Annotated in this window: 118 protein-coding genes and 2 pseudogenes; 90 read left to right on the plus strand and 30 right to left on the minus strand. The window is 45.3% G+C overall.

Annotated features, from left to right (window positions below; translation table 11 throughout):
- Positions 1-68: 68 nt before the first annotated feature.
- Both thrS and CJU60_RS01925 read left to right on the plus strand, forming a co-directional pair.
- Complete coding sequence (gene thrS / locus CJU60_RS01920; protein ID WP_095712783.1) at positions 69-1,985, plus strand: threonine--tRNA ligase; 1,917 nt, start codon at positions 69-71, stop codon at positions 1,983-1,985.
- A gap of 118 nt (positions 1,986-2,103) precedes the next feature.
- Positions 2,104-2,523 (plus strand): MarR family transcriptional regulator, encoded by a 420-nt coding sequence (locus CJU60_RS01925; RefSeq protein WP_024123229.1) that lies wholly within the window; start codon positions 2,104-2,106, stop codon positions 2,521-2,523.
- Positions 2,524-2,565: 42 nt separating this feature from the next.
- Here CJU60_RS01925 and CJU60_RS01930 read toward each other — a convergent pair whose 3' ends face one another.
- Entirely contained in the window at positions 2,566-2,754 is a 189-nt protein-coding gene (locus CJU60_RS01930) for a 2-hydroxymuconate tautomerase (RefSeq protein WP_003222038.1), read from the minus strand.
- A gap of 108 nt (positions 2,755-2,862) precedes the next feature.
- On the opposite strand from CJU60_RS01930, the gene CJU60_RS01935 reads away from it, so the two are divergent.
- From CJU60_RS01935 to CJU60_RS01945, 3 genes are all read left to right on the plus strand, one after another.
- Positions 2,863-3,522, plus strand: coding sequence for a site-2 protease family protein (locus CJU60_RS01935; RefSeq protein WP_024123228.1), 660 nt, complete (start codon positions 2,863-2,865; stop codon positions 3,520-3,522).
- A gap of 12 nt (positions 3,523-3,534) precedes the next feature.
- On the plus strand, positions 3,535-4,053 hold the full coding sequence (locus tag CJU60_RS01940; protein WP_095712784.1) for a YwhD family protein: 519 nt from the start codon (positions 3,535-3,537) through the stop codon (positions 4,051-4,053).
- Between the two features lie 152 nt (positions 4,054-4,205).
- The gene (locus CJU60_RS01945; RefSeq protein WP_095712785.1) at positions 4,206-4,628 is read left to right on the plus strand and encodes a hypothetical protein; all 423 of its coding nucleotides are present in this window, start codon (positions 4,206-4,208) and stop codon (positions 4,626-4,628) included.
- A gap of 32 nt (positions 4,629-4,660) precedes the next feature.
- Here the strand turns inward: CJU60_RS01945 and CJU60_RS01950 are convergent, their stop codons facing one another.
- Positions 4,661-6,736, minus strand: coding sequence for a transglycosylase domain-containing protein (locus CJU60_RS01950; protein WP_095712786.1), 2,076 nt, complete (start codon positions 6,734-6,736; stop codon positions 4,661-4,663).
- A gap of 200 nt (positions 6,737-6,936) precedes the next feature.
- On the opposite strand from CJU60_RS01950, the gene speE reads away from it, so the two are divergent.
- On the plus strand, positions 6,937-7,767 hold the full coding sequence (gene speE / locus CJU60_RS01955; RefSeq protein WP_095712787.1) for a spermidine synthase: 831 nt from the start codon (positions 6,937-6,939) through the stop codon (positions 7,765-7,767).
- A 60-nt stretch (positions 7,768-7,827) separates the two neighbouring features.
- Positions 7,828-8,700 (plus strand): agmatinase, encoded by an 873-nt coding sequence (gene speB, locus CJU60_RS01960; RefSeq protein ID WP_095712788.1) that lies wholly within the window; start codon positions 7,828-7,830, stop codon positions 8,698-8,700.
- 106 nt (positions 8,701-8,806) lie between these two features.
- On the opposite strand, the gene CJU60_RS01965 is transcribed toward speB, so the two are convergent.
- Both CJU60_RS01965 and CJU60_RS01970 read right to left on the minus strand, forming a co-directional pair.
- Positions 8,807-8,926, minus strand: a complete 120-nt coding sequence (locus CJU60_RS01965; RefSeq protein ID WP_024123223.1) for a PhrC/PhrF family phosphatase-inhibitory pheromone — start codon at positions 8,924-8,926, stop codon at positions 8,807-8,809.
- Positions 8,910-10,055, minus strand: a complete 1,146-nt coding sequence (locus CJU60_RS01970; RefSeq protein WP_095712789.1) for a response regulator aspartate phosphatase — start codon at positions 10,053-10,055, stop codon at positions 8,910-8,912. The genes CJU60_RS01965 and CJU60_RS01970 overlap by 17 nt, the downstream gene beginning before the upstream one ends.
- A 228-nt stretch (positions 10,056-10,283) precedes the next feature.
- Here CJU60_RS01970 and CJU60_RS01980 point away from each other — a divergent pair, with 228 nt between their 5' ends.
- From CJU60_RS01980 to CJU60_RS01985, 3 genes and pseudogenes are all read left to right on the plus strand, one after another.
- Entirely contained in the window at positions 10,284-11,636 is a 1,353-nt protein-coding gene (locus CJU60_RS01980) for a YncE family protein (RefSeq protein WP_095712790.1), read from the plus strand.
- 33 nt (positions 11,637-11,669) lie between these two features.
- The gene (locus CJU60_RS22130) at positions 11,670-11,849 is read left to right on the plus strand and encodes a hypothetical protein (protein WP_483294923.1); all 180 of its coding nucleotides are present in this window, start codon (positions 11,670-11,672) and stop codon (positions 11,847-11,849) included.
- Positions 11,846-12,193 (plus strand): annotated as a pseudogene (locus CJU60_RS01985) (YncE family protein); the annotation flags it as partial. The gene CJU60_RS22130 and the pseudogene CJU60_RS01985, both read left to right, overlap by 4 nt.
- A gap of 6 nt (positions 12,194-12,199) precedes the next feature.
- Here the strand turns inward: CJU60_RS01985 and CJU60_RS01990 are convergent.
- The 8 genes and pseudogenes from CJU60_RS01990 to sboA form a co-directional block, all read right to left on the minus strand.
- Entirely contained in the window at positions 12,200-12,901 is a 702-nt protein-coding gene (locus tag CJU60_RS01990; protein WP_095712791.1) for a bacteriocin biosynthesis protein AlbG, read from the minus strand.
- Positions 12,898-14,175, minus strand: coding sequence for a M16 family metallopeptidase (locus tag CJU60_RS01995; protein ID WP_095712792.1), 1,278 nt, complete (start codon positions 14,173-14,175; stop codon positions 12,898-12,900). Before CJU60_RS01995 ends, CJU60_RS01990 begins: the two co-directional genes overlap by 4 nt.
- A gap of 5 nt (positions 14,176-14,180) precedes the next feature.
- On the minus strand, positions 14,181-15,344 hold the full coding sequence (locus CJU60_RS02000) for an insulinase family protein (protein ID WP_095712832.1): 1,164 nt from the start codon (positions 15,342-15,344) through the stop codon (positions 14,181-14,183).
- Complete coding sequence (locus CJU60_RS02005; RefSeq protein WP_095712793.1) at positions 15,334-16,647, minus strand: bacteriocin biosynthesis protein AlbD; 1,314 nt, start codon at positions 16,645-16,647, stop codon at positions 15,334-15,336. Before CJU60_RS02005 ends, CJU60_RS02000 begins: the two co-directional genes overlap by 11 nt.
- Positions 16,640-17,359, minus strand: coding sequence for an ATP-binding cassette domain-containing protein (locus CJU60_RS02010; protein ID WP_024123214.1), 720 nt, complete (start codon positions 17,357-17,359; stop codon positions 16,640-16,642). Before CJU60_RS02010 ends, CJU60_RS02005 begins: the two co-directional genes overlap by 8 nt.
- Positions 17,356-17,517, minus strand: a complete 162-nt coding sequence (gene albB, locus CJU60_RS02015; RefSeq protein ID WP_010332279.1) for an antilisterial bacteriocin subtilosin biosynthesis protein AlbB — start codon at positions 17,515-17,517, stop codon at positions 17,356-17,358. Before albB ends, CJU60_RS02010 begins: the two co-directional genes overlap by 4 nt.
- Positions 17,518-17,529: 12 nt before the next feature.
- A pseudogene (albA, locus tag CJU60_RS02020) lies at positions 17,530-18,862 on the minus strand (subtilosin maturase AlbA).
- A gap of 134 nt (positions 18,863-18,996) precedes the next feature.
- Entirely contained in the window at positions 18,997-19,128 is a 132-nt protein-coding gene (gene sboA, locus CJU60_RS02025) for a subtilosin A (protein WP_003222002.1), read from the minus strand.
- A 311-nt stretch (positions 19,129-19,439) separates the two neighbouring features.
- On the opposite strand from sboA, the gene CJU60_RS02030 reads away from it, so the two are divergent.
- From CJU60_RS02030 to CJU60_RS02045, 4 genes are all read left to right on the plus strand, one after another.
- The gene (locus CJU60_RS02030) at positions 19,440-19,868 is read left to right on the plus strand and encodes a YwiB family protein (RefSeq protein WP_024123211.1); all 429 of its coding nucleotides are present in this window, start codon (positions 19,440-19,442) and stop codon (positions 19,866-19,868) included.
- Positions 19,865-21,535 carry an arginine--tRNA ligase gene (gene argS, locus CJU60_RS02035; RefSeq protein WP_024123210.1) on the plus strand — a complete coding sequence of 557 codons (1,671 nt, stop codon included), beginning with the start codon at positions 19,865-19,867 and terminating at the stop codon, positions 21,533-21,535. The genes CJU60_RS02030 and argS overlap by 4 nt, the downstream gene beginning before the upstream one ends.
- 133 nt (positions 21,536-21,668) lie before the next feature.
- A complete protein-coding gene (locus CJU60_RS02040) occupies positions 21,669-22,856 on the plus strand; it encodes a nitrate/nitrite transporter (RefSeq protein ID WP_095712794.1) in 1,188 nt (395 codons plus the stop codon).
- A 110-nt stretch (positions 22,857-22,966) separates the two neighbouring features.
- Positions 22,967-23,683: a fumarate/nitrate reduction transcriptional regulator Fnr gene (locus tag CJU60_RS02045; protein WP_095712795.1), complete on the plus strand. Its 717-nt coding sequence runs from the start codon at positions 22,967-22,969 to the stop codon at positions 23,681-23,683.
- Positions 23,684-23,715: 32 nt separating this feature from the next.
- On the opposite strand, the gene CJU60_RS02050 is transcribed toward CJU60_RS02045, so the two are convergent.
- Positions 23,716-24,435, minus strand: a complete 720-nt coding sequence (locus tag CJU60_RS02050; protein ID WP_095712796.1) for a YwiC-like family protein — start codon at positions 24,433-24,435, stop codon at positions 23,716-23,718.
- Between the two features lie 142 nt (positions 24,436-24,577).
- On the opposite strand from CJU60_RS02050, the gene CJU60_RS02055 reads away from it, so the two are divergent.
- The 9 genes from CJU60_RS02055 to CJU60_RS02095 all read left to right on the plus strand — a co-directional run bounded on the left by CJU60_RS02055 (position 24,578) and on the right by CJU60_RS02095 (position 36,370).
- Positions 24,578-25,054, plus strand: a complete 477-nt coding sequence (locus tag CJU60_RS02055) for a cyclic nucleotide-binding domain-containing protein (RefSeq protein WP_024123206.1) — start codon at positions 24,578-24,580, stop codon at positions 25,052-25,054.
- Between the two features lie 155 nt (positions 25,055-25,209).
- Complete coding sequence (locus CJU60_RS02060; protein ID WP_095712797.1) at positions 25,210-28,896, plus strand: nitrate reductase subunit alpha; 3,687 nt, start codon at positions 25,210-25,212, stop codon at positions 28,894-28,896.
- Positions 28,886-30,349, plus strand: coding sequence for a nitrate reductase subunit beta (gene narH / locus CJU60_RS02065; RefSeq protein WP_024123204.1), 1,464 nt, complete (start codon positions 28,886-28,888; stop codon positions 30,347-30,349). The genes CJU60_RS02060 and narH overlap by 11 nt, the downstream gene beginning before the upstream one ends.
- Positions 30,350-30,374: 25 nt before the next feature.
- Entirely contained in the window at positions 30,375-30,929 is a 555-nt protein-coding gene (narJ, locus tag CJU60_RS02070) for a nitrate reductase molybdenum cofactor assembly chaperone (protein WP_095712798.1), read from the plus strand.
- Positions 30,926-31,618: a respiratory nitrate reductase subunit gamma gene (gene narI, locus CJU60_RS02075; RefSeq protein ID WP_059292339.1), complete on the plus strand. Its 693-nt coding sequence runs from the start codon at positions 30,926-30,928 to the stop codon at positions 31,616-31,618. The genes narJ and narI overlap by 4 nt, the downstream gene beginning before the upstream one ends.
- Positions 31,619-31,783: 165 nt before the next feature.
- Complete coding sequence (locus CJU60_RS02080) at positions 31,784-32,413, plus strand: YitT family protein (protein WP_095712799.1); 630 nt, start codon at positions 31,784-31,786, stop codon at positions 32,411-32,413.
- Between the two features lie 104 nt (positions 32,414-32,517).
- Positions 32,518-34,020: a cardiolipin synthase gene (gene cls, locus CJU60_RS02085; RefSeq protein WP_095712800.1), complete on the plus strand. Its 1,503-nt coding sequence runs from the start codon at positions 32,518-32,520 to the stop codon at positions 34,018-34,020.
- An 88-nt stretch (positions 34,021-34,108) separates the two neighbouring features.
- Positions 34,109-35,836 carry an ABC transporter ATP-binding protein gene (locus CJU60_RS02090; protein ID WP_095712801.1) on the plus strand — a complete coding sequence of 576 codons (1,728 nt, stop codon included), beginning with the start codon at positions 34,109-34,111 and terminating at the stop codon, positions 35,834-35,836.
- Between the two features lie 9 nt (positions 35,837-35,845).
- The gene (locus tag CJU60_RS02095; protein ID WP_095712802.1) at positions 35,846-36,370 is read left to right on the plus strand and encodes a dihydrofolate reductase family protein; all 525 of its coding nucleotides are present in this window, start codon (positions 35,846-35,848) and stop codon (positions 36,368-36,370) included.
- Positions 36,371-36,411: 41 nt separating this feature from the next.
- Here the strand turns inward: CJU60_RS02095 and CJU60_RS02100 are convergent, their stop codons facing one another.
- The 3 genes from CJU60_RS02100 to cls (CJU60_RS02110) form a co-directional block, all read right to left on the minus strand.
- Complete coding sequence (locus CJU60_RS02100) at positions 36,412-36,684, minus strand: hypothetical protein (protein ID WP_010332264.1); 273 nt, start codon at positions 36,682-36,684, stop codon at positions 36,412-36,414.
- Between the two features lie 80 nt (positions 36,685-36,764).
- On the minus strand, positions 36,765-37,727 hold the full coding sequence (uvsE, locus tag CJU60_RS02105; RefSeq protein WP_095712803.1) for a UV DNA damage repair endonuclease UvsE: 963 nt from the start codon (positions 37,725-37,727) through the stop codon (positions 36,765-36,767).
- A gap of 12 nt (positions 37,728-37,739) precedes the next feature.
- Positions 37,740-38,939: a cardiolipin synthase gene (cls, locus tag CJU60_RS02110; protein WP_095712804.1), complete on the minus strand. Its 1,200-nt coding sequence runs from the start codon at positions 38,937-38,939 to the stop codon at positions 37,740-37,742.
- 155 nt (positions 38,940-39,094) lie between these two features.
- Here cls (CJU60_RS02110) and CJU60_RS02115 point away from each other — a divergent pair, with 155 nt between their 5' ends.
- The 4 genes from CJU60_RS02115 (at position 39,095) to pyrG (ending at position 44,921) form a co-directional block, all read left to right on the plus strand.
- Positions 39,095-41,212: a heterodisulfide reductase-related iron-sulfur binding cluster gene (locus tag CJU60_RS02115; protein ID WP_095712805.1), complete on the plus strand. Its 2,118-nt coding sequence runs from the start codon at positions 39,095-39,097 to the stop codon at positions 41,210-41,212.
- Positions 41,209-42,348 (plus strand): acyl-CoA dehydrogenase AcdA, encoded by a 1,140-nt coding sequence (gene acdA / locus CJU60_RS02120; RefSeq protein WP_059292344.1) that lies wholly within the window; start codon positions 41,209-41,211, stop codon positions 42,346-42,348. The genes CJU60_RS02115 and acdA overlap by 4 nt, the downstream gene beginning before the upstream one ends.
- 182 nt (positions 42,349-42,530) lie before the next feature.
- Entirely contained in the window at positions 42,531-43,070 is a 540-nt protein-coding gene (gene rpoE, locus CJU60_RS02125; RefSeq protein WP_095712806.1) for a DNA-directed RNA polymerase subunit delta, read from the plus strand.
- 243 nt (positions 43,071-43,313) lie between these two features.
- Positions 43,314-44,921: a glutamine hydrolyzing CTP synthase gene (gene pyrG, locus CJU60_RS02130; protein ID WP_095712807.1), complete on the plus strand. Its 1,608-nt coding sequence runs from the start codon at positions 43,314-43,316 to the stop codon at positions 44,919-44,921.
- A gap of 82 nt (positions 44,922-45,003) precedes the next feature.
- Here pyrG and CJU60_RS02135 read toward each other — a convergent pair whose 3' ends face one another.
- On the minus strand, positions 45,004-45,525 hold the full coding sequence (locus CJU60_RS02135) for a DUF2529 domain-containing protein (RefSeq protein ID WP_095712808.1): 522 nt from the start codon (positions 45,523-45,525) through the stop codon (positions 45,004-45,006).
- A gap of 165 nt (positions 45,526-45,690) precedes the next feature.
- On the opposite strand from CJU60_RS02135, the gene spo0F reads away from it, so the two are divergent.
- From spo0F to CJU60_RS02185, 11 genes are all read left to right on the plus strand, one after another.
- Entirely contained in the window at positions 45,691-46,065 is a 375-nt protein-coding gene (gene spo0F / locus CJU60_RS02140) for a sporulation initiation phosphotransferase Spo0F (RefSeq protein ID WP_003227621.1), read from the plus strand.
- A gap of 180 nt (positions 46,066-46,245) precedes the next feature.
- Entirely contained in the window at positions 46,246-47,103 is an 858-nt protein-coding gene (locus CJU60_RS02145; protein ID WP_024123189.1) for a class II fructose-bisphosphate aldolase, read from the plus strand.
- Positions 47,104-47,221: 118 nt separating this feature from the next.
- Positions 47,222-47,860, plus strand: a complete 639-nt coding sequence (gene fsa / locus CJU60_RS02150) for a fructose-6-phosphate aldolase (protein ID WP_024123188.1) — start codon at positions 47,222-47,224, stop codon at positions 47,858-47,860.
- Positions 47,861-48,236: 376 nt separating this feature from the next.
- Entirely contained in the window at positions 48,237-49,526 is a 1,290-nt protein-coding gene (locus CJU60_RS02155; RefSeq protein WP_024123187.1) for a UDP-N-acetylglucosamine 1-carboxyvinyltransferase, read from the plus strand.
- A gap of 31 nt (positions 49,527-49,557) precedes the next feature.
- Complete coding sequence (gene glpX, locus CJU60_RS02160) at positions 49,558-50,523, plus strand: class II fructose-bisphosphatase (RefSeq protein WP_044159762.1); 966 nt, start codon at positions 49,558-49,560, stop codon at positions 50,521-50,523.
- 214 nt (positions 50,524-50,737) lie between these two features.
- On the plus strand, positions 50,738-50,899 hold the full coding sequence (locus tag CJU60_RS21300) for a hypothetical protein (RefSeq protein ID WP_032731180.1): 162 nt from the start codon (positions 50,738-50,740) through the stop codon (positions 50,897-50,899).
- 31 nt (positions 50,900-50,930) lie between these two features.
- Complete coding sequence (gene rho, locus CJU60_RS02165; protein WP_010332253.1) at positions 50,931-52,214, plus strand: transcription termination factor Rho; 1,284 nt, start codon at positions 50,931-50,933, stop codon at positions 52,212-52,214.
- A gap of 118 nt (positions 52,215-52,332) precedes the next feature.
- Complete coding sequence (rpmE, locus tag CJU60_RS02170; RefSeq protein ID WP_003151132.1) at positions 52,333-52,533, plus strand: 50S ribosomal protein L31; 201 nt, start codon at positions 52,333-52,335, stop codon at positions 52,531-52,533.
- 89 nt (positions 52,534-52,622) lie between these two features.
- Positions 52,623-53,210, plus strand: coding sequence for a thymidine kinase (locus CJU60_RS02175; protein ID WP_024123184.1), 588 nt, complete (start codon positions 52,623-52,625; stop codon positions 53,208-53,210).
- A 288-nt stretch (positions 53,211-53,498) separates the two neighbouring features.
- A complete protein-coding gene (gene malS / locus CJU60_RS02180; RefSeq protein ID WP_024123183.1) occupies positions 53,499-55,196 on the plus strand; it encodes an oxaloacetate-decarboxylating malate dehydrogenase in 1,698 nt (565 codons plus the stop codon).
- 81 nt (positions 55,197-55,277) lie between these two features.
- Positions 55,278-56,237, plus strand: coding sequence for an AEC family transporter (locus CJU60_RS02185; RefSeq protein WP_024123182.1), 960 nt, complete (start codon positions 55,278-55,280; stop codon positions 56,235-56,237).
- Between the two features lie 35 nt (positions 56,238-56,272).
- On the opposite strand, the gene racA is transcribed toward CJU60_RS02185, so the two are convergent.
- Both racA and gloA2 read right to left on the minus strand, forming a co-directional pair.
- A complete protein-coding gene (gene racA, locus CJU60_RS02190) occupies positions 56,273-56,827 on the minus strand; it encodes a chromosome-anchoring protein RacA (RefSeq protein WP_095712809.1) in 555 nt (184 codons plus the stop codon).
- A gap of 121 nt (positions 56,828-56,948) precedes the next feature.
- Positions 56,949-57,338, minus strand: a complete 390-nt coding sequence (gene gloA2, locus CJU60_RS02195) for an SMU1112c/YaeR family gloxylase I-like metalloprotein (RefSeq protein WP_176471064.1) — start codon at positions 57,336-57,338, stop codon at positions 56,949-56,951.
- Positions 57,339-57,459: 121 nt separating this feature from the next.
- Between gloA2 and prfA the strand changes: the two genes are divergently transcribed.
- The 3 genes from prfA (at position 57,460) to CJU60_RS02210 (ending at position 59,759) form a co-directional block, all read left to right on the plus strand.
- Positions 57,460-58,530, plus strand: coding sequence for a peptide chain release factor 1 (gene prfA / locus CJU60_RS02200; protein ID WP_024123179.1), 1,071 nt, complete (start codon positions 57,460-57,462; stop codon positions 58,528-58,530).
- A 1-nt stretch (position 58,531) separates the two neighbouring features.
- Positions 58,532-59,398 (plus strand): peptide chain release factor N(5)-glutamine methyltransferase, encoded by an 867-nt coding sequence (gene prmC, locus CJU60_RS02205; RefSeq protein ID WP_095712810.1) that lies wholly within the window; start codon positions 58,532-58,534, stop codon positions 59,396-59,398.
- Between the two features lie 73 nt (positions 59,399-59,471).
- On the plus strand, positions 59,472-59,759 hold the full coding sequence (locus CJU60_RS02210; protein WP_024123177.1) for a DUF5316 family protein: 288 nt from the start codon (positions 59,472-59,474) through the stop codon (positions 59,757-59,759).
- Between the two features lie 15 nt (positions 59,760-59,774).
- Here the strand turns inward: CJU60_RS02210 and CJU60_RS02215 are convergent, their stop codons facing one another.
- Complete coding sequence (locus CJU60_RS02215; protein ID WP_024123176.1) at positions 59,775-60,140, minus strand: UPF0715 family protein; 366 nt, start codon at positions 60,138-60,140, stop codon at positions 59,775-59,777.
- A 140-nt stretch (positions 60,141-60,280) separates the two neighbouring features.
- Here CJU60_RS02215 and spoIIR point away from each other — a divergent pair, with 140 nt between their 5' ends.
- From spoIIR to CJU60_RS02305, 18 genes are all read left to right on the plus strand, one after another.
- Positions 60,281-60,955: a stage II sporulation protein R gene (gene spoIIR, locus CJU60_RS02220; protein ID WP_095712811.1), complete on the plus strand. Its 675-nt coding sequence runs from the start codon at positions 60,281-60,283 to the stop codon at positions 60,953-60,955.
- Between the two features lie 67 nt (positions 60,956-61,022).
- Positions 61,023-61,466: a GNAT family N-acetyltransferase gene (locus CJU60_RS02225; RefSeq protein ID WP_024123174.1), complete on the plus strand. Its 444-nt coding sequence runs from the start codon at positions 61,023-61,025 to the stop codon at positions 61,464-61,466.
- Positions 61,467-61,622: 156 nt separating this feature from the next.
- Positions 61,623-62,663, plus strand: coding sequence for an L-threonylcarbamoyladenylate synthase (locus tag CJU60_RS02230; RefSeq protein WP_095712812.1), 1,041 nt, complete (start codon positions 61,623-61,625; stop codon positions 62,661-62,663).
- 75 nt (positions 62,664-62,738) lie between these two features.
- A complete protein-coding gene (locus CJU60_RS02235; RefSeq protein ID WP_024123171.1) occupies positions 62,739-63,296 on the plus strand; it encodes a manganese efflux pump MntP in 558 nt (185 codons plus the stop codon).
- Between the two features lie 74 nt (positions 63,297-63,370).
- The gene (locus tag CJU60_RS02240) at positions 63,371-63,823 is read left to right on the plus strand and encodes a low molecular weight protein arginine phosphatase (protein ID WP_095712813.1); all 453 of its coding nucleotides are present in this window, start codon (positions 63,371-63,373) and stop codon (positions 63,821-63,823) included.
- 157 nt (positions 63,824-63,980) lie between these two features.
- Entirely contained in the window at positions 63,981-64,430 is a 450-nt protein-coding gene (gene rpiB / locus CJU60_RS02245; RefSeq protein ID WP_024123169.1) for a ribose 5-phosphate isomerase B, read from the plus strand.
- A gap of 12 nt (positions 64,431-64,442) precedes the next feature.
- Positions 64,443-64,985 carry a TIGR01440 family protein gene (locus tag CJU60_RS02250; RefSeq protein WP_024123168.1) on the plus strand — a complete coding sequence of 181 codons (543 nt, stop codon included), beginning with the start codon at positions 64,443-64,445 and terminating at the stop codon, positions 64,983-64,985.
- Between the two features lie 208 nt (positions 64,986-65,193).
- Positions 65,194-66,441, plus strand: a complete 1,248-nt coding sequence (glyA, locus tag CJU60_RS02255; RefSeq protein WP_044159736.1) for a serine hydroxymethyltransferase — start codon at positions 65,194-65,196, stop codon at positions 66,439-66,441.
- A gap of 134 nt (positions 66,442-66,575) precedes the next feature.
- Positions 66,576-67,205 (plus strand): uracil phosphoribosyltransferase, encoded by a 630-nt coding sequence (gene upp, locus CJU60_RS02260; RefSeq protein WP_095712814.1) that lies wholly within the window; start codon positions 66,576-66,578, stop codon positions 67,203-67,205.
- A gap of 421 nt (positions 67,206-67,626) precedes the next feature.
- Positions 67,627-68,010 carry an ATP synthase subunit I gene (atpI, locus tag CJU60_RS02265; protein ID WP_010332235.1) on the plus strand — a complete coding sequence of 128 codons (384 nt, stop codon included), beginning with the start codon at positions 67,627-67,629 and terminating at the stop codon, positions 68,008-68,010.
- Positions 68,011-68,017: 7 nt separating this feature from the next.
- Positions 68,018-68,752, plus strand: a complete 735-nt coding sequence (gene atpB, locus CJU60_RS02270) for a F0F1 ATP synthase subunit A (RefSeq protein WP_024123167.1) — start codon at positions 68,018-68,020, stop codon at positions 68,750-68,752.
- 45 nt (positions 68,753-68,797) lie between these two features.
- Positions 68,798-69,010 (plus strand): F0F1 ATP synthase subunit C, encoded by a 213-nt coding sequence (atpE, locus tag CJU60_RS02275; RefSeq protein WP_003151167.1) that lies wholly within the window; start codon positions 68,798-68,800, stop codon positions 69,008-69,010.
- 162 nt (positions 69,011-69,172) lie between these two features.
- Positions 69,173-69,685, plus strand: coding sequence for a F0F1 ATP synthase subunit B (gene atpF / locus CJU60_RS02280; RefSeq protein WP_024123166.1), 513 nt, complete (start codon positions 69,173-69,175; stop codon positions 69,683-69,685).
- The gene (locus CJU60_RS02285; RefSeq protein WP_095712815.1) at positions 69,682-70,227 is read left to right on the plus strand and encodes a F0F1 ATP synthase subunit delta; all 546 of its coding nucleotides are present in this window, start codon (positions 69,682-69,684) and stop codon (positions 70,225-70,227) included. Before atpF ends, CJU60_RS02285 begins: the two co-directional genes overlap by 4 nt.
- 16 nt (positions 70,228-70,243) lie before the next feature.
- On the plus strand, positions 70,244-71,752 hold the full coding sequence (atpA, locus tag CJU60_RS02290) for a F0F1 ATP synthase subunit alpha (RefSeq protein ID WP_044159727.1): 1,509 nt from the start codon (positions 70,244-70,246) through the stop codon (positions 71,750-71,752).
- A 76-nt stretch (positions 71,753-71,828) separates the two neighbouring features.
- On the plus strand, positions 71,829-72,689 hold the full coding sequence (gene atpG, locus CJU60_RS02295) for an ATP synthase F1 subunit gamma (protein WP_010332230.1): 861 nt from the start codon (positions 71,829-71,831) through the stop codon (positions 72,687-72,689).
- A gap of 25 nt (positions 72,690-72,714) precedes the next feature.
- A complete protein-coding gene (gene atpD, locus CJU60_RS02300) occupies positions 72,715-74,136 on the plus strand; it encodes a F0F1 ATP synthase subunit beta (protein ID WP_024123162.1) in 1,422 nt (473 codons plus the stop codon).
- Positions 74,137-74,159: 23 nt separating this feature from the next.
- Positions 74,160-74,558: a F0F1 ATP synthase subunit epsilon gene (locus CJU60_RS02305; RefSeq protein WP_010332228.1), complete on the plus strand. Its 399-nt coding sequence runs from the start codon at positions 74,160-74,162 to the stop codon at positions 74,556-74,558.
- Positions 74,559-74,592: 34 nt separating this feature from the next.
- Here the strand turns inward: CJU60_RS02305 and CJU60_RS02310 are convergent, their stop codons facing one another.
- Entirely contained in the window at positions 74,593-75,066 is a 474-nt protein-coding gene (locus tag CJU60_RS02310) for a hypothetical protein (RefSeq protein ID WP_044159725.1), read from the minus strand.
- 177 nt (positions 75,067-75,243) lie between these two features.
- On the opposite strand from CJU60_RS02310, the gene CJU60_RS02315 reads away from it, so the two are divergent.
- From CJU60_RS02315 to CJU60_RS02420, 22 genes are all read left to right on the plus strand, one after another.
- Positions 75,244-75,474: a DUF1146 family protein gene (locus CJU60_RS02315; RefSeq protein WP_024123158.1), complete on the plus strand. Its 231-nt coding sequence runs from the start codon at positions 75,244-75,246 to the stop codon at positions 75,472-75,474.
- 142 nt (positions 75,475-75,616) lie between these two features.
- Positions 75,617-76,357, plus strand: coding sequence for a YwmB family TATA-box binding protein (locus tag CJU60_RS02320; RefSeq protein ID WP_095712816.1), 741 nt, complete (start codon positions 75,617-75,619; stop codon positions 76,355-76,357).
- Between the two features lie 33 nt (positions 76,358-76,390).
- Positions 76,391-77,701 carry a UDP-N-acetylglucosamine 1-carboxyvinyltransferase gene (gene murA / locus CJU60_RS02325; RefSeq protein ID WP_024123156.1) on the plus strand — a complete coding sequence of 437 codons (1,311 nt, stop codon included), beginning with the start codon at positions 76,391-76,393 and terminating at the stop codon, positions 77,699-77,701.
- A gap of 193 nt (positions 77,702-77,894) precedes the next feature.
- Positions 77,895-78,926, plus strand: coding sequence for a stage II sporulation protein D (spoIID, locus tag CJU60_RS02330; RefSeq protein ID WP_024123155.1), 1,032 nt, complete (start codon positions 77,895-77,897; stop codon positions 78,924-78,926).
- Positions 78,927-79,350: 424 nt separating this feature from the next.
- Positions 79,351-80,034 carry a vWA domain-containing protein gene (locus CJU60_RS02335; RefSeq protein WP_024123154.1) on the plus strand — a complete coding sequence of 228 codons (684 nt, stop codon included), beginning with the start codon at positions 79,351-79,353 and terminating at the stop codon, positions 80,032-80,034.
- Positions 80,035-80,356: 322 nt separating this feature from the next.
- A complete protein-coding gene (locus tag CJU60_RS02340) occupies positions 80,357-81,031 on the plus strand; it encodes a vWA domain-containing protein (RefSeq protein ID WP_095712833.1) in 675 nt (224 codons plus the stop codon).
- A gap of 88 nt (positions 81,032-81,119) precedes the next feature.
- Positions 81,120-81,281 (plus strand): hypothetical protein, encoded by a 162-nt coding sequence (locus CJU60_RS02345; RefSeq protein WP_010332220.1) that lies wholly within the window; start codon positions 81,120-81,122, stop codon positions 81,279-81,281.
- A gap of 100 nt (positions 81,282-81,381) precedes the next feature.
- The gene (gene fdhD, locus CJU60_RS02350; protein WP_095712817.1) at positions 81,382-82,188 is read left to right on the plus strand and encodes a formate dehydrogenase accessory sulfurtransferase FdhD; all 807 of its coding nucleotides are present in this window, start codon (positions 81,382-81,384) and stop codon (positions 82,186-82,188) included.
- On the plus strand, positions 82,185-83,210 hold the full coding sequence (gene moaA, locus CJU60_RS02355; RefSeq protein ID WP_095712818.1) for a GTP 3',8-cyclase MoaA: 1,026 nt from the start codon (positions 82,185-82,187) through the stop codon (positions 83,208-83,210). Before fdhD ends, moaA begins: the two co-directional genes overlap by 4 nt.
- Positions 83,211-83,413: 203 nt before the next feature.
- Positions 83,414-84,547, plus strand: a complete 1,134-nt coding sequence (locus CJU60_RS02360; protein WP_059353697.1) for a response regulator aspartate phosphatase — start codon at positions 83,414-83,416, stop codon at positions 84,545-84,547.
- Between the two features lie 198 nt (positions 84,548-84,745).
- Positions 84,746-85,225 carry a hypothetical protein gene (locus tag CJU60_RS02365; RefSeq protein ID WP_024123147.1) on the plus strand — a complete coding sequence of 160 codons (480 nt, stop codon included), beginning with the start codon at positions 84,746-84,748 and terminating at the stop codon, positions 85,223-85,225.
- A 73-nt stretch (positions 85,226-85,298) separates the two neighbouring features.
- On the plus strand, positions 85,299-85,487 hold the full coding sequence (locus CJU60_RS02370; protein WP_024123146.1) for a stress response protein CsbD: 189 nt from the start codon (positions 85,299-85,301) through the stop codon (positions 85,485-85,487).
- A 200-nt stretch (positions 85,488-85,687) separates the two neighbouring features.
- Positions 85,688-86,944: an urea ABC transporter substrate-binding protein gene (gene urtA, locus CJU60_RS02375; RefSeq protein ID WP_095712819.1), complete on the plus strand. Its 1,257-nt coding sequence runs from the start codon at positions 85,688-85,690 to the stop codon at positions 86,942-86,944.
- 32 nt (positions 86,945-86,976) lie between these two features.
- The gene (urtB, locus tag CJU60_RS02380; RefSeq protein ID WP_095712820.1) at positions 86,977-87,879 is read left to right on the plus strand and encodes an urea ABC transporter permease subunit UrtB; all 903 of its coding nucleotides are present in this window, start codon (positions 86,977-86,979) and stop codon (positions 87,877-87,879) included.
- A gap of 11 nt (positions 87,880-87,890) precedes the next feature.
- Positions 87,891-88,961, plus strand: a complete 1,071-nt coding sequence (gene urtC / locus CJU60_RS02385; protein ID WP_095712821.1) for an urea ABC transporter permease subunit UrtC — start codon at positions 87,891-87,893, stop codon at positions 88,959-88,961.
- Positions 88,936-89,685 (plus strand): urea ABC transporter ATP-binding protein UrtD, encoded by a 750-nt coding sequence (gene urtD / locus CJU60_RS02390; protein WP_095712822.1) that lies wholly within the window; start codon positions 88,936-88,938, stop codon positions 89,683-89,685. Before urtC ends, urtD begins: the two co-directional genes overlap by 26 nt.
- A complete protein-coding gene (urtE, locus tag CJU60_RS02395; RefSeq protein WP_095712823.1) occupies positions 89,682-90,383 on the plus strand; it encodes an urea ABC transporter ATP-binding subunit UrtE in 702 nt (233 codons plus the stop codon). Before urtD ends, urtE begins: the two co-directional genes overlap by 4 nt.
- Positions 90,384-90,484: 101 nt before the next feature.
- On the plus strand, positions 90,485-90,802 hold the full coding sequence (gene ureA / locus CJU60_RS02400; RefSeq protein WP_024123140.1) for an urease subunit gamma: 318 nt from the start codon (positions 90,485-90,487) through the stop codon (positions 90,800-90,802).
- Positions 90,799-91,173 (plus strand): urease subunit beta, encoded by a 375-nt coding sequence (ureB, locus tag CJU60_RS02405; RefSeq protein ID WP_024123139.1) that lies wholly within the window; start codon positions 90,799-90,801, stop codon positions 91,171-91,173. The genes ureA and ureB overlap by 4 nt, the downstream gene beginning before the upstream one ends.
- Entirely contained in the window at positions 91,170-92,879 is a 1,710-nt protein-coding gene (gene ureC, locus CJU60_RS02410; protein ID WP_024123138.1) for an urease subunit alpha, read from the plus strand. Before ureB ends, ureC begins: the two co-directional genes overlap by 4 nt.
- 133 nt (positions 92,880-93,012) lie before the next feature.
- On the plus strand, positions 93,013-93,414 hold the full coding sequence (locus CJU60_RS02415; RefSeq protein WP_095712824.1) for an Rrf2 family transcriptional regulator: 402 nt from the start codon (positions 93,013-93,015) through the stop codon (positions 93,412-93,414).
- A 67-nt stretch (positions 93,415-93,481) separates the two neighbouring features.
- Positions 93,482-94,123: an NAD(P)-dependent oxidoreductase gene (locus CJU60_RS02420; protein ID WP_095712825.1), complete on the plus strand. Its 642-nt coding sequence runs from the start codon at positions 93,482-93,484 to the stop codon at positions 94,121-94,123.
- A 37-nt stretch (positions 94,124-94,160) separates the two neighbouring features.
- Here the strand turns inward: CJU60_RS02420 and CJU60_RS02425 are convergent, their stop codons facing one another.
- Together CJU60_RS02425 and cls (CJU60_RS02430) are read right to left on the minus strand one after the other, a co-directional pair.
- Positions 94,161-94,550: a DUF5362 family protein gene (locus tag CJU60_RS02425; RefSeq protein WP_095712826.1), complete on the minus strand. Its 390-nt coding sequence runs from the start codon at positions 94,548-94,550 to the stop codon at positions 94,161-94,163.
- 297 nt (positions 94,551-94,847) lie between these two features.
- The gene (gene cls, locus CJU60_RS02430) at positions 94,848-96,296 is read right to left on the minus strand and encodes a cardiolipin synthase (RefSeq protein WP_024123134.1); all 1,449 of its coding nucleotides are present in this window, start codon (positions 96,294-96,296) and stop codon (positions 94,848-94,850) included.
- 243 nt (positions 96,297-96,539) lie between these two features.
- Between cls (CJU60_RS02430) and CJU60_RS02435 the strand changes: the two genes are divergently transcribed.
- The gene (locus CJU60_RS02435) at positions 96,540-96,977 is read left to right on the plus strand and encodes a DUF5392 family protein (RefSeq protein WP_024123133.1); all 438 of its coding nucleotides are present in this window, start codon (positions 96,540-96,542) and stop codon (positions 96,975-96,977) included.
- A gap of 27 nt (positions 96,978-97,004) precedes the next feature.
- Here the strand turns inward: CJU60_RS02435 and CJU60_RS02440 are convergent, their stop codons facing one another.
- Positions 97,005-97,523, minus strand: coding sequence for a DUF5362 family protein (locus tag CJU60_RS02440; RefSeq protein WP_024123132.1), 519 nt, complete (start codon positions 97,521-97,523; stop codon positions 97,005-97,007).
- Entirely contained in the window at positions 97,520-98,017 is a 498-nt protein-coding gene (locus tag CJU60_RS02445; protein ID WP_024123131.1) for a GNAT family N-acetyltransferase, read from the minus strand. The genes CJU60_RS02440 and CJU60_RS02445 overlap by 4 nt, the downstream gene beginning before the upstream one ends.
- Before the next feature lie 134 nt (positions 98,018-98,151).
- Between CJU60_RS02445 and spoIIQ the strand changes: the two genes are divergently transcribed.
- Both spoIIQ and CJU60_RS02455 read left to right on the plus strand, forming a co-directional pair.
- Positions 98,152-99,024, plus strand: coding sequence for a stage II sporulation protein SpoIIQ (spoIIQ, locus tag CJU60_RS02450; protein ID WP_024123130.1), 873 nt, complete (start codon positions 98,152-98,154; stop codon positions 99,022-99,024).
- Between the two features lie 109 nt (positions 99,025-99,133).
- Positions 99,134-99,556 carry a VanZ family protein gene (locus CJU60_RS02455; protein ID WP_095712827.1) on the plus strand — a complete coding sequence of 141 codons (423 nt, stop codon included), beginning with the start codon at positions 99,134-99,136 and terminating at the stop codon, positions 99,554-99,556.
- Positions 99,557-99,592: 36 nt separating this feature from the next.
- Here CJU60_RS02455 and bcrC read toward each other — a convergent pair whose 3' ends face one another.
- The 3 genes from bcrC to amtB form a co-directional block, all read right to left on the minus strand.
- Positions 99,593-100,174, minus strand: coding sequence for an undecaprenyl-diphosphate phosphatase BcrC (gene bcrC / locus CJU60_RS02460; RefSeq protein WP_024123128.1), 582 nt, complete (start codon positions 100,172-100,174; stop codon positions 99,593-99,595).
- 182 nt (positions 100,175-100,356) lie between these two features.
- Complete coding sequence (locus CJU60_RS02465; protein ID WP_010332189.1) at positions 100,357-100,707, minus strand: P-II family nitrogen regulator; 351 nt, start codon at positions 100,705-100,707, stop codon at positions 100,357-100,359.
- Positions 100,708-100,718: 11 nt separating this feature from the next.
- Complete coding sequence (gene amtB / locus CJU60_RS02470) at positions 100,719-101,933, minus strand: ammonium transporter AmtB (RefSeq protein ID WP_024123127.1); 1,215 nt, start codon at positions 101,931-101,933, stop codon at positions 100,719-100,721.
- Positions 101,934-102,214: 281 nt separating this feature from the next.
- Between amtB and CJU60_RS02475 the strand changes: the two genes are divergently transcribed.
- The 5 genes from CJU60_RS02475 (at position 102,215) to CJU60_RS02495 (ending at position 107,954) form a co-directional block, all read left to right on the plus strand.
- The gene (locus CJU60_RS02475; RefSeq protein WP_095712828.1) at positions 102,215-102,682 is read left to right on the plus strand and encodes a hypothetical protein; all 468 of its coding nucleotides are present in this window, start codon (positions 102,215-102,217) and stop codon (positions 102,680-102,682) included.
- A 188-nt stretch (positions 102,683-102,870) separates the two neighbouring features.
- On the plus strand, positions 102,871-103,437 hold the full coding sequence (locus tag CJU60_RS02480; protein WP_024123125.1) for a hydrolase: 567 nt from the start codon (positions 102,871-102,873) through the stop codon (positions 103,435-103,437).
- Complete coding sequence (locus CJU60_RS02485) at positions 103,434-104,795, plus strand: MFS transporter (protein ID WP_095712829.1); 1,362 nt, start codon at positions 103,434-103,436, stop codon at positions 104,793-104,795. The genes CJU60_RS02480 and CJU60_RS02485 overlap by 4 nt, the downstream gene beginning before the upstream one ends.
- Before the next feature lie 181 nt (positions 104,796-104,976).
- Positions 104,977-106,449 carry an allantoin permease gene (pucI, locus tag CJU60_RS02490; RefSeq protein ID WP_095712834.1) on the plus strand — a complete coding sequence of 491 codons (1,473 nt, stop codon included), beginning with the start codon at positions 104,977-104,979 and terminating at the stop codon, positions 106,447-106,449.
- Positions 106,450-106,544: 95 nt separating this feature from the next.
- Positions 106,545-107,954, plus strand: coding sequence for a right-handed parallel beta-helix repeat-containing protein (locus CJU60_RS02495; RefSeq protein ID WP_095712830.1), 1,410 nt, complete (start codon positions 106,545-106,547; stop codon positions 107,952-107,954).
- Positions 107,955-108,044: 90 nt separating this feature from the next.
- On the opposite strand, the gene CJU60_RS02500 is transcribed toward CJU60_RS02495, so the two are convergent.
- Complete coding sequence (locus CJU60_RS02500) at positions 108,045-109,241, minus strand: MFS transporter (protein ID WP_044159669.1); 1,197 nt, start codon at positions 109,239-109,241, stop codon at positions 108,045-108,047.
- A gap of 20 nt (positions 109,242-109,261) precedes the next feature.
- Positions 109,262-109,675, minus strand: a complete 414-nt coding sequence (locus CJU60_RS02505; RefSeq protein ID WP_095712831.1) for a MarR family winged helix-turn-helix transcriptional regulator — start codon at positions 109,673-109,675, stop codon at positions 109,262-109,264.
- Between the two features lie 223 nt (positions 109,676-109,898).
- On the opposite strand from CJU60_RS02505, the gene CJU60_RS02510 reads away from it, so the two are divergent.
- The coding region (locus tag CJU60_RS02510; protein WP_095712835.1) for a protein usd at positions 109,899-109,973 on the plus strand (75 nt) is incomplete at its 3' end.

A 109,973-nucleotide genomic window follows, 5' to 3' on the forward strand; every position in this document is an offset into this window, starting at 1 on the left:
CACACTCGTCCCTTACAGAGGGACGGGTGTGTTTTTTTATATACAACAATTAATAAGGAGTGTTTGAAATGAGTAAACATGTTAGTATTCAGCTTCCGGACGGACAGGTAAAGGAATATCCGAAAGGCACTACAGTCAAAGAGGCGGCTGCGTCCATCAGCTCCAGTTTGGAAAAGAAAGCAGCAGCGGGACAGGTTAATGGCCGGCTCGTTGATGTCAGCTTCAAGCTGGAGGAAGATGCTGAGCTTTCAATTATCACACTGGATTCTCCAGAAGGCTTGCAGGTGCTTCGCCATACATCAGCGCATGTGCTGGCTCAGGCAGTGAAACGGCTGTACGGCGAAGTATCTTTGGGAATAGGGCCTGTCATTGAAGACGGATTTTATTATGATATGAAGCTTGATCGGAGTCTGACTTCCGGAGATGTAGAGACCATCGAAAAAGAGATGAAGCATATTATAAACGAAAATATGGATATCAAGCGAATAGAGGTTTCTTACGAGGAGGCTGAAGCGCTTTTTGCAGAAAAAGGCGAGCCGTTTAAGCTGGAAATTTTGAAAGACATTCCGCGCGGGGAGAAAATGACGCTGTATCAGCAGGGAGAATTTGTTGACCTGTGCCGCGGGCCGCATCTTCCTTCAACAGGAATGATCAAGGCGTTCAAATTAACACGGGTGTCAGGTGCTTATTGGCGAGGAGACAGCCAAAATGAAGTCCTTCAGCGGGTGTACGGTGTTGCGTTTCAAAAGAAAAAAGATCTTGAGGCGCATCTGCATATGCTGGAAGAAGCAGCGAAACGGGATCACCGCAAGCTGGGAAAACAATTAGAGCTGTTTATGTTCTCGGAAGAAGCCCCGGGAATGCCGTTTTATTTGCCAAAAGGGCAGATTGTCCGCAATGAGCTGGAACGCTTTTCGCGTGAGCTGCAAACAAATGCCGGCTACGCCGAGGTGCGTACACCGTTTATGATGAATCAGCGGCTATGGGAGCAGTCAGGGCACTGGGACCATTATCGCGACAATATGTATTTTTCAGAAGTAGATGATACTGCATTTGCAATGAAGCCGATGAATTGTCCCGGCCATATGCTCATCTTTAAAAACAGCCTGTACTCTTATCGGGATCTGCCGATTCGTATGGCGGAGTTCGGCCAGGTGCACCGCCATGAATACAGCGGTGCTCTAAACGGAATGCTCCGCGTCCGGACGTTCTGCCAGGATGACGCACATATCTTTGTTCGGGAAGATCAAATCGAGAGTGAAATCAAAGAAGCCATTCGGCTGATTGACGAGGTATACCGCACATTCGGTTTCGAGTATACGGTTGAACTTTCCACTCGCCCGGAGGATTCATCAGGTGAAGACAGCGTGTGGGAAATGTCTGAAAACGCCTTGAAACACGTCCTTGAGGATCTGGGTCTTCCTTATGAAGTAAACGCAGGGGATGGAGCGTTTTACGGAGCGAAAATCGATTTTCATATTAAAGACGCTCTGAAGCGGAGCCACCAATGCGCCACAATCCAGCTTGATTTTCAAATGCCGGAAAAATTTGATTTAACATATATTAATGAGCACAATGAAAAGGTTCGTCCCGTCGTCATTCACAGAGCGGTATTCGGCTCAATTGACCGTTTCTTCGGCATTCTGATCGAGCATTTTGGCGGAGCTTTTCCAGTCTGGCTTGCGCCGGTGCAGGTCCAAATTATACCGGTTTCTTACGTTCATATGGACTACTGCGAAAAGGTGCAGTCTGAGCTAAAGCGGCTCGGGATAAGAGTCAATATCGATGAACGCAATGAAAAGCTTGGCTACAAAATCAGAGAATCACAGATGCAGAAAATCCCGTACATGCTGGTGCTTGGGGATCAGGAAGTGAGTGAAAAGGCGGTAAACGTCCGTCAATTCGGACATCAGAAGAGTGAACAAGTTCCTTTTCAGGTATTTAAAGAGAATATTGTCGAACAGGTGAAAAATCGAAGCATGTAGGAGAAAAGTTGCGAATTCGCTGTTTGCTTTTTTGACTTTCCCTATCTGGTATCAGTAAAATAATAAGTAATCATATCGTTCGTATGTTATGAATGCATCTCGAAATGGGGAAATCTACATGGATCATGACAAACTGGAAGCAAATTTGCTGGATCACGCACTAACAAAATATTTGAAAAGCACGAAACTATTAGATGAAGCCACAGTTCCGAAACATGTGAATAATGTAAGAGGATTTATTCTGCGGATTATATATCGACACGGGAGCTGCACCATAAAGGACATTCTAAAAGAGGTCACGCTGTCTCCGTCTGCCACCACAACCGCTCTGAATCACTTAGAGCAGGAAGGGTTTATTAAGAGATCCAGAAATAACAATGACCGCCGGACCGTTTGGATTACGCTTTCTGAATCGGGGCAGGCAGCGGCTCTTCAGATGATTCAAAATCGCCAGCAGCTGATTGACGGCATGTTTGAACGTTTGACTGCCGAAGAGAAGGCAGCGTTTTTAGCTATTATTGAAAAAATGACGAAATAGAGATGAAAAAGCCGGCTTGCGAAGCGCCGGCTTTATATCAGATTATTCCATATCGCTGAGGCGTTTGCCTGCGACCGCGTAATGGTCTTTTCTCATTTCTTCTATAAAGACAACAATTTTTTCTTCAGAGGCACCGGTCGTTTCTTTCACGGCCTCTGTTACTTTCTCAACTAAATTGCGTTTTTGCTCGTCTGTACGGCCTTCAAGCATTTTGACGGTTACGTATGGCATAGGTGTGAATCCTCCTTTATATCGTTTCCTCTCTTTAGGAAAAGAGGCTTCTTATAGTATACTGAATAAAGTAAATTCTTGCATTTTTAGAAAGAGGGATCATCTCACTTGGACCGTTTTTTATTTTACCCGTTGTCTCTAATGCCATATCTGGTCATTACCTTAATTGTTTCGTTTACAATGCATGAACTCGCTCACGCCTATGTCGCATATAAATTTGGTGACAATACGGCGAAAAAAGAAGGAAGACTGACGCTGAATCCTATCAAACACCTTGATCCGTTCGGAACCATTTTGATCCTGGTGGCCGGCTTTGGATGGGCTCGCCCTGTTCCCGTCAATCGCCGTTTCTTTAAGAAACCTCGTCTGGCCGGCGTACTCGTATCCATTGCCGGGCCGATCAGTAACCTGATTCTTGCGTTTATCGGTTTCTCTTTGTTAGTGTTGATGCATGCTTACGGAATGGAACTGCTTGCGGCATTCAGTACAGGACTGGACCAGTTCTTTTCAATCTGGATACAGCTGAACCTCGTTCTGTTTTTATTTAATCTGCTGCCGCTGCCGCCGCTCGACGGCTATCGTATTATTGAAGATCTTGTCCCGCCGGGGGCGCGTGCCAAGATGACGCAAGCGGAAAGCTACGGCTTTATCGTCTTTTTGGTACTGTTTGTGACACCGCTCGGATCCTACGTGCTTTGGCCAATGCTCAATGCCGGAAGAGATTCGATTTTACATTTGTTTTCAGCGATATTTCAACCGCTTTTGTAGGAGGTAGAACTCATGGAAGAAAAAAAGAAAAAATCAATCGGGTTTAATATTATCAAAAGTGATCCGACAGACGGACACGGCGGCTTTGGCGTAGGCGCACTCAGCCTGGATAATATTTCACCTGTATTCGTTGATGTAGAGGAAAAAGAAGCGTTCGTTGATATCGGCGCGATGCATGCCCGCAGCGTCGTTGAAAAAGGCATTAAATTTCTGCCTAATAAAGAAGAAGTTCCAAACGGCAAACCATACTGGCTTGTGTGGGTGACGATTGACAGAAGAGAAGAGGGCCCTTATTACGCAGGGGTAACAGCCTGTGAACTGACGGTCGACAGAAGCATCAGAAGAGGCTACAAATCGCTCCCGGAGCATGTGAATCTGATGGATAAATCGATGAAACGGAACATTATCATTGATAAAATGGATGACAGCTCGAAGCAAGTACTTGGCGAATTTCTGAAAAACCATGACCAAGGCCTGTGGGAACGCTCTTCTGACGAATTGAAAAAAGGACTGCTTCCAGAAGAAAATTAATTTGTGAACTTTCTGTGAACTTTTAGAAAATTTGAATTATTTTCTGTGAACATTGAGTAAACTGGTGATACAGAAATAGGACATGGAAAATCCCGAGCCGAACCAAGACTCGGGGTTTTTCATTTTTTTTTGGCAGATAGGAGAGAGATATCATGTTTCAAACCATGAGGATTGGTGATTGGGTCATTGAAGCGGACGTGGAGGAAACGAGAAGGCAGTATGCAAAAGATATTGAAGATATGTGCGAATGTCTTCTTTGTGAAAATTACCGGGAAGTAATGAAAACACTGCCGCGTGAGAAGGCGCAAATGTTTGAGGATTTTGGTCTTCAGCCGTCTGTTTGTACCGATATTAATGAATTTGGACAGGAGGGTGACCGTCATCTTTATGTGGCCAGCTATTTTATTGTCGGACGTATTCTAGAAGGGAAAAAAGAATGGGATCCGGACCGTAACTGGTATATATCATTTGAAGTGCCGAGAGATGACCGCTTTATCCCCGAAGGATTCCCGAAACCGGTTCTCCAGCTTGACTGCGTGACGCTGCTCCCATGGATAATGGAAGAACCATATTAAATAACCCGGCATCCAGGCAGCCGGGTTATTTTTTAATGATTCCGTCCCAGCCATTTGTCCCACCACTTTTTCGGGGAAGCGGGCTTTTCCTTGACTGGATGCTGGTCTTTTGTTTGTTTGACAGGCTCTGAGCCGTAGCACACATTCGCTGGCTCTGTGCCTTTCACAAAATACGTGTAATGCTTGGCTGCGCAGCCGGGGCCGGAGGAGTAGCCTGTTGCCGGATCGATGTAGACGCCGGTCACGCCTTTTGGCGGTTTAAAGGCTGTTTCTGGTTCTCCTTTGAGCGCATCCTCCATAAACTCCGCCCAAATGGTTTTGGCGTAGTTTTTTTCTGCGACTGAGTCAATGGTGCTGTTTTTGTCATAGCCCGTCCATACACCCGCAGCCAGCTTCGGGTTGAAGCCGATCATCCAGTTGTCTGCGCTTGTTGTGCCTGATTTTCCCGCATAGGTTCTTGTCAGGCGGTCCGCGATTGTCCGTCCTGTCACGGATGTATAGCCGTTTAAATCTGTATCAAACATGCCTGTCATCATATTAGCGGTTACAAAGGCAGCTTTTTCATCCAGCACTTGTTTATGCTGATTCGGGCTTTCGTACAGTACATGTCCGGCCGCATCAGTCACCCTTGTGATAAAGGTCGGTTCGATTTTCTTTCCGCCATTTGCCAGCATAGCATAGGCGTTGACCATCTCAATCGGGCGCACCGGTTCCGTGCCGAGGGCCAAGGATGGCAGCGCTTGGAGCTGCGCGGTGATGCCAAATTCCTTTGCCGCCTGAACGAGCTTGTTCATTCCGAGAAAGAGATGGGTTTTCACGGCATAAATGTTGTCAGACAGCGCCAGCGCCTGAAGAAGCGTAATCGGTTTGTTTGCGTAGTAACCGTTATAGTTGCTTGGAGAATAGGTTTCTCCCTTTGCATCGATTTGAAACTCGGTTTCTTCGCTTTTCATCAGTGTCACTGGCGTAAACCCGCTCTGAATCGCTTTATAATAAAGTAACGGTTTGATTGTCGAAGCGGGCTGACGTTTCGCCTGTGTCGTCCGGTCAAACGGGCTTTTTTGATAATCTCTGCCGCCGACAAGAGCGAGAACGTTTCCTGTGCGTGGATCAATGGCTGAAAATCCGACTTGAATGTCAGAACCGGCGTTAACCGTTTCGGTAATGGTTTCCTCGGCAATGCGCTGAAGCCGTTTATTCACGGTTGTATACACATTTAACCCGCTCGTTTCAATTTGCTCCCGTGTCATGCCGAGTTTTTTTTCCAGGTCTCTCATCGCATTATCATAGAAATAAGGCGCTTTTCTGCTGATGGCGTGTTTATTCAACGGTTGATAGGAAAGAGGCTCCTTGATCAGCTCGTCCGCTTTTTTGCGGCTGATCATCTGCTGCTTTTCCATCATCCGCACAATTGTTTTTTGGCGATCCTTGGCCTTTGTTTCATTGACATAAGGCGAATAGCCGGAAGGGCCTTTCGGAATACCGGCCAAAAGCGCCGCCTCCGCATCTGTCAGGTTTTTGGCATGCTTGCCGAAATAGAGGCGGGACGCGGCTTCGATGCCATAGGCGCCGTGGCCGTAGTAAATCGTATTTAAATAGCCTTCTAATATCTCGTCCTTAGAATAGTTTTGTTCCAGACGAATGGTATAGAATGCCTCATTCCATTTGCGTTTCCACGTTTTGTCGTGTTCAAGATACAGGTTTCTCGCATATTGCTGGGTAATGGTGCTTGCGCCCTGCACCTTGGACAGCGCTTTTAAGTCGGCCAGCGCCGCACCGGCTATGCGTTTATAATCAAAGCCATGGTGATCATAGAAGTTCTGGTCTTCAATCGCCACCGTCGCTTTTACAATCGTCGGATTCATGTCTTTTAAGGGGACCCAATAGCGTTTTTCGCCATAGTTCGTCTCCCCGAGTTTAGAGCCGTCGCTCGCAAACAAAATCGTGGATTGCGGCACTTGAACCGAGGGAGCGCCCTGGTATTTGGCTATCAAAATGACAGTCATAAACACAGCAGCTGCCGCTAAGCACGCGAAAGCCCCAAGAAAGATAAAGGCGCGAACGGTTTTGAGCGTCAGTCTCAGCCGTTTATTTGTCATTGCATCCACAATGGTTCCCCCTTTTTTTATGTTTCTACTATTATGAGAAAAAAAGATTGTTTTTAAACATCGCGTGACAGGACGCATCTTTACTTTTTCCCCGCCATCCTCTATACTTTTTCCTTAGGTGAAAATGCGATTTCAACCGGGAATAAAAGCTGAAAAGACGCTTACAATAAATGAATACAGCCTTGAAAGGGAGATGACAATTGAGCGAACTTTGGTACACAGAGAAGCAGACGAAAAACTTTGGCATTACATTGAAGGTTAATAAAACATTACATACAGAACAAACTGAGTTTCAGCATTTAGAAATGGTGGAAACAGAAGAGTTCGGCAACATGCTGTTTTTGGACGGTATGGTCATGACGTCAGAAAAAGACGAATTCGTTTATCACGAAATGGTGGCGCATGTGCCATTGTTTACGCACCCGAATCCGGAGCATGTGCTTGTAGTCGGCGGCGGTGACGGCGGCGTCATCAGAGAAATTCTGAAGCATCCGAGTGTGAAAAAAGCGACACTTGTTGATATTGACGGCAAGGTTATCGAATACTCTAAAAAGTTTCTTCCTTCTATTGCGGGAAAACTTGACGATCCGCGTGTTGACGTGCAGGTGGATGACGGATTTATGCACATTGCGAAATCTGAAAATCAATACGACGTCATTATGGTAGATTCAACTGAACCAGTCGGACCTGCGGTAAACCTGTTTTCAAAAGGGTTCTATGCCGGAATCGCGAAGGCGTTAAAAGAAGACGGCATTTTCGTCGCTCAGACGGACAACCCATGGTTCACACCGGAATTAATCACAAATGTACAGCGTGACGTGAAGGAAATCTTCCCGATTACAAAGCTGTATACGGCGAACATTCCGACATACCCAAGCGGTTTGTGGACATTTACAATCGGTTCGAAAAAATATGATCCGCTTGCAGTGGAAGACAGCCGTTTCTTTGACATTGACACGAAATATTACACAAAAGATCTTCATAAAGCGGCGTTTGTTCTGCCGAAATTTGTGAGTGACCTGATTAAATAATGAATGTATGGCGCAGGAGCGAATCTTGCGCTTTTTTACAGGAAAGCGAGGGTTTTATAGATGAGATTTGATGAAGCTTATTCAGGAAAAGTATTTATCGCGAGCCGTCCAGAGTGGGAAGAGGCGGACGCCATCCTTTACGGCATGCCGATGGACTGGACGGTGAGCTATCGTCCGGGATCACGCTTCGGCCCGGGAAGAATCCGCGAGGTGTCAATCGGCCTTGAAGAATACAGCCCGTATCTGGACCGTGATCTGGCGGACCTGAACTTCTTTGACGCCGGCGACATTCCGCTGCCATTCGGAAACCCGCAAAAAAGTCTTGATATGATTGAAGAATATGTGGACAGCATTTTAGAAAAAGGAAAATTCCCGATGGGTATGGGCGGGGAGCATCTCGTGTCATGGCCTGTCATGAAAGCAATGTATAAGAAATTTCCTGACCTGGCGATTATTCATTTTGATGCACATACGGATCTTCGCGTCGACTATGAGGGAGAACCGCTTTCTCACTCAACGCCGATCCGTAAAGCGGCAGAATTGATCGGACCGCAAAATGTGTATTCATTCGGAATTCGTTCCGGCATGAAAGAAGAGTTCGAATGGGCAAAGGAAAACGGCATGCACATCTCTAAGTTTGAAGTGCTTGAGCCGCTGAAAAAGGTTCTTCCGAAGCTGGCAGGCCGTCCGGTATATGTCACAATCGACATTGACGTATTAGACCCTGCTCACGCACCGGGAACAGGAACGGTTGACGCCGGCGGCATCACGTCTAAAGAACTGCTTGCATCCGTCCATGAAATCGCACGCTCAGAAGTAAACGTGAAGGGCGCTGATTTAGTAGAAGTAGCTCCGATTTACGACCACTCAGAGCAAACGGCAAACACAGCCAGCAAAATCATTCGTGAAATGCTGCTTGGGTTTGTAAAATAAGAGAAACATCCAGACTCTTGTCTGGATGTTTTTTGTTCCCATGCTTTGCAAACATCTTATTCAAGATGGAAAGAGGGGACGAAAAAAACCGCCGATAAAGGCGGTCTTAGATCATAGCACGTTGTGCAACATCAAAATGTTCTGTAGATGAATTTGATACTTCTACTGTGACAAATACAGCACTCACCGCTAAACAAGCGAGTAATAATTTATACTTCCATTTCATATAAATTCACCCCCCCTTGAATGTGCTGTCTTGCTTCTTCAACCTTTAAAAAATAAGTAGATGCTTTTTTGTAATTTTCCTGCTGATGATAATACTTAGCAACATCGAGTGCAAAGTCTTCAATATCAGCATACATCATTTTACTTTCAAGGAAAACAAAACATTTTTCTATTGCCTCTTCATCAGGTCCAGACAAGTATAAAGATTCCAAAAATTCAAACTCCATTAAGTACACAGTGTCTCCGGCAGCTATTGAATATTCTCTTCCTTTTTTATGATATTCACAAGCGTTATCAATCTTACCTATTTTAAAATAAATTTGTGTAATTAGGAAAAAAGCTTGTGGCAGTGAAGGAAGCATTTTCGATTCTTCAAATACATGAATAGATTTTTTTACATACTCTATCGCTGATTCAAGACTGTGTTGGTTTTGCTTGCAAAGTGCAATATTATAAAGCGTCCTTCCCATTAGCTGCGGCTGCTGTGCCGCCTCAGCAAGTGTATAAGCTTTTTGGAAATGAGCAATTGCTTTATCATACTGTTTCAGATCCAAAAAGTTAGCTCCAAACAGGGATTGACATTGAATCATTCTGATATCATATGTAGTTTGTTCATTGTATATTTCAAAGGCTTGACGTGCATAGTCCATGGACACATAAGTTTGCTTCATATAGTAATAAACTTCTGACATTTTGAAAAAGAACTCAGCTTTATCAATTTTATCTTTAACAAAAGTCAGTTTGCTCTCTGCTTTTTTAAAAAATTGAATGGCTAATATATATTCTCGGCGGTCCAGTTCGTACATACCTCTGAAGAAATTAAAGTAGTATTCAAGCAGTCCGGTTAAACGAGCCTGTTTTTTATCGATTTCAAGCAGCAAATCGGACAGTCGCGGCTGTTCCTCTATCCGCATGTTTTCTAACGGTTCAAGATACTCAAGCATCAGATTGTGCCGGAATTCCATCAGTGAATAATACAAATGAAGATCCTGGTCTTCTTCCATTTGATCCAGCTCTTGTTTGATTTCTCTTCGTAAATATTCCGCATCCGGTATGCTGAATCGGCGTATGTACATATACCATTCATTAATCTTTTCTCCAACGGAAGAAGAAGATATGACACTTGTCACGTTTGAAAATCCCTCCCTTCATTATTCTATATATGTCATATTTTATCATCATCATTCTTGTGAGAAGCGCAAAAAAACCGCAATCTTTTCTTTCGTTACACCGCATGGTGGCCGGAATTTCTTCAAAAACAGCTTTTACCCTCGGCTGTTTGTACAAGCAAACACATTCACCTTCCATATTCTGTTGTATCTGCGTGAGCAGTGTATGTCTGAAAAGGAAGTGATGAAATGAGGAAAAACAAGCTTTCCTTTAAAGAAAAAGCAGAAGCTTCACAAGATTGTTTATGTTTTTGTGAGGAAGAAACCAGCCGTGAAGCGATGTTTCAAGCGCCGATTGAATTGCCTGAGGGGTTTGTCGTTGATCCGGCTGAAGCTGTTGCAAACGTCACGTGGAATGCAGACAGCCTTTCTTGTGTCAGTGAACGTTGCTTAATTGAGACGGGGCCTGAGCCTGATGAAATCGGTGTTCAATTTGCAGTCCGCCTGCAGGGAACCGTTACGCTTCTTGTCAGTGTCTCACCTGTGCGAAACCAATATGGACAAGGGGAGGGGGCTATTTCGGTCATTCACAATGTAGAGATCGATCAAGTTGTCTATTATTCTGATGAACCGGATGATTGTCCGGATGTCAGTGACATTACGATCGAGAACCTTGTTGTAGTCCCGCCATTTTACGGCAGTCCTTTATCGGTGACGGGAACGATTGTGCTCGCCCCGGAGCCGGAGCCTGTTTATGCGTTTACAGCGAATCCAGATGATCAGTCGGTTTCTGTGATTGATACAAACACTCATACTGTTGTGACGACGATTTCTCTTCCATACCAACCTACAAGGATAGAAAAGACGCCAGATAACACCTCTGTGTTTGTTTTGCATTACTATGATCGTGTCATTACTGTCATCAATCAAGACACATTGAGTGTCACAGCTTCTATTTTGCTGGATCAGCCGCCGGAATCCATATCTTTTATACCTGGACACGAATTTTTTTATGTTGTCGCCGGTGGTGCCATATACGTGATAGGAATTGAAACCTTAACTGTTGAAAGGTCTATTCCTTTTGAAGGTTTTGATGTTGCAATTGATCCAAATGGATTGTTCGCGTATCTGCTTGGTTTCGGTTCAGTGCAAAGATTGGACTTAAACACAGGTGAAGTGACAGGAACTATTGAACGGGACCTTATCGTAAATGCCTTAGAAACGGGTTGGCCTGAACGTTACCTTTATGTATTAGAACAAGAATTCTTTTTCAATTATTTGACGGTGATTGATTTAAATACATTTACGATCAGCAGCACCCAAGAGCTGGAGTATGAGGGTGAATATGGAATGTTTAAGAGCGGATCAGGGGTGTATTTGTTTGATGATTTCACTCACAATCTATATTCCGTCAGTCCAAGTGGTGCAGGCGTAATAGGAAATCTTCCGCAATCGGCAAGAGACTTTGCGTTTACCCCAAATGGCGAATTTCTGTATGCAACAAATTTTATAGAGCAAAGCATCACTGTTTACAACACGGATGATTATTCTGTGGAAACTGTCATATCGCTTGGCGTTTCACCGAGTGACATTGCGATTTAATCAACTATGAGTTTCTAAAAGGGATGTGAAATCATGAAAAAGAATGATTTTTCTGTTTTACAGGAAAATTGTTTCTGTTTTTGTGATGAAGATGCCAGTCGTGAAGTGCCATTTCAAGTGCCGATTGAAGTTCCGGAGGGGTTTGTCGTTGATCCTGCGGAAGCAGTCTCTGCGGTTACATGGAGTACAGACTTGATGAATGGTGAACTGTAACAGAGATCAGTTTGTCACCCTTGAGCAGGGGAGGTGACTTTGACCGTCTATTTGAAACTTTGAGGACAATTGTATTTTCTCTGGATAGTACTAGAACTTATTTTCTAGAGCCTTATAGTGAACCGTTTCTCATTAACAATGTATATGTCGTTAATACTGCTGCACAAAGGATCATCCCAAACGTGTCTCTTCCTAATGTCTATGACCTTACAGTAACGCCCGACAATCAATACATTTACGCGGCACAGCCCGGCGACAATGCAGTGACCGTGTACCGCACGAGTGATGATTCAGCCGTGACGGTCATTCCGGTTGGCGCCGGTCCGTCCGCGATTGCGATGTAGATGTTTTTATAGATCGAGAGAAGCAGGGCTGCGGTAAGAGATTCGTTTATAAACAAAAGATCCGATCTGCTGGATGGTAGCTAAGATGATCAGAAACAGCAGTTCACTTATAGTAAAACTGAGCATCCACCAAATCCCGGCTCCTGTCAAGACTCCCACCAGCACTTTTCTGAACAGGTTTCCGTGCTGAAAAAGCTGCAGCAAGTACGTTCGCATATAAAACAATAAATACAAAATCAGTAACACCGCAAGCCCCATTGTAACGGCAGGGGGCGTATGAAAGCTGAAGGGAACGGCCTTGACGATTTCAAACATGCAGCCGAAAACGATGACCTGATACAATACAGCAGCCATCACATATGATTGGCGGATGCCCTTATAGCTGTCGCGCAGCAATTTTACATCGTCGGCATAACGGCTGCACAGCTTGCGATGCTGGAAGTCACAGCAGCTTTGATGAGACTGTGTGAGTTTCTGAAAAGCTGCTGTCATGTTTTTGACAGATTGCGTCACGTAGTGAAGATAGAGAAAGGCGGGCAGCATCAGTACGGAAGCGGCACAAGCCAACAGCCCAAGGCGGGCAGCGTCATTTTTAATCAGCTGTACATATCGGCCTGCGGCTTCAGCACCTGAGTGAAACCAGCTGAAGGAATAAGCCGCCATGGCCGCAAGCAGCAATAATAAAGTAAAGACAGTGCTTTTTTTCATTGTCTCATCACTTCTTTCTGGGGTACATGAATGACTGCTTTGTTAGAAGAAACCATTGCTTCAATGAGAGCCAAGAAATCATGAAAATTCATCTGCTGAATGGTGCGGTAAAGGCCGAGAAACGAGCAATCGTACTGTTCACACTCCGCCGCCCATTCAAAGCATTTACGCGCGTAATCACTGTCATAGATGATCGCGTTGACTAAAGAATCCTTGCCGTACTCAAGCCAGGCTTCGGTACGGTTTTTCTGCTGCGTGATATAGTAGGATGCCACATCGATGTATGCGGAAGAATGCGCCCCTTTACTGTGAAGGATCAAAAAGCCGCCATCCTCTGATAAGTGAACATCCGCTGATAGGCTTTGGATATTCAAGCGGTACGTTTGCCGGATCTCTTGAAAAAACGGCGAATCCATGTGAAACAGGATGCGAGAGGCAATGTCCCAGTACAGCTTCAAAGTCAAAAGTCCGTTTTCTCCTGGGAGCGCCCCGACTTGTATTCCGGTCCAAGTGTCTTCCGGCCGCTCCAGATCACCCTTTACCTCTTTTGGTGAGAGGGGAGGGCACGCAGGGACGATCTTTCTGTCAGAGCGGCTGCCAGAGCGCTTTTCCAGCCTGAGCTGAGAAGGCAAAAGAGTTTCCGCATCTTCTGGGCCGCCAATCAGAAACAGCGTCATCCGATGGGGCTGGTAGGCGGCAGCATAGGCTTCCTGCAGATCACAGATCGTCAGAGCCTCAATGTCTTTTTTTCTGCCTGCGGGGAAGACTGCGGCTGGTGAGGCAGGAGACAGCATCTGGATCAGCTGATAATGGTAATGAAGCTGGTGGTTGAGAAGCGCCGTTTCTATTTCACTTGTAATCACGGCTTTTTCCTGAGCAATGATCTGCTCGTCAAACGAGTGGTTCCATAAAGCGTCAAGCAGGATTGGAATGGTCTGTCTGAGCCGATCCGGCAATGAGGTAAACATGAAATTTGTATCAGTGTAAGTGGTGAACGCATTCAACAGAGCGCCGTGTTCAAAAAAATCACTATACAGGTTCCGGCCGTTATGCCAAAAGAGGAGATGTTCTAAAAAGTGCGCTGTGCCATATGGCAGCATCCGGCCGCCGGTTTCTGACTGTAAGCGGATATCCCGGCTTCCAAAGCCGGTTTTGACATTGCACAATCTTAAATGGGCGCGGGGAAATTGTAACCTGAATATTTTCATTCCCTTGTCTGTGTATCTGATATCGGTTCGTTCATCCAGCTGTTGAAAAAAGGCTTCCTTTTCCATCTCTCTCATCCCCTTACTACATGAGCTCCAATATATGTAAGATTTTTGATGAATTGCAGCAAATCGCGGCACGTGACCGCTGAGATGCTGTCCAGCAGGTCTTCTTTTTTGCAAGAGAAACGGCGCAGGATTCCCATATAGGCTAAGAGTCCTTCAGGAGAATCAAATTGCAGCAGGATTTCATTGATTAAAAATTGTTGTGCCTTTTTTAATTCCGGTTCATCCGCATGGAAATGCGATACAGCTTCCAAAACTCTTGGAGGAATCTCGTTTTCATGAAGCTGGTCGGTGCATACGGAAACAAGCAGCATATTGTTCATGATGTCATAGCGGGTGATCACGTGATAAACGGCCAGATCTTTTTCGCGAAAATGCCGAAATAAAGCGGAATGGCCGTACTTGCCGAGCAATCCGTCTATCAGCTGGATAGCTAAATAATCGCGGACATCTTTCATGTCTCCGCAGTCAAAGCCAAGTGTCATAACGGACGGACCTGCTGTGCTGCGTGTCTCTGTTTCGAAAATATCCTGATTCACGGGTTTTCTTACAGCAGACATGGCGGACGCCTGTGGGGCATGTCCCTGAACATCACAGGACTGTATGTTTCCTAATATGTTCAGCTGTTTCTGCTGAGAAAATAAATCAGCGATAAATTCCGACGCATCCAGAAAACGTTTAGGATGCACAGCCATAAGCTTGTCTTTCCGGCCAAACATGGCAGTGCCGTACATCGGGTTTCCAAAGGCTTCCTCCGCCAGACGGGCTGCTGAATAGGAGAACGGGTCAGCGAATGTCTTTTCCATTTTCAGCAGCAGTTCAGCTTTTGCCTTTTCCGCTGCGCTGGCAGAAAGAGAAGCCGGAAAGAAGGACATGTCAACAAAGGTGTTCAGAACGGTATCTGTATGAAATCCCTCAGCATATAACGGATGAATCATGCGGGTCCCGTACGTTTTCAGCTGCCGGTCAAAAAAGAGATTTGCTGAATACATGAAGCGGCGGCCGGCGGCATAGCCGAAAGTGTCGATGATGTTTTGCTTCTGGTGTGCAGCCGCGCCATAAAAATAGATCGTTTCTTCTTCAGGTTCCGCCGCGCTTTCGATCGGCTTCAGAAAGCTCGCGGCGATCGAGATGGTTGAAAATTGATCAGTCGTCAGCAGGTTAACTTCCAAGCCGTTCTCTTTTTCCGCTTGTATCAAAGAAACCACCATCCTGTTTTTGCAGTAAATAGACAATGATCAGCCCGGCAATCGGAATGACTGCCAAGGAAATAACAGTGCCTGTTAAAGTAGCTAAAAAAAGAGGGATACAAAATACATAGGAACGGTATTTAGAGAAACCGCTCCAGAGCTGCTGCTCCGTCTGCCAGCTGAAGGACGGCTTTTTTTCATCTGAAATTAACCGAATATAAGCCCCTGCCAGCAGCAATTCCATACACTGCAAAAAAGTCAAAAGTGAAATCGGCCGGCCGCTGATCAAGCCCATAATCATGGCAATCAAAATAAACCCGCCGGCCAATAAACCGGAATAAAAGCGATATTTCGCCCAAAGCATCGTTCTGCGTTTAATCGGAAGCGTGATCAGCAGCATCCGGTCATTTTTTTCAAGAGAATACAATAAAGCAATCGGTGAGCAGATCAGCAGGAGAGCGCTAATTACGATATAGACGACATGCTGATCGGCAATGCCGGTGTTCATCATCTGAAACGAAAAGAAGCCGCTGAATGCCCCCATCACGATATAATTTAACAGCATCGCTTTGGAGGAAATAAACCGGTTCCATTCTCTTTTATAAAACGAAAATTCTGATGTCCGCATAAAAGAATGCATTTTGCTCTGCTGCTGAGGCGCCTGCAAAAATGAAGGGAAGTCAATCACAATAGCCCAGAGCATATGAATCGCACATAGCGGGATCGTCACGGCGGGCATCAAAGCCGCACTGAAGCACACGCAGGTGAATGCCGCCGCATACAGCAGGAGTGCCGTTCTGCTTTTTTTGACGAAAAGATTGCTTAACAAAACGCCGAAAATAATCGAATAGACAGTAAAAAACGAAAATCTGCCGAGCCAATACAGGGTTTGTGCTCCTGACAGCGTTCCGTTTCCGAATAAGAACAGCGGTAATATGAAAAAAAACAGCGTCCTTCTCAAGCAAGTATCAACAAACAAAACCACACTCTGAGCGAGCCAGAAGCTCCGGGAAGAGATCGGCAATAGACAGCTCAGCTTCATGTAAGATTCCTTCCATTGGGATGTAACAGAGAGAAACACCATGTACGCATTCATAAACAGAAGCGCGAGTGTGATGTATGTTTTTCCTAAGGTTGATTCATCAATGCCTGCCTGGCGGATCAGCCCGATTTCAAACAAGGCCAGAACGGCAAGCCCTGCGGTGATGCGAATGGCGTCTTTTTTTCCTTGGCGGCCGTAAAGCTGTTTGAACAGCAATGACAGAATCGGAAACAGGTTATTCATGGCCGATCACCTCAAAAAATTCACGCCGAAGATCAGTCTCCTCTCCAATCGGAATGACCTTCCGGATCTGTTTGTGATGAAGGATGGCCGCATAATCACAAAATCTCTGCACCACGTCGAGCAAATGGGAAGAAAACAAAATCGTTCCGCCTGCCTTGCAATACTCCTGCATTTTCTGATAAAAGACTTCTATTGACTCCACATCTAAGCCGACAAGCGGCTCATCCAAAATAAACAGGGGAGCCCCGAGCAATAGCCCGGTCATCAACACAACTTTTTGCCTGTTGCCGAGGGACAGCTCGGAAATTCTCCGGTTTGTGTATTGGGAAAAGTGAAATTCCTCTGCCAAACTGTTAAATTGCTGCTCTGAGAAATCTTTCTGATACAAAGAATGAACGAAAGAAACATAGTCCTTCGCCGTAATTTCTGTAAATAGAAGCGGATAATCGGCAGCAAAGTAGCGGCGGATCTTCAGCTCATCTGATGTTTTCTGCGGCATGCCGGCGTCCGCTTCAATGCCGCACAGCGTAAAGTGTCCGCTGAAATTGCGGTTTACCCCTGTCAGCGTATTGATCAGCGTCGTTTTTCCGGCGCCGTTTACCCCGAGCAGTCCGTAAACGGCGCCTTTTTCTAAATGTAAATCTACGTTTTCTAAGATAACGTTGTCTTGCTCGTACCATACGGATACATCGTGTATATCCAAAATGCTCATCGCGAGTCAGCCTTCCGCGCGCGCATACCGAAAATAATGGCGATGGCGATAGAAATCAGCGTAAACACATAATCGCTTTTTACGAAGTAGACGACCGCGCCGATGACAAAAATAATTGAAAGGATATACAGTAGAATTTTTCTTTGTGCTGGTGACAAATTGTTTCCCTCCTAAATAAGCTGGACCACATCTTCTAATTGTTCATTTTTTGCCCAGGAGCAGATGTTTTTTCTGTGGTATTTGTTGGAGTTCAGCCCTTTTAAGTAACAGCCTCCGCAATAGCCGCTGAACGGGCATTTGTCTTTCATGCAATGCTCGCTGAACCGCGGCGCCTGCGCTTTCCACAATTTATGGACAAGAGGGGAGTCAAAGATGCTTTCATATATTTCCCAATGAAAATTCCTTCGGGAAGAGTGCGCACGGTCGTACTTCTCCGAACGGGCTGATCACAATTGATTTCCAGCCGGCGCCGCAGTTCGCCGCACGTTTTCTTTCATACGGAATGATCGGGATCAAATCTTTAAATTCATCAATGACATTTTGCTCGTACTCCATAAATTTGCGGTGCTGTTCGGCATCTTTCGTCGGATGGACAATATCTCTGCCTCTTCCGAAATCATCAACCCAATTGTAAGAGAACGCTTTCGCCCCGAGATCGCGCACCTTTTGGGCCATATCGTGGATTTCCCACATGTTTTTTTCGAAAACCGACATGGCGACTCTGACAAAAATACCATGATCACTCAACAATTTTATCGTTTTACAGGTTTGGGCAAAAGAGCCTTTTCTCCCTCTAAATGAATCATGCACTTCGGACTGTACGCTATCCAGTGATATGCCGACGATGATTTTTTGCTTATAGGCTTTTAACATCTCCAGGCTTTCTTTTCGCATCAGTGTTCCGTTGGTTAAGACGGCGACTTTTTTGAATTTCTTTAACACATATTCAAGAATCTCATTGGCGTTTGGATGGACGAAAATTTCGCCGCCTGTGATTTCACACGTTAAAACGCCGTTATCATACAGCATATCAGCCGTTTTCTTAAATTGATCAATGGATACAGTGCCAAGCGCTTCCGGCGAGCTTTCTAAATAGCAGTGGGCGCACTTTAAATTGCAGCGGTGCGTCAGCTCAAAGGTGGCATGCAGCGGCATCGGAAAGTCATTGCTTCCGCTGGTGGCGATTTTGTGAAAGCGGGGCCGGTTTTCAAGCTGAATGACCTGCTTGTTCAAAAGCATGCTGAGCATGTCATAGTACCAGTCCTTATGGTCTTCCGGCGACTCATCATACTTTGCGCATTGCTCTTCTAAAATCTGTTCAGCCGTTCTTTGACCGTCCATCATCATACAAAGCTCGTAAGCCGTTTTGTTGAGATCTAAGTATTCAAAATCAGAGATCGAGACGTTATCACGCAAGTAGTCAATTTCCAGCACACCGCCTTCAGGCAACTGGTGAACTCTTACACTTTCATTAATAAATGGAAACATCTGCTCTATAAACAAAATACCATCCCCTATACATATGATTCAAATATAAAAATCACTGTGTATGTATAACCAAGATGTAGATATTAGTTAAAATTTGTATTTTAGTTAAAAAGGGCATAGTAATTTACTATGCCCTTTTCCGGAGAACCTTATCCCCAGAGACCGAATAGACCTGTTGCACCGGCAATTTCAAAATCAGGGATAGGTCCGTCCACTAAACAAGCGGCTCCGATTGAGCATGTTGCGCAACCTTTGTTTTCTACAATGACAGCTTTTTTCATAATTGAATCCTCCCTTTTTTTGTTTTTCTAGCAGATCTTTGATGTACTTTTATATTAAAACTATCAAATTACCATTTCAATACATATATTTTGAAGAAAATGTGAATTGTAAACGGTAGAATTCGGAAAAATGTAATATTTCCTAAAGGTAATCAGTGGTATGATTTTCTCTTCTATAAAGGAATTGCTTTTTCTGAGGTTTATCTTCAAATCTGATGAGCAATGATGGTAAGATAGAAGCAGTTGAAGTTTACAAACCGAATGATTATACTATTCAAGTCAAAGTGGAAAGATGAAAAGGACGTGTCAGAATGAAGCAAGAGACACCGATAACAATCCATGTGAAATCTGTGATCGAGGATGACGGAAACGAAGAAGTGATCGAATTCCGCACTACCGGATTTTACTATGTGAAACAGAATAAAGTGTATCTATCTTATTATGAAGAACACGACTTAGGCAAAGTGAAAACGATTGTAAAAGTAAGCGAAGGCGAAGTGCTTGTCATGAGATCAGGCGCTGTCAAAATGAACCAGCGTTTCGTAACTGGAGCTTCCACAATCGCCAAATATAAAATGTCATTTGGTGAGCTTGAGCTGAAAACGAGTACAAAATCGATTCAATCTGATCTCGGCGAAGAACAAGGCCGTATCAGTATCGCATATGATATGCATGTCGGAGACGAGCAGCAGCATTTACATAATATGACGATCACGTATGAGGGAGGAACTCACGCATGAACATTGCGGAACAGATGAAGGACGTGCTGAAAGAAGAAATCAGAGCAGCCGTTCTGAAAGCGGGACTGGCTGAAGAAAGCCAGATTCCAAATGTCATTTTAGAAACACCGAAGGATAAAACACACGGCGATTATTCAACAAATATGGCGATGCAGCTCGCAAGAATCGCGAAAAAAGCGCCGCGCCAAATCGCTGAGGAAATTGTCGCTTCTTTTGATAAAGGAAAGGCTTCTATTGAAAAGCTTGATATCGCCGGTCCTGGTTTTATCAATTTCTATATGAACAATCAATATTTAACGAAGCTGATCCCGTCTGTACTGGAAGCGGGAGACGCGTATGGAGAAACAAACATCGGAAACGGCGAACGCGTTCAAGTGGAATTCGTATCTGCAAATCCGACGGGGGACCTTCACTTAGGCCACGCGCGCGGTGCGGCTGTCGGCGATTCCTTGTGCAATGTGCTTGCAAAAGCGGGTTACGATGTGAGCCGCGAATACTACATTAACGATGCTGGAAACCAGATTAACAACCTGGCGCTTTCTGTAGAAGTCCGTTACTTTGAAGCGCTTGGACTGGAAAAACCGATGCCGGAGGACGGCTACCGCGGTGAGGATATCATTTCAATCGGAAAGCGTCTCGCTGAGGAATACGGCGACCGTTTCGTCAACGAAGAAGAAAGCGAACGCCTCGCATTTTTCCGTGAGTACGGTTTGAAATACGAGCTGGAGAAGCTTCGCGTAGACTTGGAAAACTTCCGCGTGCCGTTTGACGTGTGGTATTCTGAAACATCACTGTACCAAAACGGAAAAATCGATAAGGCGCTGGACGCGCTGCGTGAGAAAGGCCATGTCTATGAGGAAGACGGTGCGACTTGGTTCCGTTCCACAACGTTCGGTGATGACAAAGACCGCGTACTGATCAAAAAGGACGGCACATACACATACCTGCTTCCTGATATCGCCTACCATAAGGACAAGCTTGACCGCGGCTTTGATAAGCTGGTCAACGTATGGGGCGCCGACCACCACGGCTACATCCCGCGTATGAAAGCGGCAATCGAAGCGCTTGGCTATGAAAAAGGAACGTTGGAAGTAGAAATCATTCAGCTCGTGCACCTTTACAAAAACGGCGAGAAAATGAAAATGAGCAAACGGACGGGGAAAGCGGTAACGATGCGCGACCTGATTGACGAAGTCGGCCTTGATGCCGTGCGTTATTTCTTCGCGATGCGCAGCGCTGATACGCATATGGATTTTGACTTGGATCTTGCTGTATCAACATCTAACGAAAACCCTGTGTATTATGCGCAATACGCACATGCCCGCATTTGCAGCATGCTTCGCCAAGGGGAAGAGCAAGGACTTAAGCCGGCGGCAGACCTTGATTTCAGCCCTATTCAATCAGAAAAAGAATATGATCTGCTGAAAACAATCGGCGGTTTCCCAGAGGCAGTGGCGGAAGCGGCGGAAAAACGAATTCCGCACCGTGTGACGAATTATATTTATGACTTGGCTTCAGCTCTGCACAGCTTCTACAATGCGGAGAAAGTCATCGACCCTGAAAACGAAGAGAAAAGCCGTGCGCGCTTAGCTTTAATGAAAGCAACGCAAATCACGCTGAACAACGCGCTTCAATTGATCGGCGTATCGGCTCCTGAAAAAATGTAATCAAGCTGAAAGGACAAAGCCAGAGGGCTTTGTCCTTTTTTGTTAAAAAATCGTGTGATATAGTTCACAATCTTCCTCGCCGAGTTTTTGTATGATAAGGCTGATTATTGAATCAGTGAAAGGGGCAAGCCGAATGATTAACCGTCAACACTTTCAATTATCGCTGCAGTCATTAAGCTTGGTGGCAGGGTTTATGGTTTGGGTGCTGATTTCGTCACTTATTTCCCAAATCACATTAGATATTCATTTGAGCAAAGGCGAAATTTCCTTGGTAACGGCCATACCCGTTATATTAGGATCGCTTCTCCGCGTTCCATTGGGATATTTGACCAACAGGTTTGGCGCGCGGATCATTTTTATGATCAGCTTTATATTGCTTTTATTCCCTGTATTTTGGATCAGTATTGCAGATTCCCTGTTTGATTTAATCGCGGGCGGTTTTTTCTTAGGGATTGGGGGAGCCGTTTTTTCCATTGGGGTTACATCTCTTCCGAAGTACTATCCTAAAGAAAAACATGGCGTTGTAAACGGTATTTACGGTGCCGGGAATATCGGAACCGCGATCACTACATTTGCAGCTCCCGTGATTGCTCAAGCGGCGGGGTGGAAAAGTACGGTGCAAATGTATATGGTTCTGCTGGCTTTATTTGCTTTGCTGCACTTTTTCTTCGGTGACCGGCTTGAGAAGAAAGTGAAGGTGTCCGTAAAAACTCAAATCAAAGCCGTTTACCGAAATCATGTGCTGTGGTTTCTGAGTCTCTTTTATTTTATTACGTTTGGCGCCTTTGTCGCTTTTACAATCTATCTGCCAAACTTTCTTGTTGAGCAGTTTGATCTGAGTCCTGCGGATGCCGGGCTGCGTACGGCAGGTTTTATTGCTGTATCCACGCTGCTCAGGCCGGCGGGCGGGTGGCTGGCTGATAAAGTGAGTCCGCTCCGCATCCTGATGTTTGTCTTTGCCGGCCTGACATTATCGGGCGTCATCCTGTCGTTTTCGCCGACGATCGGCATTTATGCCTTTGGGGCGTTAACGGTTGCGGTGTGCTCCGGGATTGGAAACGGGACGGTTTTTAAACTGGTTCCTTTCTATTTTTCTAAGCAGGCGGGAATCGCCAACGGAGTTGTGTCTGCCATGGGCGGATTAGGCGGCTTTTTCCCTCCGCTGATTCTGGCGAGTGTATTTCAGGCGACGGGACAATACGCCATCGGATTTATGGCGCTTTCGGAAGTCGCATTAGCAAGCTTTGTCATTGTCATATGGATGTATTGGCAGGAAAGAATGAAAACACACACAGAGAGAAGCGGGCACAGCGTAAACTGACGGGCCGCCGGCGATTTGGGAATTCACGAGATTGTAAGTTTTTTCTGAAAAGCGCAAATGAATTCACGTTACAATAGATACACAACGTGACTTTTCTTCGAGGTGAGCTCATGAACTTTCTCTCTGTTCGAACATCTGATAAGGATCTTATTTCCAGTGATCTTCATCAATTGCTGGAATCCATCAGCACAAAAAGAAAAATCGAAAAACACACATACATGTTTCGAGAAGGAATGGATGCAGAAGAGCTTTATCTGATTCAGTCAGGACTCATTGAAATCGGGAAGCTGACGGCTGACGGCAAAGACCTGACGCTTAGAATCTGTCAAAAAAATGATATTGTCGGTGAATTAACACTTTTCACAGAAGAACCGAGATATATGCTCAGTGCAAAAGTGCTGGAGGATGGCGAAGTGCTCGTCATCAATAAAAGCAGACTTGAAAAGGAACTTATCCACAACGGTGCTTTGACATTTGAATTTATGAAATGGATGAGCACCCATTTGCGCAAAATTCAATCCAAAATCAGAGACCTTCTTCTTCATGGTAAAAAAGGGGCGCTCTACTCCACCCTCATCCGCTTGTCAAACAGCTATGGGGTGAACCGGAGTGATGGCATTCTCATTAACATTGCCCTGACAAACCAGGATTTGGCAAAATTTTGCGCGGCTGCAAGAGAGAGCGTCAACCGCATGCTGGGGGATCTCCGCAAACAAGGGGTTATTTCAATAGAGGATTCCGGAAAGATTGTACTGCATCAGCGGGACTATTTACGGTGTGAGATTGAGTGCGAAAATTGCCCGTTAGAGATTTGTAATATTGATTAAGAGGAAACAAGGACAGCAATATGTCCTTGTTTTTATCTTGTTAGCCAAATACACATGATGGCGAAAAAGAAGCTCGCATTGACGATTTCAAGAATGCCGATCGTTTGAACAGGCCACTTCTTTCCATGAAAAAACCATGCACGCAAACTGCTGGGGATAAAGGCGAGAACGGCCCATCCACCTCCGAGAGCTGCGGAAAGTAAGGGGAGGATCAGGTGATAGCCCCACGACCAGTAAGCAAATACTCTATTATTCTTCTCCCGGATCACCGACTTCACATAAAATGAACTTCCGATAAAAAACAAAGCAGATTGTGCGAAAATAAACCATGCCCAGCCGTCAAGAGTCTCCGTCCCCAGCCAGCAGCTGGCGAGTCCGCCTGTACAAAAGAATAAGACGCCCGCAAAATCATTCAGCAGCGCTCGTTCATTTTTTTGCCGGGCATAATACACATGAATGAGAAACAGCGGCAGCAAAGAAAAGGCAAGCCAGATAAAAGACGGCTTATGGATGACGGCGGCAAGCAAAAAGCTGCAGGCTGGAAAACTGTAAAAAATTATCCACTTTTGATAGGGTTTGATTTGTTTCTTTTTTAATGCCAGCGTAACAGGATAAACAGCCAAATAAAGAAAAAGCCAGCCCAAAAATAGGGGGATATGCCAAAGAACCGCTCCTCCCTTCACCATACCGAGGCAAAACGGAATCAGCAGCATGGCCCAAGCGCCGTGCTGCTTCGGAATAAGCGCCTTCATCGAAACACTCCTTTCTTGTTTCATTATAAAAGCAAAAATACCGCCAATAAGTGACATTCATCATATCACTGTGAAATACATCACTGCTGTCATGGATCGGCCGGGCTACACTAAAGGTATCCTTAGCACAGGAGGCTTCCCTATGAATCAGTGTGACTATTTATTTTTTTTGAAACAACTTCCTATGTTTAATGAAGTGCCTCTATCCATTGTCGAAACATTGCTGAATAACGGGACGTTTATCCGCGGTTCATGTGATCAGGATCCATCTTTTCTCCATTCTCAATCCATTTATATTGTATTAAAAGGCAGTATTCGTTTTATTGACAGCAGGCTGCCTGAAGGGTCGCAAACCGTGGCGCTGTGGGAAAAAGGCGATGTGTTTCCCATTGATCAAAAAGGCGGGATGTTCTTATCTCCATTCATTTCAGTCCGAACATCCGAAGACATTCTTATGCTCAATATCCCTTTTTACATATTAAAGAAAATCATGTCCTATTATCCGCAGCTGCAAATGAATTTTCTGGTGATGCTCCAGCAAAATGTCTTTTTCTCTTATGAGCTGTTTTTGCGATACATGCATAGATCTCAGGACGAAAACGCTGAGCCCGATTCCTAAAAGGAACCGGGTTTTTTGTTCGGTATTTCCATTCCTTCTTCCTCATGTGAACTTTCTGTGAAAAAAGGGGAGTGTGTGACATAGTTCACAAGGAAACATCCTGCCTCTGTATATAGTGAATTTAGAATACCTGACTCGGAAGGAGTGAAATATTCATGAAAAAAAAGAAAATGAGTCCGTTGTTTAGGAGATTAAACTATTTCTCTCCTATTGAGCATCAATCAAATAAACATAGCCAAACAACCTATGAAGATCGTGATTGGGAGAATGTATACAGAAACAGATGGCAGTACGATAAGGTCGTCCGCTCCACCCACGGTGTCAACTGCACAGGGTCCTGCAGCTGGAATATATACGTGAAAAACGGCATCGTCACGTGGGAAGGGCAAAATTTGAATTATCCTTCAACAGGCCCGGATATGCCTGATTTCGAACCGAGAGGCTGTCCGCGGGGGGCCAGTTTTTCATGGTATATTTACAGCCCGCTCCGTGTGAAATATCCGTACGTGCGCAGTGTGCTGATCAATTTGTGGCGGGAAGCATTGCAGGCTCATCAAAACCCTTTGGAAGCATGGAAATCGATCGTTGAAAATCCGGATAAAGCGAAGTCCTATAAACAGGCGCGGGGAAAGGGCGGCTTTGTGCGCGCTGAATGGCCGGAGGTGCTGAAGCTGATTTCTGCTTCTTTGCTGTATACGGTTATAACATACGGCCCTGACCGGAATATCGGGTTTTCTCCGATTCCGGCTATGTCTATGATCAGCCATGCGTCAGGCTCGCGGTTTATGTCTTTGATTGGCGGCCCTATGCTCAGTTTCTATGATTGGTATGCGGATCTTCCCCCGGCATCCCCGCAAATCTGGGGCGACCAGACAGACGTCCCGGAAAGCAGTGATTGGTACAACTCAGGCTATATCATCACATGGGGCTCCAATGTGCCGTTAACGAGGACGCCGGATGCGCATTTTTTGGCAGAAGCCCGCTATAAAGGCGCTAAGGTCATCTCAATCAGCCCGGATTTCGCGGAATCCTCTAAATTTGCAGATGACTGGCTGAGCATCCGCCAAGGAACAGACGGCGCGCTTGCGATGGCGATGGGTCATGTGATCCTGCAGGAGTTTTACGTTAATCAGAAGACAGAGCGTTTCAAAGAGTATGCAAAGCAATATACGGATTTCCCGTTCTTTGTCACTCTAACTAAAGAGGATGGCGTGTATACGGCCGGGCGTTTTCTTCATGCAAAGGACATCGGGCGGCAGACAGAGCATGATCAGTGGAAGTCTGCGGTGTGGAATGAACGTACAAGCGCATTCGCGATCCCGCAAGGAACAATGGGCTCCCGCTGGGACGGCCAAAAGAAATGGAACCTGCACATGATAGATGAAGAAACAGGCGAATCGATTGAACCCCGGCTTTCGGTGCTCGGCATAGAGGACGAAATCGGCACGGTTCGAATCCCTTATTTCTCAAATGAGGGGAACAGAGTGCTTGAGCGAGATCTGCCTATAAAAAAACTGGCGCTGGACAATGAGGATGTGTATGTCACAACCGTATTTGACTTGATTTTGGCTAACTACGGCGTGAATCGGGGGATCGGGGCAAAATCAGCCTGCTCGTATGACGATCCTGAGCCGTTTACGCCAGCCTGGCAGGAGCAGGTGACAGGGATCAAAAAAGAGATGGTCATTAACATTGCCAGGGAATTTGCTCAAAATGCGATCGATACAGAGGGCCGGTCCATGATTATCGTAGGAGCGGGGATCAACCACTGGTTCAACTCAGACACGATCTACCGGGCGGTGTTAAATCTTGTTTTACTGGTAGGCGCCCAAGGCGTAAACGGCGGAGGCTGGGCTCATTATGTGGGACAGGAAAAACTCCGTCCTGCTGAAGGCTGGCAGACGATCGCCAACGCTAAGGATTGGGAGGGGGCGCCAAAGCTGCAAAACGGCACTTCCTTTTTCTATTTTGCGACTGACCAGTGGCGCTACGAGGATCAGCCGGTCAGTGACTTAGCATCTCCGATCGCGGCATCCTCCCGCTACAAGCATCACGCCGACTACAATGTGCTGGCGGCAAGACTCGGGTGGCTTCCGTCTTATCCGACATTTGATAAAAACGGAATTGACCTGTACAAAGAAGCTGAAAAAGCGGGAGCGAAGACAACAAAAGACGTTGCTGACTATGTGGCCCGCCAGCTTCAAGAGAAAAAACTGAAATTTGCCATTGAAGATCCTGACAATGAAGCGAATTTTCCGAGAAACCTGTTCGTGTGGAGGGCGAATCTGATCTCCAGTTCGGGAAAAGGGCATGAATATTTTCTCAAGCATCTCTTGGGAACGACGAACGGCTTGATGAATGACGACAGCGACAGTATCCGTCCTGAAGAAATCAAGTGGCGCGAGCAGGCACCGGAAGGAAAGCTCGATTTGTTAATCAATCTCGATTTCCGAATGGCCGGTACCGCCTTGTATTCCGATATCGTGCTTCCGGCGGCGACATGGTATGAAAAACACGATCTCAGCAGCACTGATATGCATCCGTTTATCCACCCCTTTGCCCCGGCTATTTCGGCTCCTTGGGAATCGAAGTCGGACTGGGATATTTTCAAGGCTTTATCAAAAGCCGTCTCCGATCTCGCGGAAGAAGTTGATATGAAGGCGGTAAAAGAAGCTGTCGCCGCACCGCTCCTCCATGACACGATGCAGGAAATGGCGCAGCCTCTCGGAAAAATCAAGGACTGGAGCAAAGGCGAATGCGAAGCCGTCCCGGGGAAAACAATGCCGAACATTCAAGTCGTTGAAAGGGACTACAAACAAATCTTTCATAAAATGACCGCGCTCGGCCCAAACGCCGCCTTAAAACCAAGCGGAACAAAAGGCATGAGCTGGTCGATTGCCGATGAATACGAATCACTCAAAAAAAGGCTGGGAGAAGTCACCTCAGACAGTGTCGCAAAGGGATGTCCGAATATAAGCGAGGCCAAGCAGGCGGCAGAAGCCGTTTTAACCCTTTCGTCCACGTCGAATGGAAAAGTTGCCGTAAAAGCATGGGAATCACTTGAAGATATCACCAATCTGAAGCTGAAAGATCTGGCTGAAGAGCGGGAGGAAGAATGCTTTACGTTCGAACAAATCACGGCTCAGCCCAAAACGGTGATCACATCTCCGGCATTTACAGGCTCGGAAAAAGGCGGGCGCAGGTATTCGCCGTTTACGACAAATGTGGAAAAATTAATCCCTTGGCGTACGCTGACAGGCAGACAATCCTATTATGTCGATCATGAGCTGATGATGGAGTTCGGGGAAACGATGGCGACCTTTAAACCGATCCTCCAGCATCGCCCTTTCTTAAGCAAACGGCCAGATCAAGAGGGCAAAGAAATCGTTCTCAATTATTTAACGCCGCATAATAAATGGTCCGTGCACAGCATGTATTTTGATTCCCTGCCGATGCTTACGCTATTCCGCGGCGGGCCGACAGTATGGATGAATAAAGATGATGCGGCAGATACGGATATCAAAGACAACGATTGGATTGAATGCTTTAACCGAAATGGTGTTGTCGTAGCCAGAGCGGTTCTGTCTCACCGGATACCAAAAGGAATGGCGTTTATGCACCATGCCCAAGACCGCCACATCAACGTGCCCGGCACAAAACTGACCAATAACCGCGGAGGCACCCATAACAGTCCGACAAGGATTCACGTTAAGCCGACACAGATGATCGGCGGCTATGCCCAGCTCAGCTACGGCTTTAACTACTATGGCCCTACGGGGAATCAGCGCGATCTGAATGTGGTCATCCGCAAGCTGAAGGAGGTCGATTGGCTTGAAGATTAAAGCGCAAATCGGAATGGTCATGAACTTAGATAAATGCATCGGCTGCCACACGTGCAGCGTGACCTGCAAAAACACATGGACAAACCGTTCCGGTGCCGAATATATGTATTTCAATAATGTAGAAACAAAGCCAGGTATCGGCTATCCGAAGCAATGGGAGGATCAGGACAAATATAAAGGCGGCTGGACCTTAAAAAAAGGAAAGCTCGAGCTGAAATCAGGCCCGAAAACCAACCGTCTTGCAAATCTTTTCTATAATCCGAATCAGCCAACCATTGATGATTACTACGAGCCTTGGAACTATGATTATGAAACGCTGACTAACAGTCCGCAGAAAAAACATCAGCCCGTAGCGCGGCCAAAATCGTCGCTGACAGGAGATTTCATGAATATTGAATGGGGGCCGAACTGGGAGGACGATCTGGCGGGCGGCCACATTACGGGGCTTGAAGATCCAAACGTGCAAAAGATGGAGGAATCGATCAAGACAGAATTCGATGAGGTTTTTATGATGTATCTGCCGCGCATTTGTGAGCACTGCATCAACCCGGCATGTGTCTCGTCCTGCCCGTCCGGCGCCATGTATAAACGCGAGGAAGACGGCATTGTGCTCGTGGATCAAAATGCCTGCCGTTCATGGAGATACTGTGTTTCATCCTGTCCTTATAAAAAAGTCTATTTTAACTGGCAAACGAACAAAGCGGAAAAATGCACACTCTGCTTTCCGCGTTTGGAGGCGGGACTGCCGACCATCTGTTCAGAGACATGTGTGGGGAGAATCCGTTATTTGGGCGTCATGCTGTATGACGCGGATAAGGTGGAGGAAGCGGCATCTGCAGAAAATGAAAAGGATCTCTATCATTCTCAATTAGAAGTGTTTCTTGATCCGAATGATCCCGAGGTTGCTAAACAAGCAAAAGAACAGGGCATCCCGACAGAATGGATAGAGGCTGCACAGCAATCGCCCATTTATAAGATGATCATCGACTGGAAAATCGCCCTGCCGCTTCATCCGGAATATCGGACATTGCCGATGGTTTGGTACATTCCTCCTTTGAGTCCGATCATGAATCTCTTTGAAGGAGAGGGAAGCCGGCAAACAGCGGAAGACATTTTTCCGGCTATCGACCAAATGAGGATTCCGATTGACTATTTGGCGCAGCTATTAACGGCCGGTGATACAAATCATATTCGGTCCACATTAAAGAAAATGTCTGTCATGCGCCAGTATATGAGAGCGGTCCAGACGAATAAATCCATCGACCCGGCACTGATCTCCAGTGTCGGCTTAACAGAACAGCAAATTGAAGACATGTATCGGCTGCTTGCGATCGCCAAATACGATGACCGATTTGTGATTCCGAGCAGCCACCGTGAAGACATTTCTGATTTATACGCTGAACAAGGGAGCTGCGGCTTATCATTTTCAGGCGGTCCCGGCTCTTGTATATAACCAAAGAAAAATGAGGTGTAACACGATGAACACCACAGACCGGCAAATCACATTCTCGGCTCTTTCCTATCTTCTTTCGTATCCGGATGAAGAGTGGAGAGCGGAACATCCCGAATGGGAAGATCTGATCAATGAAATCGAAAATCAGCATATCCGGGAGAAACTGCTTCACTTTGTAAAGTCATCAGCATGTTTTTCCCCGCAGGCCCTGATTGAACATTATGTATACACGTTTGACTTCGGGAAAAAAACGAATATGTATGTCACCTACTTTAACTCAGGCGAGCAAAGGGAACGCGGCATTGAATTGCTGCAGTTAAAGAACACTTATGAGCAATCCGGTTTCCTCCCGACAGACAAAGAGCTTCCTGATTACCTGCCGCTTATGCTGGAATTCGCCGCCATTGCGGAGATGAAGGAAGCCAAGAGCATATTTGAGAAGTATCTGTCTAATTTGCGGGAGCTGACATCCCGTTTAGATCAAAACCAAAGTTTATATGCCGTACTGCTGGATGCACTGCTTACCGCGCTTGAGGAAATCGGCTTGTGTGAAAGCAGCGAAGGAGCTGTTCGGACATGAGCGGGCAGATCCTGTGGGTCATCATGCCGTATATGGTATTGACGATATTTATCGGCGGGCATATTTACCGCTATCAGCACGACCAGTTTGGCTGGACCGCCAAATCAAGCGAACTGTTAGAAAAGAAAAAGCTTGCGGCGGGCAGCACGCTCTTTCATTGGGGGATGCTGTTTGTTATCGGCGGACACGTTATGGGCATTCTCATCCCCGAAGGTGTATATCGTGCAATCGGCATCACAGAACACGTGTATCACAAAATGGCGATTGGCGTCGGCTTGCCGGCGGGAATTGCTGCAGTAATTGGACTTTTCATCCTGACATACAGAAGGCTGTTTGACAAAAGAATCCGCAAAACCAGCTCGCCCTCCGATTTTCTCACGCTGTTTTTGCTGCTGTTTGTGATGGTCTCGGGCGTTGCAGCCACATTTCTCAACGTTGATTCGAAAGGATTCGATTACCGGACAACCGTCGGGCCGTGGTTCAGGCAGATCTTTTTGTTGAGGCCGGACGCTTCTTTAATGGAGAGTGTTCCGCTATGGTTTAAGCTTCATATTCTCATGGGATACGTCATTTTTATCATGTGGCCATTTACGAGATTGGTTCACGTGTTCAGCCTGCCGCTCAAATACCTGACCCGCAGCTATGTCGTGTATCGCAAGCGTTCGAAACAGCACATACAGCATCCGTAAAAACATCCCCCTTTGCCAAAAAGGGGGATTTCTCATCTTCTCTTCACATTATAGGAAAAAATAAAAACCTAAGATATTTTCTTACAAGACAATTGCTTGGCGGCAAGGAATACTGATATTTTTGTATTTGGAAATAACAATATATTCGAAAAAGGAGAGTGAAGAATGAAACGGATGTTCCTCATTTTAACTGCCTGCCTCATCACTAGCGCCGGGGTTCTGACGCTCAGACATTCTCATGTGTTAACCGGCGGCACAGCCGGCCTTTCTCTAAGCCTGACATACGTGTTTCATTCCTCGTTTGCTATGATCTTCTTTCTGGTTAATATCCCGTTTTATGTCTTCTCTTTTATCAGAATGGGTGCCAGCTTCACTTTATCCACCATATTTGCAGTAACAGCACTGACTCTTTTTACAAGCGCTGATCACTGGCTTCCGCCCGTCTCTTTTTCCCCGTTTGCCGGCGCGATTTGCGGCGGAGCATTGATCGGGTTCGGCCTGTCGCTCATGTTTTATCACCAGGCATCCCTTGGCGGCGCCAATATTCTCGCTTTATTTATGCAAAAGCGATACGGGTGGAATCCGGGAACGGTTAATTTCGCCTTCGATTTCGCCGTTGTGCTGGCCGGCATTTTTTCCGTCGGTGTGCAAAAAGGCCTCTGCTCCATCCTGTCCATTGCCATCACGGGATTGGCTGTCGGCTTCTTTAAGCATAAAATCAAAAGCAGCTACTCGCTGAAGCCAGATTTGCTTAAGAACTTTACTTCCGGCCAATCACAGGAAGCCTCCTCGTAAGCCTTTCCGCCCCGTGCGCGGAGAGGCTTTTTTCATAGAAAGGTTTAAAGGTTAGAAATAAGAGGAAATACGAAGGTAATCGGATCGGAATGGAGAGGGGACAAATGCTGAAAAGGAGACTGGAGTTTTTCTTTTTATATATCATGCTCATCGGGGCATACGTCATATGGGTTTTTCCGGTTTCCAGGCTTGAGTTTTACGGAGGATTGCTTTGCTATGCGGGCATTATTTTGTTCAGCATTTATTCGTTAATCCTTGAAAATCGAACGTCACAGCACACGCTGTTATGGATACATATTCTAGTCTTTTTTCCGATCGCGGGCTACATGTTTTATCTGTTTTCCGGACAGCTGTATGTAAAAGGAAAGCTGTTTAAAACAAAACGAATGTACAACAGGGAGAAGCTTCGAAAGCAGTTTGACATGGAGGAAACGCCTGAAGTAACCGGATTGAAGGACAATCAAGAAAGATTTTTTACCTATTCCATCAGGGCTTCACATATGAATATCAACACGAAAAGCAAGGTGAAGGTTTTGAAAAACGGGGAAGAAACCTTTCCTGATATTTTCAAAGCAATGCGGAAAGCGGAATCTTATCTGCATATCGAATACTACATGTTCAAATCGGACATGCTTGGCCGCGGCATGATGGAGATTATGATGGAAAAGGCGCGTCAGGGTGTCGAGGTGCGGTTTTTATATGACGCTGCGGGCAGCATCAAATTGGCAGGAAGAGATATTATGAAAATGAAAAAAGCGGGCGTGGACATCGTTCCTTTTTCTCCGCTGAAATACGGGTTCTTCAATCAGAAATTGAATTTTCGAAATCACCGTAAAATCGTGATCATAGACGGGAAAATCGGCTTTGTCGGCGGATTGAACGTCGGGAAGGAATATATCAGCCGAGACCCGATTATCGGTTTTTGGAGAGACACTCATCTGCGGCTGGAAGGAGAAATTGTGCAAACGCTTCACGCCATCTTTATGCTGGATTGGGAATATGTCTCTAATGAAGTGTTAATTGATCAAAAAGAATACAATACGCCAGTCCCCGTGGAGGGAGGAGGCATTTATCAAATTGTCGCGACAGGGCCTGACATGAAGGAAAGCATGAGTGACCTCTACTATGAAATGATTTCTACAGCGCAGAAATCTGTGTGGATCGCCACGCCTTATTTTGTCCCGAATGAATCCATCCGCACGGCTTTGAAAGCCGCGGCGACAAAAGGGGTTCAGGTGCGGATTATGGTGCCGGAGACGAATGACAGCTTTTTAACGCAATACGCGTCGAGATCGTATTTCCCTGAGCTGCTTCTAGAAGGGATTGAGGTGTATTCCTATCAAAAAGGCTTCATGCATCAAAAAGTGATAATCATTGACGGCGATCTCGCCTCAGTCGGAACCGCAAACATGGATATGCGCAGCTTTCAGCTCAATTTTGAAGTGAACGTTTTTTTCACGGATGCCGAAGCGATCCGCACCTTGGAAGACCATTTCGAAGAGGATATGCTGGAAAGTGAGAAGCTTAGCCCTGTCGGCTTTTATAAAAGAGGAATGGCCGACCGGACAAAGGAATCAGTTGCCCGTCTCTTTTCAAGTGTTCTGTAAGAAAAAAGAAATACTGTCTTTCAAAACAGCCAGTGTATAGTATAATTGAGAAATCTTATCAGTTATTAATGCATTGGGGGAAGATAGGGTGCTGCGGCAATTTTTTGCGTATTATAAACCATATAAAACATTGTTCTTTCTCGACTTTTTCTCGGCGATCGCAGGAGGCTTAATGGAGCTGAGTTTTCCTTTAATCGTCAATTATTTTATTGATACCTTGCTTCCGGGGAGAGACTGGGGCCTGATCATCGCGACCTCAATCGGATTGTTCGCGGTTTACGCGCTCAGCTCGGCTCTTCAATATGTCGTCACGTATTGGGGGCATATGCTCGGAATCAATATTGAAACCGATATGAGAAAGTCGCTATTTGACCATCTGCAAAAGCTGTCCTTCAAATTTTACGACAACAACAAGACGGGAACGTTAATGTCGAAGCTGACGAACGACTTAATGTACATCGGCGAAGTCGCCCATCACGGTCCAGAAGATTTGTTCATCGCCATTATGACGATTCTCGGGGCGTTCGGGGTTATGCTGTTTATCAACTGGCAGCTGGCATTGCTGACGTTTATTATCATGCCGATTGTCATTTGGCTTGCGCTTTACTTCAATAAAAAAATGACCAAAGCGTTTACGACGCTGAACAAGGATATCGGAGACTTCAGTGCGCGGGTAGAAAATAATATCGGCGGCATCCGGCTCGTTCAGGCGTTCGGCAATGAATCGTTTGAAAAAGAGCGCTTTGCTGTCAACAATCAGCGATTCCGCATCACTAAGCTGTCATCATATAAAATCATGGCGAAAAACGGCTCCATCAGCTATATGCTGACACGGTTTGTCACGCTGTTTGTCCTCTTGTGCGGTACGTGGTTTGTCATCCGAGGCTCCTTGTCATACGGAGAATTTGTGGCGTTTGTGCTATTAACGAATGTCCTGTTTCGGCCGATTGACAAAATTAACGCCATTATTGAAATGTATCCGCGGGGAATTGCCGGCTTTAAAAGCTACATGGAACTGATGGAGACGGAGCCGGATATTCAGGATTCTCCTGAGGCGAGAGACGTTTCCGGACTGAAAGGTGATATCCGCTATCAGCATGTTTCGTTTGGCTATGATGAGAATCAACATGTCCTTCATGACATTAACCTGACCATTCGGGCGGGGGAAACGGTAGCGTTTGTCGGTCCGTCCGGAGCGGGGAAATCAACACTTTGCAGTCTGCTTCCGCGCTTTTATGAAGCGTCAGAAGGCGACATTACCATTGACGGCATCAGCACTAAAGACATGACGCTGTCTTCTTTGCGCGGGCAGATTGGCGTTGTGCAGCAGGATGTTTTCTTATTCTCGGGCACACTGAGAGAGAATATTGCATATGGCCGTTTGGACGCATCGGAAGAGGAAATCTGGCAGGCTGTGAAGCAGGCTCACTTGGAAGAACTCGTCAATAACATGCCGGATGGATTGGACACTGTCATCGGAGAACGCGGCGTAAAACTTTCCGGCGGGCAAAAGCAGCGCCTTTCAATTGCGAGGATGTTCTTGAAAAATCCATCTATCCTGATTCTGGACGAGGCAACTTCCGCCCTTGATACGGAAACAGAAGCGGCGATCCAAAAGGCGCTTCAAGAATTGTCGGAGGGGCGCACGACGCTGGTGATCGCCCACAGACTGGCGACGATCAAACACGCGGACAGAATTGTCGTCGTGACAAAAAACGGTATCGAGGAACAAGGGCGGCATCAGGAACTGATCGAAGCCGGCGGTATTTACAGCAGACTGCATCATGCACAGTTCGGAGAGATGGTGCAGCAATAGGAGGAGAGTATGGATAGAAAAAATGTGCTGTACATAGCTGTTTCGTTAGACGGGATGATCGCGAGAGAGGATGGGAGCGTCGACTGGCTGGATGAATTTGAAGGCGAGGGTGATAACGGGTACAGTGAATTTTATCAGACTGTTGATACCGTCATATTAGGGCGGAGCACATACGAACACATCAAAATTCTCACACCCGTTTTTCCGTATCAGGATAAAACATGCTACGTGTTTACAGAAACGCCCGACAGCTATCATGATAAACACGTGATGTTTATCGATGAAGACATCAAAGCGTTCACCGGCCGCTTAAAACAGCAAAAAGGCGTAAACATCTGGATTGCGGGCGGGGCAGAGCTGGTGAATACCTTTATGAGAGAGGACGCCATCGACGAATACATCATCACTGTCATCCCGGTTGTATTGGGGAGCGGCATTCCGCTGTTTCATGAACAAAATACCGAAACAAAGCTGCGTTTAACCGATATGAAACGATTTGGACAGGCGGCGCAGCTGCATTATAAACGAGCATAAGAAAAAGGATAGACATCACTGTCTATCCTTTTTTATGTAAGTTAGAGCGCTTCTCTCTCAGCGGGCTCAATCATATTCTGAAACTTTTCAACCAGCTGAGACGCTTTTGTTCCTTCAACCACAATCAGATATTCTTTTTCGTTATGAGCCATACGGAACGTTTCCAGCTCGATTAAGCTTTTGATTTTGCACATCGTTTTCTTTGAGTAAATATAAACCTCGTGGCTTCCGGAATGGCACATTTTATATAGGTGAATCAAATTTCTTAAAGTAAATGCCTGTGCGGCTACTTTTAGAGACTTGATGTTTTTCATGTTCTTTCTCCTCCATTGATTCTTGTCTTATATAGCGTATGTTCCCAATGTGTACAAACTGTAAACCTGTTTTTGCACACTTATGATTTCCATTGCAGAGTGCCGCCGCCAATCCGTTTCACGCCGCGGATTGAGCTCAATTCATCCATCAGCCGGAGAAGCGCCTTGTCCTTCTGTTTCGCCTCGATCATAAAATCAATATTGGTTCCCCATTGCCTGAAGCGCTCCAAAAGCGGCAGCAAGAAGTTGGCGTCTACATATTCCGCATGGCTGCGCACCGCTTGCTCCGATTTTGGAGAGGAAAGATGGACCTTCGGCTGCAATCCGATCCGCTGCCATGTGTTGATCATCCGGGGCAGTGCTTCATTCAGGTCTGCATGATCATCCGAGTTTGCGTAAAAATGATGAAAATCAAAGACAAACGGAACATTCTCTTGTTCACAGACCTGAAGCGTCTCTTCCGTGGTGTACGTTTTATCGTCATTTTCCAGCGTCATCCGCTGTTTGATCTCTTTCGGAAGCATTTTCATGTTTTGATGAAATTGTTTCAGAGCGTTTTCTTTGTTTCCGTAAGCGCCGCCGATATGGATGTTGATAACTGAGCGGTCTGCAATCCCCATCGCTTCAAGCATGCGGTAGTGATAAGCCATATCGGTTACTGCATTTGCTGTAATGGATTCTTTAGGGCTAGTAAACAGGGTAAACTGGTTAGGATGAAAGCTTGTGCGCAGATTGTATTTTTTCACGAGCTCTCCAATCTCACGGAACTCCTTGCGAAACGGCGTCACAAAGTCCCACATCACGTCAGGATGAGTGGCCAGCGGCACAATTGAGCTGGAAAAACGGTACAATGGAATATCGTGGCCGATGATATAGTGAAGGGTTCTCATGGTATTGCGCAAGTTGGCTTTCGTCACAGCCAAAAGGGCTTCTTTTCTCTCATCCTCGGGCAGCTTTGAATAACGGGCGAATGTCAGTGTTTTGGCGGGAGACGCATCCCAAAGGCTCATCGCATTTGAGACGAACCCGAATCTGAAAATCATAGGAACTCTCCTTTATAGAAAATAAGATAATGCTTTACCGAGCCATTCCGCCGGTCGCTGCCTGAACGTGCGCTTTTTGAAATTTTCTTTTGTCAGCAGCTCCGACTTTTTAATATCCTCTTCAATCGTGGCATAGACTTCTTTTGTAAATGCAACATCATCAATTTCAACGTTTACCTCTTCATTTAAAAACAGGCTGCGCTGATCAAAATTGGCTGTGCCGATGATGCTGAAGTGATCGTCAATGATCAAGGCTTTCACATGATAAAACCCTTGGTAAAAACGGTAGATGAGACAGCCGGCATCCAGCAGGTCCGAATAATATGTAAAAGCAGCTTCTCTGACCAGCGGGTGATCTGATTTCATCGGCACAATCAATGTAACGTCTACACCGTTTTTTCTTGCTTTGACCAAAGCCTGCTGAAGCGGTTTAGTCGGAATATAATATGGCGTGCAAATCGTAATGCGCTCTTTCGCCTGTGCGATATTTGCCAAATACGTTTTTTCAAGAGAATAGCCGTCAGTCGCATAAATCTTATGAGGGATATTCCCTTGGGGAAGCTCAGGCCAAACATCCGGACCCAGTTCGGCTGATCCGGTATTTCGTTTCAGGTCGGCTGTAAAAAGCGTTTGAAGATCGCGGACACCTTCTCCCGTCATACGCAGATGATAATCCTCCCAATTGCCGAACTTCGCCTTTTTTCCAAGGTATTCCTCACCAATGTTAAACCCGCCGACATAGCCGACTTTTCCATCCATCACAGCAATTTTCCGGTGATTTCGTTTTTGTATATGAAAAAAGAAATAAGGGAAACGGGGCCGGTTCAGAAAATGAACGTGAACGCCGGCGTTTTTCATTGTCTCCAGCGCCGGTTTTTTAATTTTTTGGCTGCCCGACCAATCCAGAAGCAAATAAACCGATACGCCGGCCTGGGCTTTTGTTTTCAGCAGTGTGAACATATTGTGGCTGACCTCATCGTTTTTCATAATGAAAAACATCACGTGAACGGAAGAGACGGCATCGCGTATATCCTCCATCATCCGTTCAACAAGACCAGCGCCGCAGTGAATCAATTCGATATCACTTTTCTTTTTTGAAAAAACAGGCTCATACGCTTTCTTTCTGTATGCGGCGCGGCCCATAAAGATATCCAGCAGGATTAAAGCCAATAGTATGATGACAACGATGAGAATCACGAAAAATACCTTCATCCCGGCACTCCTTTCCGTAGTTGTAGGTAGTGTGCCCGAACAGCAGGAATTTAATTATTGACTGAACACTCATTCATTATTTATCATAAAGATAATCTAATACAGATTTTGGGGCAGGGGATCACGGTCTTCATCAGTAAAAAGGGGGAATTGGAATGAGCGGCTTTCTCATTGTCAATGCATTATTATTTCTGATTGTAACCGCTTACGCTGTTTATTTGTTTGTCTATTTGGTCAAAACAAGGCTTGCTTACATCAGGCTCGGCCAAAAGGAACAGTTCGATAAACGGATCAAGGAACGGCTTCAGGCCATATGGGTGAATGTATTCGGGCAGAAAAAACTGCTCAAGGACAAGAAAAGCGGCATCATTCACGTCATGTTTTTCTACGGCTTTATATTGGTTCAGTTCGGAGCGATTGACTTTATCATCAAAGGGCTGGTCCCGGATCGAAATCTGCCGCTTGGCCCGATCTATCCCGCCTTCACTTTTTTTCAGGAAATCGTTACGTTTCTGATCTTAATTGCGGTTGGCTGGGCATTTTACAGACGCTATATCGAAAAGCTCGTCAGGCTGAAACGAGGCTTTAAATCTGGACTTGTTCTCATTTTTATCGGCGGTTTAATGCTGACGGTTTTACTGGGGAACGCAATGAATCTGATCTGGCATGATCACGGGCTTTCTTGGAGCGAGCCGATCGCTTCAGGCATCGCGTTTTTGCTTGGGGGCGTCGGGGAGACGGGCGCCGCGGTGATTTTCTATATCGCATGGTGGGTGCATCTGCTGTTTTTACTGAGCTTTTTAGTGTATGTGCCGCAGTCAAAGCACGCTCATTTAATTGCCGGTCCTGCCAACGTCTTTTTCAACAGGCTTGAAGCGCCCGGAAAGCTCGAAAAAATTGATTTCACAGACGAAACGAAAGAAAGCTACGGAGCGGGAAAAATTGAGGATTTCAGGCAGTCCCAGTTGATTGATCTGTATGCGTGTGTCGAGTGCGGCCGCTGCACCAATATGTGCCCTGCGACAGGCACCGGAAAAATGCTGTCGCCGATGGATTTAATTTTACGCCTCAGGGACCACCTCACAGAAAAAGGCGCTGCTGTCACTTCGCGCTCGCCATGGGTGCCGGCTGCAGCATTCCGGCATACGAAAGGGAACCAGCTGGCTGCGGCAGCCTCAGGGAGCGGATCACAGGAAGCCGCCGCCGCGCTAGATTACAGTCCGAGCTTAATCGGCGATGTCATTACCGAAGAAGAAATTTGGGCCTGCACCACTTGCCGGAACTGTGAAGATCAGTGCCCCGTCATGAACGAGCATGTTGATAAAATCATTGACCTTCGCCGCTATCTCGTGCTGACTGAAGGGAAAATGGACAGTGACGCACAGCGGGCGATGACGAGTATTGAGCGGCAGGGAAATCCGTGGGGCCTCAACCGCAAGGAACGTGAAAATTGGCGCGACGCAGCCCCAGATGCAGATATTCCGACAGTAAAAGAATTAAAAAAAGAGGAAAAAGAATTCGAATATCTTTTTTGGGTCGGTTCCATGGGTTCATACGACAACAGAAGCCAAAAGATCGCCATCTCCTTTGCAAGACTGCTGAACCAAGCAGGTGCGACCTTTGCGATCCTCGGCAACAAAGAAAAAAATTCAGGGGATACCCCGCGCCGCCTCGGAAATGAATTTTTATTTCAAGAACTGGCCGAAAAGAATATCTCGGAATTTGAAAAAAATAATGTGGAAAAAATCGTTACGATTGATCCGCACGCATACAATTTATTTAAAAACGAATATCCTGATTTCGGCTTTGAAGGCGAAGTGTATCATCATACGGAAGTGCTGGCCGATCTGGTGAAGAGCGGGAAACTAAAACCGCAGCACCCAGTTCATGAAACGATCACCTTCCACGACTCGTGTTACTTGGGACGGTACAACGAAGTCTATGATCCGCCGAGAGAGATTTTAAAAGCCATTCCGGGTGTGCGGCTTATTGAAATGGAGAGAAACCGGGAAACCGGCATGTGCTGCGGAGCTGGCGGAGGCTTGATGTGGATGGAGGAAGAGTCAGGCAACAGGATTAATGTCGCCAGAACAGAGCAAGCGCTGGCAGTCAATCCGTCGGTAATCAGCTCCGGCTGTCCGTACTGCCTCACGATGCTTGGGGACGGCACAAAGGCAAAAGAAGCGGAAGATCGTGTCAAAACGTATGACGTCGCGGAGCTTCTGGCTCAATCTGTCTTGGGCGCTGATATGACAATGGGGGAAAAGCGATGAATTTTTCATTAACAGAAGAACACGAAATGATTCGGAAATTGGTTCGTGATTTTGCGAAGCATGAGGTTGCACCGACAGCGGCAGAACGTGACGAACAAGAACGCTTCGATCGTGACCTGTTTCGGGAAATGGCGGATTTAGGATTAACAGGGATTCCGTGGCCTGAAGCTTACGGCGGAATCGGAAGTGACTACCTGGCTTATGTCATAGCGGTGGAGGAACTGTCAAAAGTCTGCGCCTCCACCGGCGTGACGCTTTCAGCCCATATCTCGCTTTGCGGCTGGCCGCTGTTTGCATTTGGCACAGAAGAACAAAAGGCAGCGTACTTAACACAGCTGGCCCTTGGGCAGAAAATCGGGGCTTTCGCTTTGACTGAAGCAGGCTCCGGTTCAGACGCCGGCGGGATGAAAACAACCGCTGAGCGAATTGGTGATGACTATGTATTAAACGGATCAAAAGTGTTTATCACAAACGGCGGCGCCGCTGATATTTATATTGTGTTTGCAGTCACTGACGCTGAGAAAAAGAAAAAAGGCATTTCCGCTTTTATTGTAGAAAAGGATTTCGAAGGATTTTTGACAGGCAAGAAAGAAAAGAAACTAGGCATCCGTTCTTCTCCGACAACAGAGATCATCTTCGAAGACTGTGTCGTTCCCGCAGAAAATCGTCTCGGTGAAGAAGGAGAAGGCTTCAAAATCGCGATGAAGACGCTTGACGGAGGAAGAAACGGCATTGCGGCGCAGGCTGTTGGCATCGCTCAGGGAGCGCTTGATGCGGCGCTTCAATACGCAAAAGAAAGAAAACAGTTCGGCAAATCGATTGCCGAGCAGCAGGGCATAGCTTTTAAACTTGCAGATATGGCGACAATGATAGAAGCTTCAAGGCTACTGACCTACCAGGCCGCATGGCTGGAGTCGTCAGGCCTTCCGTATGGAAAAGCCTCCGCTATGTCCAAACTGCTGGCGGGGGATACGGCGATGAAGGTGACGACCGAAGCTGTGCAGATTTTCGGCGGCTACGGCTATACGAAGGATTATCCGGTTGAACGCTATATGCGCGACGCGAAAATTACGCAAATCTACGAAGGCACCCAAGAAATTCAAAGGCTGGTTATCTCCAGAATGCTCGCAGAATAAGGCAAAACATCTATCAGTCGGATCACTCTTGTAAAATTATTTAAATTAACGCTGTTAAGGGTAGCATATTCTGTTTTATTTTGTTTATAATGAGAGGTATGGTTTGTATAAGAACGATACAATATCGCTTTCATTATTGATAAAACAGATACATATAAGTAATAGAAAGGGAGTGTCCGACCTTGGGTATCAAACAATATTCACAGGAACAGCTAAAGGAAATGGCTTTAGTTGAAATCGCTCACGAATTATTTGAAGATCATAAAAAACCAGTTCCTTTTCAGGAGCTTTTAAATGAAATTGCATCATTGCTCGGCGTAAAAAAAGAAGAGCTTGGAGACCGCGTCGCACAATTTTATACAGATTTAAACATTGACGGCCGCTTCTTGGCGCTCTCTGACCAGACTTGGGGCCTTCGCAGCTGGTATCCGTACGATCAGCTTGATGAAGAAACACAGCCGACAGTTAAGGCGAAAAAGAAAAAAGCGAAAAAAGCTGTTGAAGAAGATCTTGATCTTGATGAATTTGAAGAGGTTGACGAAGACGAGCTCGATTTGGCTGAGGTTGAGGAAGAGCTTGATCTCGATGCTGATGAGTTTGACGATATCGATGAAGATGACGACGAAGACGAGCTCGAAATTGATGATGATCTCATTGATGACGATGAAGAAGAAGATGAAGATGAAGATGACTATGATGAAGGCGATGAGGATAAAAAATAGTAAAAGAATTTCATCCTCAAATCGATCTTGACTTTCATAGTCGAACTATGTAGTATGTATTTTGGGCTCTTCAAAAACGAAGAGAGAACATAGAACGTTATGCTCCCTTTCAAGAAATTGAAAGGGAGCTTTCTTATTTTCACCCCTCATTTTTCTTATAAATCATTTAAAAGGCTAAATGATTTCCTATAAAACGGTACATTTTAAGAAATGTAGCTTAGAGCGAAGAGAGGAGCAAACGAAATGACGAAATATATTTTTGTAACCGGGGGAGTCGTATCCTCACTTGGAAAGGGTATTGTAGCAGCTTCATTAGGGCGTTTGCTGAAAAACCGCGGACTGAACGTCACAATTCAAAAATTCGATCCATACATCAACGTCGATCCGGGAACAATGAGCCCGTACCAGCACGGTGAAGTATTCGTAACAGATGACGGCGCTGAAACAGACTTAGACCTGGGCCACTATGAGCGTTTTATCGACATCAACCTGAATAAATTCAGCAACGTAACAACAGGTAAAATCTATTCAACAGTTCTTAAAAAAGAACGACGCGGCGATTACCTCGGCGGAACAGTGCAGGTTATTCCGCACATCACAAATGAATTGAAAGACCGCGTATATCGCGCGGGTAAAGAAACAAACGCGGATGTCGTGATTACAGAAATCGGCGGTACTGTCGGAGACATCGAATCTCTGCCATTCCTTGAAGCGATCCGCCAAATGAAGAGTGACATCGGCCGTGAAAACGTGATGTACATCCACTGTACACTTGTGCCTTACATTAAAGCTGCCGGCGAACTGAAAACAAAACCGACACAGCACAGCGTAAAAGAATTAAGAAGCCTGGGCATTCAGCCAAACATTATCGTTGTTCGTACAGAAATGCCGATTTCTCAAGATATGAAGGACAAAATCGCATTATTCTGCGACATCGATACAAAAGCGGTTATTGAATGTGAAGATGCGGACAACCTCTATTCCATTCCGCTTGAGCTTCAAAAACAAGGACTTGATAAGCTTGTTTGCCAGCACATGCAGCTGGAATGCAAAGAAGCGGAAATGTCCGAGTGGAAAGAGCTTGTGAACAAGGTCAGCAACCTGTCTCAAACGACCACAATCGGACTTGTCGGAAAATATGTTGAGCTTCCTGACGCTTACATCTCTGTCGTTGAATCACTTCGCCACGCGGGCTACGCGTTTGACACAGATGTAAAAGTGAAATGGATTAACGCTGAGGAAGTAACAGAAAGCAACATCGGAGAGCTTACTAGCGGCACAGACGGTATTATCGTACCGGGCGGCTTCGGTGACCGCGGTGTTGAAGGTAAAATCATTGCGACAAAACATGCCCGCGAAAACAAGATTCCGTTCTTGGGCATTTGCTTAGGCATGCAGGTTGCATCTATTGAGTATGCCCGAAACGTATTAGGCTTAAAAGGCGCTCACTCTGCGGAAATTGATCCGTCAACTCAATACCCGATCATCGACCTTCTTCCTGAACAGAAGGATGTTGAAGATCTTGGAGGAACACTTCGTCTCGGCCTTTACCCTTGTAAGCTTGAAGAGGGCACGAAAGCATTTGAAGTGTATCAGGATGAAGTGGTGTACGAGCGTCACCGCCACCGTTATGAATTCAACAACGAATTCAGACAGCAAATGGAAGACCAAGGCTTCGTATTCTCAGGCACCAGCCCGGACGGACGCCTTGTTGAAATTATCGAGCTGAAAGACCATCCTTGGTTCGTGGCTTCTCAGTTCCACCCAGAGTTCAAGTCAAGACCGACAAGACCTCAGCCATTATTTAAAGGCTTTATCGGAGCGTCTGTTGAAGCTGCAAATCAGAAGTAATAAAAAAAGACTTGCCGTTTGTCAAAAGCGGACAAGTCTTTTTTATTTGTTTCCGGCAAGATACAGCATGTACAATAAGTGATTATGCATACTCTTGCAGAATTTCTTTTAATGTAAATGATAGAGCATGGTAGACATACAATGCTGTCATTAATGAAGGGAAGCCGTAACGGGTGCCGTCTTCATCGGGAACGAGCGGCATTTTCAGCTTCGAATCAATATGCACATCGCAATATTGTTCGATTCCGGCGCTGTCTTTGGCTGCCGGCGATACGCAAACGACTCCCGCGCCTTTTTCATAAAGCTCTTTCGCGAGCGCCTGTTCTTCATCTGTAACTGTCCCTGAGCAAAACATCAGCACCCTGTCGCTTTCTGTCACTTCATCCGCGTTGGCGGGAAACGCTTTGACGGAAGGAAGCGGCTCTTTGCTTTCGGTAGCCTCATATAAGACGCCCTGAAGCTCATTTGCCCCGTATATATATATGGAATGCCCGCTGACCACCGCTTGAGCAAGCAATCGCGCCCCATCTTCAATCGCGTCAGATTCCTTATCCTGAATGCGGGAAAAAATACCTGTTAACTGTGTCGTAAATATTTTCAACATAAGTGAATCCTCCTTTATAACGTACAATAACAGTATACAACAAAAGAGAAAATGCTCAGAAAATGTCGTAAAGTAGACTATTATAATTAAAGGAAATAGGAAAATCAAACAGAATACATAAACTACTGCTTACTTTTGACGAAAATCATAATATTGGGGTGTAAAATGATGAATGAAAAAATTTTAATCGTTGATGATCAATACGGAATACGTATTTTGCTTAACGAAGTGTTCAATAAAGAGGGCTATCAGACATTTCAGGCTGCGAACGGCCTTCAAGCGCTTGATATTGTGACAAAAGAACGTCCGGACCTTGTCCTTCTGGATATGAAAATTCCCGGCATGGACGGAATCGAAATCTTAAAACGGATGAAAGTCATTGACGAAAACATCCGCGTGATCATCATGACGGCTTACGGAGAACTCGATATGATCCAGGAATCAAAGGAACTGGGCGCATTGACGCACTTTGCGAAGCCGTTTGACATCGACGAAATCAGAGACGCCGTCAAAAAATATCTGCCCCTGAAGTCTAACTGACAAAAAGAAGAAACAATTGAATGAGCTCATTGTGTTGCCGATTTGTCGAAAAGTTGGTATTCTAGTTATGGAGAAAAAGCGATCTGAGTATTTACATATGACAGCAAATTATGGGTCATGCTAGGGTGGAAAGCTTTTTTCGCTAGAAGACAATCAGGCTACATAAGGAGGACATTCGACATGCCTTTAGTTTCAATGACGGAAATGTTGAATACAGCTAAAGAAAAAGGTTATGCTGTAGGACAATTTAACTTAAACAACCTTGAGTTTACTCAAGCGATTTTACAAGCAGCTGAAGAAGAAAAATCTCCAGTGATCCTTGGTGTTTCCGAAGGTGCGGGACGCTACATGGGCGGCTTCAAAACAGTCGTAGCTATGGTAAAAGCACTAATGGAAGAGTACAAAGTGACAGTTCCTGTTGCGATCCACTTAGACCACGGTTCAAGCTTTGAATCTTGTGCGAAAGCGATTCATGCAGGTTTCACATCTGTAATGATCGACGCTTCTCACCATCCATTTGAAGAAAACGTAGCAACAACTTCTAAAGTTGTTGAGCTTGCTCATTTCCACGGTGTATCTGTAGAAGCTGAGCTAGGAACAGTCGGCGGACAAGAAGACGACGTTATCGCTGAAGGCGTAATCTACGCTGATCCTAAAGAGTGCCAAGAGCTTGTTGAGCGCACTGGCATCGACTGCCTTGCACCTGCATTAGGTTCTGTTCACGGCCCTTACAAAGGTGAGCCAAACCTTGGCTTCAAAGAAATGGAAGAGATCGGAAATTCAACTGGTCTTCCGCTCGTTCTTCACGGCGGTACTGGAATTCCGACTGCTGACATCAAAAAATCAATCTCACTTGGTACAGCTAAAATCAACGTAAATACTGAAAACCAAATCTCTTCTGCAAAAGCTGTTCGCGAAACGTTGGCAGCTAAGCCTGACGAGTACGATCCTCGTAAATACCTTGGACCTGCTCGCGAAGCGATTAAAGAAACTGTTATCGGTAAAATGCGTGAATTTGGTTCTTCAAACCAAGCTTAATTCAATTGGAACTTTTTATAGCCGCCTGACAGCTTGACAGGCGGTTTTCCGTCTATCTTTAGAAAGCGCAATCATATTCACAGTTCTGAAAATTCTTACTCAGGGAGGCTTTTTGTAAATGTTATTTTTTATTGATACAGCCAATATCGATGAGATTAAAGAAGCGTATGAATTAGGAGTTCTTGCCGGTGTAACAACGAATCCTAGTTTAGTAGCAAAAGAAGCTAACGTATCATTCCATGACCGCCTTCGTGAAATCACAGAAGTCGTTCCGGGCTCTGTAAGCGCGGAGGTTATTTCTCTGAAAGCTGAGGAAATGATCGAGGAAGGAAAAGAACTGGCGAAAATCGCTCCGAACATCACGGTGAAAATCCCGATGACGGCTGACGGTTTAAAAGCCGTAAAAGCACTTACTGACTTAAACATCAAAACAAATGTCACATTGATCTTCAATGCAAACCAAGCGCTTCTTGCTGCAAGAGCGGGCGCTACATATGTATCTCCATTCTTAGGCCGCTTAGATGATATCGGCCATAACGGGCTTGACCTGATTTCAGAAGTCAAGCAGATTTTTGATATCCACGGGCTTGATACGCAAATCATTGCGGCGTCAATCCGCCATCCTCAGCATGTAACTGAAGCTGCATTAAGAGGGGCTCATATCGGCACAATGCCGCTTAAAGTCATTTATCAGCTGACAAAGCACCCGTTAACAGACAAAGGAATCGAACAATTCCTGGCAGACTGGAACAAGTAATTCAAGCGGCGGCAAACAGAGTGTAGTGTCTGTTTGCCGCGGCCTTTGCTTTTCACCGTCCTGATCCAGCGGACCTTCAGATGCACGCCGCTTACAGAGAAGGAATCATTGGGCTGCAGAAGCTGATATCGGAATGAGGGTTGCGTGCTGCTTTTGCCGGATGACGAAGATGTCTCTTTAGCCGGCGGGTCTCTGTCGATTTTTTGAAACCTATGCCCCCGCAAAGCTTCGCTATTTTCTTCCTGATATTTTACAATGTGTTGTATTCTTTCTCTTCGAATTGGCTAGATTTTGGACATGAGCTTTATTTGCAGAGACAGAATAAAATGCCATTTTATTTAGCTCCGCAGCTATCTTCTTATGGAAGGAGACTATCATGGAAAAGTTGAATATTGCCGGCGGTGACTCGTTAAACGGTACAGTACACATCAGCGGCGCTAAAAACAGTGCTGTTGCATTAATACCAGCAACCATTTTGGCAAATTCCGAGGTGACAATAGAAGGGCTTCCTGAGATTTCAGATATTGAAACGCTGCGTGACCTGTTACAGGAAATCGGCGGCAATGTGCATTTTGAGAATGGGGATATGATTGTAGACCCCACATCAATGATCAGCATGCCGCTTCCTAACGGAAAAGTGAAAAAACTGCGCGCGTCGTATTATTTAATGGGGGCGATGCTCGGCCGCTTTAAACAGGCCGTCATCGGATTGCCTGGTGGCTGCCACCTGGGCCCCCGTCCGATTGACCAGCACATCAAGGGCTTCGAAGCGCTCGGAGCTGAAGTGACCAATGAACAGGGCGCGATTTATTTGCGCGCTGAAAGGCTGAGAGGCGCACGTATATATTTAGATGTCGTAAGCGTCGGGGCAACGATTAACATTATGCTTGCGGCTGTTTTGGCAGAAGGGAAAACCATCATCGAAAACGCTGCGAAAGAGCCGGAGATTATTGATGTCGCGACGCTGCTCACAAGCATGGGCGCAAAAATCAAAGGCGCTGGAACCAACGTAATCCGAATCGATGGCGTAAAGGAACTGCACGGCTGCAAACATACGATCATCCCGGACAGAATTGAGGCCGGAACATTTATGATTGCCGGTGCTGCGATGGGCAAAGAGGTCATCATCGATAATGTAATCCCGACACACCTTGAGTCCTTAACAGCAAAGCTGAGAGAAATGGGCTTTCACATTGAGACAAGCGACGACCAGCTGCTTATTGTCGGCGGGCAGAAAAACCTAAAGCCGGTTGATGTAAAAACCCTAGTATACCCGGGCTTTCCGACTGATTTGCAGCAGCCGATGACAGCGCTTTTGACGAGAGCAAAAGGGACAAGCGTCGTAACTGACACCATCTATTCGGCGAGATTCAAGCATATTGATGAGCTGAGACGAATGGGCGCTAATATGAAGGTAGAGGGCAGATCCGCAATCATAACGGGACCTGTCGACCTTCAAGGCGCTAAGGTCAAGGCGAGCGATCTGCGGGCCGGAGCCTGTTTAGTGGTTGCCGGGCTGATGGCCGACGGCGTCACGGAAATTACAGGTCTGGAGCATATTGATCGCGGATACAGCAGCCTTGAGAAAAAACTCGAGGGTCTGGGAGCCACAATCTGGCGCGAGAGAATGACTGATGAAGAGATAGAACAGCTGCAAAATTCTTAATTGGTTATTTGCGAGAGGAGATCGTGTTGAGATGGAAAGAAGTTTATCAATGGAATTGGTTCGTGTGACTGAAGCTGCGGCATTAGCATCTGCAAGATGGATGGGCCGGGGAAAAAAAGACGAGGCTGATGAAGCAGCAACAAGCGCAATGAGAGACGTTTTTGATACAGTTCCGATGAAAGGAACTGTTGTGATCGGAGAAGGGGAAATGGACGAAGCGCCGATGCTTTATATCGGGGAAAAACTCGGAAACGGGTACGGTCCGCGTGTCGATGTCGCCGTTGATCCTCTCGAAGGCACAAACATTTTGGCAAGCGGCGGCTGGAATGCGCTGACGGTTATTGCAGTTGCGGACCACGGCACGCTTTTAAACGCTCCAGATATGTATATGCAGAAAATCGCAGTCGGTCCGGAAGCGGTGGGCTGCATTGATATTGAAGCTCCAGTCATTGATAACCTTAAAGCTGTAGCAAAAGCGAAAAACAAAGACGTCGAGGACGTCGTTGCCACCATTTTAAACCGTGATAGACACGAAAAAATCATTTCCGAGCTTCGCGAGGCCGGCGCCAGAATCAAACTGATCAATGACGGGGATGTCGCAGGCGCCATCAACACGGCTTTCGACCACACAGGCGTAGACATCCTGTTCGGATCAGGCGGAGCTCCTGAAGGCGTCCTATCTGCTGTAGCGTTAAAAGCGCTGGGCGGAGAAATTATCGGTAAACTTCTTCCGCAAAGCGAGGAAGAAATCATACGCTGCAACAAAATGGGCCTTGATTTAAGCAAAGTGCTGCGTATGGAAGACCTTGTGAGAGGCGATGACGCGATTTTTGCGGCTACCGGCGTAACTGACGGCGAGCTGTTAAAAGGCGTTCAATTCAAAGGGTCTGTCGGCACGACTGAAAGCTTGGTCATCCGTGCGAAGTCAGGAACTGTCCGTTTCGTTGACGGCAGACACAGCCTGAAGAAAAAACCAAATCTCGTAATCCGTCCATAACAAAGAGAAAAAGCGGGTGTTGACCCGCTTTTCTTTTGCAAAAAAGAGACAACCCTATCAATTGCGTGTCAAAACCTTATTTCAGTTGAATAATTGTTTGAAATAAGGTAAAAATAAAGAGTGCTGCGATTTTTAACTGCGTAATTCCTTCTTTTAAGCACTAGGAAAGTTTCAATTTCTACCGCATACAGACGATATAAGTATTGATCTTCTCATGTTTTTGTCCTCGCTTCCTTCAAAACTCATTAAGACAATCCTTTTAACAAAAGCGCCGATCATGGGTGGAAGTGTTACCGATAGAAGTTCCTTTATGTTAAAAAAAGAATGTGCTTTGGCGGATGTTGTGCAAAAGCAGCAGATTACATGTGTAAAGTAAGATATTGACTATGAAAAGCGTGGTGTTTTTTATGAAAGACGTATCTATTTCCTCTTTGGAAAATATGAAATTGAAAGAGCTATATGAACTTGCAAGACATTATAAAATCTCCTACTACAGCAAACTGACAAAAAAAGAGCTGATTTTCGCTATTCTGAAAGCGAATGCAGAGCAGGAAGATCTTCTGTTTATGGAAGGTGTTCTTGAGATCATCCAATCAGAGGGATTTGGCTTCCTGAGACCGATCAACTATTCTCCAAGCTCTGAAGACATTTACATCTCAGCTTCACAAATCCGCCGTTTCGATTTACGGAACGGAGACAAAGTATCAGGCAAGGTTCGCCCGCCAAAAGAAAACGAGCGCTATTATGGACTTTTGCACGTTGAAGCGGTAAATGGAGATGATCCGGAATCGGCAAAAGAGCGTGTTCACTTCCCAGCCCTTACTCCGCTTTATCCAGACCGCCATATGGTGCTCGAGACAAAACCGAATTTCTTGTCTACAAGAATTATGGACATGATGGCGCCGGTAGGCTTTGGCCAGCGCGGTTTGATTGTTGCGCCGCCGAAAGCCGGGAAAACGATGCTGCTGAAGGAAATCGCCAACAGCATTACAGCGAACCAGCCTGAAGCAGAGCTGATTGTGCTGTTGATCGACGAAAGACCAGAAGAGGTTACAGACATTGAGCGTTCTGTTGCTGGGGATGTCGTCAGCTCAACGTTTGATGAAGTGCCGGAAAACCATATCAAAGTAGCCGAGCTTGTGCTTGAACGCGCTATGCGCCTCGTTGAACACAAGAAAGACGTCATTATCCTGATGGACAGTATCACACGTCTGGCCCGCGCCTACAACTTAGTGATTCCGCCGAGCGGAAGAACACTTTCCGGAGGGATTGACCCGGCAGCGTTCCATCGTCCGAAGCGTTTCTTCGGGGCGGCGAGAAATATCGAAGAGGGCGGAAGCTTAACGATCCTCGCCACTGCTCTTGTTGATACAGGATCCCGTATGGATGATGTAATCTATGAAGAATTCAAAGGAACGGGCAACATGGAGCTTCATCTTGACCGCTCTCTGGCAGAACGCCGCATCTTCCCTGCCATCGATATTCGCCGTTCTGGAACGCGTAAGGAAGAGCTGCTTGTGCCTAAAGAGCATCTTGACCGTTTATGGTCTATCCGCAAAACGATGTCAGATTCGCCTGATTTCGCGGAGAAATTCATGAGAAAAATGAAAAAGACTAAAACAAACCAGGAATTTTTCGATATTCTCAATCAAGAATGGAAACAGGCAAATCTATCATCCGCCAGACGATAAAATCTATTTGCAAAAGAAGTAAATCACTGATATAATTTTCTCATATGCGTTTCGGACAATGCTCCGAAATAATAACTCTGTTTCCACATGGGATTCAGGGCGGAAGGAGATGGATACAATGAAAGCAGGAATTCATCCTAATTTCAAAAAAGCAACAGTTAAATGCGCTTGCGGAAATGAATTTGAAACAGGCTCAGTAAAAGAAGAGGTACGCGTTGAGATTTGCTCTGAATGCCACCCATTCTACACTGGCCGTCAAAAATTCGCTTCTGCTGATGGTCGTGTTGATCGCTTTAATAAAAAATACGGTCTTAAGTAATAATAGATTTCTCAACAGGCAAGAAGCACTTCTTGCCTGTTTTTTATATTGTCAAAAACACAGCTGGCAGAGAGAGGGGAGCAGAGCCAATGTACATAATGAAGCAAAGCGGGTGGCTGGAGCTGATTTGCGGCAGCATGTTCTCGGGAAAATCTGAAGAGCTGATCAGAAGAGTAAAGAGAGCAACTTATGCCAAGCAGGAGGTCAGGGTCTTTAAACCTGTGATTGACAATCGATACAGCGAGGATGCTGTTGTTTCCCATAATGGAACATCTATGACGAGCTATGCCATTTCTTCGGCTGAGGACATTTGGAATCATATCAGTGAGAGCACGGATGTGATTGCAGTGGACGAGGTTCAATTCTTCGATCGGTCAATCATTGGTGTTTTATCGTCTCTTGCCGATAAAGGCTACCGTGTGATCGCAGCGGGCCTTGATATGGATTTCAGAGGAGAGCCGTTCGGCGTTGTGCCGGATATTATGGCTATCGCTGAAAGTGTGACGAAGCTGCAGGCCGTCTGTTCCGTCTGCGGATCACCGGCAAGCAGAACACAGCGGCTCATTGACGGAAAGCCGGCTTCTTATGATGATCCGGTCATTCTGGTGGGTGCGTCCGAATCCTATGAAGCAAGATGCAGACATCATCACGAAGTCCCGGGAAAATCTAAAAACTAATACAAAACATGGGTAAAAAGATAGAAAGCACCGGCCGAAAAGCTGGTGTTTTTTTATATATTCTGATAACAATCAATTAAAAAATTTAATTAAGTGTATTAAAAAATTAAGTAATTTTCTTCCCTTGAATTTTGATTTTGACAGGCATAAAATAACTAACGTAATGTAAATAGTTTTGAGACATTGTTCGAATAATTGTCACAAAGTCGCATAAAGATCATGATCGGTTATTTTTAGATGAGTTATTACTTAACTTGGTTAACTATTTCAAGAAAGAAGGAGATTTGCTTGAATAACATTAAAAAAACTAAGGAAGGCCATTTAGAAACAACATTAAGAGGAAAAGAAGTTTTATCTATTCCTACTTTAAATAAAGGTGTTGCTTTTACATTAGAAGAAAGACAAGAACTTGGCTTAGAAGGACTTCTTCCGCCAACTGTACTTTCTCTTGATCAACAAGCAAAACGCGCATACGAGCAATTTAAAGCTCAGCCAGACCGCCTTCGTCAAAATGTTTACTTAAATGATCTTGCTAACCGCAATGAAGTTCTTTTCTATAAATTGCTGCAAAATCACCTTCGTGAAATGCTCCCTGTTGTGTACACACCAACAGTTGGTGAAGCAATTCAAGAATACAGCCATGAATACAGAAGACCTCAAGGTATCTACTTGTCAATCGACAACATTGACGGCATTGAAAAGGCTTTTGAAAACCTTCATGCGACAGCAGGCGATATTGATCTTATCGTTGCAACTGACTCTGAAAGTATCCTTGGTATCGGTGATTGGGGAGTAGGCGGTATTAACATCGCTATCGGTAAATTGGCTGTTTACACTGCTGCAGCTGGTATTGACCCTAGCCGTGTTATCCCTGTAGTGCTTGATGTCGGTACAAACAACGAAAAACTTTTAAATGATCCTTTATACATTGGTAACCATCATGAACGTATTTCTGATGAACGTTATGAAGAATTCGTTGATGCGTATGTAAAAGCTGCGCTTAAATTCTTCCCTAAAGCGCTTCTTCACTGGGAAGACTTTGGCAACAAAAACGCGCGCAATATCATGAAAAAATACAACAACGAAATCCTGACATTCAACGATGATATTCAAGGTACAGGCGCAATTACACTTGCTGGTGTGCTTGCTGCTATGAAGAAAACAGGCGCATCTATTAAAGATCAGCGTGTAGTTGTCTTCGGTGCAGGTTCAGCTGGTATCGGTATTGCTGACCAAATACGTGACACAATGGTGCTTGCTGGATTATCTGAAGAAGAAGCAAACAAAGCGTTCTTCACACTTGATTACAGAGGCCTGTTAACAGACGATATGGAAGGCATCCTTGATTTCCAAAAACCTTACCTTCGCAGTGCAGCAGAAGTGAAAGACTGGAAACGTGATGAAAAAGGCCAAATTTCATTCGATGAAGTGGTTCGCCAAGCAAAACCAACGATCTTAATCGGTACTTCAGGGGTTTCAGGAGCGTTCACAGAGGAAATTGTGAAAGAGATGGCATCTCACGTAGACCGTCCGGTGATCATGCCGATGTCTAACCCGACTCACCTTGCAGAAGCTGTTCCTGAAGATCTGTTCAAATGGACTGACGGAAAAGTGCTTGTAGCAACAGGAAGCCCATTTGACAATGTCGAGTACAATGGCGTTTCTTATGAAATCGGACAATCTAACAACGCATTCGCATTCCCTGGTCTTGGCCTTGGTTCAATCGTAGCTGAAGCGCGTGTTATTACGCCTGCTATGTTTGCTGCAACAGCTGATGCGATTGCTGAAATGGTTGATTTTGAAACACCTGGAGCTGGATTGCTTCCAAGCATCGACAAGCTTCAAGAAGTATCTATTCAAGTTGCCATTGCTGTAGCTGAAGCAGCGATCAAAGACGGCGTAGCAAATCGTCAGCCTGAAGATGTAAAACAAGCTGTTCTTGATGCAATGTGGACACCTGAATACAAAAAAGTCATCGCAAAATAATTGAGCGTGTAATTTTTCTGTCCGAGGGAAAGCTTTGAATAAAGCTAAAGTATACGGACATAGGATTTGGAGGAGAATATTTTGAGCATCTTAGATATCTTAATCCTCCTGGCACCGATCTTCTTTGTTATCGTGCTGGGTTGGTTTGCAGGACATTTCGGAAGTTATGATGCCAAGTCAGCAAAAGGGGTAAGTACGTTAGTAACGAAATACGCACTTCCAGCTCACTTTATCGCTGGTATTTTGACAACTTCCAGAAGTGAATTTTTATCACAAGTTCCATTAATGGTTTCTTTACTTATCGGGATTGTTGGTTTCTATATCATCATTCTATTGGTTTGCAGATTTGTCTTTAAGTATGATTTAACGAACTCATCCGTATTTTCTTTGAACTCTGCACAGCCGACATTCGCATTTATGGGTATTCCTGTATTGGGAAGCTTGTTCGGTGCGCAAGAGGTTGCGATTCCGATCGCTGTAACAGGTATCGTTGTTAACGCGATTCTTGATCCGCTTGCGATCATTGTTGCTACAGTGGGTGAGTCTTCTAAGAAAAACGAAGAGAGCGGCGACAGTTTCTGGAAGATGACAGGGAAATCAATCCTGCATGGTCTTTGTGAGCCGCTTGCAGCTGCTCCGTTAATCAGTATGATCTTAGTGCTGGTTTTCAATTTCACTCTTCCTGAGCTGGGTGTTAAAATGCTTGATCAGCTTGGAAGCACAACATCGGGTGTTGCTCTCTTTGCTGTCGGTGTTACCGTTGGTATTCGTAAAATTAAACTCAGTCTGCCGGCTATCGGTATTGCGTTACTAAAAGTTGCAGTTCAGCCTGCGTTAATGTTCCTGATTGCTCTTGCAGTCGGACTTCCAGCTGATCAAACAACAAAAGCGATCCTTCTTGTTGCATTCCCTGGTTCTGCCGTTGCAGCCATGATTGCGACTCGTTTCGAGAAACAAGAGGAAGAAACTGCGACTGCGTTTGTGATCAGTGCGATTCTGTCATTGATTTCACTTCCAATTATTATTGCGCTTACTGCGTAATCAAAAAAGCTCCCTTTAAGGGGAGCTTTTTTACTTTACGTTTGAAATTTAAACAGTGACAGCAGCGGTTTTTTTCTTGTTTTTATTTTTTCGGAAGAAGCAGCAGTCTCAGGGGTCGGCTGAGCGGTGAATTCTTTCATATGTGAGGTCAGTGATTGCAGATCAGCAAGAATGTCATCAATTTCTCTTCTGTGCTGCAGAAGCTGATAGGATACGCCTTCATCGGCTTTTTGTTTAAGCTGGCGTTCCAGTTCCTCAATTCTTGCCAGCAGCCCGTTTTCGTCCTGTTTTTGCTGTAATAAGGTGTCAAGTTTTTGTTCGAGCTGTTCGATTCTTTTCTCTGTGTCACTGTTTGTTTTTTGGACAAGGAAGCCTGTGCGCTTCTTATTGCTTTGCGGCACATTGATATCCTGAAGCGCCGTGCCTTCAGAAATTTGTTTTTGAACAGATTTCAGGACTTGCACATCTTCAGCCGTAAACGAATAGTGTCCGAGCTCGTTCCGTTCAGCCGGAAGGTTCAGCTGCTTCACCCACCGCTGCACTGTTTTTGCGGAGACGCCGAGTTCACTTGCTACCATATTTGTATTCATGATCCCATACCTCCTTTTTAGCTAGGTATTCGACCATGGGGAGCGGTTCCCTTCCTATTAGACAAAACAAGAAAAGATTCGGCAAAGAAAGTGGGCATCTCCCTTTTTTCTTCAAAAACCGTTATTGCTCATACAGCTCTAACGGAAGCTGATCGGGATCAAAAAAGAAGGTGAACCGCTTGCCTGTCAGCGGATCTGTCCTGATCGGCTCTGTCTCGATTCCTTTTTCGTGAAGCTCCTGAACAGCCTGTTCTAAGCTGCTGACCGTAAAGGCAAGATGACGGAGACCTGCACCTTCAGGACGGGTTTGACGTGCGGGCGGATCAGGGAACGAAAACAGCTCAATGACGTACGAGCCGTTAAGCGACAAATCAAGCTTGTAGGAGTCGCGCTCTTCTCGGTATGTTTCTTGTATCACCTGAAAACCGAGCTTATGTACGTAGAAAGCTTTCGACTTTTCATAATCTGAGCATATGATTGCAATATGATGTATGGATGTAAGCAATACGATCCCTCCTCTTTTTCAGTATAGCAGAGGAGGCTTTTTTAACTGGGATTGAAATGCTTTTGACTGGCGATAGTCCCTATACTATAATGAGAATGTTACGCACAGGAAAACAGAGGTGAAGACCGTGTTAGACCGTTTAAAGTCAATCGAAGAACGATACGAAAAATTAAATGAGCTTTTAAGCGATCCAGAAGTAGTCAACGATCCTAAAAAGCTAAGAGAATATTCAAAAGAGCAATCTGATATACAAGAAACAGTTGACGTATATAGACAATACAGAGATGCGTCAGAACAGCTGGCTGATGCAAAAGCGATGCTTGAGGATAAGCTTGATGCTGAGATGCGCGACATGGTGAAGGAAGAGATTTCTGAACTCCAGAAGGAAACGGAAACACTGTCAGAACGTCTGAAGGTGCTCCTGATCCCGAAAGATCCTAATGATGATAAAAACGTTATCATGGAGATCCGCGGAGCTGCAGGCGGAGAGGAAGCCGCTTTATTTGCAGGCAACCTGTACAGAATGTATTCCCGCTATGCCGAGCTTCAAGGCTGGAAAACCGAGGTCATGGAAGCAAGTGTAACCGGAACGGGCGGCTACAAAGAGATCATCTTTATGATTACGGGCAGCGGCGCATATTCTAAACTCAAATATGAAAACGGCGCTCACCGTGTTCAGCGTGTTCCGGAAACAGAATCAGGCGGCCGTATCCATACTTCTACTGCAACAGTAGCATGTCTTCCTGAGGCCGAAGAGGTAGAGGTTGACATTCATGAGAAGGATATCCGTGTTGATACGTTTGCTTCAAGCGGACCGGGCGGACAAAGCGTGAACACGACAATGTCTGCCGTTCGTCTGACGCATTTGCCGACAGGCGTTGTCGTATCATGTCAGGATGAAAAATCTCAAATCAAAAACAAAGAAAAAGCAATGAAGGTTCTCCGTGCCAGAATCTACGATAAATTTCAGCAGGAAGCACAGGCTGAATATGATCAAACACGGAAATCGGCTGTCGGATCAGGTGACCGCTCTGAGCGTATCCGCACATACAACTTCCCGCAAAACCGTGTGACGGATCACAGAATCGGCCTGACCATTCAAAAGCTTGATCAGATTCTTGAAGGAAAACTTGACGAAGTGGTTGAAACACTGATTGTAGAAGATCAGGCAAGCAAGCTTCAGCAGGCGGATAGTTAAGATGAAGACGATATTTGAAGCCCTGAAATGGGCTTCTTCTTATTTAACGGAAGCGGGAAGAGAAGAAAATGCGGCTGAGCTGCTTTTGCTTTATGATACCGGAATGGATAGAAGCAAGCTGCTCGCCAGCCTGCAGGAACCGATCGGTGAAGATGAGCTGTATCGCTTTAAACGCCACGTCGATATGCACAAAGAAGGCGTACCGGTTCAGTACATTATCGGAATAGAGTTTTTTTACGGGCGGGAATTTATGGTGAATGATGATGTGCTGATCCCGCGTCCGGAAACGGAAGAGGTTGTCTGCCATCTTCTTGAGAAATATAGAAGTGTCTTTTCTGAAGGAGAACAGCTCGAAGTGGTAGATGTCGGCACCGGCAGCGGCGCAATAGCCGTCACGCTTGCACTGGAAAACAAAAACTTTTCTGTTTCAGCGATTGATATCTCCAAAGAGGCGCTGGACGTTGCTTCAGCCAACGCGGAAAAGCTCGGAGCGGAGGTGCATTTTCTTCAAGGCGACCTGCTTGAGCCCTTTATTAAGGCAGGAAAAAAAGCGGATATTATCGTCTCAAACCCTCCTTATATTTCTGAAGAAGAAATGGCCGATTTATCTGAGATTGTCCGTTTCCATGAACCTTTGCATGCCCTCACTGACGGCGGAGACGGGCTGAAATTTTATAAGCGGTTTATGGAAGCCATTCCGCTGGTCATGAAGAATACCGCGCTTGTCGTCTTTGAAATCGGGTGGAAGCAGGGCGCAGCTGTAAAAGAGCTGATTCTGCATGCGTTTAAGGATGCGGAAGTTGAAGTCCTGAAGGATATTAACGGAAAAGACAGAACCATATGCGCGGTAATTCATAAGAATAAATAAGCAGCTTGCTGGTGAGATGAGATAAGAACGGGACCGGCAAGCTGTTTTAACACCAGCAAAGGGGATGTAAAAGATGAAAAAGGCCCTGACAGCAGGAATTTTACTTATTGCCATTGAAAGTATGGTGGGTTCTATTTTTGCGCAAGCCATTTCTTATGAATTCATTTTCGGCATTGCGTCTCTTGTTTTGATCGGGCTTGCCATTGTGACATCGGGTTTAGCTGTAAGCGGAAGCGACCAGCGGGCAAATTATCATTCAGAAACCAAAGAAGGCCGGACAGCCCGTTTGAAAATATCAGCTGCTTTCTTTGTTGCTGCCATACCTTCTATTCTATGTTATCTATTGACCGTTTTGATCTAATGAAAAAGGAAGCCCTTAGGAGGCTTCCTTTTTTTGCAGCAAAACAGAATCCCATATCCAGTAGACAATAGCTGTTAATACAGCGAAGATGTAAAAGGCTGTATTTTGAAGCAGGGATTGCCCGGAAGGCTGCAGCACGCCAAAGATGATCGCGTTGGCGATAAACGCCGCGGCAAGATAATACAGCAAGTACAAAGGGCTGAACCGTTTCGGCTTTTTATTCATCATGATCTGAAGCGGCAGCGCGAATAGTAAATAAGGAAATAAGAAATAAAAGGCCATCGTTACGAGAGCAGCTATAATAAAGGAATGAATGTAAATAATCGAATAAAGAACTGACATCGTGAACGCTGACAGCAGCACTGTGTAATTATATTTCATTTTAAACCTCCTAAAACACTATCGTACCATAAATTAGATTAAAAGCTTGCTAGATTTTTTTGCCGCTGCAGGTTTACTCCATACGTTCCTTGTCCATAATAGGGCTAGATACAAAGCACGGAGAGGAACGGTGGGGACCGATGAAAAAAACAGTTATCATTTGTATATATATGTTTCTTTTATTATCTGGGGCACTTGTAGGATTGGCGAAAGAAGAGACGGCACAGCAATCTGAAAATGAGCCGGTTGTCATTCCGGACGAGGCGATTCGCCTGAGAATATTGGCAAACAGCGATCGTGACGAGGACCAAGCATTAAAGCGTCATATCAGAGACGCCGTCAATAAAGAAATCACAACATGGGTCAAGGATATTACTTCTATTGAAGAAGCGCGGCGTTTGATCCGCTCAAAGCTGCCTGAGATCAAGGAAATTGCAAAAGAAACCATGGAAAAAGAAGGCGCCAGTCAATCAATATCTGTTGATTTTGACAAAATCTCATTTCCGACAAAACTTTATGGCAGCATGGTATATCCTGCTGGAGAATACGAAGCCATTCTGATTACGCTTGGAAACGGTGAAGGCGCCAATTGGTGGTGCGTATTATTCCCGCCGCTCTGCTTTCTTGATTTTTCGAATGGGGAAGCGGTAAAAGAACAAGAAGATCAAGAAGCCTCAAAAAAACAAATGGAAAAAGCGCTTGAGGACTTAACAGCCAAAGCGGAGAAAGCTGAAAAAGAAGATGAGAAAGAGAAAGAAGATAATACAGAAGTGAAATTCTTCGTCGTAGAATGGTTTTCCGATCTTTTTTCTTAATCGCCAGGTCTAAAAATAGATTTGCCTCATAGATTGGAAGAAAGAACGCTGTAAATGGGGTGAACGAATGTTTTATCAACTGCGGGTGGCAAGGGAAAAGGACGGAGACATACTTGAGGAATTTTTAAAACAGGCCAAAACGAATCATGAGGGCGTAAAGGAAGGGTTCACCCAGTTTCTGATGCTGGAGGACAGCGAGAAAAACATAGCCGGCTGTCTGGGGATCGAAAAAATCAGCTGCGATCAAGCCCTGCTTCGCTCACTTGTGATATCGGACAAGCTTCACCAAGGTCATATTGTATCGCTCTTTCAAAGCATGGAGGTGCTTTGTGAAAAGCATGAGATTAAAACGGTATACTTGGTAGCCAATCAGCATTCTTCGGCTGATTTCCTGGGGGCCATGGGCTTTGAACGGGCAGAGAGTGTGCCGGAAGAGCTGTTTGCCTCGGATCACTTCTGTGAATCAAGGCAAGCGGAAGGGGCCGTCTTAATGAAAAAAGCATCCGGATAAGTGAGATTTATACACAAACTTATCCACTTCTTTATATGCGTTGTCCACAATTTGTGGATAACGCTTGTTTTATTACAGGACATCTTTTATACTTTCAAAAGGATTACACGCGTAAAACGATCGTTTTATTGTTGTGAATAAGGAGTTTGGTCAGAAATGAAAACGAAAAGATGGTTTGTGGATGCAATGGACGAGTTATCCACAAATGATCCACAAATTGCACAAGCAGCCGCTTTGCTCCGGGAAAATGAGGTTGTCGCGTTTCCGACAGAAACTGTATATGGTCTCGGCGCAAATGCGAAAAGCACAGATGCTGTCAAAAAAATATATGAGGCGAAAGGGCGGCCGAGTGATAATCCACTGATTGTCCACATTGCGGATATCAGCCAGCTTGACGGTTTAACAGGCCCGGCGCCAGACAAGGCGAAAATATTAATGAAGCGTTTTTGGCCAGGGGCGCTTACACTGATTTTGCCTTGTAAACCTGGTGCGCTGTCACCCCGTGTAACGGCAGGGCTGGATACAGTGGCCGTCAGAATGCCTGATCATCCGCTGGCTCTGGCACTCATCCGTGCCGCGGGTCTCCCGATTGCAGCGCCGAGTGCTAATTTATCGGGCAAACCAAGCCCGACAAAGGCTGAACACGTGGCTCACGACTTGGATGGCCGCATAGCTGGAATGATGGATGGAGGATCTACGGGAATCGGTGTCGAATCAACCGTACTTTCATGTGCAGGAGAAACCCCTGTGCTCCTTCGTCCGGGCGGCATTACAAAAGAACAAATAGAAGCTGAAATCGGACCGATTCTTGTGGATAAAGGGATTGCTGATCAAAATGAGCAGCCGATTTCTCCGGGAATGAAATATACACATTACGCGCCGTCAGCGCCGCTTGTTATTTCTGAAGGAAGCCCTGAGCGCATTCAAACGCTTATTCAAGAATATCAGCAGGCCGGAAAACGGGTCGGCGTCCTGACGACAGAAGAAAATGCGGATTTTTATTCGGCTGACTATGTGAAGAGCTGCGGCAGAAGAGATCAGCTTGAAACAGTAGCGGCAGCCCTTTATGATGCATTGCGCAGTTTTGATGAAGAAAAGGTTGATTTTATTATTGCAGAATCGTTTCCTGACACAGGCGTCGGACTTGCTATTATGAACAGGCTGATGAAAGCAGCCGGAGGAAGAGTGATTCGCTGACACAGTCAAGTTCTAACCCCTTTTGGACACGCATAGGCTAAAAAAGCGGGCGTGTCCAAGGGGGTTATGCATGTGATGTCGGATATGTTTATAGGCGAACTGATTACCTTAAGCATCATGGCGTTTGCTTTAGGTATGGATGCTTTTTCTGTCGGCCTCGGAATGGGCATGGTCAAACTCAGAAAAAAGCAGATAATCTATATTGGATTCATTATCGGTCTCTTTCACGTCATCATGCCTCTCGGAGGGATGGCGGCGGGAAATATGCTGTCAGGGCTCCTCGGTATGGTAGCCGTATATATCGGGGGTTCGCTGCTGTTTGTTCTCGGTGTTCAAATGGTAATCGCATCTTTTAAACAGTCAGAAGAACGTTTGATGTCACCGGCTGGGCCTGGCTTATTGTTATTTGCAGTCGGCGTCAGCCTCGATAGTTTCTCCGTCGGTCTGAGCCTTGGAATATACGGCTCGCATCCGCTTCTCACCATTACCCTGTTTGGGCTTTTCAGCATGATTTTGACTTGGCTGGGCCTGATAATCGGAAAGCAAGTGCAGTCCTGGCTCGGCTCATACAGTGAAGCGCTCGGTGGGACCATATTAATCGTATTTGGCCTTAAGCTGCTTTTGCCAATTTAATATACCAATAAAAGAAACGATGTCGCCGTTTCTTTTTTCTTCATATATAATAGAAAAAATAAGGGGTGACTGACATGAACATCATTTTTGTCTGTACTGGAAATACGTGCCGCAGTCCAATGGCTGAGGCGCTTTTTAAATCAATTGCAGAAGCGGAAGGGCTGGATGTCAGCGTCCGCTCGGCAGGCGTATTTGCCTCACCTAACGGGAAAGCGTCGCCTCACGCGGTCGAAGCGCTTTTTGAAAAGCGCATTGCCCTTAATCATGTTTCTTCGCCATTAACTGAAGCACATATGGAATCGGCAGATTTGGTTCTGGCAATGACCCACCAGCACAAACAGGTTATCATCAGCCAATTCGAACGTTATCGTGATAAAGTGTTTACGCTAAAAGAATATGTGACAGGCAGCCGGGGCGATATTATAGACCCGTTTGGCGGCTCTATTGAGATCTACAAAAAAACGAGAGATGAGCTTGAAGAGCTTCTTCAGCAGCTGGCAGAACGATTGAAAAATGACGGCAAATAACTTGTCAGAGAATCTGCAGACAGGTCATTTGCAAATCCTGCGTGAAGGAGTAGAATATAGTGAAAAGCACATCGATATGGTGTGAATCAATGAGCGGACAGGCTGCGCGGTCAACAAAGCGGGCGGGCCGCATCACACACGCTGGGAGGATAAGCTGATGAAAGTAGCCATAGCATCGGATCATGGCGGCGTTCACATTCGAAACGAAATCAAAGATCTAATGGACGAATTGCAAATTGAATATGTTGATATGGGCTGTGACTGCGGCAGCGGATCTGTCGATTATCCGGACTATGCTTTTCCGGTGGCCGAGAAAGTAGTAAACGGTGAAGTGGACAGAGGCATTTTAATTTGCGGGACAGGCATTGGCATGAGCATTTCCGCCAATAAAGTCAAAGGCATCCGCTGTGCGCTGGCACATGATACATTTAGTGCAAAGGCGACGAGAGAACATAACGATACTAATATCCTCGCGATGGGCGAGCGGGTGATTGGACCCGGTTTGGCACGTGAAATTGCGAAAATCTGGCTGACCACTGAATTTACTGGCGGAAGACATCAAACCCGCATCGGAAAAATCTCCGACTATGAAGAGAAAAACCTGTAGGGGTGCTGCTCAATGAGTGAAATCACACAAACGTGGAAGACGATGCTGTCAGAGTTTCAGGACAAAGCGGGATTGAAAGAAAATCAGCTCTTTGTCCTTGGTTGCAGCACAAGCGAAGTGGCTGGCAGCCATATCGGCACATCGGGCAGTACAGACATCGCGGAAAGCATCTACAGCGGACTTGCAGAGCTGAAGGAAAAAACGGGAATCCATCTCGCGTTTCAATGCTGCGAGCATCTAAACAGAGCGCTTGTAGTGGAGGAAGAAACGGCCGAGCTGTTCAGGCTTCCGGCCGTTTCCGCTGTACCTGTTCCAAAAGCGGGCGGGGCGATGGCTTCTTATGCGTTTAAGCAAATGAAGTCTCCTGTTCTGGTAGAAACCATTCAGGCAGATGCCGGAATAGATATAGGCGATACGTTTATCGGCATGCACTTAAAGCCGGTTGCTGTTCCTGTACGCATTTCTCAGAACAGTCTCGGTGCTGCCCATGTGACATTGGCGCGCACACGGCCAAAGCTGATCGGCGGAATGCGGGCAGTTTATGAGTGTGAATGAGAAAGGACTGCATGGGCCAGTCTTTTCTTTAATTTTCGCTGCTGAAATAAATTCCGAACTTTAAATTAAATTTAAGTTATAAATATTCGTTTTTGCCAATAAAATTTTCGTTTTTTTGAAAATAATCTTTTACATCGGCCTAAAAAACCATGTACAATAGTGGTGGTAAAAACAAAGAACAGGATACGGATAGGAGAGGATCTCGCTGATGAAACATTTACCTGCGCAAGACGAACAGGTGTTTAACGCCATTAAAAATGAGCGTGAACGCCAACAGACTAAGATCGAATTGATTGCTTCTGAAAACTTTGTAAGTGAAGCGGTTATGGAAGCACAAGGTTCTGTTTTAACAAACAAATACGCTGAAGGATATCCTGGCAAACGCTATTATGGCGGATGTGAGCACGTCGATGTCGTTGAAGATATCGCTCGTGACCGCGCGAAGGAAATCTTTGGAGCGGAGCATGTAAACGTTCAGCCTCATTCAGGCGCACAAGCAAACATGGCTGTCTATTTCACGATTTTGGAACAAGGCGATACTGTACTTGGGATGAACCTCTCCCACGGCGGTCATTTAACACACGGAAGTCCAGTTAACTTCAGCGGTGTTCAATATAACTTTGTTGAGTACGGCGTAGATAAAGAAACTCAACATATTGATTACGATGACGTGCGTGAAAAAGCCCTCGCTCACAAGCCTAAGCTAATCGTGGCAGGAGCAAGTGCGTATCCTCGTACAATCGACTTTAAGAAATTCCGTGAAATTGCTGATGAAGTCGGCGCTTACTTTATGGTGGATATGGCGCATATCGCAGGACTTGTTGCGGCAGGCCTTCATCCAAACCCGGTTCCTTACGCTGATTTCGTTACAACAACGACACATAAAACACTTCGCGGACCTCGCGGCGGTATGATCCTTTGCCGTGAAGAGTTCGGCAAGAAAATTGATAAGTCCATCTTCCCTGGCATTCAAGGCGGACCGCTGATGCACGTAATTGCCGCAAAAGCTGTTTCATTCGGCGAAGTATTGCGCGATGATTTCAAAACATACGCACAAAACGTGATTTCAAACGCGAAGCGTCTTGCAGAATCATTAACAAAAGAGGGCATTCAGCTCGTTTCCGGCGGAACTGACAACCACCTCATCCTGGTTGATCTTCGTTCTCTCGGACTGACAGGTAAGGTTGCAGAGCATGTGCTTGATGAAATCGGGATTACATCAAACAAAAACGCGATTCCATACGATCCTGAAAAACCGTTCGTAACAAGCGGTATCCGTCTCGGAACAGCTGCTGTGACAAGCCGCGGTTTTGACGGAGAGGCATTGGATGAAGTCGGTGCCATCATTGCGCTTGCACTGAAAAACCACGAAGATGAAGGAAAACTTGAAGAAGCAAGACAGCGTGTAGCTGCTCTGACTGGCAAGTTCCCTCTATATAAAGAATTAGATTACTAAGATTGAAAAACCCGCTCGGGCTTATGCCCGGCGGGTTTTTTGACGATGTCCTTGAAACTCAATGTCTTTTTTTGTAGAATCAATAGAAGTGTGAAATTGTCGATGGGACAATAAAAAAGGAGCTGAAACACAGTATGGGAAAGGTTTATGTATTTGATCATCCTTTAATTCAGCACAAGCTGACATATATTCGGAATGTAGAGACAGGCACGAAGGATTTTAGAGAGCTTGTAGACGAAGTAGCCACGCTTATGGCGTTTGAAATTACCCGTGATCTCCCTCTAGAGGAAGTGGATATCAACACACCGGTTCAGTCTGCGAAATCGAAAGTTATCTCAGGGAAAAAACTGGGGGTTGTTCCTATTCTCAGAGCAGGTTTAGGAATGGTTGAAGGCATCTTGAAACTGATCCCTGCGGCAAAAGTGGGACATGTCGGTCTGTACCGTGATCCTGAAACCTTAAAACCCGTGGAATACTATGTGAAGCTTCCTTCTGACGTGGAAGAGCGTGAATTCATCGTGGTTGACCCGATGCTGGCCACAGGCGGTTCCGCAGTTGAAGCGATTAACAGCCTGAAAAAACGCGGTGCGAAAAACATCCGTTTCATGTGTCTCGTAGCTGCGCCTGAAGGTGTGGAAGAATTGCAGAAGCATCATTCTGACGTGGATATTTACATAGCGGCACTTGATGAAAAATTAAATGAAAAAGGTTATATCGTTCCGGGTCTCGGAGACGCAGGAGACCGTATGTTCGGAACAAAATAAAAAAAGAAAACCCGCCAACGGGTTTTCTTTTTTATTATCCAGTTATTTGCTATTCGGTGAATCTCTATACAATTATAGGTGAAAATGTGAACATTCTGTGGAGGCTTACAGTATAAAAAGTTTTTTAACTTTAAACAGATTGACACATGTTAGGGGCTATTGTATGCTAAACGAGGGTATTATGAGAAGGTTTTCATAGCTTTCATTATAGTCCTCATCCCCAATGTAAATCCTCCCAGAAAACCCGTTTTATGAGGATTTATTCAAGCGAATGAAACAGCATCCCTGCAAGGCTTGCGGATGAATGATTTTTTCGAACAGGCCCGTTTTGCCGGACAAAAAAGGTCTTCTACTAGGGTTAACCGCTGATTTTGCCGTATCCAAGAAATACATTATTTTTTCATCAGGAGACAGATAGTTGATGGACGATCCCAAGCTACAATTTAGCAGACAACGAAAATATCTATTGTTCATTTTGGCAGCGTATGTACTGGGTTATGGTTTAACAGCGTATAAAACCGTTTTTTTAGGCCTTATTCTGGGAACTGTTTTCAGTTTGTTTAATTTTTTACTGCTCGTCAGAAGAATGAATGCTTTTGACAGGGCCGTTGCGAAAGGCAAGTCCATACGATCCCTTGGGAGCGCAGCGCGGTGGTGCAATGCGATTCTTGCTGCGGCTGTCGCCTATAAATATCCCGAGCATTTTCATATGGCAAGTACAGTTATTGGATTAATGACAATTTATCCTGTCATTATGATAGATTCCTTTATCCAGCTTAAACGTTCATCAATGGAAGAGAGGTGAAAACCCTTTGAATCATGAATACAGAACTATTGAATTTCTAGGACTTACTTTTAATCTGACAAACATTCTGATGATTACTGTGGCGAGTGTGATCGTGTTATTGATTGCCATCCTTACCACAAGAACGCTTTCGATCCGTCCCGGAAAAGCCCAGAACTTTATGGAATGGATTGTTGATTTTGTCCGCAATATTATCGGCAGTACAATGGATTTGAAAACAGGGGCTAACTTCTTGGCACTTGGTGTCACATTGCTGATGTACATATTTGTGTCGAATATGCTGGGGCTGCCGTTCTCTGTCACAATCGGACATGAGCTCTGGTGGAAATCTCCGACAGCCGATCCTGCCATTACATTAACGCTTGCCGTAATGGTCGTCGCTTTAACCCATTATTATGGTGTAAAGATGAAAGGGCTCAAGGAATATTCCAAGGAGTATTTAAGACCTGTTCCGTTCATGCTCCCGATGAAAATCATAGAAGAGTTTGCGAATACGCTGACTCTCGGTTTGCGGCTTTATGGTAACATCTTCGCCGGTGAGATTCTTCTCGGCCTGCTTGCGGGATTAGCGACAAGCTTCTATTCGCAAAGCGTGGTTCTCGGACTTGTCGGTACAATCGGTGCCATTCTGCCAATGCTGGCATGGCAGGCATTCAGTTTATTTATAGGTGCCATCCAGGCGTTTATCTTTACGATGCTGACGATGGTGTACATGTCTCATAAAATCAGTAATGATCATTAAAACATTATATCCAAACGGATAACATTTTAAAGGAGGAACTTTTTCATGAATTTAATAGCAGCTGCGATTGCAATTGGTTTAGGCGCACTTGGTGCAGGTATTGGTAACGGTTTGATTGTTTCACGTACGGTAGAGGGGATTGCCCGTCAGCCGGAGGCAGGTAAAGAACTTAGAACTCTTATGTTCATGGGTATCGCATTAGTTGAGGCCCTTCCTATTATCGCTGTCGTTATCGCATTCTTAGCGTTCTTTGGCTAAGCATAAAAGCCTTATATGAACTAAAAATGGCGAAGATCATTCCAAGAGAACCTTCGCCATTGCTTTATGTCTGATAAGCATCCCGCCTTGCCGGCTGAAAAGAGACAAGTGCGGCTGCTGGATCAGCAAAGAAAAACCTGCAGAAGGGAGTTGCCGTAGTAGATGTCTCAATTACCACTTGAACTAGGACTGTCGTTTAACGGCGGAGATATCCTGTTCCAACTGTTAGCTATGTTAATTTTATTAGCGCTTCTGAAGAAATACGCTTTAGGGCCGCTATTAAACATAATGAAACAGCGTGAAGATCATATCGCTGGAGAAATTACGTCTGCTGAAGAAAAAAATAAAGAAGCGCAGCAGCTTATTGATGAGCAGCGCGCTATGTTAAAAGAAGCAAGACAGGAATCCCAAACGCTTATCGAAAACGCGAAGAAACTGGGAGAGAACCAAAAAGAAGAGATTATTCAGGCTGCGCGTGCAGAATCTGAACGTCTGAAAGAAGCAGCCAGAACTGAAATCGTGAAGGAAAAAGAACAGGCGGTTTCTGCTCTCCGTGAGCAAGTAGCGTCTCTTTCTGTCATGATTGCGTCGAAAGTGATCGAAAAAGAACTGGATGAACAGGCTCAAGAGAAATTGATCCAGGACTATCTTAAAGAGGTAGGAGAAAGCCGATGAGTGGATCAGCTGTCTCTAAACGATATGCATCAGCTCTTTTCGATATTGCCAATGAGTCCTCTCAGCTCAATCAGGTAGAAGAAGAGCTAAAAGTTGTAAAAGAAGTATTTCAAAATGAAAAAGCGCTAAATGATGTGTTAAACCATCCGAAGGTGCCGGGCGCAAAGAAAAAAGAACTCATCCAAAACGCTTTTGGATCTTTATCACAGTCCGTGCTCCATACGATTTTTCTTTTGATTGACCGTCATCGGGCATCAATTGTGCCTGATCTCACAGATGAGTTTGTGAAACTCGCAAACGAGGCCCGTCAAACAGAAGACGCGATTGTATATTCAGTTAAACCGCTGACGGATACGGAAATTTCATCATTATCACAAGTGTTTGCAAAAAAAGCCGGAGTCACTTCACTGAGAATCAGAAATGAAGTGCAGACGGATTTAATAGGCGGCATTAAAGTCCGCATTGGAAACCGGATTTTTGACGGCAGCGTAAGCGGAAAGCTTCAGCGCATTGAACGTCAACTTGCCGGGGAAAATCGATAGAAGGGGTGAAACCTAAGTGAGCATCAAAGCTGAAGAGATTAGCACGCTGATAAAACAGCAAATACAAAATTATCAATCTGAAATTGAAGTTCATGACGTAGGTACAGTCATCCAAGTCGGTGACGGTATCGCTCGTGTACACGGTCTTGACAACTGTATGGCCGGTGAACTTGTTGAATTTTCAAACGGCGTTTTGGGTATGGCTCAAAACCTTGAAGAATCAAACGTAGGTATCGTTATCTTAGGACCTTACACAGAGATCCGTGAAGGGGACGAAGTAAAAAGAACAGGCCGCATCATGGAGGTTCCTGTCGGTGAAGAATTAATCGGCCGTATTGTGAACCCGTTAGGTCAGCCGGTGGACGGACTTGGCCCGATCCTCACAAGCAAAACACGTCCGATCGAAAGCCAGGCACCTGGTGTTATGGACCGTAAATCCGTTCATGAACCGCTTCAAACTGGTATTAAAGCAATTGATGCACTGATTCCGATCGGACGCGGCCAGCGTGAGCTGATCATCGGTGACCGTCAAACAGGTAAAACATCTGTTGCGATCGATTCGATCTTAAACCAAAAAGACCAAGACATGATCTGCGTATATGTAGCGATCGGTCAAAAAGAATCTACAGTCCGCGGCGTAGTAGAAACATTGCGTAAGCACGGCGCGCTTGATTATACAATTGTTGTAACGGCGTCTGCGTCACAGCCGGCACCGCTTCTGTACCTTGCTCCGTATGCAGGGGTTACAATGGCAGAAGAATTTATGTACAATGGCAAGCACGTTCTTGTTGTATACGATGATCTTTCTAAACAAGCGGCTGCTTACCGTGAGCTGTCCTTGCTTCTTCGCCGTCCGCCAGGCCGTGAAGCGTTCCCGGGGGATGTATTCTATCTTCATTCCCGTCTGCTTGAGCGTGCAGCAAAGCTTAGCGACGCGAAAGGCGCAGGATCAATTACAGCTCTGCCGTTCGTAGAAACTCAAGCCGGAGATATCTCAGCGTATATCCCGACAAACGTTATTTCCATCACCGACGGACAGATCTTCCTGCAATCTGATTTGTTCTTCTCAGGCGTACGCCCAGCGATCAACGCCGGATTGTCTGTATCACGTGTCGGCGGTTCCGCGCAAATCAAAGCGATGAAAAAAGTATCAGGAACATTGCGTCTTGATCTTGCATCATACCGTGAGCTGGAAGCATTCGCTCAATTCGGATCTGACCTCGACCAAGCGACTCAGGCGAAACTGAACCGCGGTGCGCGTACAGTTGAAGTGCTGAAGCAGGATCTGAACAAGCCGCTTCCGGTTGAAAAACAGGTAGCCATTCTTTATGCGCTGACAAAAGGATATCTTGATGATATTCCTGTAGCGGACATCAGACGTTTTGAAGAAGAGTACTACATGTACCTTGACCAAAACCATAAAGAGCTGCTTGACGGAATTGCGAAAACAGGGAACCTTCCTGCTGATGAAGACTTCGCAGCTGCAATCGAAGGCTTCAAACGCACATTTGCACCAAGCAACTAACTCGAATGCTGATGAGAGAAAAAGGTTCTCTTTTTCTCTCTTTTTACGCAAATGAAGAGAAAAGGTGGTGAAATCTTTGGCCTCATTACGCGATATTAAGTCAAGGATCACGTCAACGAAAAAAACGAGCCAGATTACAAAAGCCATGCAGATGGTATCTGCAGCTAAGCTGAATCGTGCTGAAAACAATGCAAAATCATTTGTGCCATATATGGATAAGATCCAAGAGGTTGTATCAAATGTCGGAAAAGTATCCGGCAGCGCGAAACATCCGATGCTTCTCAGCAGAGAAGTGAAAAAGACGGCATACCTCGTCATTACATCTGACCGCGGTCTTGCTGGCGCTTTTAACAGTTCGGTTTTACGAAGTGCTTATCAGGCCATTCAAGAACGTCATCAGTCTAAGGATGAGTATGCAGTGATCGTTATCGGACGAGTGGGCCGTGATTTCTTTAAAAAACGCGACATTCCGATCATTTCTGAGTTAACAGGACTTGGAGACGAAGTGTCGTTTTCAGAAATTAAGGACCTTGCCCGTCAAACGATTCAAATGTTTATAGACGGTGCATTTGATGAATTGCACCTTGTATATAACCATTATGTCAGCGCCATTTCTCAAGAAGTGACGGAGAAAAAACTTCTGCCGCTATCTGATTTGGGCGGCGGCGGAAAAAGAACGGCGTCTTATGAATTTGAACCGTCTGAAGAGGAGGTTCTGGAGGTTTTGCTTCCTCAATACGCAGAAAGCTTAATCTTCGGTGCGCTTCTTGACAGTAAAGCAAGTGAACATGCTGCAAGAATGACGGCGATGAAAAACGCGACAGACAATGCGAAGGATCTTATCGATTCACTTTCGCTTTCTTACAACCGCGCTCGCCAAGCAGCGATCACACAAGAAATTACGGAAATTGTCGGCGGAGCAGCCGCTTTAGAATAGAAAGATTTTGTCAGGAGGGATAGCGATGAAGAAAGGACGCGTTAGCCAGGTATTAGGACCAGTTGTCGACGTACGTTTTGAAGACGGTCACTTACCTGAAATATATAATGCGATTAAAATTTCACAGCCGGCTGGAAGTGAAAACGAAGTAGGTATTGATTTGACGCTTGAGGTCGCTCTTCATTTAGGCGATGACACAGTCCGTACAATCGCAATGGCATCTACGGATGGTGTTCAGCGCGGAATGGAAGCTGTCGATATGGGAGCGCCGATTTCAGTTCCGGTTGGTAATGTGACACTCGGCCGTGTATTTAACGTACTCGGAGAAAATATTGATTTAAATGAGCCGGTTCCTGCGGATGCGAAGAAAGACCCGATTCACAGACAGGCTCCTTCATTTGATCAGCTTTCAACAGAAGTTGAAATCCTTGAAACAGGAATTAAAGTTGTTGACTTGCTTGCTCCATACATCAAGGGCGGTAAGATCGGATTGTTCGGCGGTGCCGGTGTAGGTAAAACCGTATTAATCCAGGAATTGATCAACAACATCGCGCAAGAGCACGGCGGTATCTCTGTATTCGCCGGCGTAGGAGAGCGTACTCGTGAAGGGAACGACCTTTTCTACGAGATGAGCGACTCTGGCGTAATCAACAAAACAGCCATGGTATTCGGACAAATGAACGAGCCGCCGGGCGCACGTATGCGTGTTGCACTGACAGGTCTTACAATGGCTGAGCATTTCCGTGATGAGCAAGGACAGGACGTACTGTTCTTCATCGATAACATCTTCCGTTTCACACAAGCGGGTTCAGAGGTTTCTGCCCTTCTCGGCCGTATGCCTTCTGCGGTTGGTTATCAGCCGACGCTTGCAACTGAAATGGGTCAGCTTCAAGAGCGTATCACGTCTACAAACGTTGGATCCGTTACATCTATCCAGGCGATCTACGTGCCTGCCGATGACTACACTGACCCGGCGCCGGCAACGACGTTCGCTCACTTGGATGCGACAACAAACCTTGAGCGTAAGTTAACTGAGATGGGTATCTACCCTGCGGTTGATCCGTTGGCTTCTACATCACGCGCCCTTGCTCCAGAAATTGTCGGAGAAGAGCATTATGCGGTAGCCCGTGAAGTGCAATCAACGCTTCAGCGTTACAAAGAGCTTCAGGATATCATTGCGATTCTCGGTATGGATGAATTGAGTGACGAAGATAAACTTGTCGTTCAACGCGCACGCCGCATTCAGTTCTTCCTTTCTCAAAACTTCCACGTGGCTGAACAGTTCACTGGACAAAAAGGTTCTTACGTGCCTGTAAAAGAAACGGTTCAAGGTTTCAAAGAAATCTTAGCCGGCAAATACGACCATCTTCCTGAAGATGCGTTCCGTCTTGTAGGCCGTATCGAAGAAGTTATTGAGAAAGCAAAAGAAATGGGTGTAGAAGTTTAAACTGGTCCTAGGAGGGTAAAAGCATGAAGACCGTTCAAGTCAATATCGTTACTCCCGACGGCCCAGTATACGATGCGAATATCGAAATGGTGAGTGTGAGAGCCGAAAGCGGCGATCTCGGTATTTTGCCAGGTCATATTCCAACCGTGGCTCCTCTTAAAATCGGCGCTGTTCGTCTGAAAAAAGACGGACAGACTGAATTGGTTGCCGTCAGCGGCGGATTTATAGAAGTTCGTCCTGATCAGGTGACCATCCTTGCCCAAACTGCTGAGACAGCGGAAGGCATCGATAAAGAGCGCGCAGAAGCTGCACGTCAGCGGGCGCAGGAGCGTTTGAATTCTCAATCAGATGATACTGACATTCGTCGGGCTGAGCTTGCATTACAGCGGGCTTTGAACAGATTGGATGTAGCAGGGAAATAATAAAAAAATCCTTCTCTTCATGAGAAGGATTTTTTTATGACTGCACAAGAGAATCAAACAGTGACAGCAGCGGCTGACTCTCTTTTTGACGCAAGTATAAACGATCACAGCAATTCACGGTATGCCATGATTTACGGTGTCTTCTAAAGCCCATTGTATAAGCCCCGTCTGTATACGGATAAGGCTTTACGATCCATTCGGCATCTTCGTGATGGGCAATCACACAATCTATAAGATAAACACTGATCATCTTCTCAAATTCTTCAATAGGAAGATTCCAATCAGCAAGCAAAAGCTCTTGTATGCTTTGAAAATAAAGGTGTTCAAGCTCTTCGAGGCTTTCTCTCGTTTGGGTGAGAGAAATGTTATAAAACTGACACAATTCATTCAGTTCTTCAATCTGTGACTGTCTATAATCATAATAGAATGCAATTGCTTCCCATTCCTGCTCAAATACAGGCAAGTCCTCACCATATTGCTTTTCAGGCTGAAAAAATGAATGATTCATAATTGCCAGCTCCTTTCCAAAAAAGTATACCATGCAAAAGAGCCGCTGTTTAAGCGGGGATTAGCCCTAGTTTTGGATGAATATTCCGTTCTGTATAAAATGTATCATCTTTATCTCTTCTTCTTATATAATAAGAAAGGGTATAAAGCGGAGAATGGATGAAAGGAGTGCGTATAGATGAGCGTATTGGGACAGCAGGCTGCAATTGGCATTATCGTTCACTTGATTTTTATCGCGGTCACTTGGTGGGCGCTTCAAGCCGTCAATATTGATCCGTTAATCAGAAAAGGCAAAGTCCTGCAGGCAAGACTTCTAATGATTTTGCTGACCATTGCAATCGGAACGACTGTCGGAAACTTCTTTTTGGATTACCTTAATTATTCACAGCAGCTTCCCTATTTATTTTGATAGGTTTTGATTGCCGAAAACATGGGAATGGCTGGGGAAGCGGGTTAAATCGCTTCCTGTAATCACGCGAGTTTTGACGAAGAATTCCACGTATGGCACCCCTTGCCTCCGGTAAAACTGGAGATTAGGGGGAGAGATCATAATGAAGAAAAAACAAGTAAGCTATGCTATTATTGTATCTGTTGTATTAAGTTTCGTCATTGCTGTTTTCCATACGATTCATGCGAGTGAGTTAACGCCATTAGCACAAATTGCAGAGGGAATGGAACGCCAGAATGTGTCAATTGATAAGTGGACTTTGCATGCAAAACAAAATATGTCTCTGACCGAAAAAGAATTTTATCAAAAAGTGCAACGTTTAAAATCAGAGTATCGTCAATATAATTGGGCACTTGCACAGGAAGACCAAATAGTAAAGGCCATTGGCACGTATACTGACAAAAAAAATCTTACTTCTTTTAAACTGCAGCTTGTCACAACCCTCAAAAAACACAACCCAACTTCGTATTTATTATATGAGCAAATGAGTCTTGAGACACCGATTAGCTGGAATGATACATATGAACAGTTTGAACGGCAGGCACTCGGGATATTCCAAGAAAAAGTAGTTATTTTTACTTGTCTAAATGGTCATTTAGATGATAATATGAATATTGTTTTGCAAAAAAAAGCAAATCAGTTATTAAATGAATTTCAAGCAAGATCTGTTGAACATGTAGTTGAGCCAAGTTTCGTTTCTATTTCTGCGTATACAGATGAGTGGAAAGAGTCTATCATGACCTCAGAACATAAAATGAATTTGCAAATTGCACTTAGAAGTGCAGGAATGGGCGGAAAACATATCGTTACGGTTGGCACACCAATCGTTACGACTGAATATTAATATAGAGAATTTAGGGACGCGGAGGGGAATACCTTGGAAAAAATCATCGTCCGCGGCGGTCAAAAGTTAAACGGCACAGTCAAAGTTGAAGGCGCTAAAAATGCCGTTTTACCAGTTATCGCTGCATCTTTATTAGCAAGTGAAGAAAAAAGCGTAATTTGTGATGTACCTACGCTCTCCGATGTATATACAATTAATGAAGTGTTGCGTCATTTAGGAGCAGATGTGCATTTTGAGAATAATGAAGTCACTGTAAATGCTTCATACGCTTTGCAAACTGAAGCACCTTTTGAATATGTGCGTAAAATGCGTGCGTCTGTGCTTGTCATGGGGCCGCTTCTTGCGCGTACAGGTCATGCAAGAGTAGCGCTTCCGGGCGGATGCGCAATTGGATCTAGACCAATAGACCAGCATTTAAAAGGTTTTGAAGCAATGGGCGCAGAAATTAAAGTCGGTAATGGCTTCATTGAAGCTGAAGTAAAAGGCCGTCTGCAAGGCGCAAAAATCTATCTGGATTTCCCAAGTGTGGGAGCAACAGAAAACCTGATTATGGCAGCTGCTCTAGCTGAAGGAACAACAACGCTTGAGAACGTGGCGAAAGAGCCTGAAATCGTTGATTTAGCAAACTATATCAACGGCATGGGCGGAAAAATCCGCGGAGCGGGCACCGGCACCATTAAAATTGAAGGAGTCGACAAGCTTCACGGCGTAAGACACCATATTATACCTGACCGTATTGAAGCGGGCACATTCATGGTTGCCGCTGCAATCACTGAAGGAAATGTTTTAGTTAAAGGAGCGGTTCCTGAACACCTCACTTCTTTAATCGCAAAAATGGAAGAGATGGGTGTTACGATTAAGGATGAAGGAGAAGGCCTTCGTGTGATCGGTCCGAAAGAACTGAAACCGATCGACATTAAAACAATGCCTCACCCTGGATTCCCGACTGATATGCAGTCACAAATGATGGCGCTTCTGCTTCGTGCAAGCGGCACAAGCATGATTACGGAAACTGTTTTTGAAAACCGTTTTATGCATGCGGAAGAATTCCGCCGTATGAATGGTGATATCAAGATTGAAGGTCGTTCTGTGATTATTAACGGCCCTGTACAGCTTCAAGGAGCTGAAGTTGCAGCTACTGACTTGCGTGCAGGCGCAGCGTTGATTCTTGCGGGGTTAGTGGCTGAAGGTCATACACGTGTTACTGAACTGAAACACTTAGACCGCGGTTATGTTGATTTCCATCAGAAGCTTGCCGGTCTTGGCGCAGACATCGAACGTGTAAACGATGAGTCTGCTTCTGAGCAAGAAAGCAAAGAAGTTGTCTCAGACTTAAACGCATAAAGGATTGAAAATCAGTATGTCATTCTGGCATACTGGTTTTTTATTTTTAGTGTATTATCATCATTATGCGCAAAATAGCAAAAAAGAATACGTAAATGACAAATAAAGTTTCTGTCCAAAAGGAGAGTCATATTAGCTTGTCCCTGCCCATAGACTAGACTAGAGTCGAATCCCGAGCAGGAGGCAGCTGAATATGAAACAATTCGCAATCACACTATCCGTACTATGTGCATTGATTCTCTTGGTCCCCACACTCTTAGTGATCCCGTTTCAGCATAATAAAGAAGCCGGGGCCAGAGGAGAATCAGGAAAGACAGCAGTCAACACGATACAAGAATCAAAAGGAGCGGAAACATTGAAAGCATCGCCTGTTTCTATTCCAGTCTATCGAACCGCCAATCAATCCGTAGAAGATATTCCGCTTGAAGAGTATGTCATCGGAGTCGTCGCCTCCGAAATGCCGGCTACCTTTGAACCTGAAGCGCTGAAGGCTCAGGCTCTCGCCGCAAGAACGTTTATTGTCAGACTGATGGTTTCAAATTCTGCAGTAGAGGCCCCTAAAGGCTCGCTGGTGGATGATACTCAGATGTTCCAGGTGTACAAAAGCAAAGCGGAGCTGAAGAATCAGTGGGGCGCAGATTATGAAGCAAAGCTGAAAAAAATCACAGATGCGGTTGCCAGTACGCAAGGCAAAATCTTAACGTACAACAACCAGCCGATTGAAGCCTCCTTTTTCTCCACAAGCAACGGTTATACAGAAAATGCGGAAGCATATTGGACAAGTGCCATTCCTTATTTAAAAAGCGTCAAAAGCTCTTGGGATAAAAAGTCTCCGAAGTATAAGGCCACCAAAACCTTTACAGTGGCGCAATTTGAACAAAAGCTTGGCGTCCAGCTGAATGGGTCAAATACAGTCGGAAAAATTACCGGAGAGACACCGGGCCATCAGGTGGCAACAGCCGTCATTAACGGCAAGACGCTGAAAGGAAGGGACATACGCGAAAAGCTAGGCCTCAATTCAGCTGATTTTGAATGGAAACGAAACGGAGACACCATTACCATTACCACAAAAGGCTTTGGACACGGTGTGGGAATGAGCCAGTATGGAGCCAATTTTATGGCGAAAGAGGGCAAAACAGTTGATGAGATTGTGAAGTACTATTATCAAGGAACACAGGTTTCAACCGCCGATTCGTTTTTAAATAAATATATGGCGAAGAAATAAAAAGACGCTTCATAAAGCGTCTTTTTTGCCGTTTTTAAGCGTATATTCTGTTCCTTAGTCTATTTTTATGTAAGAGCGGTTAAAGACCTTCTAAAGGCCTCCTGCGTATTTTATAGCCTATATGATGATGAGGGAATCAGTTCCTTTTTCATATTTGCTGACACTGAGATTGTGGTAAAGTAATCCACATTGATCGACAGACTTCGACAGACTCATATAACGAAAGGCGAAAGGCTGACAATCATGATTTTTCATTTTGCTGTTAGGCGGAAATCACTAATAAAAACAAAGGTTTCTATGCAAAAGTAAACAGCGGCAATGGGGAAGCCCGCCCTATTTATTTCTCTGTTTTTGTCGATTACGATTAGTTATGTTCAGCGTTGAACATCTGCACGCAGAAACAAACTTGAAAAGGGGCACGAACATGAAGAAAAGATTTTCACTGATCATGATGACAGGATTGCTATTTGGACTGACGTCACCTGCTTTTGCTGCTGAAAAAACAGAACCGAAGGCTGAAGCTCCGGCGAACGTGGCGGTTTTGCTTGATGCCAGCGGAAGCATGGCGAAAAGAATAGACGGTGTATCTAAATTTAATTCAGCCAAAAAAGAAATTTCAAAGTTTGCAAGCTCACTGCCTGCGGACACTCAAGTGAAAATGAGTGTGTTTGGTTCAGAAGGAAACAATAAGAATTCCGGAAAAGTTCAATCATGCGAAGCCATTCGCAACGTATACGGCTTCCAAAGCTTTAACGAACAGAGCTTCCTCAATTCTCTTAACACAATCGGGCCGACTGGCTGGACACCGATCGCAAAAGCGCTGAACGAGGCAAAATCTTCTTTCGATCAGCTTGATGCAAAAGGAGAAAAAGTCGTTTACCTGCTAACAGACGGTGAGGAAACATGCGGCGGCAACCCGATCAAAACAGCAAAAGAACTTCATAAAGACAACATCACAGTAAATGTGATTGGATTTGACTATAAAGAAGGGTATAAAGGCCAGCTGAACGCAATTGCTAAAGTCGGCGGCGGAGAATATTTCCCTGCTTATACGCAAAAAGATGTTGAGAAAATTTTCACTCAGCAATCACTGATGTTATCTAAATAAGAAAAAAAGAGGCTGAAAGGTCAGCCTCTTTTTTGTTTTTAACAAAACGTTCAAAAGTAAGCAGCTGCCCGCCTGTAGCATAGTAGCAGATTTCAGCTTTTCTCTCCTGATCACGGAGAAGAAAGAATGAATGGTGTCACATTCTTTCTATATTTTTTGGGTGAAAATAGCTAAAAAATATTGAGGTTTCCGGTGATTTTGAATAGAAAGTGAAAGGGAGATAAAAGGCAGCTTGCCCTATATCATTTTGTGGTTTCATATTCTAGCATAAAGAAGAATCCAACAAATGGTTGGAAAATATGATAAAGAAAGGAAGTTGAACATGAAAAAATTACTGACTGCCGGTATTATTGGACTGTTGACTGTCTCCATTGCGTCACCGTCTTTTGCCGCTGAGAAAAAAACCGACACGAATGTAGCTGTCCTGTTTGATGGAAGCGGAAGTATGGTTCAAAAAACAGGAGGAGAACGAAAGATAGACATTGCCAAAAAATCTGTAAAGTCTTTTGCCGAGCTGCTTCCTGAGGATACAAATCTGATGCTTCGCGTCTTTGGACATGCGGGAAACAATAAACTTTCCGGAAAGGCTCTTTCATGCAGCACAACAGAAACGATTTACGGCCTTCATCCATATGAAGGAACGCTCTTTGACCATTCATTAAGCGGCATCAAACCGACCGGCTGGACGCCAATTGCCAAAGCGCTTTCTGATACAAGAAAAGAATTTGAAGCGTTTGATGCAGACGGGAAAAACGTGGTGTATTTAATCACTGACGGTGAAGAAACATGCGGCGGAAATCCTGCTGATGAAATTGAAAAGCTTCGTGAAGCGAATGTAGATACGATTGTAAATATTATCGGCTTCAACTTTGATGTGAAAGGAAACGCAGAAATGCAACAGGCGGCTGTTGCTGGCGGCGGAGAATATATTTCAGCTGACAGCGCGGAAGAATTCGAGCAGGCCTGGGAAAAAGAAGCACAAAAATTTACTGAGTAACCGAATGAAAAGGCGCTCCCCAGGCGCCTTTTTCTATTGGTTTAAAAACAGGGCCGGCGGGAATGATACCCGTAAAGGGGTGGAAAACATGAGATTGTTAGGACTGATATTTCTTATAGCCGCCGTGGTTTTCATATTGCTCGGTGTTTTTCTGAAACTGGCAGCTTTCTTTTTTGTCAGCATGCTCACTTTGATCGCAGCTCTTGTGCTGTTTATGATCCTGAAAAAGAATCAGCATAACCAAACGTAGAGTCCTTTAGAATGGGCTCTTTTTTTTATAACAGGATTCGACAAAATCTGAGGAGTGTGAAAAAATATAAAGGCAGGAACATTGCGGAGGGGAAGAGACATTGAACGATAAAGTAACTGCGGTCAGGGAGATATGGCGTTATGAACAAGGGGAAATGAGCAGGCAAACCGACCGGATGGTGACAGAATATCCGTTGACGGTGATGGTGAACGGCAGTGAGTTTGTCACGCTCGTTTGCACGCCGGAGCATATCAAAGAGCTTGTCATCGGATTTCTCGCATCTGAGGGTGTTATTCGATTTCAAAAAGAGATTAAAAGGTTTACAATAGATGAAAGTCTCGGTTTTGTGTATGTCGATCTCATTCATCCTGAGACATTGAATCAACAGGAATATACGAAACGGGTGATCGGCTCGTGCTGCGGAAAGGGCCGCCATTTTTATTTTCAGCAGGATGTCAAAACCGCCAAGACGGCTGTCAGTCAAATGAAGATTTCGCCTGAAACTTGTTTGGCGCTTATGAAGGATATGCAAAAAGAAAGCGGGATGTTTCAGGAGACGGGAGGCGTACATAATGCGGCGCTTTGCGATACGGAGAAAGTGCTTTTGATGCGCACAGATATCGGCCGTCACAACGCGCTTGATAAATTATACGGACATTGTCTGCTGAATGGGATGTCTGTTCGCGATAAACTGATTGTCTTCAGCGGCAGAATCTCATCAGAAGTGCTGTTAAAAGCGGCAAAAATCGGCGTGTCGATTGTGATTTCAAAATCGGCCCCGACGGAGCTTGCGATTCAAATGGCGGAAGAATTAAATATTACAGCGATCGGATTTGTGAGAAACGGATCTTTTAATGTATATACACATCCCGAGAGAATTGGGGGACAGGAGGGGCTGCAGCAATGAATACAGAATCTCGCCAGATGTTAGATAAAAGGAACAGACCGCTCAGAGACCTTCGCATTTCTGTTACAGACCGCTGCAACTTCCGATGCACGTACTGTATGCCCGCCGAATTATTCGGCCCGGATTATCCTTTTTTAAAGAAAGAGGAGCTGCTTTCATTTGAGGAATTGGAACGGCTTGCGGCGCTGTTTGTCACCAGGTTCGGAGTGGAGAAAATCCGCTTGACCGGCGGAGAGCCGCTCATGAGAAAGGACATGCCCGAATTAATTAAAAAACTGGCCCGTATTCCAGGTTTACGTGATATTGCGATGACGACAAACGGGTCGCTGCTGCCTGTTTATGCCGACAAGCTCAAAGAAGCCGGTTTAAAACGGGTGACCATCAGCCTTGATTCATTAGAAGACGAACGCTTTAAAATGATCAACGGGCGAGGGGTTTCTGTCAGCAAGGTGCTTGAAGGCATTGAAGCGGCGAAACAAGCAGGGCTCGGCGTTAAAATCAACATGGTCGTCCAAAGGGGCGTCAATGAAAAAGATATCCTGCCTATGGCGCGCTATTTTAAAGAAAAAGGGCATATCTTGAGATTCATCGAATTTATGGACGTCGGCAACACCAACCAATGGGAAAAGAAAGACGTCATGACAAAGGCGGAAATCATTGATGTAATCAATGAACACATGCCGGTTGAACCGATCGCGCCTAACTATAAAGGGGAAGTTGCTTCAAGGTTTCGCTACTTGGACGGATCTGGCGAAATCGGCGTAATTTCTTCTGTATCTGATGCGTTCTGCGGCTCGTGTAACAGGGCACGCCTGTCTGCGCGCGGTGAGTTGTTTACTTGCCTGTTCGCTTCAAGCGGATATGACCTCAGAGCGCCGGTTCGGCAGGGATTAAGTGATGGCGAACTGACAGCGATGATCGGCACAGTGTGGAAGAATCGGATAGACCAATATTCAGTTGACCGGACTCTTTCAAAAACAGCGGGCAAAAAGAAAGTGGAAATGTCTTATATTGGCGGTTAATATGATAAAAGCTTATCGGCTAAGTCCGGTAAGCTTTTTTTGTGTCAAAAACTGTAATGCGCCAAAAAGTGCAAAAAATCCAATCAGAAACCGAAAAATATAAGGATAGGCAAAAAGAAGGAATCACTGGAAGAAATTTTAATTCTAAAGCCATACAATATGATAAAATATAACCACTAGTTCATAGAAAGGGTTGGAGAGGCATGGCCGCTTACGAGATCCCGTCATCTCAAGTAGGAGTGAAAATCAATCAGTGGTATAAGCACATTTTAGCATTTCAAGTGGCTGATGCCGTTCAGCTGAAGGAAGAGATTGATCATGATATAGAACATATGGAAGAGGATCAGCTGCTTCTGTTGTACTATCAGCTGATCAGCTACCGTCATCAAATTATGCTTGATTATGTAAAGCCCGACCTGCACGAGGAATCTCAGCTCCAATATCGTGAATTGATCGAGAGGCTGGAAAGCAGCAAGGACAGCATCTCGGGATTATCTGAGTATTATTTTCATTTGTTCAGAGGGATGTATGAATTTGAACAGAACAATTACATCTCAGCCATATCTTTCTATCGGAAAGCTGAGAAAATGCTTGCGTTTGTAGAGGATGATATTGAAAGAGCGGAATTTCATTTTAAAGTAGCGGAAGTATTTTATATTATGAAGCAGACCCACTTTTCCATGAATCATGCGATACAGGCGCTTGAGACCTACAAGGCTCATGATTTTTACAGGGTCAGAAGAATTCAATGCCATTTTGTCATATCAGGAAACTATATAGACTACAGAAATTATGAAAAAGCGCTCGAGCATCTCGATGACGCTTATCGTTTGGCTTTACTGGAAGGACAGCCCCGCTTGATCGGATCAGCCCTCTACAACATGGGGAACTGTTATGATGAAAAAGGAGAACTGGACCAGGCGGCTGCATACTTTGAAAAAGCGCTTCCTGTCTTTGAGGAACACCAGCTGGAGCAGCTCCCGAAAGCGCTGTTCAGCTTAACGCGTGTACTCTTCAAAAAACAGGCTGAACAGGCGGCTATGCATTATTATGAAAAAGGGATTGCCATCGCCCGAAAACGAAACGACAGCTTCAGTCTGGAAAAATATAAATTTCTGCAGGCTCTATATGTGGAATCCGTTAATATGGATATGATTCAAGAGGTATTTGATTATATGGAAGCCAAGTCCCTGTATGTGTATATTGAGGAATTTGCTCTGGATGCGGCTGCATATTCCAGCCTTCATGAAAACTATAAAGATGCGGTGTTTTTCTATGAAAAAGCGGTCAGCATGAGAGCGCTGATTCTGAAGGAAGACTGTTTATATCAAGTGTAAGACGAAACCATCTGATGCCGGATGGTTTTTTTATACAAAAAAAGGGGAGCATCGGGACGTTTATTTCCGTGGAGAACAGGAAAAATCGCTACATACTGTTTTTGAACACAAACGAATGGAAAGCCGCGATTTTGTGAAACAGAGAAATGGCGGAGTGCATATGTGTTGTTGTTTATGACAAGCGTGAGGGGGAATTCAATGTTTGGATTTGATGATATGGTGAAGTTTCTATGGTCTTTCCTCATCGTTCTGCCGCTTGTATCTATTATACATGTTGCCGGACACAGCTTTATGGCTTTTGTTTTTGGCGGGAAGGGTTCATTGGATATCGGGATGGGCAAAAAACTGTTCAAGATTGGGCCGATACAGGTCAGAACCATTTATTTTATGGATTCGTTTTGCCGGTACGGTGAGCTGAAGATCGACAACCGATTCTCACACGCACTTGTTTATGCCGGAGGCTGCCTGTTTAACTTAATAACCATTTTCGCAGTGAATTTGCTCATTATACACAGTGTATTGGAGCCAAATGTGTTTTTCTATCAGTTTGTCTACTTTTCTACGTATTATGTGTTTTTTGCCCTGCTGCCGGTCCGTTACTCAGAAAATAAATCATCTGACGGGCTGGCGCTCTACAAGGTGCTCCGTTACGGAGAGCGTTATGAAATCGATAAATAATATTCAAATGTTTACCGCTGCTCAGATCGGGAAGGTAACAAGTACACACTTAAATGAAGGGAGAGAATGACACATGGGTAACGATAGTGTAAAAGATAAAATGAAAGGCGGCTTAAATAAAGCCAAGGGAGAAGTGAAGGATAAAGTCGGAGATATGACCGACAAAACGGACATGCAGGCTGAAGGCAAAAAAGATAAGGCAAAAGGCGAGGTCCAAAAGGGTATCGGTGAAGCGAAGGATAAATTCACAGATAAAGATTAATCAGATCGGCAAGGCAAGAAACATTGTTTCTTGCCTTTTTTTTATGTGAATAAATATAACAAAAAAGACAATCGATTTGGTTAAAGTATCTAAATTTTTTAAATATTCTTTAAAGTAATGCGCCTGTTCTATATAATAAATGACATAAGTTGTTAACTTTTATGACATCAGTTGACTCAATCAGACAAAGGAGGTTCTGAATGAAAAGCAAAGGGGTTAGAATACAGGCTGTCTTTCTGATGTTTCTTATCATGATTCTGATCACGGGATGTACGGCGCCGAAGAAAGTGTCGGAAGCCAGCGGAGATGCGAAAAAAACAGTTGAAATTGACACAAGCGGGGATTCAGTGAAGGTTGGGATTCTTCACTCATTAAGCGGGACAATGGCAATCAGCGAGGTATCCGTCCATGATGCAGAGCTGCTGGCTATTCATGAAATCAACCAAAAAGGCGGCGTTCTCGGCAAAAAGCTTGAACCTGTCGTGGAGGACGGGGCATCTGACTGGCCTACCTATGCCGAAAAAATGAGAAAGCTGCTTCAGCAGGACAAAGCGGCGGCTGTATTCGGAGGGTGGACATCAGCGAGCCGCAAGGCGATGCTCCCGGTTGTGGAGCAAAATAACGGGCTGCTGTTCTATCCGGTGCAATACGAAGGCATGGAGTCATCGCCTCATATTTTTTATACCGGAGCAACGACAAATCAGCAAATCGTGCCGGCTGTCGATTGGCTGCTGAAGAATAAAGGCAAGACATTCTTTCTGATCGGCTCGGATTATGTGTTCCCGAGAACAGCCAATAAAATCATTAAAGCGCAAGTAAAAGCTGCTGGGGGAGAAGTTGCCGGTGAAGAGTATACGCCGCTCGGCCACACGAATTACAGTACGCTGGTCAGCAAAATCAAAGAAAAGCAGCCGGATGTAATTTTTAACACATTAAACGGCGACAGCAACGTGGCATTTTTCAAACAGCTGAAAGATGCGGGCGTGACAGCTGATGATATTCCTGTCATGTCGGCGAGTGTCGCAGAGGAAGAAATTCGGGGGATCGGGACAGATGTGTTAAAAGGGCATTATGCGGTGTGGAATTATTTCCAAACAACAAATACAGCAGAAAATCATACATTCGTGAAGAATTATAAAAAGCAGAACGGAGATAACAGGGTGACCAGTGATCCGATTGAAGCCGGGTATAATGCGGTGTATCTCTGGGCGGCAGCCGTTGAAAAAGCCAAGTCCTTTGAGATCGATAAAGTGAAGAAAGCGGCTGACGGGATTGCATTCAAGGCCCCGGGCGGCACAGTGAAAATCGATGGGGATACACAGCATCTTTACAAAACAGTTAGAATCGGGCAAATCACGGGGGATGGACAATTTAAAGAAGTATGGAACTCAGGTGATCCGGTAAAACCTGATCCGTATTTAAAAACGTACGACTGGGCAAAGGGGTTATCTAAATAAATCAAAGCCGTTTGCGGGAGAGGAGGCGGAACATGTCTGTCGTCGTGACTCAATTATTTAACGGGATCAGTCTCGGTTCTATTTTGATTCTCATTGCGATTGGATTGGCCGTTACATTCGGTTTGATGAACATTATGAATATGGCGCACGGTGAGCTGATGATGGCGGGAGCCTACACGACATATGTCATTCAGCAGCTGTTTTTAAGCTATTTGCCGGCTTCTCTCTTTTCTTATTACTTTTTTATTGCGGTCATCTTGTCGTTTACAGTTGCGGCACTGCTTGGCATTGTCATTGAAAAAGTGATTGTCAGGCGATTATATGACCGTCCGCTCGACAGCCTTTTGGCAACATGGGGGGTAAGCTTGATCCTTCAGCAGACGGCCAGGTCCATTTTTGGCGCGCCGAATGTCGCTGTTCAGTCTCCTGAGTGGCTGTCGGGAGGAGTGACACTGTTTTCGGTCACCTTTCCATATAAAAGGCTGTTTATTTTGGCGCTTGTTCTTTTTACGCTTGCGCTGCTGGGATTCTATTTGTTTAAAACTCCGGCGGGGCGGAGGATGCAGGCGGTTACGCTGAACCGGAGTATGGCATCCTGTCTTGGTGTATCTGTGAGAAAAACAGATACATTGGCTTTTGCGCTCGGAAGCGGGCTGGCCGGTATTGCGGGGAGCTCACTCACATTGCTCGGGTCAATCGGGCCTACTCTCGGTTCGTCTTATCTGGTCGATGCTTTTATGATCGTCATTTTAGGCGGGATCAGAAAATTAAAAGGAACAATTATCGGGGCTGTGATGGTGGGATTACTCAGCACATTTGTAGAGTATTCGACAAGCGCCACCATAGCCAAGGTTGTGGTGTTTGCGTTTATTATTCTCTTTCTGCAATGGCGGCCTTCGGGTCTCGCAAGCGTCAGAACGAGATTACTTGATTAGGGGGGTGCCGGATGAAGCGGTTTTCGCAATTCAGTCCGTATTTTGTGATGTTTGCCCTTTTTATCGCCGCTCCGTTCTTTCTTCAGGAGTTTCGATTGGGGCTGTTGGCGAAGTTTTTATGCTTTGCGATTGTGGCGGTCGGCATTTGCCTGATTTGGGGATATACAGGCATTTTGAGCTTGGGGCACGGCGTTTTTTTCGGATTGGGCGCCTACTGCATGGCGATGTATTTAAAAATAGAAGCCTCACCGTCCGGCATTCCTGATTTTATGGAGTGGGCGGGTGTCAGCGAACTGCCGTGGATCTGGGCTTTGTTCAGGCACCCTTTCGCTGCAATTGCGGCGGCTGTCGCTGTGCCTGTGCTACTGGCGTTTCTGCTCGGTTATTTTACGTTCCGCAACAATATAAAGGGAGTTTATTTCTCTTTGATATCACAGGCTGTCATCGTTGTGGTGGTCACACTGTTTATCGGCAGCCAGGAAATCACCGGCGGCACCAATGGACTTACCAGCTTCTATACGATTTTTCAATATTCTCTGGCTGATCCTGCCTTGAAGCAGATCCTGTATTTTGCCACAGTCTTTTTTCTCGGCCTTACTGTTGTGTTCGCTTTGTTTCTTACGAGAAGCCGCTTTGGCCGGCTTTTGCAGGCGGTTCGCGACGGAGAGAACAGGGTGCGTTTTTTCGGTTATCATTCCACCGTTTTTAAAGTGTTTATTTACTGTGTGTCCGCTGCGATGGCGGGAATTGCCGGGATGCTGTTTGTGCTTCAGGACGGGATGATCTCGCCGGAAATGATGGGCATCATCCCTTCAGTGGAAATGGTGCTGTGGGTGGCGATCGGCGGCAGGCACTCCATTTTCGGAGCTGTGCTGGGCGCGCTGTTAACGAACGGCATGAAAAGCTATTTAAGCGAATATTATCCCGACATTTGGCTGTATTTCCTCGGTGCGCTGTTTATGATCGTCGTGCTTTACTTGCCAAGAGGGATTGTCGGACTGTTTGAAAAGCTTGGAACCCAGCTTTCCTTCTCTAAAAAGAAAGGAGCGGCTGCATATGAAACCGATACTTATCTGCCGTGACGTGAAGGTTCAGTTTGACGGGTTTTGGGCGCTGCAGGGGGCAGATATCAGTGTACAGGAACATGATATTCACTTTTTGATTGGGCCGAATGGCGCCGGGAAAACAACCATGCTGGATATCATTTGCGGGAAAACAAAGCCGCATTCGGGCGAGATTGTGTTTCAGGAAACGGCTGAACTGACAAAGGTTCCGGAATATCAGATCGCGAAAATGGGCGTCGCCAGAAAGTTTCAGGCTCCGAGTGTCTTTACGCAGCTGACGGTGTTTGAAAACCTCGAGCTTGCCATGAAACAGAAAAAAACGATCCTTTCACTGCTGACAGCGCGCATGACAAAACAGCAAAGTGACAGGATCATAGACATTCTGCAGCTGATTGGGTTAGATGATAAACGGGATCTAACAGCCGGCAGCCTGTCACACGGGCAGAAACAATGGCTCGAAATCGGCATGCAGCTCGCCATGGAGCCGAAGCTTTTGCTGCTGGATGAACCGATCGCCGGTATGACGGGAAAAGAGCGTGATAAAACCGGGGCTCTCCTTGAGGAGATTGCCAAAACGTGTTCCGTTTTAATTGTGGAGCACGATATGGAGTTTGTCCGCTCGTTTTCCAGAAAAGTCACGGTGATGCATGAAGGGAGAGTGCTTTGTGAAGGATCGATGGATGAGATTACAAGCAATGAAGAGGTGGCAGCGGTGTATTTAGGAAGGAGCGGAGCGTCATGATAGCAGTCAGTAATGTGACATCCGGTTATGATCAATCCATGGTTTTGCATAACCTCAGCATGGAGGTCCGCCCCGGGCAGATCGTCGCTGTATTAGGCCGAAACGGAGTCGGCAAATCCACTTTGCTGAAAACGATCATCGGCCTGATCCCGGCCAAACAGGGGCAGATCCGTTTTCATCAAACGTTTGTTCAAAACGAAAAGACGGAAAAACGGGCAAGAGCTGGAATTGCGTACGTGCCCCAAGGGAGAGACATCTTCCCCGCTTTAACCGTTCGTGACAATCTTTTGCTCGGAGAAGAACCGCTTCCTAAGAAGGAGCGGAGAGGGCGGATCAAGGAAGAGATTTTTCATTGGTTTCCTGTTTTGAAGGACATGCTCGACCGGAAAGGCGGCGATTTAAGCGGAGGACAGCAGCAGCAGCTTGCGATTGCCAGAGCGCTGATGGGAAATCCAAAAATTATTTTACTTGATGAACCAATGGAAGGAATTCAGCCCTCTATCGTGGAATTGATTCAAAAAGTCATCTTAGAAATTTCCAGAAAAGAAGAGACTGCAATTGTTTTGGTGGAACACAGCTTAGAGAACGCCTTAACGTGCGCTGATTATCTTTACGTCATGGACAGGGGAACGGTCGTCGCTCACGGAAAGGCTGACGATGAAACGGCTCGCCGTTTTGAAAGGCATCTCACCGTATAATCAGCATCCTGAGAAAGGGAGGTGATGGCCCGCCTGCATCGTTCCGGAGATTCATGTAACGCAATCCGCTTTATGAATGACGATAATAAGGAGGACCTAAGATGAAACTGACACCGGTTGAACAAGAGAAATTGCTCATTTTTGCAGCGGGAGAATTAGCCAAACAGCGAAAGGCGCGCGGCGTTCTGCTGAACTATCCCGAGGCTGCCGCTTATCTCACCTGTTTTATCATGGAAGGCGCGCGTGACGGAAAGGGAGTGGCGGAGCTGATGGAAGCCGGCCGCCATGTATTGACTGAAAAAGATGTCATGGAGGGCGTGCCTGAGATGCTGGACAGCATTCAGGTGGAAGCTACATTCCCTGACGGAGTGAAGCTTGTCACAGTACACCAGCCGATTTCTGCGGAGGTGAAGTCATGAAGCCGGGAGCATTTCAGATTGCTGAAGGGACCATTACGATTAACGAAGGCCGCCAGACACGGGAGATAGCGGTGAAAAACACCGGATCACGTTCCATTCAGGTCGGTTCACATTTTCATTTTGCGGAAGCCAATGGTGCGCTATCGTTTGACCGCGAACAAGCCATCGGCATGCGTATCGACATTCCGTCAGGCACATCGGTCCGTTTTGAGCCAGGTGAGGAGAAAACGGTCACGCTTGTTGAATTCAGCGGACGAAAAACAGTAAGAGGACTGAACGGAATGGCCGATACGTATATCGATGAACGCGGGAAAGAAAAAACGTTAGCCAACTTAAAGAAAGCCGGCTGGATGGAGGGTGTGATTCGATGAAAATGTCACGGGAGCAATACGCGGAGCTGTTTGGTCCGACAACGGGCGATAAAATCAGATTGGGCGATACGGACTTATGGATCGAAGTCGAAAAGGACTTCACTGTTTATGGTGAAGAAATGATCTTTGGAGGCGGAAAAACGATCCGTGACGGCATGGGCCAAAACGGCAGCATTACAGGAAAAGACGGCGCTTTGGATTTGGTGATCACCAACGTCGTGTTATTGGATTACACAGGCATTGTCAAAGCAGATGTCGGTGTAAAGGACGGCCGGATCGTGGGTGTCGGAAAAAGCGGCAACCCCGATATCATGGACGGGGTCGATCCGCATATGGTCATTGGTGCGGGTACAGAGGTGATCTCCGGTGAAGGCAAAATTTTAACGGCTGGAGGAGTGGATACGCACATTCACTTTATTTGTCCTCAGCAGATGGAAGTTGCGCTTTCTTCAGGAGTCACGACTCTTCTTGGAGGCGGAACGGGACCTGCTACAGGAAGCAAAGCGACAACATGTACGTCAGGTGCATGGTATATGGCAAGGATGCTGGAAGCGGCCGAGGAATTCCCGATCAATGTCGGCTTCTTAGGAAAAGGGAACGCATCCGATAAAGCGCCGCTGATCGAACAGGTGGAAGCCGGCGCCATCGGCCTGAAGCTTCATGAAGACTGGGGCACGACGCCAAGCGCTATCAAAACGTGTATGGAAGTTGTGGATGAAGCCGATATTCAAGTCGCAATCCATACGGATACGATCAATGAAGCGGGCTTCCTGGAAAACACGCTCGACGCAATCGGAGACCGGGTGATTCATACATATCACATTGAAGGAGCAGGCGGGGGCCACGCTCCGGATATTATGAAGCTCGCCTCTTACGCGAACATTCTGCCGTCATCCACAACGCCGACAATCCCTTACACCGTCAATACGATGGATGAGCACCTTGACATGATGATGGTCTGTCACCATTTAGATGCGAAGGTGCCCGAGGACGTGGCGTTCAGCCATTCCAGAATCAGGGCTGCGACGATTGCGGCAGAGGACATTCTCCATGATATCGGCGCGATCAGCATGACATCATCGGATTCCCAAGCGATGGGGCGGGTTGGCGAAGTCATTATCCGCACTTGGCAGGTGGCTGACAAAATGAAAAAACAGCGCGGCGCTCTCATTGGAGAAAACGGAAACGATAACGTACGTGCGAAACGCTACATTGCCAAATATACGATTAATCCGGCAATTACTCACGGCCTCAGCCATGAAGTCGGTTCTGTAGAAAAAGGAAAGCTCGCTGACCTTGTCCTGTGGGATCCTGTATTTTTCGGCGTGAAACCGGAATTGGTCTTAAAGGGCGGCATGATAGCACGCGCGCAAATGGGGGATCCAAACGCGTCTATCCCGACTCCGGAGCCTGTGTTCATGCGCCAAATGTATGCTTCCTATGGTAAAGCCAACCGCTCAACTTCCGTCACGTTTATGTCCCAGGCGGGCATTGAAAGGGGTGTGGCGGAAAGGTTAGGGCTGGAAAAAAGAATTTCTCCTGTGAAAAACATCCGCAAGCTGAGCAAGCTGGATATGAAATTAAATGCTGCTTTGCCGAAGATTGAAGTCGATCCGAAAACGTATCAGGTCTTTGCTGACGGAGAAGAATTGTCCTGCCAGCCTGTCGATTATGTTCCGCTGGGACAGCGATATTTCTTATTCTGACAAGACACGGCCGGAGTGCATCCGGCCGTTTTATTGACTAAACGGATGCGCAAGAAGCGCAAATTTAGTGTATATTATATGTTGACAAATGAATTAAATGTAACTATTATAGTTACAACGGTGGTGAAAAAACATGATTAACAGCCGTCTTGCTGTTGCCATTCATATTTTATCGCTCATTTCGATGGATGAAAAAGCGTCTTCGGAAATCATCGCTGACAGTGTCAACACCAACCCGGTTGTTGTAAGAAGGATGATCAGCCTGCTGAAAAAGGGCGATATTCTCACATCACGCGCCGGGGTGCCGGGCGCGAGCCTCAAAAAAGATCCGGCTGATATTTCTCTTTTAGAAGTATATCGAGCTGTTCAAAACCAAGAGGAACTATTTGCGGTTCATGAAAACCCGAACCCGAAGTGTCCGGTAGGCAAAAAAATTCAGTGCGCGCTGGATGAGACATTTGATAGTGTGCAAAAAGCGATGGAAAATGAGCTGGCAAGCAAGTCATTAAAAGATGTAATGAATCATCTCTTTTGATCAAAAGGGATGACTTCTCACCACTAACATGTAACTAAAATTGTTACAAATAAGGAGGAAATCAAAAATGAAAATAGGAATTATCGGTGCAAGCGGAAAAGCGGGAAGTCTGATTTTGAAAGAAGCGAAGGAAAGAGGTCACGAGGTAACTGCCATTGTCCGAAATGCATCTAAAGTGCAGGATCAGAATACAGCGATTTTGGAGAAAGATGTTTTTGAACTGACGGCAGAAGATCTCAAGCCTTTCGATGCACTCGTTAACGCTTTTGGAGCTGCGCCTGGCCAGGAACATCTTCATGTTGAAGCAGGCAGAACATTAATCAGCCTGCTAAAGGATGCAAAACATACAAGATTGTTTGTCGTCGGCGGAGCGGGAAGCCTGTTTGTTGATGAAGCCAAAACAACACGTTTAATGGATACACCGGAATTCCCGAAAGAATATCTTCCGACTGCATCAAATCAAGGAGAGAACCTGAAAGACCTGCAAAAGGCAGACTCTATTTCCTGGACGTTCCTCAGCCCGGCGGCGTTTTTTGATCCGGCAGGAAAGCGGACGGGATCTTACCAAAAAGGAAAAGACAATGTGATCGTAAACGCAAAAGGCGACAGTTATATCAGCTATGCCGATTATGCGATTGCTGTTTTGGATGAGCTTGAACATCCGTCACACAAAAATGAACGCTTCACAGTAGTAAGCGAAGCGGAATAACAAGAAAAAACCCGGAGGATGCTCCGGGTTTTTCTAATTAATAGGTGCTGTACGTATTATAATCGCTGAATATGCCGTCGGCAATTCCAAGCATTAGAAAGATGAAGAATGCGATGATCGCCAGAATCGATACAGCGATGCTCACGATTAAATAAATCCCTTGCATCTTTACAAATTTCGCATAGTTCTCCAGCATTAAATCCTCAGATTGCCCGCTATGCTTTTCAGCCATTAAGCCTGCTTCTTTTGCTGACCGCATCAAAAAGATGCCTGAAATGATTTGCAGTACGCCCGGCACTGCGCCGATAAGAAAAAAGAACGCGCCTGAAAGCGCAGTAAAAGCACCCATAATAATAAATAAGATGCCTGTTGCTTTTCCCCATTTTGAAATACTGATGAGGGTTTTGTTGACCGTTTCCGGATTCATTGACACGGGTCCCCTTTACAAAAAAATACTCACTTTTCTTTTATACACTATTTGTGAGAAGTTTTGTATAAAGAAATAGAAATAATGAATTGATTTTGCCGCGGTGTGAATGGGGTTTGGCCTGACGATCCGGAGGTGCAAGCCGCTGTTGATAAATTCCGTGATCATATTAGTGATTTTTTATTACGGTTGCACGCTATATGAGAAAGGTCACGCGCGTTTTTACGGGGTGCGTGATGATAGATTATGACCATGCTGAAAAGCCCCGGCCATAAAGGCCGGGGGGATTGGCACATCTTATAAAATCGGCGACAGCAGCCGTGACACGGATTCCTTGATGCGGATCCATAATGACCGCTGCTGATATTCCTCGTAGGTGTATTTTCTGGATACAAGCAAATCTTCTTTAAATGTAGAAACCAGTTTTTTGGCAATGTTGATATCATAAATAAATGCATTAACCTCAAAATTCAGCCTGAAGCTTCGGACGTCGATATTCGCTGTCCCGACTGATGCAATTTCGTCATCCACAACGATTGTTTTCGCATGGATAAAACCATTATCGTAAATATAGACGGTGGCTCCGGCTTTTAAAAGATCCCCGATATACGAAAGCGTGGCCCAGTATACAAAAGCATGATCAGGCTTGTTCGGTATCATAATGTTGACATCAATGCCTGACAGGCACGCGATCCTCAATGCATCCAGCAGGCTTGCGTCCGGAATAAAATAAGGTGTTTGTATCAAAATGTTCCGCTTGGCGTTTGAAATCATTTTGATGTAGCCATTTTTAATTTGTTCCCATTCGGAATCGGGCCCGCTCGTAACAATCTGCATCCCGACGTTTCCCTTTGGGCTGCAATCGGGAAAGTGGTTCGGGATATAGGTGAGCGTATGATGATGTGAAGCTTGGTTCCAGTCAAGGATGAATCGTGTCTGAATGGCGTGAACGGCCGTTCCCTGCAATCGAATATGGGTATCTCGCCAATAGCCGAACTTCGGATTGAGCCCGAGATATTCATCCCCGACATTAAACCCTCCGACATAACCGGTTATGCCGTCTATGATAACAAGCTTTCGGTGGTTGCGGTAATTCAGCCGAAGGTTAATCGGCCTGAGCTTTGAAGGGAAAAAGACCTCCACATGCCCGCCGGCCTCACGCAGTTCTTTAAAAAACTTTTTGCGCAGCGTTCTGGACCCGAGCTCATCATACAAAACCCTGACCTGAACACCTTCTTTCGCTTTTTGAATGAGGGCGTCCCGCAATTTTTTTCCTAATTCATCACCTTTGTAAATATAATATTGTAGATGGATATGATCCTTTGCCTTTGATATGTCATGTAAAAGCCGCTGAAACTTATCACGTCCGTCTGTTATGACATCAACTGAATTATCCTCTGTAAAGACAGCGTGATTATTCATGATGAGCATATATATTAAATCCTTATTATCAAAGGTTGCCCGGTTGTTGAACTGAAATTGCCTGTTTTCTAATTCTTCAAGCTGATGCTGCAGCAGCTTTTCGATGCCGATTTTCTTGCGATCCTCCCATTGAAACAAATGCTTGCGTCTGAGATTATGACCGAATAATAGGTATAAAATAAAGCCTAAAACGGGAATAAAGAAAAGAACAAGCAGCCAAGCCCATGATGCACTGGCATCGCGCCGTTCTTTGAATATGACAATGATGGCCAAAAGAATATTCAAAATGAAAAAAAGTGACAAAAGGATGGAAGAAATACTCACTTTGTAACCCCGCTAATTCATATTTATCAAGAAGATTGCCATTAGTATTCCATGAATAACAGCAATCTGATTCCCATTACAAATTATAACACTGACTTTTTAAAAGAATAAAGTGTGTTGATCCAGATTCTTCGCGAAAAACACGGGCAGATTTCTTTAAAACCAGCTTGCACCTGCGTTAAAATAACCTCATATGATAACGTTCGTGAAGCCTTGCAAAATCAAATAAAGGGGGAGAATTACATGAACTTTTACAGAATTGAACAAATGCCGGGGTTCATTAAAACAGAAATGCAAAAAATTCAAAAGGCTGTACAGCCTTTAATGAAGAAAACTGTCATTTACCGTTTTCTTGCTGTTCCGCTTGCTGCATTCTCTCTCTTTAATTTGGCTGCTTTCCTTTTTCATGCTTCAGCAGACAGAGAGTCTCTGATCAGCGCCGGACTTTTTGCGCTTCTTGCTGCACTTGGATTAGCATTTTTTAAAGAAGCGGGCTATCAGCATAAACAAATTCAAAAGACCGTTCATATTTATATGCTGAACAGAATCAAAAAGAGCGAAATTCTTTCAGAAGAGCGCAAAAACACGTATACGCGCCAGATCAAGGAAGAACCGTTTGCGATGCGGAGCTTTGTTGAGTTTTTGACTGAAGAAGACAGACGCAAGAAAATGCTGTATTAAAAAAGAGCTGACATGGGTCAGCTCTTTTTATTCAAATACGGGCTCATCTTCATAATAATAGGAATCCGGGTCTTCATACGTATCCATATCCTCAAAAGCGGCGATGCCGACAAATACGAGGAAGAAAATAAGCAGTATGATTCCGATAAGGCCTGCGGCGATACTTGATGCAGCGTAGAATAATTGCATTTTGATAAATTTCCCGTAGTTCTCCAGCATGCTTTCACCCGCACTGCCGGTCAGATTTCCGCTCGCCTCTTTTGCTGATTTTGCTGACCGCATCAGAAATACGCCTGAAATAATGAGCAGAACGCCTGGAATAGCGCCTATGACTGTCATTAAAGCCGACAGGGCAGCCAGCGCGCCCATGACAATCAAAAGAATTCCTGTTATTTTGCCCCACTTTGCAATGTCTGAAAGCGATTTGACGGCAGCAGCGCTCAGTTCTCGTTTTTCGCCCTCTGTGCTGTTGTTCTCCTGCTCGGTCACGCTGTTTTCTTCGTGATGATTTTCAATATGGTTTTCATCTTTATCAAGACTAATCATGATAGCTCTCTCCCTAATATTTTTAAGTCATATCGCTTGCCGTCCATTTCGGCAATGCCGGGGAATAACCCCCATTCCTTGAAACCGTGCTTTTCAAACAGCTTCAGGCTAGGCTTATTATGTCCGAAAATGAAGGCCATAAGCGAGCGGATGCCAAGCTCCGGCGCGATGCGGAGCGCTTCCTGAAGCAAATGCGTTCCGGCGCCTTTGCCGCGGCATGATTCATGAATGTATATGCTGATCTCGGCTGTTTTATTATAAGCAGGCCTGCCGTAAAATCTTTCGAAGCTGATCCATGCAGCCACGTCCCCGTTTTCATCCTCAGCAACATACAGCGGCCGTTCGTCTGTATGTCCCAAAAACCATGCCATCCGGTCTTCCGGAGTTACCGGTTCAGTATCGGCTGTTACCATTCGCGAGGCAATCGTAGAGTTATAAATCGCTACAACCGCTTCTATATCCTTTTTTTCAGCAAGACGTAATGTTAAGTTCATACGTATCTTGTTCTCCTCTCAAAAAAATTACATATTTTCTTATCAGCCTGCACAAACTATATCTAAAAAAGTTTTTTATATCGATGTATATATTTTCAGAAAAGTGTTCAGAATGTTGCTGAGGTGATGAAACAATGAGAGAGGAAGAAAAGAAAACTTCTCAAGTCAAAAAACTTCAGCAGTTTTTTCGTAAACGCTGGGTGTTCCCTGCAATTTACTTAGTCAGTGCGGCCGTCATTTTAACAGCTGTCCTTTGGTATCAATCTGTATCAAATGATGAGGTAAAGGATCAGTTAGCTGATAACGGCGGAAGCTCCGCGTATGACAACAACGACGATGCAGTTGAAGTAGGAAAGTCTATGGAAAATGTCGCAATGCCGGTTGTTGATTCTGAAAACGTTTCTGTTGTGAAAAAGTTCTATGAAACTGATGCCGCAAAAGAAGAAAAAGAAGCAGCACTCGTTACCTATAATAACACGTACAGCCTAAGCAAAGGAATTGACTTAGCTGAGAAAGACGGAAAAGATTTCGATGTTTCTGCTTCTCTAAGCGGTACGGTTGTGAAAGCTGAAAAAGATCCAGTGCTGGGATATGTTGTGGAAATCGAACATGCTGATGGGTTATCTACTGTGTATCAATCACTTTCTGAAGTAGGTGTTGAGCAAGGCGACAAGGTGAAGCAAAACCAGGTCATCGGAAAGTCTGGCAAGAACCTTTACAGCGAAGAAAGCGGCAACCACGTACACTTTGAAATCCGTAAAGACGGAGTTGCTATGAACCCGCTGAACTTTATGGACAAGCCGGTTTCTTCTATTGAAAAAGCGGCAGCTGCAGAAGAAAAAGCTGCAACTGAGGAAACAGAAGAATCCATTCAGCAATCATCAGAAAAAAAGGATGGTTCGACTGAAAAAGGAACTGACGAAAAATCCGAGGACAAAACGGATGATTCAACTGACAAATCAGGTTCCAAAGAAAGCAGCACAACAGAAGGCACTGAACAGTCCTAATGAAGAAAACGTCTATCGGTGTGATAGGCGTTTTTTTGTTACTTTTTGTTTCACTGTGCCGTCTATGTATTTACATGCACAAGATGCCGCTGGAAAGGAGGCTGTTTTTATGCATCGTCTATTACTCGCAGGCTGGATCTTCTTCATTTTACTCTCTGTCTGTACAGAAAGCTTCAGTGATATGGTGATGTCGCAGACAGTGGCATTTCACTTTCATCCGCATCCTGATCTAAACCGATTTTTAGACATGGATTTTACTCAGCTGACCACGCCTGTAGCTGTGATTCAAAAAATCGGGCACGCGTTTTCTTTTTTGGTGCTGACATATTTGCTCTGGAAGCAATGGAGCTGTATAAAATGGGCCTCGGCCGGAGCATTTGTGTTTGCCGTTTTTACGGAAATCATTCAGCTTTTCTTCAGCAGAAACGGCTGTATCCGGGATGTGCTCATTGACAGTGTTGGGATTGCCCTGTTTCTTGGTTTATTTGTTATCGCAAAGCGGAATAAACATGAGGTGTATGAAAAATATTAAAGCCGGCGCTCTGCATTCAGAGGCCGGCTTTTTTGCTTAGAAATTTTGATCGGTTGGTTTTTTCGTAATCTTGTTGATAATCGCTTCATAGATTCGAACGATGAAATCAACGAACGGGCGAAGAAGATCTGAAAATCTAAAGAACAGGAACCCGATAATGATCGCGACAACAAGACTGCCCAACACATCTACAGGATAGTGATGTCCCACCCAAATTCGTGAAAAACCGGTCAAAAGCCCGAAGATGACGAGCGGCCAGCCGATTTTACGGTTTCTGAAAAGCATTGCGATCGAAATGGCTAGCGCTCCCGTTGTGTGGTCACTCGGAAAAGAAGCATCCGCATCGTGCGGAATCAGCGTATGCACTGTGTGAGCGACGAAAGGGCGTGGTTCAACATAAACTTGTGTAATCAAGAAATTAATCACAAGACCCGCAATTCCTGTAATTCCTGCGTAAAGCACGTTCTTTCTGCTTTGTGTGTTCCCGAACAGCCACATCACCAATAAGATAAGCGCATAGGCAACGATCGCGTATTCCGTTATGAAAACCATAATGGAATCGAGAACAGAATTGTGATGAGATAATCCATGGATAGCTTTAAATATTTCGTAATTCAAATAATCACCTTTTACATTTTTATATTAAGTAGACTCATCTTACTCAGAAAAAGTTTCAAATAAAAATAGAGATTGTCTGAAATCATGGTGCTTGAAGAGGATTCGAATGGGTACCACGGTTTCTGGGGGTTTTTTCTGTTCGCAAAAAAAGAGATCCGGAGTGTCCGAATCTCTTAACGATATTACAGCGCTTCAGGTCCTTCTTCGCCGGTGCGGATATTAATCGTATTGCCGATTTCATAGACAAAGATTTTACCGTCACCCGGTGATCCCGTTTTCAGAACCCGCTTAGCGGTCTCAGTTACTTGATCAACAGGAACCTTGCTGACCACGATTTCGATTTTTAACCGTTCATATACATTGCTTTCTATTTTTACCCCTCGATAAAGCTCCGTATGTGCTTTTTGAAGCCCGCAGCCGTGAACATTGGAGAAGGTCAGAGAGGTGACTCCGATTTTTCCGAGTTCCTGCTTCAGCTTTTCAAAATTTGCCGGACGCGTTACAATTTCTACCTTGAACATTTGACCGCTCATAGCGTCACTCCTCACATAGAATCTTGATATGCTTTTTCCCCGTGCATTGTTAAATCAAGCCCGAGTGATTCTTCTTCTTCGGTTGCGCGTAGGGGAAGGAAGAGGCCTACAATTTTAATAATAACGAATGTGACAATAAATACAAAAACATAAGTTGCGGCGATCGCTACAATTTGTTTCCAGATTAAACTTGCATCCCCGTAGAATAAACCATCTGCACCAGCGGAGTTGACTGAAGTTGTTGCGAACAATCCTGTCGCGATGCCGCCCCATGTGCCGCCGATGCCGTGCAGGCCAAAGGCGTCAAGTGCGTCATCATATCCGAATTTCTGTTTCAGCGAGAAGACCCCCCAGAAACAAACCGCTCCGCCAATGATGCCAATGATAATAGAAGAAAACGGTGTGACAAACCCGGCCGCCGGCGTAATGGCCACAAGTCCTGCGATCGCTCCTGATACCGCGCCGAGCATTGTCGGTTTTTTATTGATGATCCATTCAACCAATATCCAGCCGGCAATCCCCGCTGCAGCTGCCGTGTTTGTATTAATAAAGGCGTACATGGCCACATCGTTTAATGTCAGGGCGCTGCCGACGTTAAAACCGAACCAGCCGAACCAAATCAGGGCGCCTCCCAAGAAGGTGTAAATGAGGTTATGCGGAGAAGACGCTGTGCCGTCTTTCCGTTTGCCGAGCACGATAGCCAGAACAAGGCCGGCCACCCCGGAAGAAATATGAACAACGTTTCCGCCCGCGAAATCAAGTGCGCCAAGCTGGCCGATCCAGCCTCCGCCCCATACCCAGTGAGCAACCGGCGTGTAAACCAATGAAACCCATAAAACCGAGAATAAAAGAAAAGCGCCGAATCGCATCCGCTCTGCGAAAGCCCCGGAAATGATAGCAGTTGTCAGAACCGCGAACGTCATTTGGAACATCATAAATAATGAATGGGGAATCGTGTCGCTGTAATCACCCGGATCAAATCCGACCCCCTTCAGACCTGCCCACTCCAGTCCGCCAATGATTGAATTGCCTGGTGCGAAGGCAAGGGTATATCCGAACAGCACCCAAACGATGGAAACGATGGCGATGGAAGAGAAACTGTGCATTGCTGTACTCAGCACATTTTTGCTTTTTACCATTCCTCCATAAAATAACGCTAACCCCGGGGTCATCAGCCACACGAGTAAAGCGCAAAAGAACATAAATACTGTATCGCCCATTTGCATGTCTCATTCCTCCGTATCTTTCAGAATAAAAGCAATTATGATATTTCTTCATTATAGAGAAAAAAGAATGATAAAACATTTTCATGTGAGATTTCCTAACATGTTTTTTAGTGTGTGTTATCGATGCGGGCGAAGAAAGAAAAAACGCTATTTGCCATACAAGACTTTATGTCTATAAAATAATTCTGTTTTTATGAGAAAAAAGGGAATTGACAATAAATAGAATTATATATAGTGTATTAAGTGTACTAGTTGATATAATACATTAAGGGGGATGCGATATGAATAAAGGCAGCAGGCTGCTGAGAGCGTTAAGAAAGTCCATTCCGGCGACATTCCGGTTGTTTTTGGCCTTTAATTTTGTTGTGTACGGCCTGGCGAAAGTGGTCATGGGGCAGTTTGGGGGAGCAACACCTGAAATTGCAGCTGCGGTGGGAAAGGGAAAGGGATTTACAATTGCGTGGACATTTTTTGGTTATTCTCATGTCTATGAAGTATTTATAGGCTTTGGAGAAATCATTGCTGCAGTTTTGCTGTTGATTCCAAGAACATCTGCGTTAGGTGCCGTTGTATTTATGCCGATTATTGTGAACATCGTCATGATTAACTATTGTTTTGATATTGGCGTGCAGGATCTCAGTACGATATTAATGATCATGTGTTTGATTCTGCTTTGGATTGACCGCCGCAAATTTATGGGCATGTTTAATCAGCAGCCGATTAACGGCAGGCAGGTGACGAAGCTATGACACCTTTTATGATCGCAGTGCTTGCCGGTATGTTTGTATGCACCACCTTTTATTTTTATATAAAAGAAAAATCGTGAGATAAGCGCTTCTCCTGAGAACTTCACAAGCGTCATGCAAGAATTCATGTGAAGTGAAGAGTAAAATATGGGATGTGAGAAACACTAACCAGCATCAGGAGGAAACGCAAAATGAACACACTTACCATTGATTTTCAAAACACAGCATTGGTTATCATTGATCTGCAAAAAGGAATTGTGCCAATAGACAAAAGCGGACAGGTTGTCCCGAATGCGAAAAAACTTGTTGATGAATTCCGGAAACATAACGGCTTTATCAGCTTTGTGAATGTTGCCTTCCATGACGGAGCGGATGCGCTAAAGCCGGAAACGGATGAACAGGCGCAGGGAGGTTCAGGTGAAATGCCGGCGGACTGGGCGGAATTTGTTCCGGAAATCGGTGTGCAGGACGGAGATTACACAGTGACCAAACGCCAGTGGGGCGCGTTTTTCGGCACGGACTTAGATTTGCAGCTGAGACGCCGCGGCATTGATACCATTGTACTATGCGGCATTGCCACAAATATCGGAGTGGAAAGTACGGCTCGCGAGGCCTTTCAGCTTGGCTATCAGCAGATTTTTATTACTGACGCGATGTCCACGTTCAGTGAGGAAGAGCATGAAGCGACACTGCGCTTTATTTTTCCGAGAATCGGCAAATCGCGGACAACAGAAGAATTTTTATCACAAGTGAAATGAAAATATCAAAAAAGAGCCGTGCTGTCTTTTTAACAGCGGTAGCTTCAGGAACGATGCTGAATCCGCTGAACTCGTCTATGATTTCTCTGGCGCTCCACAGTATCCAGCATGAGTTTCACCTGTCATTTACAACGGTTTCCTGGCTGATCTCCTCTTTCTATTTGGCGAGTGCTGTTGCCCAGCCCGTGACGGGAAAGCTTGGTGATTTGATTGGGCGCAAAAGTTTGTTTTTATTCGGGCTTATTCTTGTGGCGGTTTCCGCCATCGGGGCGCCGTTTGCGCCAACCTTTATGACATTATTGGTCATGCGGCTGTTTCAATCGGTGGGGAGCAGTGCGATTTATCCGTCGGGAGTCGGGCTGATACGAAATCACATACATGAGCGCCAGGCTTCAGCCATGGCGGTGCTGTCCATATTTGCATCTGCAATGACGGCGCTGGGGCCGACAGTCGGCGGCTTTTTGATTGTCTGGGGCGGCTGGCCGGCGATTTTTATCGTCAATCTGCCGTTTATTATCCTCAGCTTCCTATTCGGGATGTATATGTTCCCGAAGGATCAGAAAAAAGGGGTGGGGATCAGAGCGGTTATCCGGCAGCTAGATGTTCCGGGAATCCTTTTGTTTGCCGGCGGGATCATTTTGCTCCTGTCCTTTTTGCTTTCATTCAGCACATCCCCGCATGCGTCAGAAGGTGTGATTGGTGTCATTCTGCTTGTCGCATTTATCTGGCGTGAGCTGAAAACGGAGAAGCCGTTTATTGATGTCCGTTTGTTTAAAACGCAGCGAAGCCTGTCAGCGGTATACGTTCAGTTTATTTTACTCAATGTATTCTTCTACTGTTTATTTTTCGGCCTGCCGAGTTATTTTCAGGATGAAATGCATCTTTCTGTCCAAACGAGCGGTCTGTTTATGCTGTTCATGTCAGGAATGAGCATCGCTGTATCGCCCATTACAGGCAAGTGGATTGACCGATCGGGAGTCATCAAGCCGATTTTGGCGGGGGCGCTTCTGATGACGGCTGGCGCTGTACTCTTAACGGTCTTTTTTATCAGCGTTCCGGTCATCGGGAAAGGCTTGATCCTGTCGCTTCTCGGCATCGGTTACGGACTTGGAAACGTGGCGCTTCAGGCGGCGATGCTGAAAACGAGCCCTTCAGACATGGTGGGAACCACCTCGGGCCTGTTCCAAACCTGCCGTTACCTCGGCTCAATTTTATCCTCCGTGATTCTGGGCCTTCTGTTCGGTAAAGAGATTACAGCGGCTCATTTTGATATCATGGGAATGATCCTTATTGCTGTAGGCGCATTGAGTCTCTTTATGGCTTTGAGATTCACCGCCTTAATGAAAACAAGAACATGAGAAAAGAGACAGATATGCGAGTCTGTCTCTTTTTCTTGTTTAGGATGCTCAAAAATGAATAAAAGGATTGTGTATCATAGCCAATGTATTTGTCTGACTTTTCAGTTATATTACGTAACATATGATGTTAGAAAACAATACATATAACGGAAGATAGACAATGCTGAAAGGGGAGCCGGCTATGGAGTTAAAAGAGAGTCAGCAGCAATCAAACAGGCTGAGCAATGAGGATCTGCTGCCTTTAGGGCAGGAAAAACGCACGTGGAAAGCAATGAACTTTGCCTCGATTTGGATGGGGTGCATACATAATATACCGACCTACGCGACAGTGGGCGGATTAATTGCAATCGGGCTTTCACCGTGGCAGGTGATGGCGATCATTATTACGGCCTCGCTTATTTTGTTTGGCGCACTCGCCTTAAACGGGCATGCAGGGACAAAATACGGGCTGCCGTTTCCTGTGATTATCCGGGCTTCATATGGAATTTACGGCGCAAACATTCCGGCGCTTCTGAGGGCTTTTACAGCCATTATGTGGCTTGGCATTCAAACCTTTGCCGGAAGCACGGCGCTGAACATTTTGCTGTTAAATATGTGGCCCGGCTGGGGAGAGATTGGCGGGGAGTGGAATATTCTAGGCATTCACTTGTCTGGTTTCCTCTCTTTCGTATTCTTTTGGGCTGTGCATTTACTCGTATTGCATCACGGCATGGAATCAATTAAGCGTTTCGAGGTATGGGCAGGTCCTTTAGTATATGTGGTGTTTGGCGGCATGGTATGGTGGGCGGTCGATATAGCCGGAGGACTCGGGCCCATCTATTCGCAGCCTGGAAAATTTCATACGTTTTCAGAAACATTTTGGCCGTTTGCTGCCGGAGTCACCGGCATTATCGGCATTTGGGCGACGTTAATTTTAAACATACCTGATTTTACACGGTTTGCTGAAACGCAAAAAGAGCAGATTAAAGGCCAGTTTTACGGCTTGCCGGGAACCTTCGCATTATTTGCGTTTGCCAGTATTACGGTGACCTCCGGTTCGCAGGTTGCTTTCGGCGAACCGATTTGGGACGTGGTTGATATTTTAGCGAGGTTTGATAATCCTTATGTCATCGTATTATCTGTGATTACACTCTGTATTGCCACCATATCAGTTAATGTCGCAGCAAACATCGTCTCTCCGGCTTATGATATTGCGAATGCTTTGCCGAAATATATTAATTTTAAACGAGGCAGCTTTATTACAGCCCTGCTCGCTTTATTTACGGTTCCGTGGAAGCTCATGGAGAGCGCAACCAGCGTTTATGCGTTTCTCGGTTTAATCGGCGGCATGCTCGGTCCGGTGGCGGGCGTCATGATGGCTGATTACTTTATCATTCGCAAGCGGGAGCTTTCGGTTGATGACCTTTATTCCGAAACCGGACGGTATGTGTATTTTAAAGGGTATAACTACCGGGCATTTGCAGCCACGCTTTTAGGCGCACTGATCTCATTAATCGGAATGTATGTCCCCGCATTAAAAGGCTTATATGACATCTCATGGTTTGTAGGTGTGCTGACATCATTTCTTGTCTATATTGCTCTGATGCGGATTCACCCGCCGATATCATCGGCTATTGGAAAGTATGATTCTGGGCAGGTGCGTCGAGCTGAATAAGAACTTATGCAGGTGAAATTTGAGATGGTTTTCCATAAATGGATAACTTATAATGATATAAGAAAATCCATTCTAAATAGAAATGAGAATCCAATATGAAAATATCATTTTTTATTTCTGCGGCAGCCGTTTTAACTGCTGTTATTATCGCTTTAACCTATGATAAGACGGCAGCAAATGAACAAGACTCAGTGAACTGCTTATATGTTTCTCCTGACGGCAATGATCAAAATGAAGGGACGAAAACAAAGCCATTTCGTACACTTGCGCATGCCGCTAAGGAAGCTGTTGCCGGAACAACCGTAATCATCCGGGAAGGCACGTATGATGAACCGCTTGATGTGAAGCATAGCGGCGCGGATGGAAAGCCTATCACGTTTCGAAGCTATCAGAACGAGAAAGCAATCATTACCGGGAAATCGATGACGAGCGCAGAATATGAAACGCCGTTAATCCGCATAGACAATAAACATTACATCACAATCAGCGGTTTAACGATTGAGAATCTCTCTGTTTCATCTGAAGAAGCAACCGCCATGGGAATTTATGTGACTGGATCCAGCAGCCATATCACGATTAAGGATAATCATGTTGAGAATATAAAAACAACGGCGGACGAGGGCAATGCCCACGGAATTGCGGTTTATGGGACGGGAAGCATGAAAGACATTAAGATTACGGATAATACCGTTGAAAAGCTGACACTCGGAGCGAGTGAAGCGGTTGTGCTGAACGGAAACATTGACGGCTTTACGGTTGCAGGCAATTTGGTCCGTGATAATAACAATATTGGCATCGATCTTATCGGATATGAAGGAACGGCAGATCAAAACGATTATGTTCGAAACGGCGTCGTAGAAAACAATACTGTCTATCATCATTCAACTTTCGGAAATCCCGCTTATGGAGATGAGTACTCAGCGGGCGGAATATATGTCGACGGAGGACGCAATATTGACATAAGGAAAAACACGGTTTACAGAAATGATATCGGTATTGAAGCAACCTCTGAGCACAAAGGAAAATATGCTGAGGATATAAACATTACCGACAACAAAGTGTACCAGAATGCGTACACGGGTATTTCAATCGGCGGATATGACAAAGAGCGTGGCGGCACCACCGGTTCTGTGATTGCTCACAACATTATTTTCCGCAACGATACAAAAGAGCTGTATGGCGGACAGCTATTGCTGCAGCACGATACAAAAAACAACGTAATAGAAAAGAACATCATGACGGCAAGTGATTCAAGGCTGTTTATTACCAACGAATTTAAAACCAATGAAGGAAATACAGTCAATCATAACGTTTACCATAAGGAAGCAGGTAAGGACGGCTTATGGATGTGGAAAAAGACTGAATACGACTCGTTTTCATCTTATCAAAAAGCAACGAAAAATGATGTCGGTTCTATTTATGCAGATCCGATGTATCGTGACGAAGAGTCTTTTGATTTTACATTAGATCCGGATTCACCTGCGCGTCCGATTATTGAATCATGAAAGAAGCGGCATTCTATTCCGTTCAACGGAGCAGAATGCCGTTTTTTTATGCAAAAAAAGACTGCCGGCAAACTCCGGCAGTCTGACAAGCTATTCTGCAATCGACACTTTTCCTTCAGGTTCGGCGACAGCCGTTTTTTTCTGGCTCCATGCATAGAGGAGAAGAGAAATCAGAACAAATAGACCCGCTGTTAAGTAAATAGATGAGAAGCCTGCGGAAGCAACGAATAATCCGAACACATACGATCCAGCGGCAATTCCGCTGTCAAAGAACGTAAAGAACGTCGCTGTCGCAAATCCTGAACGGTGTGCCGGTGAATTTTGTATCGCCAGCGTTTGCATGCACGGCACGATTGAGCCGTATCCGAGCCCGATCACCGCTCCGGATAATAGCAGCATCCAGCTGCTGTGCGTAAAGGCAAGCATGCAAAGTCCGACAGAGAAAATCAGGATTGAAGGGTAAATCACAATCCCCGGTCCGACTTTGTCGAACAGTTTGCCTGTAAACGGACGCGCGACCATCATCGTAACGGCAAAGCATACAAAGAAGTATCCGCTGACATTTAATAGATCAATAGACTTAGCAAAAACGGACAAAAATGCCGTAACTGTTGAATAACAGAATGATATAAACAACCCTACAATCGCAATCTTAAGCGCGCCTTTTTCAAACATATCCGACAGAGAGAAGCGGAATACAGTCGTTCCGCTGCTGATGCTGTTTGGCACTTTAATGAGTAATGTAACAAACAGCCCGACAATCATAAACACTGCAAAAATTGTAAAGAAGACAGAGAAAGGCACAATTTTCACCAGGCTCAATCCGAGAAACGGACCGATAGCCATTGCGAGGTTCATAGACATGGCAAAGTATCCAAGCCCTTCGCCGCGGCGTTTAACTGGAATGATATCAGCTGCGATCGCGCCGGTTACAGTGGTTAAAATACTGAACCAGATTCCTTGGAAGAACCGCAATCCAAGCAGCAGATAGAAGTTATGGATTGGCAGGTAAAGAAAAGACGAAAGGGCAAAAATCGCCATCGATACAATCGCCATTCTCTTTTTCCCAAACCGTTCTATAATAGCTCCTGAAAAAGGACGTGTGAAAATGGCGGATAACAAGAACAGACTGATCAACAGCCCTCCCTGAGATTCAGTACCTCCCAGCTCCTGCATCATATAGATAGGCAGAACAGTTAAAAATGTATAAAAGAACACAAAAACAAACAAGTTCACGAGAACGACCATAATAAAATCTTTGGTCCAAATCGGTTCAGACTTTTTCAAATGTATGTCACTTCCTTAATTCATTGTTGTAAAAACAAACGAAATAAATGAGAAAACGCTTCTTTATCTTCATCACGGAAATCTGCAAGCAGTTCTTCCTCAAATTTAAGCATTTTCACATTGATTTCTTCGTATTTTTTCTCTGCTTCTTTTGTGAGGACAACGAGTTTTTCCCGTTTGTCTTCACCTTGCCGTCTCTGTACCCAGCCGTTTTCTTCAAGGCGTTTGATCGTCCGGGTCACGGTTGGCGCTTCCACATTTAAATAGGACCAAATCTCCTTTTGAGTCATTGGTCCGATCGTACGCAAACAATATAAAACTGACCATTGAGATGAGTAAAGGCCGAATGGCTCCAGCTGTTCATTGGCTTTTTTGGCAATCAGGCGGGCGCTTTGGTTGATTTGATGAATGAGGTGTCTGTTGACGTAGGTCATTTCGGTCTCCTTCTAAAAAACTTACCTAAGTAACTAATTGCTTTTTTCATTTTACAGGAGCGATGAAAGGATGTAAAGATATAAATTTAGTGACGCGAAATAATTAGCGGAAGTTGAAAAGTTCGTTTCACCCCTTGTCCTTATTGAGTTTTTAGCATATTCCCACAAGAATGCTAATACACTGTTACAAACCTAACAAAGAGAGTGTTTGAGGTGAGGGATCGTGGGCATATTTCACAAACTTACTTTTAAAATCATACAACAAAGAAGCTGCATAATGAATGACTCTTTACAGAAT

The organism is Bacillus sp. 7705b (assembly GCF_002289525.1).
Taxonomy (GTDB): domain Bacteria; phylum Bacillota; class Bacilli; order Bacillales; family Bacillaceae; genus Bacillus; species Bacillus halotolerans.

Excerpts from the sequence above, each read along its gene's own strand:
- prmC (WP_095712810.1), top strand. The coding sequence starts at position 58,532 with ATGAAGACGATATTTGAAGCCCTGAAATGGGCTTCTTCTTATTTAACG.
- CJU60_RS02335 (WP_024123154.1), top strand. The coding sequence starts at position 79,351 with ATGAAGAAAAGATTTTCACTGATCATGATGACAGGATTGCTATTTGGA.
- CJU60_RS02055 (WP_024123206.1), top strand. The coding sequence starts at position 24,578 with ATGAATCAGTGTGACTATTTATTTTTTTTGAAACAACTTCCTATGTTT.
- CJU60_RS02465 (WP_010332189.1), bottom strand. The coding sequence starts at position 100,707 with ATGAGCGGTCAAATGTTCAAGGTAGAAATTGTAACGCGTCCGGCAAAT.
- urtE (WP_095712823.1), top strand. The coding sequence starts at position 89,682 with ATGATAGCAGTCAGTAATGTGACATCCGGTTATGATCAATCCATGGTT.
- CJU60_RS02320 (WP_095712816.1), top strand. The coding sequence starts at position 75,617 with ATGAAGAAAAAACAAGTAAGCTATGCTATTATTGTATCTGTTGTATTA.
- CJU60_RS01995 (WP_095712792.1), bottom strand. The coding sequence starts at position 14,175 with ATGGAAAAGGAAGCCTTTTTTCAACAGCTGGATGAACGAACCGATATC.
- acdA (WP_059292344.1), top strand. The coding sequence starts at position 41,209 with ATGAATTTTTCATTAACAGAAGAACACGAAATGATTCGGAAATTGGTT.
- CJU60_RS02250 (WP_024123168.1), top strand. The coding sequence starts at position 64,443 with ATGAGTGAAATCACACAAACGTGGAAGACGATGCTGTCAGAGTTTCAG.
- CJU60_RS02435 (WP_024123133.1), top strand. The coding sequence starts at position 96,540 with ATGAACTTTTACAGAATTGAACAAATGCCGGGGTTCATTAAAACAGAA.
- CJU60_RS02100 (WP_010332264.1), bottom strand. The coding sequence starts at position 36,684 with ATGAAAAACATCAAGTCTCTAAAAGTAGCCGCACAGGCATTTACTTTA.
- pyrG (WP_095712807.1), top strand. The coding sequence starts at position 43,314 with ATGACGAAATATATTTTTGTAACCGGGGGAGTCGTATCCTCACTTGGA.
- urtB (WP_095712820.1), top strand. The coding sequence starts at position 86,977 with ATGTCTGTCGTCGTGACTCAATTATTTAACGGGATCAGTCTCGGTTCT.
- amtB (WP_024123127.1), bottom strand. The coding sequence starts at position 101,933 with ATGCAAATGGGCGATACAGTATTTATGTTCTTTTGCGCTTTACTCGTG.
- atpF (WP_024123166.1), top strand. The coding sequence starts at position 69,173 with ATGTCTCAATTACCACTTGAACTAGGACTGTCGTTTAACGGCGGAGAT.
- CJU60_RS02445 (WP_024123131.1), bottom strand. The coding sequence starts at position 98,017 with ATGAACTTAACATTACGTCTTGCTGAAAAAAAGGATATAGAAGCGGTT.
- CJU60_RS02145 (WP_024123189.1), top strand. The coding sequence starts at position 46,246 with ATGCCTTTAGTTTCAATGACGGAAATGTTGAATACAGCTAAAGAAAAA.
- CJU60_RS02360 (WP_059353697.1), top strand. The coding sequence starts at position 83,414 with ATGGCCGCTTACGAGATCCCGTCATCTCAAGTAGGAGTGAAAATCAAT.
- CJU60_RS02225 (WP_024123174.1), top strand. The coding sequence starts at position 61,023 with ATGTTTTATCAACTGCGGGTGGCAAGGGAAAAGGACGGAGACATACTT.
- CJU60_RS02285 (WP_095712815.1), top strand. The coding sequence starts at position 69,682 with ATGAGTGGATCAGCTGTCTCTAAACGATATGCATCAGCTCTTTTCGAT.
- spo0F (WP_003227621.1), top strand. The coding sequence starts at position 45,691 with ATGATGAATGAAAAAATTTTAATCGTTGATGATCAATACGGAATACGT.
- CJU60_RS01990 (WP_095712791.1), bottom strand. The coding sequence starts at position 12,901 with ATGAAAAAAAGCACTGTCTTTACTTTATTATTGCTGCTTGCGGCCATG.
- fsa (WP_024123188.1), top strand. The coding sequence starts at position 47,222 with ATGTTATTTTTTATTGATACAGCCAATATCGATGAGATTAAAGAAGCG.
- pucI (WP_095712834.1), top strand. The coding sequence starts at position 104,977 with ATGGAGTTAAAAGAGAGTCAGCAGCAATCAAACAGGCTGAGCAATGAG.
- atpI (WP_010332235.1), top strand. The coding sequence starts at position 67,627 with ATGGACGATCCCAAGCTACAATTTAGCAGACAACGAAAATATCTATTG.
- CJU60_RS02095 (WP_095712802.1), top strand. The coding sequence starts at position 35,846 with ATGGATAGAAAAAATGTGCTGTACATAGCTGTTTCGTTAGACGGGATG.
- CJU60_RS02365 (WP_024123147.1), top strand. The coding sequence starts at position 84,746 with ATGTTTGGATTTGATGATATGGTGAAGTTTCTATGGTCTTTCCTCATC.
- spoIIQ (WP_024123130.1), top strand. The coding sequence starts at position 98,152 with ATGAGAGAGGAAGAAAAGAAAACTTCTCAAGTCAAAAAACTTCAGCAG.
- CJU60_RS02045 (WP_095712795.1), top strand. The coding sequence starts at position 22,967 with ATGAACTTTCTCTCTGTTCGAACATCTGATAAGGATCTTATTTCCAGT.
- CJU60_RS02210 (WP_024123177.1), top strand. The coding sequence starts at position 59,472 with ATGAAAAAGGCCCTGACAGCAGGAATTTTACTTATTGCCATTGAAAGT.
- CJU60_RS02345 (WP_010332220.1), top strand. The coding sequence starts at position 81,120 with ATGAGATTGTTAGGACTGATATTTCTTATAGCCGCCGTGGTTTTCATA.
- cls (WP_095712804.1), bottom strand. The coding sequence starts at position 38,939 with ATGAAGGTATTTTTCGTGATTCTCATCGTTGTCATCATACTATTGGCT.
- CJU60_RS02115 (WP_095712805.1), top strand. The coding sequence starts at position 39,095 with ATGAGCGGCTTTCTCATTGTCAATGCATTATTATTTCTGATTGTAACC.
- CJU60_RS02315 (WP_024123158.1), top strand. The coding sequence starts at position 75,244 with ATGAGCGTATTGGGACAGCAGGCTGCAATTGGCATTATCGTTCACTTG.
- CJU60_RS02175 (WP_024123184.1), top strand. The coding sequence starts at position 52,623 with ATGTACATAATGAAGCAAAGCGGGTGGCTGGAGCTGATTTGCGGCAGC.
- narI (WP_059292339.1), top strand. The coding sequence starts at position 30,926 with ATGAGCGGGCAGATCCTGTGGGTCATCATGCCGTATATGGTATTGACG.
- CJU60_RS02415 (WP_095712824.1), top strand. The coding sequence starts at position 93,013 with ATGATTAACAGCCGTCTTGCTGTTGCCATTCATATTTTATCGCTCATT.
- CJU60_RS02485 (WP_095712829.1), top strand. The coding sequence starts at position 103,434 with ATGAAAATATCAAAAAAGAGCCGTGCTGTCTTTTTAACAGCGGTAGCT.
- speB (WP_095712788.1), top strand. The coding sequence starts at position 7,828 with ATGAGATTTGATGAAGCTTATTCAGGAAAAGTATTTATCGCGAGCCGT.
- CJU60_RS02135 (WP_095712808.1), bottom strand. The coding sequence starts at position 45,525 with ATGTTGAAAATATTTACGACACAGTTAACAGGTATTTTTTCCCGCATT.
- CJU60_RS02155 (WP_024123187.1), top strand. The coding sequence starts at position 48,237 with ATGGAAAAGTTGAATATTGCCGGCGGTGACTCGTTAAACGGTACAGTA.
- atpE (WP_003151167.1), top strand. The coding sequence starts at position 68,798 with ATGAATTTAATAGCAGCTGCGATTGCAATTGGTTTAGGCGCACTTGGT.
- CJU60_RS02340 (WP_095712833.1), top strand. The coding sequence starts at position 80,357 with ATGAAAAAATTACTGACTGCCGGTATTATTGGACTGTTGACTGTCTCC.
- racA (WP_095712809.1), bottom strand. The coding sequence starts at position 56,827 with ATGAATACAAATATGGTAGCAAGTGAACTCGGCGTCTCCGCAAAAACA.
- CJU60_RS02425 (WP_095712826.1), bottom strand. The coding sequence starts at position 94,550 with ATGAATCCGGAAACGGTCAACAAAACCCTCATCAGTATTTCAAAATGG.
- CJU60_RS02240 (WP_095712813.1), top strand. The coding sequence starts at position 63,371 with ATGAACATCATTTTTGTCTGTACTGGAAATACGTGCCGCAGTCCAATG.
- CJU60_RS02440 (WP_024123132.1), bottom strand. The coding sequence starts at position 97,523 with ATGATTAGTCTTGATAAAGATGAAAACCATATTGAAAATCATCACGAA.
- spoIID (WP_024123155.1), top strand. The coding sequence starts at position 77,895 with ATGAAACAATTCGCAATCACACTATCCGTACTATGTGCATTGATTCTC.
- ureC (WP_024123138.1), top strand. The coding sequence starts at position 91,170 with ATGAAAATGTCACGGGAGCAATACGCGGAGCTGTTTGGTCCGACAACG.
- CJU60_RS01930 (WP_003222038.1), bottom strand. The coding sequence starts at position 2,754 with ATGCCATACGTAACCGTCAAAATGCTTGAAGGCCGTACAGACGAGCAA.
- spoIIR (WP_095712811.1), top strand. The coding sequence starts at position 60,281 with ATGAAAAAAACAGTTATCATTTGTATATATATGTTTCTTTTATTATCT.
- CJU60_RS02310 (WP_044159725.1), bottom strand. The coding sequence starts at position 75,066 with ATGAATCATTCATTTTTTCAGCCTGAAAAGCAATATGGTGAGGACTTG.
- CJU60_RS02495 (WP_095712830.1), top strand. The coding sequence starts at position 106,545 with ATGAAAATATCATTTTTTATTTCTGCGGCAGCCGTTTTAACTGCTGTT.
- urtD (WP_095712822.1), top strand. The coding sequence starts at position 88,936 with ATGAAACCGATACTTATCTGCCGTGACGTGAAGGTTCAGTTTGACGGG.
- CJU60_RS02010 (WP_024123214.1), bottom strand. The coding sequence starts at position 17,359 with ATGAGCATTTTGGATATACACGATGTATCCGTATGGTACGAGCAAGAC.
- CJU60_RS02060 (WP_095712797.1), top strand. The coding sequence starts at position 25,210 with ATGAAAAAAAAGAAAATGAGTCCGTTGTTTAGGAGATTAAACTATTTC.
- narJ (WP_095712798.1), top strand. The coding sequence starts at position 30,375 with ATGAACACCACAGACCGGCAAATCACATTCTCGGCTCTTTCCTATCTT.
- rho (WP_010332253.1), top strand. The coding sequence starts at position 50,931 with ATGAAAGACGTATCTATTTCCTCTTTGGAAAATATGAAATTGAAAGAG.
- CJU60_RS21300 (WP_032731180.1), top strand. The coding sequence starts at position 50,738 with ATGTTTTTGTCCTCGCTTCCTTCAAAACTCATTAAGACAATCCTTTTA.
- thrS (WP_095712783.1), top strand. The coding sequence starts at position 69 with ATGAGTAAACATGTTAGTATTCAGCTTCCGGACGGACAGGTAAAGGAA.
- CJU60_RS02420 (WP_095712825.1), top strand. The coding sequence starts at position 93,482 with ATGAAAATAGGAATTATCGGTGCAAGCGGAAAAGCGGGAAGTCTGATT.
- CJU60_RS02480 (WP_024123125.1), top strand. The coding sequence starts at position 102,871 with ATGAACACACTTACCATTGATTTTCAAAACACAGCATTGGTTATCATT.
- CJU60_RS02005 (WP_095712793.1), bottom strand. The coding sequence starts at position 16,647 with ATGAATAACCTGTTTCCGATTCTGTCATTGCTGTTCAAACAGCTTTAC.
- CJU60_RS01925 (WP_024123229.1), top strand. The coding sequence starts at position 2,104 with ATGGATCATGACAAACTGGAAGCAAATTTGCTGGATCACGCACTAACA.
- sboA (WP_003222002.1), bottom strand. The coding sequence starts at position 19,128 with ATGAAAAAAGCTGTCATTGTAGAAAACAAAGGTTGCGCAACATGCTCA.
- CJU60_RS02230 (WP_095712812.1), top strand. The coding sequence starts at position 61,623 with ATGAAAACGAAAAGATGGTTTGTGGATGCAATGGACGAGTTATCCACA.
- CJU60_RS22130 (WP_483294923.1), top strand. The coding sequence starts at position 11,670 with ATGAAAAAGAATGATTTTTCTGTTTTACAGGAAAATTGTTTCTGTTTT.
- CJU60_RS02040 (WP_095712794.1), top strand. The coding sequence starts at position 21,669 with ATGATTAACCGTCAACACTTTCAATTATCGCTGCAGTCATTAAGCTTG.
- CJU60_RS02475 (WP_095712828.1), top strand. The coding sequence starts at position 102,215 with ATGAATAAAGGCAGCAGGCTGCTGAGAGCGTTAAGAAAGTCCATTCCG.
- atpD (WP_024123162.1), top strand. The coding sequence starts at position 72,715 with ATGAAGAAAGGACGCGTTAGCCAGGTATTAGGACCAGTTGTCGACGTA.
- moaA (WP_095712818.1), top strand. The coding sequence starts at position 82,185 with ATGAATACAGAATCTCGCCAGATGTTAGATAAAAGGAACAGACCGCTC.
- CJU60_RS02030 (WP_024123211.1), top strand. The coding sequence starts at position 19,440 with ATGAAGCAAGAGACACCGATAACAATCCATGTGAAATCTGTGATCGAG.
- CJU60_RS01965 (WP_024123223.1), bottom strand. The coding sequence starts at position 8,926 with ATGAAATGGAAGTATAAATTATTACTCGCTTGTTTAGCGGTGAGTGCT.
- CJU60_RS02235 (WP_024123171.1), top strand. The coding sequence starts at position 62,739 with ATGTCGGATATGTTTATAGGCGAACTGATTACCTTAAGCATCATGGCG.
- CJU60_RS01980 (WP_095712790.1), top strand. The coding sequence starts at position 10,284 with ATGAGGAAAAACAAGCTTTCCTTTAAAGAAAAAGCAGAAGCTTCACAA.
- ureB (WP_024123139.1), top strand. The coding sequence starts at position 90,799 with ATGAAGCCGGGAGCATTTCAGATTGCTGAAGGGACCATTACGATTAAC.
- cls (WP_095712800.1), top strand. The coding sequence starts at position 32,518 with ATGCTGAAAAGGAGACTGGAGTTTTTCTTTTTATATATCATGCTCATC.
- CJU60_RS02080 (WP_095712799.1), top strand. The coding sequence starts at position 31,784 with ATGAAACGGATGTTCCTCATTTTAACTGCCTGCCTCATCACTAGCGCC.
- CJU60_RS01940 (WP_095712784.1), top strand. The coding sequence starts at position 3,535 with ATGGAAGAAAAAAAGAAAAAATCAATCGGGTTTAATATTATCAAAAGT.
- rpiB (WP_024123169.1), top strand. The coding sequence starts at position 63,981 with ATGAAAGTAGCCATAGCATCGGATCATGGCGGCGTTCACATTCGAAAC.
- CJU60_RS02215 (WP_024123176.1), bottom strand. The coding sequence starts at position 60,140 with ATGAAATATAATTACACAGTGCTGCTGTCAGCGTTCACGATGTCAGTT.
- glyA (WP_044159736.1), top strand. The coding sequence starts at position 65,194 with ATGAAACATTTACCTGCGCAAGACGAACAGGTGTTTAACGCCATTAAA.
- ureA (WP_024123140.1), top strand. The coding sequence starts at position 90,485 with ATGAAACTGACACCGGTTGAACAAGAGAAATTGCTCATTTTTGCAGCG.
- CJU60_RS02505 (WP_095712831.1), bottom strand. The coding sequence starts at position 109,675 with ATGACCTACGTCAACAGACACCTCATTCATCAAATCAACCAAAGCGCC.
- urtA (WP_095712819.1), top strand. The coding sequence starts at position 85,688 with ATGAAAAGCAAAGGGGTTAGAATACAGGCTGTCTTTCTGATGTTTCTT.
- CJU60_RS02305 (WP_010332228.1), top strand. The coding sequence starts at position 74,160 with ATGAAGACCGTTCAAGTCAATATCGTTACTCCCGACGGCCCAGTATAC.
- CJU60_RS01945 (WP_095712785.1), top strand. The coding sequence starts at position 4,206 with ATGTTTCAAACCATGAGGATTGGTGATTGGGTCATTGAAGCGGACGTG.
- uvsE (WP_095712803.1), bottom strand. The coding sequence starts at position 37,727 with ATGATTTTCAGATTCGGGTTCGTCTCAAATGCGATGAGCCTTTGGGAT.
- rpmE (WP_003151132.1), top strand. The coding sequence starts at position 52,333 with ATGAAAGCAGGAATTCATCCTAATTTCAAAAAAGCAACAGTTAAATGC.
- upp (WP_095712814.1), top strand. The coding sequence starts at position 66,576 with ATGGGAAAGGTTTATGTATTTGATCATCCTTTAATTCAGCACAAGCTG.
- argS (WP_024123210.1), top strand. The coding sequence starts at position 19,865 with ATGAACATTGCGGAACAGATGAAGGACGTGCTGAAAGAAGAAATCAGA.
- CJU60_RS02370 (WP_024123146.1), top strand. The coding sequence starts at position 85,299 with ATGGGTAACGATAGTGTAAAAGATAAAATGAAAGGCGGCTTAAATAAA.
- glpX (WP_044159762.1), top strand. The coding sequence starts at position 49,558 with ATGGAAAGAAGTTTATCAATGGAATTGGTTCGTGTGACTGAAGCTGCG.
- CJU60_RS02455 (WP_095712827.1), top strand. The coding sequence starts at position 99,134 with ATGCATCGTCTATTACTCGCAGGCTGGATCTTCTTCATTTTACTCTCT.
- urtC (WP_095712821.1), top strand. The coding sequence starts at position 87,891 with ATGAAGCGGTTTTCGCAATTCAGTCCGTATTTTGTGATGTTTGCCCTT.
- CJU60_RS02050 (WP_095712796.1), bottom strand. The coding sequence starts at position 24,435 with ATGAAGGCGCTTATTCCGAAGCAGCACGGCGCTTGGGCCATGCTGCTG.